Origin of the sequence: Mameliella sp. MMSF_3455 (assembly GCF_030733205.1) — a bacterium.
Classification (GTDB): Bacteria; Pseudomonadota; Alphaproteobacteria; order Rhodobacterales; family Rhodobacteraceae; genus Antarctobacter.
In genome coordinates, this window is sequence record NZ_JASHJL010000003.1 from 1 (window position 1) to 112,159 (window position 112,159).

The following is a 112,159-nucleotide window of genomic DNA, read 5'->3' on the forward strand; positions in this document are numbered from 1 at the left end:
CGCAGCGCCATCAGCCCCGGCATCTCGGTTTCGGCAATGTCCAGTTCCTTGCGGCCGAACCCGGCCAGTGCAATGTCCTTGACGATGTAATCCTGGGTCATCTCGGTTCCTTCGAATGCGGTGGCGCGCCCCTTCTACGGGGCGGCAATGCTCCGGGCAGCAGGTAGCACCAGCGGCCTGCGCGCACAACGTCATACTCCGCCGCAGCGCCGTGACGTTCCGGCCAGCGCCCGATTTACAAGCAGGAATTCGCGTCTTAGTCAGGGCCGCGCAGCAAGACCCCGGGGAAGAGAATGGCGAAACAGACGCGAGCCTGGCAACGGATGCTTTCGGGGCGCAGGCTGGACCTGCTGGACCCGACCCCGGTGGACATCGAGATCGAGGACATCGCGCACGGGCTGGCCTTTGTCGCCCGATGGAACGGCCAGACACGGGGCGACTATGCCTATTCGGTGGCCGAACATTCGCTGCTGGTCGAGGTGATATTCGGCCGGCTTTGCCCCAAGGCGCGCCCGGCCGAGCGGCTGACCGCCCTGCTGCATGACGCGCCGGAATACGTCATCGGCGACATGATTTCCCCGGTGAAGGCCGCCGTCGGCCCGGGCTACGACGGCCTGGACAAGCGGCTCTCCGCCGCCATCCACATCCGCTTTGGCCTTCCCGCCATTACGCCCCAACGTCTGAAACGGCAGATCAAGAAGGCGGATCGCATCAGTGCCTGGATGGAGGCGACCCAGATCGCCGGGTTCACCCGCACCGAGGCGGACAGGTTCTTTGGGGCGCCCGACATGGACATGATCGCGGACCTGTCGATTCACCTGCGCCCCCCGGTCGAGGTTCGCGCCGATTTCACCGCGCGCCATGCGGCGCTATTGCAGGAAATGCCCAGTTGACGATCACGATCCGCCGGGCCGGGCCGCTGGATGCGCGTCCCCTTGCCGAATTGCTGAACGAGGTGATCGCCGCTGGCGGCGCCACCGCGATGACCCGTACCGTCGACGCTGCGGACCTGCGCGACTGGATGACACGCTGCCCCGACCGCACGGCCTGGCACCTGGCCGAGGATGACGCCGGCGAAATCATGGGAGTCCAATGGATCGAACCGGCGGACGATCTGCCCGATGAGGTGGCAGAAATCGCCACCTTTGCGCGCCACGGTCGGACCGGGCTTGGCATCGGCTCGGCGCTGTTTCGTGAAACCGAAAGGGCGGCTTCCGCGCTTGGCTATCGCTGGATCAATGCCAACATCCGGGCCGACAACATGGGCGGGCTGGCCTACTACCAGAGCAGGGGGTTCGAGGACTGCGGCATGAAACGGGATGTGCCGTTGGGAAACGGCAAGGCAGTCGACAAGGTGCTGAAACGCTACGAGCTGTAGCGACGGCGTGCCATTGTCACCGGCGACCGGTCAGTTGCTGACGTCCACACCCGGCGGCTCGGGGTAGTCGATCATCAGGTCGGTGCCGCTGGCCACGATGCAACTGCTCTTGTCGGCATTTGTGATCAGGACGGTGAATCGACCGTTATCCTCAGAGGCCCAGAGTTCCAGCATGGTCGTCTTCGACGTCAGGCCAATCAGGATCTGACGCTCGCCAAAACGATCATCGAGGCGCGTGATCACGGCATCGCGATCCGCACAGAAAACAGGTGTCTGGGCGGCAACGGGCGGCGCCAGAGCTGCGGCGCCAAGGACAAGTGAAGCGGTGAACAGACGTTTGAACATGATCTCTCCTTTCGCCGGAGAGATCGCTACCGGCGCTCTCGCCAGCGTTCATTGCATGTACCCAATATATGGGGATCAAGGCGCTGACACCACAAGGGAGAGCGCAACACGTTCGCGTGTCGACGCCGTCAGCGCGGCGAGCGCTTGGCCAGAATGCGTTGCAGGGTCCGGCGGTGCATGTTCAGCCGCCGCGCGGTTTCCGAGACATTGCGATCACATAGTTCGTAGACCCGCTGGATATGCTCCCAGCGCACGCGGTCCGCGCTCATCGGGTTTTCCGGCGGCGGCGGCAGATCATCGCCCTTGGCCAGTAGCGCGTTGGTGATATCGGTGGCATCCGCCGGTTTCGACAGATAGTCCGTCGCACCGATCTTGACCGCGGCAACGGCGGTGGCGATGGCGCCATAGCCGGTCAGCACGACCACGCGGCTGTCCGGGCGCTTTTCGCGCAGTACTTCGACCACGTCCAGGCCGTTGCCGTCCTCCAGCCGGAGATCGACCACCGCATAGGCCGGGGGGCGGGCGGTGGCGATGGCCGTGCCCGCCGCGACAGAGCCTGCCATCTCCACCTCGAAACCGCGTTTTTCCATGGCCTTGGCGAGGCGCCTCAGGAAAGGCTCGTCGTCATCGACCAGGAGCAACGAGCGGTCAGCCCCCAGTTCTTCGATGCTGCGTTCCGCCAATAGCCTTCCTCCCGCCACCACTGCGTGAACACGATTATTAGCTGGCTAAGTTCCGGCGGTCAAACGCATCCGGACAAGTCAAGATGCCTCGATGAAGCAGGCCGTGCGGTCGGCCATCTGCTCGGGCGTGACCTCGCGCCGGAAGAACTCGACAAAGCCATGCTCGGGCAGCACGAGGTAGGTGAAGGTCGAGTGGTCGACGAGATAGTATTCCGGGTCCGCGTCGGCCTCCTTGCGGTAGTAGGTGCGATAGGCCTGGCTGGCCGCCTTGACCTGTTCGGCAGAGCCGGTCAGCCCGATCATCTTGTCGTGCATCACCTCGGCGAACTCGCCCACCACCTCGGGTGTGTCCCGCTCGGGGTCGATGGAGATGAAGACAGGGGTCACGTCTTGGCCACGTTCCGCCAGCATGTCGACGGCATCAGCGTTGCGCGCGACATCAAAGGGGCACACATCGGGGCAGAAGGTGTAGCCGAAATACACCAGGCTGGGCTTGGTGATCACATCCTTGTCGGTCACCGTCTCGCCGTTCTTGTTCAACAGCTCGAATGGCCCACCAATGGTTTCCGCGCCACCGGCGATCTTGCTGGAGCGGCACTGGGCAAAGGGATCGGCCGAAGCGGACTGCTGTGTGTAGACCCAGACACCGGCGCTGATGGCGACGAGACCGGCGAAGGCGGCGATTGCGGCAAGACGCTGCATGACTTTCTTCCTCTGGAATGGTTTAGCTTTAGCTATCCGTTGAGGAGCGGGACGCAAGAGGGACGAAAGGGCGCAGATGGCGCAGGGGGATCTCGGACTGATCGGCGACGAACAGCGCAGCAACTGGATTCGTCTGCGCACGATGATCCTGTTGCGTTGGTTCGCCGTGATCGGCCAGCTGATCGCGATCACGCTGGCACAGCGTCTTTACAACCTGCAGCTGGAACTGGGCCTGTGCTACCTGGCCGTGGGAGTCTCGATCGTCGGCAACCTGATCGCGATCTCTGTTTTCCCCGAAAACAAACGCTTGAGCGAGACAGAGAACTTCATGATGGTGATGTTCGACCTCTTGCAGCTGTGTTTCCTGCTGTATCTGACGGGCGGGCTGCACAACCCGTTCTCGCTGCTGGTGCTGGCCCCTGTCACGGTCTCGGCGGCGGTACTCAGCCTCAGGTCGACCTTTCTGCTGGGCTTTACCGCCTTTGCGCTGGTCACGGGCATGGTCTATTACCACCTGCCCCTGCGGACCGAGCAGGGCTTCATCCTGCGCATCCCTGACATTTTCGTGTACGGCCAATGGGCGGCGATCTGCATTGCGCTAGTCTTTATCTCTGTTTACTCGCGCCGCATCACGCGCGAGATGAACTCGATGTCCGATGCCTTGGCCGCCACGCAGATGGCGCTGGCCCGGGCGCAAAAGCTGAACGATCTTGGCGGTGTGGTCGCCGCGGCGGCGCATGAACTGGGCACGCCGCTGGCCACGATCAAGCTGACCTCGTCGGAACTGGCCGAGGAACTGGATGATCACCCGGAGCTCGTCGATCTCAAGGAAGATGCCCTTTTGATCCGCGAACAGGCCGACCGCTGCCGCGATATCCTGCGCAGCATGGGACGGGCGGGCAAGGACGACCTGCACATGCGCCATGCGCCCCTGATTGAGGTGATCCGAGAGGCCGCGGAACCGCATCAGGACCGCGGAAAGGAAATCCTGATCGAAGAAGGGCCGGGTCCGGGGGGCGACTATACGCAGCCGCAGATCCTGCGCCGCCCCGAGGTCATTCACGGCTTGCGCAACCTGGTTCAGAACGCGGTCGATTTCGCCCGGACCAAGGTCTGGGTCGAGGCGATGTGGACCGATGACGTGATTTCCATCCGCATCGTCGATGATGGACGCGGCTTTCCCCAGCACCTGATCGGTCGCATCGGCGATCCTTTCGTGCGCCGCCGCCGCAGCGAAAGCGAAAAGCGTGCCCGGCCGGAATACGAGGGCATGGGGCTGGGGCTTTTCATTGCCAAGACCCTGCTTGAACGCACCGGGGCAGAGCTGAGCTTTGCCAATGGATCGGACCCCTACTCGGCAGCGCCCGACCAGTCCGAACGCCGTGGCGCCATCGTCGAGGTGGTCTGGCCGCACAGCAAGATCGTTGCCGACGCAGCAAAACCGGGCACCGGATTGGGAGAAAACCGCCCCATCGAAGTTTAAGGTGAATTTAAAGTTAATGTTTTCTGCTTAACGCGAAATTAACCAAACTGAATTCAACCTGAAGACTAATCCGCGGGACAGGGGCAAGAGGCAAAATCTTGGAGGATCTCTTATTTCTGGCAATCGGGGCTGGCGCCGCGGCGGCATTCATGGCCGCGGTCCTGATCCTGTTCACGCTGCGCCCGCGCCGCTCGCAATTGCAGTACTCCGGCACGCCTGAAACCGTGCTTCTGTTCCGAAACGGCGAAGTGGTCGACTCGACCCAGGACGCTGCAGAGCTGTTTGATCGCACGGTCCTGACCGGCATGGGCTGGGACGAGGTGCGCGAAACGCTGTTGCCCGGCTTTCCCGATCTGCCCGAAGACCTGCCGTATCGCCCTGGGCACTGGCGCTCACCCAATGTGTCCAATGCCGAGTTGTGGGCAGACCCCGCGGGCAACATGCTGCACCTGCGCCTGCAATGCACGCCCGAAGGTGCGGCCACCCTTTTTCGCGCCCGTTGCCAGAGCGGCGAATACCACCGCCTTTCGGAGATGTCGCGCAATGCGCCGGATGCGCTCTGGCAGACCGATGAGGACGGGCGGCTGATCTGGTACAACGAGGCCTATGAACTGCTGTGCGAAAGCACCGGGTGCGAAATCGACGACACCTGCCCCATCAACATCGAACTGCCTGCCAAACGGGTCGAGCGCAGCACCCGCATCAACATCCAGCCCGAGGGCCAGCCGCAGCGCTGGCTCGAGGTCGTCTCGCGTCCGGTCGAACACGGCTGGGTCCATTACGCCACCAGCATCGACAGCCTCGTGCACGCGGAGATGGCGCAGCGCAACTTTGTCCAGACGCTGACCAAGACCTTTGCCCATCTGCCGATCGGGCTTGCCGTCTTTGACCGCGACCGGCAGCTGGTACTGTTCAACCCCGCGCTGGTGGATTTGACGCATCTGCCTGTGGATTTCCTTTCGGCCAAGCCCAACCTGCTGTCCTTCTTCGATCACATGCGGGAAAACCGCATGATGCCCGAACCCAAGAACTATGCCTCTTGGCGGGACAAGCTGTACGACGTGGTCTCTGCTGCGCGCGAAGACCGATATTGCGAGACCTGGAACCTGCCCTCGGGCCTGACCTACAAGATCACCGGCCGCCCGCATCCGGACGGCGCCGTCGCCTTCCTGATCGAGGACATCAGCGCCGAGATATCGCTCACCCGCCGCTTCCGGTCGGAACTGGAACTGACGCAATCGGTGCTGGACTGTTTCGATGACGCGGTGGCCGTCTTCTCTCGTCTGGGCGTGCTGACCTTTTCCAATGCCGCCTACCGGGCACAGTGGAAATGCGACCCCGACAGCGCCTTTGCCGAGATCACCATCGTCGATGCCACCAAGGAATGGCAGCAGGACTGCCAACCCAGCCCGATCTGGGCCGACCTGCGCGAATTTGTCCTGACCCTGCGCGACCGCCAGGGCTGGGAGGCGCAATTGACCCGCAAGTCCGGTGAACAACTGCGCTGCATGGTGCAGCCGGTGGCCGCCGGGGCGACCCTGGTCCGCTTTACCAGCCTGCCCGTTCAGGCCGGGGAAACGCCCCAGCCCGACAATCGCCAGAAGGTGGTTGGATAGCCGCTTGCAGCTCCCCGCGCGGCGCCGGTATCCTCGCCGCCATGACAGCCCGCCAAACCGCCCTCACCCTGCCCACGCCAGAGGCCACCTGTACCTTGGCCCGCCGAATCGGCGCCGGTCTCCGGCCCGGCGACGTGCTGCTGTTGACGGGTGAGATCGGCGCCGGAAAGACCCATTTCGCTCGTTGCCTGATCCAGTCCCTGCTGGAGGAACCAGAGGATGTTCCCTCTCCCACCTTTACCCTCGTCCAGACCTATGACACCGCCGCCGGAGAGCTGTGGCACGCGGATCTCTACCGGCTCACCGGCCCGGATGAGAGCGTCGAGCTGGGCCTGACAGAGGCATTCGAAACCGCGATCTGCCTTGTCGAATGGCCGGACCGGCTGGAGGATCAGTCCCCACACGACGCCCTGCGGCTGAGCTTTGCCGCCGGACCGTCCGAGGACGCCCGCGCGCTGGTGCTGGACTGGGAGGTGCCGCGCTGGGACGCGCTGATCGCGGAGCAGGCGGCGTGAACGATTTTCTCAACGCTGCCGGATGGGGTGCTGCCCGACAAGAGGCGCTGGCCGGGGATGCTTCGGCCCGGAGCTATTCGCGGCTGTTCCTAGACGGCCAGACCGCCATCCTGATGCAGGACCCAGAGGGCGACGTGGCGCTCTTCGCTCGCCTAGCACGACACCTGACGGGCGCGGGGCTCAGCGCGCCACGCATCCTGGCCGAGGATAGCGCCAAGGGCCTGTTGCTGATCGAGGATCTGGGTGACGGGCTGGTCGCGCGTCTTGCGGAGACACCCGCTGCCGAGCGCGAGTTGTACCTTCTGGCCACCGACGCACTGATCGACGTGCAGCGACATCAGCCACCGGCCGACCTGCCCATCGCCACGCCGGATCACCTGGCCCGGCAGATCGACCTGGCCTTTATCAACTACACGCCCGCGGCAGAGGCTCTGCCCCGTGCCATCGCCGCCTTCCGCCCCCTGCTGGAGTCGCACGCGCAGCCCGCCGATGTCATGGTGCTGCGCGATTACCACGCCGAGAACATTCTGCTTCTACCCGATCGCGTGGGCACCGCCCGCGCCGGTCTGCTGGATTTCCAGGACGCGCTGCTGGGGCACCGCGCCTATGATCTCGTCTCGCTGATCCAGGACGCGCGCCGCGACGTGAGGCCGGAGACCGCCGAGGCCTGTGTCGCGCATTACTGCGCCGCCACGGCGCAGGCGGAAGGGCCGTTCCGTGCCGCACTTGCCGTGCTGGGCGCCCAGCGCAACCTGCGCATCCTGGGGGTCTTTGCCCGTCTCGCCGCGACCCGGGGCAAGCCGCATTACATCGACCTCATCCCTCGCGTCTGGGCACACCTGCAGGCCGACCTTTCACATCCCCTGCTGGCCCCGGTGAAAGAGGTCCTCGACCCTGCCCTGCCCGCGCCAACTTCCGACCACCTGACAAGATTGAAGTCCCCATGCCCGACGCCGTAATGCTATTTGCTGCGGGGTTCGGCACCCGCATGGGCGCGCTGACAGCCACCCGACCCAAACCCCTGATCGAAGTCGCCGGGAAGCCTCTGCTGGATCACGCGCTGGACCTGACCACCGGCATCCCGACCCGCGTGGTGAATGCCCATTACCTTTCGGACCAGATCGTATCGCACCTGAGCGGGACCGGCATCCATGTCTCCGTGGAGCAGCCCGAGATCCTGGACACCGGCGGGGGCTTGCGGTTCGCCTTGCCGAAACTGGGTACACAACCAGTATACACATTGAACACAGATGCGGTCTGGAACGGTCCGAACCCCCTGGACCTGCTCGTCGCCGCATGGGAGCCCGACCGGATGGATGCGCTTCTGCTCTGCGTGCCACTGGCCCGGGCCGTGGGCCGCAAGACCCCCGGCGACTTCAGCCTGCAGCCGGACGGGCAACTGACCCGCAGGGGCGATCTGGTCTACACCGGCGCGCAGATCATCAAGACCGAGGGGCTGCACGCGATCCCCGACCAGGTGTTTTCGCTCAATCGCCTGTGGAACGCACAGGCGGAAAAGGGCCGTCTTTTCGGCCTGACCTATCGAGGTCAATGGTGCGATGTGGGCCACCCCGAAGGCATCGCGCTGGCCGAAGGACTATTGCATGTTTGACGACACGGGACCGCGCCTGTTCGGCCTGCCTCCGGGTGCCGATTTTGCCAGTGAACTTGTCGCGGGCCTGCGCGCCCGTCTGCGCGACACCCCTCCCGAGGCGCTGGCGCAGGTGGAAATCTACGTCAACTCCGACCGCATGGCGCGGCGCCTGCGCGAGGTGTTCGACAAGGGCCCCGCCTGCCTGCTGCCGCGCATCCGACTTGTGACGGACCTGGCCGATCCGCTGACCAAGGCCGCCCTGCCCGCCCCGGTGCCGCCACTGCGCCGGCGGCTGGAACTGACGGGCCTGGTGTCGAAACTGCTGGACCAGGCGCCCGACCTTGCCCCGCGTGCGGCGCTCTTTGACCTGGCTGACAGTCTGGCGACATTAATGGAGGAAATGCAGGGCGAGGGCGTGGCACCCGAGGTAATCGAGAACCTCGACGTCTCGGACCAGTCGGGTCACTGGCAACGGGCACTGACCTTCCTGCGTATCGTGCAACAGTATTTCGAGGTCGACAGCGACCCCGACCCGCAGGCCTATGCCCGTCGCGCGCTGGATCTGCGCTTGCAGAAATGGCGGGACACCCCGCCGCAGCACCCGATCCTCGTTGCAGGGTCGACCGGGTCGCGCGGAACCACCGCGGCCTTCATGGAGGCGGTGGCGCGACTGCCGCAGGGGGCGGTGGTCCTGCCCGGTTTTGACAGCGACACGCCGGATCACGTCTGGGACCGGCTGGACACCGCGCTGACCGGCGAGGATCACCCGCAGTTCCGCTTTGCCCGGCTGATGCAGGCGCTGGACATGGCGCCCGGCGATATCCGCCCCTGGACCGAGACACCGCCACCCAGCCCGGTGCGCAACCGCGTGCTGTCGCTGGCCTTGCGGCCGGCGCCGGTCACCCACCAATGGCTTTCCGAAGGACCGTCCCTGCCGCCGCGGGACACGGCGATGCAGGATGTGACCCTGCTGGAGGCGCCCAGCCAGCGGGACGAGGCGCTGGCCATCGCGCTGCGCCTGCGGCAAGCGGTGGCGGACGGCCAGCGCGCCGCCGTCATCACGCCGGACCGGATGCTGACCCGCCGCGTGACCTCGGCGCTGGACCGCTGGAACATCCTGCCCGACGACAGCGGCGGCACACCGGCGCAGCTGACCCCGCCGGGGCGGCTCTTGCGCCATGTGGCGGAACTCTTCGTCAAACCCCTGACGGCCGAGATGCTGCTGACCCTGCTCAAGCATCCGCTGGTTCACAGCGGCGCCGATCGGGGACCGCACCTGCTGAACACCCGTGAACTGGAACTGTTCATCCGCCGCAACGGCATGCCCTACCCCCAGCCCGAGCCGCTGGCGCTCTGGGGTCAAAAGCGGTCGCAGGGCGACTGGGCGGCCTGGGTGGGGGCGCAGTTCTGCGAGCAACGGCGCGACGGCAAGCGCCCCCTGGCCGACTGGCTCGCCGACCTGCTGACACTGGCGGGCGCGATCTGCGCCGGACCGGGAACCGAAGGCACCGGCGGACTGTGGCAAGAGGCGGCGGGTCGCAAGCTGCAAGGCGTCATGGCAAGCCTGGAACGAGAGGCGGAACATGGTGCCGAGATGAGCGCCCGCGATTTCGCCGACCTGCTGGGCGCGCTCATGTCGCGCGAAGAGGTCCGCGACCGCGACGCGCCCCACCCCGACATCCTGATCTGGGGCACGCTGGAGGCACGGGTCATGGACGCCGACCTGGTGATCCTGGCGGGCCTGAACGAAGGCGCCTGGCCGGAACTGCCCGGCGCCGACCCCTGGCTGAACCGGCAGATGCGCGCCAAGGCGGGGTTGCTGCTACCGGAACGGCGCATCGGCCTGTCGGCGCATGACTTTCAACAGGCGGCGGGCGCGCCCGAGGTCTGGTTGTCGCGGTCGCTGAAATCGGACGAGGCGGAAACCGTGCCCTCGCGCTGGGTCAACCGACTGTTGAACCTGATGCGCGGGCTGGAGGCGCAGGGCGGCAAGGACACCATCGCGGCGATGCAGGCGCGCGGCAACCGCTGGTTGGCGCTGGCGCGTGCCTCGGAAACGCCGATCGAGGCCACGCCGGTGCCGCGCCCCTCTCCGGCACCGCCCGCCGGGACGCGGCCCGCAAAACTCTCGGTCACGGAAATCAAGCGGCTGGTGCGCGACCCCTACGCGATCTACGCCAAACATGTCCTGCGACTGCGCCCGCTGGATCCGCTGATGCAGGCGCCCGACGCGCTGATGCGCGGCATCCTCACCCACAAGGTGCTGGAGGATTTCGTGAAGGCCACGCAGGAAGAGCCGCTGGACCTGCGGCCCGATCGCCTGATGGCCCTGGCCGAACAGATCATCGGCGACCCGGACCAGGTGCCCTTTCCCACCGTCCGCGCCCTGTGGCAGGCGCGCATGGCCCGCATCGCACCCTGGTTCGTGGAAACAGAGATGGAACGGCAGGGCCGCGCCACCCCCAGCAAGTACGAGATCAAGGGCGAACGCCAGATCCCGGCGCTGGGCTTTACCCTGAGTGCGACCGCCGACCGGATCGACATCGACGGGCGCGGCGGCGCGCATATCTACGACTACAAGACCGGTGCCGCGCCTTCGGCCAAGGAACAGCGCTCCTTCGACAAGCAGTTACTTCTGGAGGCGGCGATGCTGGACGACGGCGGATTTCCCCCGTTGGACCCGCCCCATGTCGAACGCGCGGTTTTCATTTCCTTGCAGCCGTCCAATCCGAAAGAGGTGCTGGCCCCGCTGGAGGACGCCCCGCCCGAGCAGGTCTGGCAGGAGTTTGTCGCCCTCATCAGCGCCTATCACGCGGCAGAGACCGGCTTTACCGCTCGCCGTGCCCTGCAAAAGGACAGCGATGCCGGGGACTTCGACCACCTCGCACGTTACGGCGAATGGGACGTGACCGACGCGCCGGTCAAGGAGGTGCTGACATGAGGCGCGACGACGCGACAGAGGCGCAGGTCCGCGCCGCCGAGCCGGGGCATTCCACATGGCTGGCTGCCAATGCGGGGTCGGGCAAGACCCGCGTGCTGACCGACCGGGTGGCGCGGCTGCTGCTGGACGGGGTGGACCCTTCGCACATCCTCTGCCTGACCTATACCAAGGCCGCCGCCAGCGAGATGCAGAACCGCCTGTTCAAGCGGCTGGGCGGCTGGGCGATGCTGGACGAAGCTGCGCTGCGGGATGAGCTGCGCGAACTGGGAGTCGAGACCGACCTGACCGGCGATTTCCTGCGCGAGGCGCGCACGCTTTTCGCCCGCGCCATCGAGACCCCCGGCGGTTTGCGCATCCAGACGATCCACTCTTTCTGCGCCTCGCTGTTGCGGCGGTTCCCGCTGGAGGCCCGCGTCACGCCGCAGTTCCAGGAGATGGAGGATCGCGCCGCCGAGCTGTTGCGGGCCGAAGTGCTGGACCGGCTGGCCGAAGGGCCGGAGGCACATCTGGTCCGCGCCATCGCGCCCTATGTCTCGGGCGATGACGTGGACACGATCGCCGCACAGGTCTGCCGCCACCGTGATGCCTTTTCGCCGCCAAAGGGCCCGGGCGAGATCCGCGCCGCCTACGGATTGCGCGAAACGGATGACGCGGACACGTTGCTGGACCAGGTCTTTCTGGGGTCCGAACTCGATCTTTTCGGGGCGCTGGCCGAGATCCTCGCCACAGGTGGCAAGACCGATCAGGCCCTGTCCAGTCAGTTGGGCGCCATCGAGTCACCGGACCGCACCGGGCTGGCACAGCTACAGGCCGCACTGCTGACACAGGCCGGAACCATCCGCAAGACGCTGGGCACCAAGGGCGTGCGCAAGTCCGCTGCTGACCTTTTCGAGGCGCTGGATCAATTGGCGGCGCGGGTCGAGGACGCGCTTGCGATGCAACGCGCGCTGGCCGCTGCCGACCGCGACACTGCCCTGCACGGCTTTGCCCATGCCTTTCTGCGCGACTACGACGCCGAGAAACAGCGGCGCGGCTGGCTGGATTTCGATGATCTCATCACCCGCGCGCGCGACCTGCTCAGCGATCCCGGTGTGGCGGAATGGGTGCTCTACCGGCTGGACGGCGGCATCGACCATATCCTCGTCGACGAGGCCCAGGACACCTCGCCCGTGCAATGGCAGGTGATCGAGCGGCTGGCGCAGGAATTCACCGCCGGCGAAGGCGCACGGGCCGATGTGCGGCGCACGATCTTTGTCGTCGGAGACAAGAAACAGTCGATCTATTCCTTCCAGGGCGCCGACCCGTCCGAGTTCGACCGGATGCGCGACGATTTCGCGGACCGGCTTGCCCGGACCGATGCGCCGCTGGTGCCCGCCAGCCTTGACTACAGCTTTCGCTCCGCCGAGCCGATCCTGCGGCTGGTCGACAATACCTTTCGCGGCGCCGAGGCCTCGGGTTTTGTCGGGGACGGGCACCGCGCCTTCAAGGACGCCATGCCGGGGCGGGTCGATCTCTGGCCCCTGGTGGACAAGGTCGGCGACGAGGAGGATGGCGCCTGGCACGAACCCGTCGACCGGCCAAGTGCCATGCATCACACCGTGCAGCTGGCGCAACGCATCGCGCATTTCATCAAGGAGAGCATCGAGACCGGCACCCCCTTGCCAGAGGAGGTCGGCCATACCGGCACCTACCGGGCGCGGTCCGTCCAAGCGGGGGATTTCCTGATCCTCGTGCAGAAGCGCGGGCGCCTGTTCAAGGAGATCATCCGCGCCTGCAAGCAGCAGGACCTGCCCATTGCCGGGGCCGACGTGCTCAAGGTCATGGCGGAACTGGCGGTCAAGGACATCATCGCCCTGCTCAGTTTCCTTGCCACGCCAGAGGACGACCTGTCGCTGGCGACGCTGCTGCGTTCGCCGCTCTTCGGCCTCACAGAACAGGCGATGTTTGATCTCGCCCACCGGCGTCAGAAAAAATATCTCTGGGAGGAACTGCGCGCGCGGCGCGCGGAGTTCCCCGACGTTCTGCGCGTTCTGGACGATCTGCGCGGGCAGACCGATTTCCTGCGCCCCTATGACCTGATCGACCGCATCCTGACCCGCCACGAGGGCCGCCGCCTGCTGATCGGGCGGCTGGGACCAGAGGCCGAGGACGGGATCAACGCGCTGCTGCAACAGGCACTGGCCTATGAGCAAAGCGCCGTGCCTTCCCTGACCGGATTTCTGGAATGGGCGCGGTCGGACAACCTGAAAATCAAGCGCGCCCCGGACAGCGCGGGCGAAACCCTCCGGGTGATGACTGTGCATGGCTCCAAGGGTCTGGAGGCGCCCATCGTCATCCTGCCCGACAGTGCCGAGCCGGACACCAAGCTGCGCGACGATCTGTTCACCGACGATGACGGCCCGATGTGGAAGGCGGGCGCCGACGCCATGCCGCCGCGCCAGCAGGCCGTGGTCGAAGCGGCCAAGGAAAAAGCGGCGCAGGAAAAGGATCGGCTGTTGTATGTCGCCATGACGCGGGCCGAGAAATGGCTGATCGTGGCGGCGGCAGGCGAGCTTGGGAAATCCGGCGAGGCGTGGTACGACAAGGTTGCGCGCGGGATGGAGGCCTCCGGCCCGGAACAGGTGATGTTCGATTTCGGTGACCTGGGCGGCGGCGAAGGGCTGCGGCTGGGCCTATCGGACTGGTCTCACCTGCCACTGGACACCTACGACACGCCACGGCCCGCGCCGGTCGATCTGCCTGCCGCATTGCTGGCCCCCGCGCCGGACCCCGTGGCCGCCGCAAAGGCCCTGTCCCCTTCCGACCTTGGCGGCGCCAAGGCCCTGCCCGGGGCCGCCGGCGATACCGAGGACATGGCCAAGGCCCGCGGCACGGCGCTGCATCACCTGCTGGAAAACCTCGCGCCCTTGCCTGCGGAACATCGCGCCGCAGCGGCTGAAGCGCTCTGCACCCAGATGGAAACGGACCCGGACCTGATCCTTGTCACCGAACATCTGCCCGCGATCCGGGACGAGGCGCTGGCGGTGCTGGAGGCGCCCGCGCTGGCGCATGTCTTTGCCCCCGATGCGCTGGCAGAGGTGCCCGTGACAGCCGACCTGCCGGGGCTGGGGCGGATACATGGCATCATCGACCGGCTGCTGATCGCGCCCGACCGGATCACCGCCGTCGATTTCAAATCCAACCGCACGGTGCCTGCCAATGCCGCAGAAGTGCCCGACGGACTCTTGCGGCAGATGGGGGCCTATGCCGCCGCCCTGGCGCAGGTCTATCCCGGTCGGGAAATCGAAACCGCCCTGATCTGGACCGCCAGTGCACACTATATGCCGCTGCCGCACGATGTTGTGACACAAGCTCTCGGTCGGGCCGCCGCATCTTGACGTGCTGGCGGCCCCTCCATACCTTCCCACACCTGAACAGGCTGCCTCAAATCTCAGGAGAATCCCCTATGGCCACCGTCGCCGTCACCGATGACACCTTCGACGCCGAAGTGAAGAATTCCGACATCCCCGTCGTCGTCGATTTCTGGGCCGAGTGGTGCGGCCCCTGCAAGCAGATCGGCCCCGCGCTCGAAGAGCTGTCCGCCGAGATGGAAGGCAAGGTCAAGATCGCCAAGGTCGACGTTGACCAGAACCCCAACACCGCCGCGGCAATGGGCGTGCGCGGCATCCCCGCGCTCTTCGTCTTCAAGGACGGCCAGGCGGTGTCGAACCTTGCCGGTGCGCGCCCCAAGGCCGCACTGCAAAGCTGGATCGAAGAATCGATCTGAGCCGCGTAACCAGTTGAATTCGCAAGGGCGCCTTCGGGCGCCCTTGTCGTTTTGCGCGGCATGGCCCATATCGGGCCACAACCGACAAGGAGCGTTCTCATGTCCGACGAGTTTCCCGGCTGGCACGGCACCACGATCATCGGCGTCCGCAAGGGCGGGCAGGTGGTCATCGCAGGTGACGGGCAGGTCAGCCTTGGCCAGACCGTGATAAAGGGCACCGCGCGCAAGGTGCGCCGCCTGTCTCCGGGCGGTCATGACGTGCTCTGCGGCTTCGCCGGATCCACGGCGGATGCCTTTACCCTGCTGGAACGGCTGGAGAAAAAGCTGGAGGCTGCGCCGGGACAGTTGCAGCGTGCCAGCGTCGAGCTGGCCAAGGACTGGCGCACCGACAAGTACCTCCAGAAACTCGAGGCGATGCTGATCGTGACCGACGGCAAGGATCTTTATGTTATCACGGGCGCCGGCGACGTTCTTGAACCGGAACATGACGTGGCGGCCATTGGCTCGGGCGGGAATTTCGCCCTGGCAGCAGCGCGTGCCATGATGGACACCGACAAGTCCGCCGAAGAGGTGGCACGCACCGCGATGGCCATTGCCTCCGACATCTGCGTCTACACCAACGGCAATCTGACCGTGGAAACGCTGGGCTGACCTCGGTTCAGCCCGTTCGGTTCCAGACGCCGTCACGCCTCACATAGCTGACGGCGTCGCTTTCGACGAATCGCGTTCCTTCAGCTGCCCAGCGCCCGATCCGCACGCCCGGTCCGTCGAGATCGAGCAGGTTGAAGGTATTGGGCTCACCCCGCACCCGGCTGGACAGGCAGGTGCCCGCCTGCACGAACAGCAATTCGGGCCAGGCCCGCATCGGGGCAACCACCGTGTTGTGCAGATGGCCGGACAGGACGATCTGCGCACCGCATTGCGCAAACCCCCTCAGCCCCGCGTCTGCCCCCCGCATCAGCCGTTTCCGCACCCCGGCACCGTGTTGCAGGGGATGATGCAACACCGCGACGCGCGCCCGGTCACCAGCGGCATCGAAGCCCTTGCAGGCCCGTTCGATCCGCCGCGACGACAGCCGCCCGCGTTGCCAGGAAAAGCGGTTCACCGTGTTCACGCCGACCACCACCAAGCCGTCATCGGCGTATCGCGGTTCCAGGTCCTGATGGACCGCGCGCCTATAGCGCCGCCACGGCGCGACCATCCGCAGCCAGAGATTGTCGAGCGGCGTGTCATGGTTACCCGGCACCGCCAGCCACGGCGCATCGAGGCGGTCCAGAAAGGCCCGCGCCCGTGCGAATTGGCCCAGGCGCGCGCGCTGGGTGAAATCGCCCGAGATCACCACCAGATTTGGCGCCAACCGGCCGATCGTATCCAGCAGCGGCTGTTCCAGGTCTTCCCGCGCGCGCCCGTAGTGCAGGTCCGACAGGTGAAGAATTCGCTTCATTGTCTCTCCTGCGGCATGACCAGCCGCAATTCCTCCTCCGTCATGGCAAAGCGCAACGGCCCCTCCATCTTGCGCTTTTCACCATCATAGGCCAGCAGCATCCGCCGTTTCCCGAGCAGGTCGAGATCCAGCCGGTCGCCCCGGATCAGGTCGTAGTCCACGCCTTCCTCGACCGCGCCCGCGGCCAGGCGAGCCACCCTGCGGAACAGTTCTCCGCGACTTTCTGCGCGGACAACCAGTACCGCGAAACCGCCGGCCTTGATCGCCTCGCCCCCGGCCAGACCAAACCGCGCCAGTTGAAAGCCCGAACGTCCGACAAACACGAGGGCCGTCTTGCGGACCTGACTGCCATCGCCGGTGCCAAGGCGAACCCGCATAGGACGGCGAAAGCGCAGGAAACTGCGGACGACCGACCAATGCGCCATCAGGCGCCGGCGGCCCCAGCGGCGATAGATCTCCTCGCGCTCTTTCAGGATGCGGGGATAGACGCCGACGCTGGCGTTGTTGAGAAAGATCTGCCCGTTCACCTGGCCCAACCGCCTTGGCTCGATCCGGCCGGCCGCGATCTGGCGAGCGGCCTCGGCCGGGTCCGGGTGCAGCCCAAGACCCCGTGCGAAATAGTTGAAGGTCCCTAAGGGCAGGACCCCCATCGCGATCCCGGTCCCCAGCAGCTTGCCCGCGGAGGCGACCGCGGTGCCGTCGCCTCCGGCTGAGACGATCATATCGGGCTGCAGGGCCACGGCCTTGTCCAGCGTCGCACCCAGTTGATCGGGGCGGGTGCAGGCCAGAACCTCCGCCCCCAGAACCTGCGCGGCCGCGTCAACCGCCGCTGCATCGCGCGAGTTGCGCCCGGATTTCAGGTTGGCGACGATGCAGATCCGCCCGGTCGCCCCGATTTTCATGCCGTCCTGCATCGTGCCCGTATCCCGCATGGCGCCCTCGCTTTCGTTGACGGGAACCCCCAGCGACGAAGGCGGTTCCCGGAAAGGGCTTGGATTCTGGCGTCACATGTATATCTCACGGCGAAACCCACGCCCACTGGCGCGGCACAAGGAACAAGACGCATGACCGACCTCACCCCCCGCGAAATCGTCTCGGAACTCGACCGTTTCATCATCGGCCAGAAAGAGGCCAAGCGCGCCGTCGCCGTGGCCCTGCGCAACCGCTGGCGGCGCAAGCAACTGTCGGACGATCTGCGTGACGAGGTTTATCCCAAGAACATCCTGATGATCGGCCCCACCGGCGTCGGCAAGACCGAGATCAGCCGACGCTTGGCGAAACTGGCCCGCGCGCCCTTCATCAAGGTCGAGGCGACCAAGTTCACCGAAGTGGGCTATGTTGGCCGCGACGTGGAACAGATCATCCGGGACCTGGTGGACACCGCCATCGTCGACACCCGCGAACACATGCGCGAAGAGGTCAAGGCACGCGCCCATGAGGCCGCCGAGGACCGGGTCATCACCGCCATCGCCGGCACCGATGCGCGCGAAGGCACGCGTGAGATGTTCCGCCGGAAACTCAAGAACGGCGAACTGGACGACACCGAAATCGAGCTGGACGTGGCCGAGACGGGCTCGCCCTTTCCAATGATGGAGATCCCCGGCCAGCCCGGCGGAAACATGGGCATGATGAACCTCGGAGAAATGTTCGGAAAGGCCTTTGGCGGGCGCACTACCCGCAAGCGGATGACCGTTGCCGAAAGCTACGAGGTGCTGATTTCCGAAGAGGCGGACAAGCTTCTGGACGACGAGGTCGTCAAGACGGCGGCCCTGGAGACGGTCGAACAGAACGGCATCGTCTTCCTGGACGAGATCGACAAGGTGGCCGCACGGCAAGAGGCACGCGGTGGCGATGTCTCCCGCGAGGGCGTGCAGCGTGACCTGTTGCCGCTGATCGAGGGCACGACCGTCAGCACCAAGCACGGCGCGGTCAAGACCGACCACATCCTGTTCATCGCCTCGGGTGCCTTCCACATCGCCAAGCCGTCGGACCTGTTGCCGGAGCTGCAGGGGCGTCTGCCGATCCGCGTCAACCTGCGTGCCCTGACCGAAGAGGATTTCGTGCGCATCCTGACCGAAACGGACAATGCCCTGACCCGCCAGTACACGGCGCTGATGGCGACCGAAGAGGTCACGGTGACCTTTACCGATGAGGGCATCGCCGCGCTGGCCAAGATCGCCGCCGAGGTAAACACCAGCGTCGAGAATATCGGCGCGCGGCGGCTCTATACGGTGATGGAGCGTGTGTTCGAAGAACTGAGCTTTACCGCGCCGGATCAAGCCGGGACTGAGGTCACGGTGGATGCGGATTTCGTCGAGCAGCACCTGGGCGAACTGACACGCTCGACCGACCTGAGCCGCTACGTTCTCTGAATTTCGGCGGATCGCGAGGGGCTGGGCCCTCGCGCCACCAAGGGAATTCTTCGGCCCAAGAAATATGGGCCGTCCCCGGAAAAGGAAACGCCCCGCAGATCCTGCGGGGCGTTTCGTTTCGGTAGAAGTCCCGGGTCAGACCCGGGACAAGGTCATGCTCAGGCCGTCCACCAACGCTCGGCCATGCGGGCGTTGTCCATCTGCCAGAGGTTGCCCACCTTTTCCGGGTTGGCAATCTTGTTGGAAACCGCCTGCACGTAGTTGGCGAACATCGGCAGGACCACGCCGCCATCGGTGCGCAGGATCTGCTGCATCTCCGTGTACATCTCGCGGCGCTTGGTCGGGTCCAGCTCGGCGCGGGCCTCGACCAGAAGGTCCTGGAAGCGTTCGCTGTCTTCGCGTCCCCACTGGGTGTCGTTCCACGGCACGCCTTCCTCGTAGGCGCTGGAGAACATCCAGTCCTCGGTCGCACGGCCCGACCAGTAGCAGGCGCAGAAGGGCTTTTTCAGCCAGACGTTCGACCAGTAGCCATCTGCCGGCTCCTGGACCACGTTGATGTTGATGCCCGCCGACTTGGCCGAGGCCTGGTACAGCTGCGCCGCGTCGACGGCACCCTCGAAGGCCGCGCTGGAGGCGGAAAGGTCGATATCCAGCGAGGAAAGGCCCGCCTCCTTGAGGTAGAACTTCGCCTTGTCCGGATCGTAGCTGTTCTGCTCCATGTCGGCGGCGAAATACTGGTTTGCGGGACCGATGGGCGTGTCGTTGCCCACGCGGCCGTGGCCCAGCAGGATCTTGTCGACCATCTCCTGGCGGTTGATGGCGAATTTCAGCGCCCGGCGCACGTTGACGTCGTTGAAGGGCGCCACGTCGGTCAGCATCGGGAAGGTGTACTGCTGGTTGCAGGACACTTCCTGGATGCGCACCATCGGGTTCGCCTTGAGCAGCGACTCTGTCTTGAGGTCGATGCGGTTGATCGCGTCGACCTGACCGGTCAGCAGCGCATTCATCCGCGCGGTGTTGTCGTTGACCGCGATGTACTCGATCTCGTCAAAGAACCCGGCGTCACCATCCTTGTAGTGGCTGTCGACCCGCGTCGCGACCATGCGCACGCCCGGTTCAAAGCTCTGGACCTTGTACAGCCCGGTGCCGATGCCCTTGGCGATGGCCTCTTCGATCTGACCCGCCGGGTAGATCAGCAGGTGATAATCCGACAGCAGGTAGGGGAAGTCGGCGTTGCCGGCCTCCAGCGTGAACTGCACCTGGTGGTCGGTGATCTTCTTCATCTCGGTGATGGATTCGATGATCGGCTTGGCCGCCGATTTCGCACCCTCGGCAACGTGCATCTGCAACGAGGCGATCACGTCATCCGCGCCAAAGGCCTTGCCATTGTGGAAGGTCACGCCCTGGCGCAGGTTGAAGGTCCAGGTCTTGGCGTCCGGCGTCGCCTCCCAGGAGGTTGCCAGCTCACCCTTGAGCGTGCCGTCGGCGCCGACCTCGGTGAGGTTGTCAAAGACCGACCCCTGGGCCGATGCGATCATGAACAGGTCGGAATGCGTGCGGGCATCCCAGCTGTCCGAGGTGTTGGCCCCCGACAGAGCGGCGCGCAGGCGGCCGCCCCGCTTGGCCTGGGCACGCAGCGGCAGGCCGCTGGCGGCGAGCACACCGGCAGCGGCGCCGGTGGTCAGAAGTCCGCGTCTGCTAATTCTGGTCATGTCAGTCTCCCTTGGTCATTTCCCGCCCCGGTTCGGTTTCGGGACAGGTTTGTCGCTTTTTGGCGATTCCTACGACATTTTATCAACGGCGGCATCGCCTATGTTATCAACTCCGCGTTCTTTCAGCAGATTTGTCAGCCAATCCGGGTCCATCTCGGGGACGGAGGACAGCAGCAGATCGGTGTAGGCGTGGTGAGGCGGCTTGAACATGTCGCGTTTCGGCCCCTGTTCGACCACCAGCCCGTCCTTCATCACCACCACCTCGTCCGCGATGGCACGCACGGTTGCCAGGTCATGAGTGATGAACATGTAGCTCAGGCCAAGTTCGTCCTGCAGCCGGGCCAGCAACTTGAGGATACCCTCGGCAACCAGTTGGTCCAGCGCGCTGGTGACTTCGTCGCAGATGATGAACTTCGGCTCGGCGGCCAGGGCGCGGGCGATGCCGATGCGTTGTTTCTGCCCGCCCGACAGCTCCGAGGGCAGACGGTCGATATACTGGTCGGCGGGCAGCTCGATCTGGTCCATCAGCTCGGCCACGCGTTTCCGCTTGGCCGACCCGCGCAGGCCCATGTAAAATTCGACCGGGCGGCCGATGATCTCTCCGATGGTCTTGCGCGGGTTCAGTGCGGTGTCCGCCATCTGATAGATCATCTGGACCTGGCGCAGCTGTTCCTTGCTGCGCTTGCGATAGTCCAGCGGCAGCGGCTCGCCATCCAGCTCGATCGTGCCAATGCGCGGCGGCAAGAGCCCAGTGATACAGCGCGCGGTGGTCGATTTGCCGGAACCGGATTCGCCCACCACAGCCACCGTACGACCCGCATGGATGTCAAAGCTGACGTCGTGCAGAACGTCCACCGTCCCGTAGGCCGCCGTCACCCCCTGGACAGAGATCACCGGCGTCGCATCGGTGGCGACAGGCGGTTTGTCGGGCCGTTCAAAGGCGCGCACGGCCCATAGGCTTTTCGTGTACTCCTGCGTCGGCGTGCTGAGCATCGTGCGGGTATCGGCCTCTTCGACCTCGTCGCCCTTCAGCAGCACCTTGATGCGGTCGGCCATCTGCGCGACCACGGCCAGGTCATGGGTGATGTAGATCGCGGCGGTGTCGAATTCCTCGACAATCTGCCGGATGCTGGCCAGCACCTCGATCTGGGTGGTCACGTCCAGCGCGGTGGTCGGCTCGTCAAAGATGATCAGGTCGGGACGGCAGGCCATGGCCATCGCGGTCATGGCCCGCTGCAACTGGCCGCCAGAGACCTGGTGCGGATAGCGAAAACCGATCTCGTCCGGGTTGGGCAACCGCAGCTTGCGGTACAGTTCAATCCCGTCGGCGGCGCTTTCGGACTTGCCGGATACGCCATGCTGTACCGGCGCCTCCGTGTGCTGGTCGATCAGCTTGTGCGCGGGGTTGAAACTGGCCGCGGCGGATTGCGCCACATAGGCGATGCGCTTGCCAAGCAGCTGGCGCTTTTGTTCGGCGCTGGCGGACAGCAGGTCGATGCCGTCGAACGTCACGCTGCCGCCCGAGATGCGCACGCCGTCGCGGCAAAAACCCATCGCGGCCAGGCCCAGCGTCGACTTGCCGGCACCGGATTCACCGATGAGTCCCAGCACCTCGCCCTTTTTCAGGGTCAGGTCGACGCCGTTGATGATCGGCATCCAGGTTTCGTCCGAGCGACCCTCGATCCGCACGTCGCGCATTTCGACCAGAAAGTCAGACATGGCTCAATCCTTCAGCCCCGAGGAGCGGTTCAGCATCCAGTCGACCACGAAGTTCACGGCGACCGTCAGCAGGGCGATGGCGCCGGCGGCCAGCAGCGGCACGCTGGCCGCAAGCGGCGCGAAACTGGCGTAGTTGATGAAGGCCGAGAGGTCCTTGACCATCGTACCCCAATCCGCCAGCGGCGGCTGGATGCCAAGGCCGAGGAAGCTGAGTGCGGAAATCGTCAGGAAGACGAAACAGAACCGCAACCCGAACTCTGCCAGCAGCGGCGCGGTCGCGTTGGGCAGGATCTCTCGGAAGATGAGATAGGGCAGTCCCTCGCCGCGCAGCTTGGCCGCCTCGATGTAATCCATCACGACGATGTTCATGCCCACGGCGCGCGCCAGGCGAAAGACCCGCGTCGAATCGATTACCGCGATGATCACCACCATCGCCACCGTCAGGCCAAAGCCGGACACCCAGGCCGAGGCCACGGTGATCAGCAAGAGCGAGAAGATCAGCGAGGGGATCGCCATCAGCACATCGACCATCCGGCTCAGGACCTGGTCCATCCAGCCGCGCAAGGTGGCGGCCAGGAATCCGAAGGTGCCACCGAGGACGAAGGCCAGCACCGTCGTGGCAAAGGCGATGCCCACGGTGTTCTGGGCGCCGTAGATCAGGCGGGACAGGATGTCCCGGCCGATCTGGTCGGTGCCAAGCGGGAAATCCGGGTTGCCGCCCAGCGCCGGGTTGCCGCCGGGCACGATGTTGGCCTGACCGAAGACCTCTTCCTGTCCGTGTGGGGCCAGCGCCGGGGCAAAGATCGCCAAAAGTGCATAGATCAGGATGACCAGCACGCCGAAGGCGGCGGTCAGCGGCATCTGGCGGAACATCTTGCGGCTGCCCGCGGTGCCCACGGTGCGCCCGATCAGGCGAAAGACAAAGGCCGCCGCCGCGCCGATCAGCACGCCCTGCACCGCCCAGCGGAAGAACTGGACCGAGGCCACGGGCACGCCATCGGCCGTCACGGCCGGCTGGAAGTAGTACCAGATGCCGAACAGCAACAGCGCCGCGCCCAGAACGTAGCCAAAGGCCACTGCCAGCGGCATGTCGCGGAAAAAGGGCTTGTTTCCGGTCAGGGTCTGCCCGGCCAGGCGCATGACCCATCCGCCCGCCAGCAAGACCACGATGGCGCCGAGAATCCAGAGTACGGTGCTCATTTCGGATGCCTCAACCGCGGGTTGGACAGGATCGACAGGATGTCGGCTGTCAGGTTCAGCAGGATATAGGCGGCGGCAAAGATCAGGCAGCAGGCCTGCACCACCGGGATGTCACGGATCTTGACGCTATCCACGAAAAGCTGGCCGATGCCGGGATAGACAAAGACAACCTCGACCACCACGACGCCGGTGATGAGATAGGCCAGGTTCAGCGCGATCACGTTGATGATCGGCGCCAGCGCGTTGGGCAGCGCATGGTGCACGATCACCCGCATCGGCTTGATGCCTTTCAGGCGCGCCATCTCGATATAGGGGCTGGCAAGCAGGTTGATGATCGCCGCGCGGGTCATGCGCATCATGTGCGCAGTCACCACCAGCGTCAGCGTCAGTGCCGGCAACAGCGTCTTTTGCAGCCGCTCGCCAAAGCCCATGTCCGCATAGATGTTGGACAAGGACGGCAGCAGCGGGTTCAGCACTGCCAGGAAGAGGATCAGCACATAGGCCAGAAAGAACTCGGGGCTGGAAATCGAGGTCAGCGTCGAGATGTTCGCCACCTTGTCGAAGACGGAGTTCCGATAAAGCGCCGCAAGGACCCCAAGCGTCACCGCAAAGGGCACCGCGATGGCGGCAGTGACACCGGCAAGGAACATCGTGTTCGCAAAGCGCGGTGCGATCTGCTGGGCCACGGTGGTCCGCACACCCGAATCGTCACCGACGAAGCTGGCAAAATTCGCCTGGGCAAAGGAATTGCCCAGATCGCCCTGCAACGCACCGGCCAGCCATTGAAGGTAGCGCGTCACCGGGTCCTGATCGAGCCCGAGATCCCGACGGATGGCCGCCACGGCCTCGGGTGTGGCCCCCTGCCCCAGGATCGCCTCGGCGAAATCCCCCGGCAGCATGTTCACCGCCGCAAAGATCACGATTGAAACGATGAACAGAGTCAAAAGGCCCAGCGCAAGTCGCTGGAGGATGATTTTGATTACCGGATTCAAGATCCCTGTCGTTTTCTTGTTTTCGTTACAGTTAGGTTAGCGCCTGAAATCGGTGTGTAAACCCTGCGTCTGGACCGTTTCAGTCCCTCAGGCTGGCCAGATCGTCCATGACGCGCACCAATTCGGCGCTGATCCCGGGTTCCGAAAGCGCGTGACCCGCGTTCCGGATCATCCGCAGGTCGGCCCCCGGCCAGGCCTGCGCCAGGTCCCAGGCGCGGCGCGGCGGGCAGATCATGTCATAGCGGCCCTGCACGATGACCCCCGGCACATCGGCCAGCCGGCCGATGTTGTTCAGGATCCAGCCGTCCTCGTCCAGGAAGCCCGCGTTGATGAAATAGTGATTCTCGAGCCGGGCAAAGGCGCGCGCGTATTCACCGGGCGCCTCGCCGCCGATCCCGTTGGAATAGACAGAGGCCAGCGCGTTTTCCCAGGACGACCACGCCTGCGCAAAGCGCGTCTCGGTCCGAAGGTCGCCGCTGAAAAGACGCTTGTGATAGGCGCCGATCAGGTCGCCGCGCTCGTCCTCGGGAACCATGTCGGCAAATCGCGCCCAGGGCTCTGGCCAGAATTGCCCGGCGCCACCGCCATAGAACCAGTCCAGTTCTGTGCGGGTCATCAGGAAGACCCCGCGCAGCACCAGCTGGGACACGGCCTCGGGGTGGCTGATGGCATAGATCAGCGCCAGCGTGGCGCCCCAGCTGCCGCCAAAGACCACGGCACGGTCGATTTCCAGCTCGGCGCGGATCAACTCGATGTCGGCGACGAGGTTCCAGGTGGTATTGGCGACCACGCTGGCATGGGGCCGCGAGCGACCGCAGCCGCGCTGATCGAACAGGATGACGCGATAGTGCCTTGGGTCGAAATAGCGTCGCATCGCCGGGCTGCAGCCGCCGCCGGGGCCCCCGTGCAACACGATGACGGGCTGGCCTTCGGGATTGCCGCATTGTTCGACATAGATCCTGTGCCCGTCGCCCACGTCCAGCATACGCTGGTCGAACGGGTCGATCGCCGGATAGAGATATTGCACTGCGCGCTTTTGGCCCGGGATTTTGTCCATGCCCTACCTATATTGCGCCTCAAGGGCAAAAGACCATGAGGAAATTCATGACGACCACCGTGGACGCATCCGAGATCGCCAAGTTCGAAGCGATGGCCGCCGAATGGTGGGATCCGCACGGCAAGTTCAAGCCGCTGCACATGATGAATCCCGTGCGGCTGGACTATATCACCAGCCAGATCGCGGCGGAATTCGACCGCGACCTGACCGGCGCGCAACCCTTTGCGGGCCTGCGCATCATGGACATCGGGTGTGGCGGCGGGCTGCTCAGCGAACCGATGGCGCGGCTGGGCGCCGATGTTGTCGGCGTGGATGCCGCCGAGCGCAACATCCCCGTGGCCCAGACCCACGCGGCGCAATCCGGCCTGCAGATCGACTATCGTCACACCACGGCCGAGGCCATGGCCGAGGCGGGCGAACGGTTCGACGTGGTGCTGAACATGGAAGTGGTGGAACACGTCGCCGACCCGCTGGCCTACCTGACGGCCTGCCGGCAGTTGCTGAAACCCGGCGGTCTGCACATCTGTTCGACCATAAACCGCAACCCCAAGAGTTTCGCGGTGGCCATCGTGGGCGCGGAATATGTGATGCGCTGGCTGCCAAAGGGCACCCATGAATGGGCCAAGTTCATCACGCCGGACGAGTTGTACGAGTTGATGCGCCAGGCCGGGCTGGAGCCGGTGGACCGCAAGGGATTCGTCTTCAACCCGATCAGCTGGGCGTGGAGCGTGTCGGACCGCGACCTCAGCGTGAACTATGTCACTGCCGCGCTGAACCCGGTCTGAGGAGGGGGGCGCTGCCCCCCGTCTCCCTCCGGTCGGCTCCCCCGGAGGTATTTTTGGCCCAAAGAAACACGGGCGCGCCCTGCGACTTTCCTGTGAGCTGAAGACCTGCGGGGAATGATAGCGAGGACGGGCTTCTAATCCTCCAGCCGCAGCCGCAATTCCCGCAGGACGGGCAAGGCGGCGCGCACGCGGTCCTCGCCCAGGTCGCCCAGCATCTCGTCGATGAGCGGCGTGATCGCGGCAAGCGCCGCCTCGCGGGCAGACCGGCCCGCAGGCGAGATCGAGACCAGCTTGCGCCGTGCATCGTCCCAATCCGGGCGGATGTGGACGTAGCCCGCGATTTCCAGTTTCGACAAGGTGTTGGTCATCGCGCCACGGGTGACGTGAAAGGCGCGCGCCAGTTGTGCCGGGGTCTTCTCTCCGCCCCGGGCAAGATGGTTAAGCACGGAGAAATGCGAGATTTCCATGCGGTTCGGCAGGACCTTGGTCAGCCGCGCACGCAACAGCTGATCCGCCGTCAGCAGTTCCGAGAAAAGCGAGATGGCAAGGCCGCTGGCGTCGCTCATGCCGGTCCCTCGAAACTGCGATCGTGGGTCAGCGCGGGCACCTTGCGGCGCGCCTCGTCGACCGCGCCCATGTCGAGATCGACGCAAAAAACGCCCGGTTCCGTGCCCGCGTCCAACAGCACCTCGCCCCAGGGAGAAATCGCCATCGAATGGCCATGAGTCTTACGCGCGCGGCCCTCCTTGGCCCTGTGCCGGCCCGTCTGCGCCGGGGCCAGGACGTAACAGCCGGTCTCGATTGCGCGGGCCTGCAAGAGCGGCTGCCAATGCATGGGACCGGTGCCCGGCGAAAAGGCCGCCGGAACGGTGAGCACCTGCGCGCCCGCTTGCGCCAGCGCGCGATAGAGATAGGCGAAGCGGATGTCGTAGCAGATGCTAAGGCCCAGCTTGCCCAGTGGCGTGTGCGCCAGAACCGCCTGCCCGCCCGGCGCAAAGCCCGAGGATTCGCGGTAGGTCTCCGTCTCGGAGACCTGCACGTCGAACATATGCATCTTGTCATAGCGCGCCGCGATGCTGCCATCGGGCGCGATCAGGACCGACCGGTTTACGAAACGCGTTTCCGGCGGCTCTGCCTTCAGCGCAAGCGATCCGGCCAGTACCCAGATCCCCAGGTCCGCAGCCGCATCCCGCAGACCGGCCAGTGTCGGGTCCGCGTTCTCGGGATGCAGCACTTCGGCCTGGTGGGCACGGTCCATCGAGACGCAATTGCAGACCTCGGGCGTCAGCGCGATCTGCGCACCGTCGCCCTGTGCACGGGACAACATCCCCCGCATCGTGGCCAGGTTGCCCGCCGGATCATCCGACGAGGTCATCTGCAGCAATGCGGCCCGCATCAGCCGGCCAGCAAGGCGTCCAGCTTGCCCTGCTGTTCCAGTGCCGCGAGTTCATCGTAGCCGCCCACGTGGGTCTCTCCGATGAAGATCTGCGGCACGGTGTGGCGGCCGTGGGCGCGGTCCATCATCTCGGACCGGCGGTTCGGCTCTTCGAGCACGTTGACGCCGGCATAGTCGACACCCTTGCTGTCCAGCAGGCGTTTGGCCGCGTGGCAGTAGCCGCAGAGCGGCGAATAGTACATCTCGACCGGTTGCATCTCGGTCCTCCAGATCGTTCGTTCACTTCCCGCAGGACTTATGCGTCTTTGGCCGCGCGCGCCAGTACGCTGACACAAACCTCCGTTGCGCCGGCTGCAAGACAGGCCTCTGACGCGGTGGCCAGGGTCGCCCCGCTGGTCATGACATCGTCAACGATCAACACCGGCCGCCCCTTGATCATCGGGGTGCGCCAGTCCGGCACGCGGATCATGCCGGACAGCGCGCTGAAGCGTTCCTCGCGGCTTTTGCCTTCGAGACTGGGCGTGGCCCTGACCCGGTGCAATGCGTCAGGGCACCAATCCAGGCTCAGATCCCGCGCCAAGGCCTCTGCCAGAAGGGCGGACTGGTTGTAGCGCCGTTTCAAGTGACGTTTGACATGCAGGGGCACCGGCACCACCAACATGTTGTCCCTGATCACCCCGCGCGAAACCCGGGCCATCCATTTTGCCGCCGGGCGCGCGATATCGTGGCGGTCGCCGTGTTTCAGCGCCAGCACCATCCGCCGACCCCGGTCGCGATAGACCAGCGCGGCGCGCCCGTGGCTCCAGGGGCGTGCAATGGTGAGACAATCGTCGCAATGTTCCGTCCGGTCGGACTGGCCGGGCAGGGGTACACCGCATAGATCACAGGACAGGCCTGATATGAATGGCGTATCCCGCCAGCAGGTTCCGCACAGGCCAAAGTCCGTCTCCACCAGCCCGCCGCAGGCCAGGCAACGCGGCGGATAGACCATCTGCACCAGGGTTTGCATCCCCGTCGACCACAGCCTATGAGCCAACATATGCCCAATCCTCCCCGCCTTACCGACCGGCACGCCCTGACCCTGCACCGCGCCCGTGCGCGCATGGACGCGCTGTTCCTGCACGAGGCCGCGCGGGACGACGCGCAGGATCGTCTCTCGATGGTTAACAAGGGGTTTACGGACATCGCCGTGGTGACGCCTTTCCCGCAGGTCTGGCAGCCGCATTTCGCCTCGGCGAAGTGCCTCGCCGACGCCGAGGTTCTGGACCTCGACGAAGGCGCGCATGACCTGGTGATCCACGCGCTGTGCCTGCACTGGGCAGATGACCCCGTGGGCCAGTTGATCCAGTGCCGACGCGCGCTGCGGCCCGACGGGTTGTGCCTGGTGCTGACACTGGGCGGGCAGACGCTGCAAGAGTTGCGGGCCGCGCTGGCCCAGGCCGAAACCGAAGTCACCGGCGGGCTGTCGCCGCGGGTGGCCCCGATGGGCGAGATCCGCGACCTGGGCGCCCTGTTGCAACGCGCGGGGCTGGCTCTGCCGGTAGCTGATTCCGCGCCATTGACCGCCAGCTACGCCACGCCGCTGCACCTGATGCACGAACTGCGCGCGATGGGAGAAGGCAACGCCCTGGAAGGCCGGTTGCGGCACCCCACGCGGCGCGCCGTCCTGCTGCGCGCGGCCGAGATCTATGCCCGGGAGTTCGCGCTGCCCGACGGGCGGGTGCCCGCGACATTCGAGATCATCACACTGACCGGATGGGCGCCCGATGCCTCGCAGCCAAAGCCGCTGCGCCCCGGATCCGCCGCCCAGCGCCTGGCCGATGCGCTGAATACCTCGGAAACGCCTTTGAAAGATTGACGCATTGCAAAACGACGATACATCCAGCCAAACGCGTGATCACGGGACAGACATCATGCTTGACGCCTCTTCTGCTGCCGAACGTCCGGCGCATGCCCCCGACGACCATCCCAGCCTCCCGCGCGAACGCGTGGGCGTGCTGCTGGCCAACCTTGGGACGCCGGACAACTACGACTACTGGTCGATGCGCCGCTACCTGAACGAGTTCCTCTCGGACCAGCGGGTGATCGACTATCCCAAGTGGAAATGGCAGCCGTTGCTGCAACTCATCATCCTGACCAAACGCCCTTTCAGCTCGGGCGAGGCCTACAAGTCGATCTGGAACGAAGAGGCGGGGGAAAGCCCGCTGATGACGATCACCAAGGACCAGACCGCGGCCATCGCCCGCAAGTTGGCCGACCGCTACGGCGACCAGGTCCGGGTCGATTTCTGCATGCGCTACGGCAATCCCTCGACCCAGTCCAAGGTGCGCGAGATGGTCGAGGCCGGATGCCACAAGATCCTGTTTTTCCCGCTGTATCCGCATTACGCCGGCGCCACCTCGGCCACCGCGAACGATCAGTTCTTTCGCGCGCTGATGCAGGAGAAATGGCAGCCGACCGCGCGGGTCGTCGATCCCTATTTTGGCCATCCGATGTACATCGATGCACTGGCCCAGTCGATCGAACGTGCCTACGCCCAGGCCGAATCGCGCCCCGACATCCTCGTTTGTTCCTACCACGGGGTGCCGAAACGCTACCTGCTGGAAGGCGACCCCTACCACTGCCAGTGCCAGAAGACGACACGCCTGCTGCGCGAGCGTCTGGGCTGGGACAAGACCGAGATCACCACCACCTTCCAGAGTCGATTCGGCCCCGAGGAGTGGTTGAAACCCTACACGGTGGACGAGGTCGCCCGGCTGGCGAAGGAGGACGGCAAGAAGCACATCGCCGTCTGTGCCCCTGCCTTCTCGGCCGATTGCATCGAGACGCTCGAAGAGATCAACGAAGAGATCAAGGAGAGCTTTGAAGAGGCGGGCGGCGAGAAATTCACCTATATTCCCTGCCTCAACGACGACCCGGCGCATATCGACGCCCTGTCGCAACTGATCGAGGAGAACCTGGGCGGCTGGGTCTCCTGACCCGGCCAAGCTCACGGTTTCGTTGGTGAAAACCGGCGAGTGGCCGCGCGATACCTGGGTCCGGAAATGAAAAAGGCGGTGCCGTTGCACCGCCTTTTTGCATGATCTTGCGACCGTCGACGATTAGTCGGCGGCAACAGCTGCGATGATCGCGATGAGCAGCAGCGGGATCAGGAGACCAGCGGAGGACGATGCCTCTTGGGTTTCTTCCACGACCACGACGGGCTCCATGACCACTTCGTCCTTGGCGTACGACTTGTACGAACCGGCGAATGCGGTGGTTGCTGCACCAGCGAAAACGGCTGCGAGAGCGAGTTTTTTCATGTTTCTTCTCCAGATATTCGCCTACCGTGGCCACTATTGAACACACGACAGGCACCCAAGACTTACCTCGTAACCCTGTCTAAGCAGTAATTCAGAGGCTTTGCAATTGGTTCTTGGGCGCCCGATTTTGAGGCCCACCCCCATGTCGTCAAATTAGCAACACCTGCGTTCCGACGTAGGCCATCTCGTACAGTTGCTCGATATGTTCGTTGTACAGACCGATGCATCCGTTGGACGATCGACGCCCGATCTTGCGGGTGTCGTGGGTGCCGTGAATCCGGTAATACGTCCAGCTGAGGTGCAGGGCGCGGGTGCCCAGCGGGTTGTCCGGACCGGGACCGACATAGTCCGGCCATTCCGGGTTGCGACGCTTCATCGCCGGGGTCGGACGCCAGTCGGGCTCGGGGTCCTTCAGGATGACGCGGGTGCGGCCCCGCCGGGTCAGGTCCTCCGTCAGGGGGACGGACGACGGGTACAGGTAATAGCTGCCGTCCTCACGCCAGAAGTGCAGCGCCCGCGACGAGATGTCGACAAGGATCGCGCCCTTGTTGAGGTTGCTGAAGTAGTCCTTCCACTCCAGCGTGCGAAAGCTCGAGATGTTGCGGCGCACGACATTCGTCACGTTGCGCTCGATCTCGGTGGTGCCGTCATTCACGTTCTGTGCCAGCGCGGGTGTGCCGATCAGCGCCGCTCCGCCGGCGAGGAACGCGCGGCGGTCAAAGGGTCTTCCTGCCGGTTTCGTCATGCTGCATTGTCCTCGGGGGTATGAATACTGTTGCACATAATATGGCTCGAATGCCTCAGTCGCAATTCAAACACCTGTCAATATGCCGACTCACGCCGATGTGGGTTTGATCGGCAACGCGTCCTTCGCTAAGGCAGGGTCAAATGAAGAGTCCAAGAGCAGCCAGATGAACCGTCGCGCCTTTATCGCCCTGTCCGCCTCCGCCGCAGCGGCGGCCTGCACCACGACCCCGACCGGCACCTCCGAACCGCGCCTGGGGCCGGACGGCAAGCCGTTGCCGCAGGTCTATCGGATCTCTTCGGTCGGGCGCGGCCGTATCCAGTACCGGATGCTCGACTCGGTCAATGCCCTGCGCAAGAGCGCCGGCGCCCCCGAGCTGCAACTGGACTCCAAACTCAACGCCGCCGCAGAGACGCATGCCCGCGACATGTCGGTCCAGAACCGGCCCTGGCATTTCGGCTCGGACGGGTCCTCTCCGATCGACCGCGTGCGCCGCGTCGGCTACGAGGGCAGCCTGGTGGGCGAAACCCTGTCCGAAACCTACGAATCCGAGCTGGAAACCTTGGCCGCCTGGATGGAACAGGAAAGCACGCGCAACGTGATCCTCGATCCTGCCGCGCGCGACCTCGGTTTTGCCTGGCATCAGGAATCCAACGGCAAGATCTGGTGGACGATGGTGCTTGGCGCCCCCGGCACCGCAGGTCCGGTCCCCAGCGCGACACCCCCTGCCGCAAGCTGACGCACCGAGTATCGCCCGGCTTTCGGGCCCGGCGGCGACTGCCGCCGATCCGGTCCCAGGCGTGACCCGGGACCTCTGGCACCGCCTTACGGCGTGATCGTGATGGGTGTGCCGTTCTTTACCATCGAATAGATCTGGCGCATTTCACGGTTGGTCACGGCGATACAGCCCGCCGTCCAGTCCTGTCCGCCCTGGCGGTACTTTCGCGGGCGGCCATGGATAAAGATGTCGCCCCCCGGGCTCTTGCCCAGTTCCCTGGCCTCTGCCCGGTCTTCCTGGTTGGGATAGGACACGCCGATCGACAGGTAGAACTGGCTGTTCGGATTGCGCCGGTCGATGATGTAGCTGCCTTCGGGCGTCTTGCCGTCGCCCTCTATCTTCTTGTCACCCTGCGGCGCGAATCCCAGCCCGATGTCATAGGATTCCAGCACCTCCTGGTCATGAATCAGGTACATTCTGCGTTCGCCCTTGTTCACAAGGACATGGGTCACCGCCGGTCCGTTGTAGGTGGGAAACTTTCCGCATCCCGCCACCGTCAGACCCAGGGCCACCAACAGGACCAGCCTGAGAATCGTCATTTCACTGCCTCGTTTTGTTTTGCGGCAGTCTATCTCAGTCGCCCTGTTTTGCGTAGCTCACGTTTTCGCCATCATCCGTCCTTTCGGCCAGGCGCCGCTCAATCGCGTCCAGCCGGGCCAGCACCTCGTCACGGTAGGCATCGGTGGCTATCGTATCCTCCTCGTGGTGGGCGTCCTGCATCGAGTTCACGATCAGGCCGACCAGCAGGTTCACCACCGCAAAGGTGGTGACCATTATGAAAGGCACGAAGAACACCCAGGCATAGGGGTAGACCTCCATCACCGGGCGCACGATCCCCATCGACCAGCTTTCCAGCGTCATGATCTGGAACAGCGAATAGGCCGACAGTCCCAGGTCGCCGAACCAGTCCGGGAAACTGTCGCCAAAGAGCTTTGTCGCCATGACACTACCGATGTAGAAGATGATCGCCATCAGCAGAAAGACGCTGCCCATGCCCGGCAACGCGGTGACGAACCCCTCGACCACCCGGCGCAGACGCGGCGCCACGGAAATCACCCGCAACACCCGCAGGATGCGCAGCGCCCGAAGGACGGACAGCCCCTGCCCGCCCGGCACCAGCGCGATGCCCACGATCAGGAAATCGAAGACGTTCCAGCCATTGCGAAAGAACCCGGCCCCGCGGGCCAGCAGTTTTGCCGCGATCTCGACGACAAAGACCGCAAGACAGAGCTTGTCCAGCGCGATGATCAGCGGGCCGTACTGACCCATCAGGACCTCTGAGGTCTCCATGCCCAGGACCACGGCGTTCAGGATGATGACGGCGATGATGGCATTCTGCACGCGGGGCGCATCGACGATGGCCCCGACGCGGGCGCGAAAACTCATGGGTTCAATTCTCCAGCTGCAATGCGGCGACCAGTTCCACATGGGTGGACCAGCGGAACTGGTCAACCACCCTCACCCAGTCGAGGCGATAGCCCGCCGCCACCAGCCGCGCACAGTCGCGCGCAAAGGTCACGGGGTTGCACGAAACATGGGCGATGCGCGGCACCCGCGCGCGCGCCAGTTCGGCTACCTGTGCCTCGGCCCCCGCGCGCGGCGGGTCGATGACCACCCCGTCAAAACGTTTCAATTCGTCTGGCAGCAAAGGGTTGCGGAACAGGTCGCGCACCTCTGTCGTGACATGGCGCAGCCCCTGCCCCTGTCGCCACCCCTTGTCCAGCGCGGCGGTCATGGCCCTGTCCCCCTCGACCGCGTGCACCCGGGCCTTTTCCGCCAGCGGCAGGGCAAAGGTACCGCAACCTGCGAACAGATCGGCAACGTGCTTTGCCCCCTCCAGCGCCTCCAGCACACCCGCCAGCAGAGCCTCCTGCCCGGTCTGTGTCGCCTGCAGAAAGGCGCCCGGCGGCGGTGTCCCCAGGGCCGTGCCGAATTGCTGGTGCGGTGGCCTCAGGGTCAGCACCTCATCGTCCCAGGCCAGCCGGGCCAGCCCGTCACCCTGCGCGATATTGGCCAGTTCGACCCTCAGAGCGTCATCCACAGACTTGCCGCCCTTCACCATGACATCCAGCCCCGACAGGCTCTCGGTCACCAGGACCGACATCTCTCCCTTGCGCGAGGCGCCGGCCACCGCCAGCCTTTCCACCATCGGCAGCGCGGCCGACAATGCGGGCGTCACCAACTGGCAGTCCGGCACCGCGACAATCACGTCAGAGGCCTTCTGGTGAAAGCCCGCCAGGGCGCCCTTCTTGGTGCGACGTACGGAAAACGCCGCCCGCCGCCGCGACCGCGCAGGGGAAGTCACCGTCTCGCGCATCGGACAGCCCAGCCCCTGTGCCTCCAGCGCGCGGCGCACCACCTCTTCCTTCCAGCCGGTGACGAAACCGTCGGCGGCATGTTGCAACTGGCAGCCGCCACAGGATTTCGCGTGCCGACAGGGCGGTGACACCCGCTGATCCGAGGGCGTCACGATGCGCGGCGCCGCCATGACCGAATTGACCACCTCGCCACAAACCACTTCACCCGGCAGGACACCGGGCACATAGATCGGGCCCGGCGCGATCCCGTCGCCGTGATGGCCCAGACGCTCGATGGTCACTTCCTGCGCGCCGTCCGACATGCGCGACCCCCTGCTGCTTCTTCTCTCTGAAAATACTCACTATCCGGCACCGGCCAGACAGGCCAGAGCCCGGTGTTACTCGGCCGCCTCTGCACCGATGAAACCGCCGGACTGCCGCTCCCAGTAGCGGGCGTATAGCCCACCTTTCGCCAACAGCGCCTCGTGGCTGCCTTCCTCGACGATACGCCCCTGGTCCAGCACCAGGATCCGGTCCATCTGGGCGATGGTGGACAATCGGTGCGCGATGGCCAGAACGGTCTTGCCGCGCATGACCTCGCCCAGCGCATCCTGGATTTCCGCCTCGATCTCGCTGTCCAGCGCGCTGGTCGCCTCGTCCAGCACCAGCACCGGCGCGTCCTTGAGGATGGCACGAGCCAACGCAATACGCTGCCGCTGCCCGCCCGAGAGCTTTACCCCCCGTTCACCCAGCCGCGCGGCATAACCCCGATTGCCCTTGTGGTCCGTCAGATCGAGAATGAAGTCATGCGCCGAGGCACGGCGCGCGGCCTCATAGACCTCTTCGTCGCTTGCCTCAGCGCGACCGTAACGGATGTTTTCCAGCGCCGAGCGGTTGAACATGGCGGTTTCCTGGCGGACGACAGAGATCTGCCGCCGCAGCGCCTGCTGGGTCAGGTCACGGATATCCGTGCCGCCCATCAGGATGCGCCCCTTTTCGACGTCGTAAAGCCGCAACAGCAGCGAGACGGCGGTGGATTTCCCGGCGCCCGAGGCGCCCACCAATGCCACCTTTTCCCCCGGCGCGATGGTCAGGTCGAACCCGGCCAGCGCGCGGCCCTCGCCGCCATAGGCAAAGCCCACGTTGTCAAAACGGATCTCACCCACCGGCGCCTGCGGCAGGGCCTCGGGCCTGTTGGTGATCTCGTGCCCGGGCGTCAACGTGCCGATCCCGTCCTGCATCTCTCCGATGTTGGTAAAGATCGACATGGCCACGCGGCCCAGCCGGTTGGTCAGCATCGACAGCCGGGTCGTGACCATGGCCGTTACCGCGATGTCGCCCGCCGTCGCCGTTCCGATGCTGTAGAGGTAGAGCGCGCCCAGGATCGACACCACGGGCAGGATGCCCCCCAGCGTCATCAACACCATGCGAAAGACCGCCGACAGCTCGCCAAAATCCAGCGCGCGGGCACGGTAATGATCCAGCGCCGCGTGGGTCGCCGCGTCCTCGTCATCGTCGCGGGCGAACAGCTTGACCGTGGCGATGTTGGAATAGGTGTCGACGATCTGCCCGGTCACGGCGGTCCGCGCCCCCGCCCGTGCCGCCGACAGGCGCCGCACCCGCGGGATGAAATAGCGCAGCGCCATCGCATAGAGCACCGCCCAAAGCGCAAAGACCCCCAGCAGCCAGGGGTCGATCGCCCCCAGCAGGAAAAAGGCCCCTACGAACATCGCCAGCGCGTAGACCACCACATCCGTGGTTTCCAGCACCAGGTCGGTCAGCGCGCGCGCAACCTGCAGCGCCTTCTGGCTGAGCCGCCCGGCAAAATCGTTCTCGAAGAAGCGCATCGAATGGCCAAGGACATGGCTGTTCAGCCGTTGCAGGACCATCGGAAACAGGTTCGGCCCCAGCATCACGCCGGAAACCCCGGCGTCAAAGACGAAGATCAGCGGGCGGATCAGCAGGAAAAAGGCCAGGCCAAAGAGGATCAACCACCAGAACGGCTCCCAGAAGGCACCCGGGCCGGTGGCCTCTGCGCCGTCGATCACCCAGCCGGTAAAGCGCGCTGCGACCAGTTCGGAAACCCCGGTCATCGCGGTCACGAAGACGGCCAGCAGGATCGGCTTTTCCGCACCCTTCAGCGCCCAGCGGGCAAAGGCCCACAGGCCCTGCGGCGGCGCACCGTCCGCGGGTTGGAACGGGTCGATCCTGGGCAGCAGGCGTCGGATCATTCTGCCGCCTCCACCGCGTCCTCGCCCAGGAACCCACCGGACTGCCGATCCCAGTAGCGGGCATAAAGGCCCTTCTTCTCCAGCAGCTCGTCATGGGTGCCCTGTTCGGCGATGCGGCCCTCATGCAGCACCACGATCCGGTCCATGCTGGAAATGGTCGACAGCCGGTGCGCAATGGCCAGCACGGTCTTGCCCTCCATCACCCGGCCCAGTGCCTCCTGGATGGCGGCCTCGACCTCGGAATCCAGCGCGCTGGTCGCCTCGTCCAGCACCAGGATCGGCGCATCCTTGAGGATGGCACGGGCCAACGCGATCCGCTGGCGCTGGCCGCCGGACAGCTTGACCCCGCGTTCGCCCAGGTAGGCGCCATAGCCGGTCCGGCCACGGAAATCCTCCAATTCCAGGATGAATTCATGCGCCTCGGCCCGTTTCGCGGCCTCGATCACCTCGGCCTCGGTGGCGCCGGGGCGGCCATAGCGGATATTGTCCAGCGCCGAACGGTTGAACATGGCCGTTTCCTGCGTGACCATGCCGATCTGGCTGCGAAGGCTGGTCTGCGTGACGCCCGACACGTCGGTGCCGTCGATCCGCACCTGCCCGCTTTCGCTGTCGTATAGCCGCAAGAGCAACGACAGCAGCGTGGACTTGCCCGCGCCCGAGGCGCCGACAATGGCCAGCTTTTCGCCCGGATGAATGGTCAGGTCGATGCCGGATACGCCCCCGGTCCTGCCGCCATAGGCGAAATGCACATCGTCAAAAATAATCTCGCCCTCTGTCACCTGCAGGTCAGTCGCGCCGGGCTTGTCCGTCAGCGCGTGCGAGACGCTGAGCGTGGTCATCCCGTCCTCGACCTCGCCCACATGGCCGTAGATCACCATCAGGGTGAAGCTGATCCAGCCGGTCATCTGCGCCAGCCGGATCGTGACCGCGCCCACCGCGGCGATGTCGCCCGGCGACACGCCCGCGCTGCGCATGGCGATGGCCGTGCCCACCATGATGACGGGCAGCATCCCGGCAATGAAGATCAGGCCAAGGCGAAAGGCCGTGGTCGCCTCGCCGAAATCCAGCGTTTTGCCCCGCAGGCTTTCCATCGCGCCCAGCGCGCGGCGGTCCTCGTGCATGTCGCCGGCAAACAGCTTGACCGTCTTGATGTTGGAAATCGTGTCGACCACCTGGCCCGTCACCATCGCCTGCGCCTCGGCCCGGGCGGCGGACCGGCGGCGGATGATCGGCAGCATCACCCGCAGAAAGGCCAGGTAAAGCGCGAACCATCCCGCCAGCAGCACCAGCATCCCCGGGTGGATCGCGGCCAGCAACACGGCGGTGCCGATCATGGTCGCCAGCCCGAAAGTCACGGCATTGACCGTCTCGATCACGATTTCCGTCAACGAGCGCGCGGCCTGCACCATCTTCTGCGCGATACGGCCCGCGTAATCGTCGTCAAAAAAGGTGACCGACTGACCGATGGTCCAGCGGTACAGCCGCGCCAGCACCAGCTTGAAGATGTTGGGCCCGATCATCACGGATTGAGTCAGCGCCAGACCGCCGAACAACAGCGGACGTGCAACCAGCAGGATGCCGACCGCCAAGGCAATCAACCCCATGTGATCGGAAAGGAAACCGTCCTGCACGGGACCGCTGACCGCGTCGACCACCCGGCCCAGCAGGTACATCGACAGCACCTCCGTCACACCGGCCAGCACCGAGATCGCGATGCCCAGCCAGATGATGACGCCACCGCCTTTCAGGGCCCATGAAATGAAGGGGCGCAGACGGTCGGGCGGCATGCCTTCGGCTTGCCGCTCCGGGTCGATCATGTTGCCCGCGCGTGCGATCAGTTTCTGGAAAATTGCCTGCATTACTCCGCTGCCTGCGTGTCCGGATCAAGAAAACCGCCCGATTGGCGTGCCCAGAAACTGGCATATAGCCCGCCCTTGGCCAAAAGCGCGTCATGACTGCCTTCTTCGGCGATCCGCCCTTCGTCCATGACCAGGATGCGGTCCATCTGGGCGATGGTCGACAGGCGGTGCGCGATGGCGATCACCGTCTTGCCCTGCATCATGCCGTAAAGCGTGTCCTGGATCGCGGCCTCGACCTCGGAGTCCAGCGCGCTTGTCGCCTCGTCCAGCAGCAGGATCGGCGCGTCCTTGAGGATCACCCGCGCCAGCGTCACCCGCTGTCTTTGGCCGCCGGACAGTTTCACGCCGCGTTCGCCCACATGGGCGTCATAGCCGGTGCGCCCCTGCGGATCTTCGAGATCCAGGATGAAGTCATGCGCCTGTGCCTGTTGCGCCGCCTCCAGCATCTCTGCCTCGGTCGCGTCGGGGCGCCCGTACAGGATGTTGTCACGGACCGAACGGTGCAACAGCGCCGAGTCCTGCTGGACCATCCCGATATTCAGCCGCAGGCTGTCCTGCGTGACGGAGGAAATCTCCTGCCCGTCGATCAGGATCCGGCCCTGTTCCACGTCGTAAAAGCGCAACAACAGTTTCACCAGGGTCGACTTGCCCGCGCCCGATCGCCCGACAAGGCCGATCTTTTCGCCCGGTGCGATGGTCAGAGATATGTCGTCCAGACCGCCGGTCCCGCGTCCGTAATGGTGGCTGAGGTGCTCGATACGAATTTCGCCCTGTGTCAGCTTGAGCGGCTTTGCCTCCGGCGAATCCACAAGGGTGATCGGCTGGGCAATCGTCTCCATCCCCTCGGCCACGACGCCAAGCTGGCGAAAGAACGTGGTCAGCGCCCACATGATCCAGCCGGTCATGGCGTTCAGCCGCAGGGTCAGCGCGGTGGCCGCCGCCACGGCCCCGGTCGAGGCCGCGCCCTGCATCCACAGGGCAATCGCCCATCCGACAACGCCGACGATCAGCACGCCGTTCAGGATCATCAGCGCAAGGTCCATGATCGTGTATAGCCGCATCTCGACCTGGAAGGTCTGGCGCGTGTCCTCGATCGCCTCCTTGGCGTAGTCCAACTCGCGCGAATGATGCGCGAACATCTTGACCGAATGGATGTTGGTATAGCTGTCCACCACCCGGCCCGTGACCTTGGACCGCGCGTCAGAGGCCGCCTTGGACGCCGGGCCGACGCGCAGGATGATCCAGCGCATCAGAACGGCATAGAGACCGAACCAGACCACCAGCGGGATCATCAGCCGCGGATCCGCATCGCCCAGCAGGACCATCGCGCCGACCAGGTAAGCCAGCGAAAAGGTGATCGCGTCAAAGACCTGGAACACTGCCTCGCCCGCCGCCGGGGGCGTCTGCATGATGCGGTTGGCGATGCGTCCGGCAAAATCGTTCTCGAACCAGCCCACCGACTGCCGCAGCACATGCGCATGTGACCGCCAGCGGATCAAGGTCCCGAAATTCGGCATCACCGCGTTGTTGAGCAAGAGCACGTCCAGCACCTGGATCGCGGGCCGAAGCAGCAGGATGAAGATGGCCAGCCAGATCAGCGCCGTGCCGTGCGACTCCCAGACCTGGGCCGGATTGCCGGACAGGATGTCGACCACCCAGCCCATCGCCCAGATCAAGCCGACCTCGACCGCCGCCACGACAACCGACATGAAAGCGGTCAGCATGAACAGCCGCCTGAACGGCTGGGCATAGTCCATCAGGAACGGCAGCAGGCGCTGCGGCGGGGCGTCCTTTTGCGTGTAGGGGACGTAGGGATCGACGAGGTTTTCAAAGAAACGGAACATACCGGGCGCTCCTTGGAGCATTTTGACAATGATAAGGGTAAAGCGGGGCTGCCTCTGGCCGACCCGCGCGTGCAGGTCGGCTCAGGCGAAGCTGATCAGGATCCTGTCACGCACCATCATGTCTCCCGGGAATTACATGAGTCGAACATGTATTAGGCCAGAAATCCCGGCCTGTCACCCCTCGTCGAGCCAGTTGCGCAGGGTCGGGCCATCAGGCGCGAAATCCTGCGCAATCCACTGATCTTCGGCCCGGTTCAGCGCCTCACCCAGCGCGGCGCCTTGATAGGCTGGCATCAAGTGCTTGGCTTTCAATGGAAATTTGGCCTGCGCCCCGCGCGACAGCTCTGCCGCCAGATCGCTCGGCACGGGCATCCCCAGGCTGGCAGCCCGCAGGATCATCACGGTCTGCGCCGCCTTTGGTCCGTGGCGATAAGCCAGTTCTGCCGGGCCCTCGGTCCCGGACATGAGCCTGTGGAACAGGTCCAGTTCGCGCTGTTGAGCCCGGGACAGGCGCAACGCCGCCCCGTCGAAATACCCCATGACCGCCATGCGGGCCATCGGATCGGGCGCCGCGCCCTGTTCCGCCTCCAGCAGCAGGTAGGGACCCAGCGCCGTAATACTAGCCCCCGGCAGGACATGCGCCAGCACACTCAGCCGCTCCATCACCGCAACCGACACCAGCGGATCGGGTGCCTTCAGCAGCTTGACCAGTTCCACGCCGACCCGCTCACGCGACAACACGTCCAGCCCGTCGATGTTGGCAGCAATGGCGGCCAGCGCCTCGGGGTCCATCCCGGCCTCGGGATCCCCGTACCAGGCACTGAACCGGAAAAAGCGCAGGATGCGCAGGTAATCCTCGCGGATGCGGGTGTCGGCATCCAGGATAAAGCGGAAGTGCCGTGCCTCGAGGTCCGGCAATCCGTTCAGCGGGTCGACCAGCGTGCCCCTCCGATCGGCATAAAGCGCGTTCATGGTGAAATCGCGTCGCACCGCGTCCTCATGCACGTCATCGGCAAAGCGCACCACGGCCCGCCGGCCATCGGTTTCCACGTCGGCACGGAAGGTCGTGACCTCGAACCCCTCGCCATCGGCGACCACCGTCACGGTGCCGTGGTCGATCCCCGTGGGCACGACCTTGAGCCCGGCGTCCCGTGCGAGTTCCATCACCCGCTCCGGGCGCGCATCCGTGGAAATATCCACGTCGCTGACCGGCACACCCAAAAGCGCGTTGCGCACGCAGCCACCGACCGCGTAGGCAAGGTGCCCCCCCTCTTCGAGCAGGCCCATGACCGTCTGGGTCGCGGGCGATTCCAGCCAGTCTCCGGTGACCCGGGTCACGGCTGCACCCGCTCGGCAAGGGCGCGCAGCATCCGCGCCGTCGCACCCCAGATGTAATAGGGCCCATAGGGCACCGTGTAATACAGCCGCCGCTGCCCGCGCCAGCGACGCCATTGCACGGAATAGCGTTCCGGGTCCGTGACATGGGCGTAGGGCACGGTGAACACCTCTTCGACCTCACCGGGTTCTGGAACCGGGGTGAAGTCACCATGCACCAGACCGATGGCCGGCGTCACCACGAAGCCGGTCACCGTCTCATGCGGCGGCAGCGTGCCCAGCACCTCGACCTGACCCGGATCCAGCGCCACTTCCTCATGCGCCTCGCGCAGGGCGGCGGCCACCTCGTCGGCATCGCCCGGATCGACCTTGCCCCCGGGAAAGGCGATCTGGCCGGGATGGTGTTTCAACCGGCTGGACCGCTTGGTCAGGATCAGGTCCAATCCATCTGCGCCGGGGCGAAAGGCCGCCAGCACACCCGCCGGGCGCAGCTTGCGGCCTTCGGGCAGGACAACCTTGGGATTCAGGTCGAAATCCGACGAGGGCGCGCCTGGCGCATCCGGCGCCCGGCGCAGCAGCGCTTCCTGTTCAGTGCGTCTCATTGGGCCTTGTCGTCGGAATCGCCGGCCTCGAACCCGACCGTGGCCGGGTCCAGCGTGTAATGCGCGCCGCAGAACTGGCAATCCGCCGTCACCAGTCCCTCGTCCGTGGTCATCTTTTCGATGTCCCGGGCCGAGTAGATCGACAGGCTCTGGCGCACGCGGTCCTCCGAGCAGGTACATCCGAACCTGACCGGCTGCGTATCGTAGACGCGCGGCTGTTCCTCGTGGAACAGGCGCAGCAGCAGCTCGGTCGGCGGCACGGTCGGGCCGATCAGTTCCATTTCCTCCAGCGTGTGCAGGTGGCTGTTCACCCGGGTCCAGTTTTCCTCGTTGTCACCGCTGAGCAGATCCTCGGCCTGCAACAGCCCTTCTTCGCCGGACCCACCCTCGCCACTGGCAAAGGGCGAGGCCTTGGGCATGTGCTGCAGCATGATCCCGCCCGCGCGCCAGTGTTCGGCCACGCCCGGTTCGGTCGACCGGCCATAGGACAGGGCAAAGGTGGTCGGCAGCTGTTCGGACTGGGCGAAATAGGCGGCGGCACAATCCGACAGGCTGCTGCCCGCGATGGGCGTGATGCCCTGATAGGGCTGCATGCCCTGGCCCTGGTCGATCAGGATCGCGAAGTAACCGGTGCCCAGCTGCTGGAACGGCGGCGCGTCGGTGATACGGTCGCGGTCGAAACTGGCGTAGGCGCGGATGCGCGCAGGCTGGCCCTCTTCCTCGGGGCCGAAATAGTCGGTGGCGATCATCCGCACCGGACCGTTCGTCTGCACCTGCAGCGACAGTTTCCAGCGCAGCTTGATGGTTTGGCCGATCAGCGCGGTCAGCAGCGCCATTTCGGCCACCAGTGCTTCGACCGGGGCGGGATAGTCGTGCTGTTTCAGAACGCCCGACAGCACGCCGTCAAGCCGGGCGACCCGGCCACGCATGTCCGAACGGTCAAGCTGAAAGGGCAGGACGGTGTCGTCCCAGGCGAGTTTGTTGCCGATGCTCATGGGGTTTCCTTGTCTGCCTTTGGCTGGCATATCGCGTCCATATAAGAGGAATGAACCCGGACGCAAAGGGGGCCAGGGATGACACCCAGGATCGGGACGCCGCCGGAACCCGGGCGGCGCTACACGCTGCGGCCCGGTGTCTATGCGATCCTGCCCCGCAACGGGCGCCTGTTGCTGACCCTGCAGGCTGATCCGGGACCAGAGGTGCAGCTGCCCGGTGGCGGGATCGACCCGGGGGAACATCCGCTGTCAGCCCTGCACCGCGAGGTGTTCGAGGAAACCGGCTGGCGAATCGCCCGGCCCCGCAGGCTGGGCGCCTTTCGGCGGTTCACCTTCATGCCGGAATATGACCTCTGGGCGGAAAAGCTGTGCGTGATCTACATGGCGCAGCCCGTCCGCCCGCATGGCCCCCCGATAGAGGCCGGACACACCGCGATCTGGCGCAGCCCCGACGTGGCGGTCCAAGAGCTTGGCAATCGTGGTGACAGCGGTTTTGTCCGGCAATTCTGCCTGCGGGACGTCAGGGCCTGGCGTCCCTGAGCACGTCGAATTCCAGCAGCGCAGCAGAGACATCGTCGCCCAGCTTGGCGGCACTTTCCATCTGCTGGGTCAGGCGCCAGAACATGTCTTCCAGCAGGTCGGGCCCGCTGCCATAGCGGGCGCTTTCGCGAAAGATCTCGACCAGGCCATCGTCACCTAGCATCTCGCCGTTCTTCATCACCGCTTCGGTGAAACCGTCGGAGTAAAGCAGCAGGCGGTCCCCGGACTGTAGCTGGAACTCATGCTGGTCATAGCTGACCTCGTTGACCAGCCCGATGGGCAGCCCGCCATTCCCGATGAAATCATGGCTGCCGTCCGCCCGCAGCAAGAGCGGCGGCGAATGCCCGGCCTGGACCATCCGCATCCGCCCCGAGGCAAGATCGGCGGCCACATAGGCCATCGTCAGGTATTCCTCGACCCCCGGATCGGCCGCCAGACGCTGGTTCAGCATCTGTGCCGTCTCTGCCGGTTCGCGCATGGCGTAGAAACGCTCGAACCGGCGTTCCAGCGCGACATTCTGTTCCGGGAATGTCGACGAGAGATACCCCGCCACGCGCGCCGTCACCATCGCCGAGGTGATGCCGTGGCCGGAGACATCGATACTGTAGAGACCCAGCCGCCCGAATCCCGGCTTGAACAGGCCCACCAGATCGCCGCCGACATGGCCGCAGGGCCGCAGCAGCAGGCTGACGCGTGAGGTCAGCACTTCGCAGATGCGTTCGGGCACCAGCGATTGCTGGATCGTGCGCGCCTGGCGCAGGTCGTTGTCTATCGCCGTGTGGATCTCGCGCAGTTCCTCCAACGCGTCAGAGACCTGGCGGTTCTTTTCCGACAACTGCCTTTCCATCGACACGATACGTTCGCCCGCCGTGATCCGGGCGCGCAGCTCGTGGGCATTGACCGGCTTGGTCAGGAAATCATCGGCGCCCGCGTCCAGTCCCTTGGCAATGTCGCCCTTTTCGCTTTTCGAGGTGAGCAGGATGAAATAGCCATAGCCGTTCTGCGACAGGGCCCTGAAATGACGGCAGAATTCCAAACCCGTCATGCCCGGCATCATCCAATCTGACAGGATCAGATCGGGCGGCGTGTTGCGCACGATTTCCAGCGCCCGGTGCCCGGAATCCGCGGTCATCACCTCGTACCCCCAGCGGCGGACCATGGTTTCGACCATCTTCAACTGGGCGCGGCTGTCATCGACCACCAGCACGCGCTGAATAGCGCCTGTCAGCCCGGACGGGATACTGGTGCTTTGGGTCTGCAAATCATGCCCCTGCTGGCGTTTCCAATGCAGCGGGTTCTAAGGTCAGTTCCTTAACGGGACCTGAAAGATAAAATGTCCCACATTCCCTCCCCGCAGCGGCAGGAACGGAAAGGCTGCCTTTACCTGCTCCGCATACACAGGGCACACAAAGGGGCCACGGCCTCTTTCGCCGCTCCGCAACCAAGGGGTGCATGTCGCAGGAGGTCGGGAAATGATTGATTGGTCGCGTGTCGACGAATTGGTGGAAGAAATCGGCGCCGAGGATTTCGCCGAGGTGGTCGAGCTGTTTCTGGACGAGGTCGAAACCGCCATCGTCGCGTTGGAAAAAAGCGAGGGCAATCCGGTGGTGACAGAGGAACAGATGCACTTCCTCAAGGGCGCATCGCTGAACTTGGGGTTCGCCGACCTGGCCCAACTGTGCCTGAAGGGTGAGAAATCCGCCGCATCGAACGATCCGGAGGCGGTCAGCCCTGCGCAGGTGCGACAAACCTTCGAAGTATCGCGCCGCAAGTTCGAACAGGATCTGCCCGGCCGGCTGGCCGCCTGACAGGCGAAATTGATCCGGTCCGCTCAGATCAGGCGGTGCAGCTCTGACAGGTCACGCGGCGTGCCATCGGAAAAGGCCTCGCGCCGCAACCGATGCATTCCTTCTATCCAACGGTCCATATCTGCCGCACGGCGCCGGGCAAACTCCGCGGCCTCGGGATGCGGCAGGATCAGGAAACGCTGTTCTCTCATTCCCTGTAAGACCCGGTCCGCAACCTCCTCGGGTGTCAGGACGCCCACGGGCCTGTCCTCTTCGCCAGCCTCGTAGCCCAAAAGCGGCGTGGCGACGTAAAGCGGACAGACGACAGAGACATGGATACCCTCGTCGCCATGTTCGATCGCCAGGGATTGCGCCAGGCTGACGGCGGCGTGTTTGCTGGCCGAATAGGGGGCATCGCCGATCTGCGACAACAACCCTGCCGCCGAGGCGACATTGATCAGCCAGCCCTCGCCCCGGTCCCGCATCTGGGGCAGGACAAGCCGCGCGGCGCGCAGATGTGCCATGACATGCAGGTCCCAGCTGTCCTGCCACTGGTCGTCGGGGGCGCTGCAGGGTCCCTCCATCGCGCCCCGCGCAAACCCTGCGTTCGAGATCAGCATGTCGACCCCGCCCAGCGCGTCCTGCGCGCCGGACACCAGCGCTTCGATCTGCCCGGGGTCGCGCAGATCGGCGGCAAAGGTCCCTGCGCCCAAATCCCGCGCAACATCGTCCAGATCCGAACCCGCCCTGTCCGTCAGAAACAGCCGCGCGTCTTCGGCCGCCAGGGCCCGGGCCAACGCAAGGCCGATCCCCTGCGCAGCACCGGTCAGCAGAATACGCCGCCCGGCAAACATCAGATCACGAACTGGGCGAGGATCTCGTCCTCGGTGATGTCCTGGTAGGTAAACCCATGCGAATCCAGTTGGCCGAAGAGCTTGGCGAAATTCTCGGGTGACGAGGTTTCGATCCCGATCAGGACAGAGCCGAAGTTGCGCGCCGATTTCTTGAGGTATTCAAAGCGCGCGATGTCATCTTCGGGACCGAGCAAACCCAGGAAATCCTTGAGCGCGCCGGGCCGCTGCGGCAGGCGCAGGATGAAATACTTCTTCACCCCGGAATAGCGCTGCCCGCGTTCCTTGACCTCTGGCAGGCGTTCGAAATCGAAATTCCCGCCCGAGGTGATGCAGACCACGGTCCGCCCGGAGATCCCCTGCCCCAGGTCCTGCAGCGCATCGACCGACAGGGCGCCGGCCGGTTCCAGAACGATCCCCTCGACGTTCAGCATTTCCAGGATGGTCAGACACAGCCTGTCCTCGTTGATGGTCAGCGTGTTGGCAAGGCCCACGCCCTTGAGCCGGTCAAAGGTCCGCGCGCCGATCCGTGCCACGGCGGCGCCATCGGCAAAGGTGTTGACCTGCGGCAAGGCGACGGGGCGCCCGGCCTGCAGCGCCGCGCGCAGGCAGGCCCCGCCGGAAGGTTCGACAAAGGTATATTGCACCGAATTGCCGAAATAGCTGAGCACACCCGAGGACAACCCCCCGCCGCCCACCGGGATCACCAGATGGTCGGGTGCGCGCCCCAGCTGCTGTTCGATCTCGACCGCGACACTGGCCTGCCCCTCGATCACGTCGTCATCGTCGAAGGGCGACAGGAAATGCCCGCCTTCCTGCGCGCAGAATGCCTGCGCCGCCTTCAGGCAATCGTCGAAATAATCCCCGACCAGGCGGATCTCGATACTGTCGCCGCCGAACATCCGCGTCTTCTGGATCTTCTGCTGTGGCGTCGTCACGGGCATGAAGATCACGCCCTGCACCCCGAAGTGACGGCACATGTAGGCCACACCCTGCGCGTGGTTGCCGGCAGAGGCGCAGACGAACAGGATCTCGCCCTCGGCCTTGCGCATGGCATTGAACGCCCCGCGCAGCTTGTAACTGCGCACCGGGCTGAGATCCTCGCGTTTCAGCAGCACCTCGGCGCCGAACCGTTCGGATAGATGGGCATTGCGCAACAGCGGCGTCGGCGGAAAGACGTCGCGCATGGCGGCCTCGGCGGCGCGGGCCTGGTCCTGGAAACTGGTCATGGTCCAGAAGTGACCCAAGCCCCGCGCCGACGCAAGTCAGGGAATGTCGCGCCCTTCGACATACACGCCGTAGAGCGTGGTCATGCAAGTGATCGACACAAGGCTGAAGAGCCAGCCAGAACCGATCGTCCACACCATTCCCAGGAACGGTGAAATGGCGGCAAAGATCATTGATACGAACATCAGCATCGCAACGACGACGGCGACAATCGCGGACAAGCCCAGAACCGCGCCGGCGTCGGTCCCCGTGGCATCCCAGGACGCAAGAAGCTTCATCCGTTTCTCCATCGCGACTGCGGGCAGGATCAGCGACAGGCGGAAAAACACGAAAAGCCCAAAGGCAAGGTAGACCACCATCGCCGGCAGCATCAGCAGCGGCAGAAAGGCAATGATGAAGCCCAGCGGAATGCCCAGCACGACAAAGGCCAGGATGCTCAGAAGGCCCAGCAGGATGGTCCGGCCCAGGTAGCCAAGCACAAGCCGCGGACGCCAGATTGGCAGCCAGGTGCCGGATTGTTCGCCGGTCAGCACGTATCGGTGCCACGCCACCGCCATCCAGATCCCGGCAACCAGCGCCACGATCGCCCAGAGCAAGAACAGAAGCGACCCGCCCATCGCGACGTCCACGCTGGCATCCAGGTTGTTCTGGTCGGTCTGTGACATCAGCCAGATCTGCGGCACCATTTGTATCGCAAACAACAGTCCTGTCACCTTCAGCGCGGTGTTCAGGTTGTTCCAGACCATGCGAAATGCGTGGCGAAACAGGCGCCAACCCTTCATATTGCTCTCCCCTTCGGTGGCAAAGGGCTATCATGCCCGGTCGACCCGTCAATCCCCCTTCCTTGCAGGCCCCTTGAAAACAGGCTAATCCGCCCGCCAAACTGCCCCAGAGGACATGATCCATGACAGCGCCCAAGAAAGTTGTGCTCGCCTATTCCGGCGGCCTCGACACCTCGATCATCCTGAAATGGCTGCAAACGGAATACGGCTGCGAAGTGGTGACCTTCACCGCGGACCTGGGCCAGGGCGAAGAGCTGGAGCCCGCGCGCGAAAAGGCGCTGATGCTGGGGATCAAGCCCGAGAACATCTACATCGAGGACGTGCGCGAGGAATTCGTGCGGGATTTCGTCTTTCCGATGTTCCGCGCCAACGCCGTCTACGAGGGGCTCTACCTGCTGGGCACCTCCATCGCCCGCCCGCTGATCTCCAAGCGGCTGGTCGAGATCGCCGAGGAAACCGGCGCCGACGCCGTGGCCCACGGCGCCACCGGCAAGGGCAATGACCAGGTGCGCTTCGAACTCAGCGCGGCTGCGCTGAACCCCGACATCAAGGTGATCGCGCCCTGGCGCGAATGGAACCTGAACTCGCGCACCGCGCTGCTGGACTTCGCCGAAAAGAACCAGATCCCGATCGCCAAGGACAAGCGTGGCGAGGCACCCTTTTCTGTCGATGCGAACCTGCTGCACACCTCTTCCGAGGGCCGCGTGCTGGAAGATCCCGCCGAAGAGGCGCCCGAGTACGTCCACCTGCGCACCGTGAACCCCGAGGACGCCCCCGACACGCCCGAAGTGATCGAGATCACCTTTGACAAGGGCGATGCCGTGGCAATCAACGGCGAGGCCATGTCGCCGGCGACGATCCTGACCGCGCTGAACGACTATGGCCGCACCCACGGCATCGGGCGGCTCGATTTTGTCGAGAACCGTTTTGTCGGCATGAAGTCCCGCGGCATCTACGAAACCCCCGGCGGCACCATCCTGCTGGAGGCGCACCGCGGCATCGAACAGATCACGCTGGACAGCGGCGCGGGCCACCTCAAGGACAGCCTGATGCCGCGCTACGCGGAACTGATCTACAACGGCTTCTGGTATTCGCCCGAACGCGAGATGCTGCAGGCGGCCATCGACACCTCGCAGGAACTGGTCTCGGGCACCGTCAAACTGAAACTCTACAAGGGTTCGGTCCGCTGCATCGGCCGCTGGTCGGAACAGTCGCTCTACTCCGAGGCGCATGTGACCTTCGAAGATGACGCCGGCGCCTACGACCAGAAAGACGCTGCGGGCTTCATCACCCTCAACGCCCTGCGCCTGCGCCTGCTGGCGGCACGCAAGCGGCGTCTTGGCTGAGCTATCCGAGTTCGTCTCGTCCCAGGCCCCGGTCTGGGACGACGTGCTGCGCGAGATGCGCGCGGGGCGCAAGACTTCGCACTGGATCTGGTGGGTCTTTCCGCAACTGGCCATCCTGGGCCGGTCGCACCGCGCGCGGCATTTCGGCCTTTCCGGACTGGATGAGGCCGGCACCTACCTCGACCATCCGGTGCTTGGTCCCCGGCTGGTCGAGGTCTCGCAGATCCTGCTGAGCCATGCCGACACCGATCCAGAAACGATCCTTGGCACCGTCGATGCGCTCAAGGTGCGGTCCTGCATGACCCTGTTCGAGGCGGTCCCAAAGGCGCCCAGTGTCTTTGCCGAGGTTCTGGACCGCATGTATGGCGGCACCCGTTGTCCGATCACGCGCATGGCCATCGCGGGATCTGTATCCTGAAACATATGAAGACCGCCCAGATCCGGGAAACCGGGACCTGGGCGGCCGTTCACCGTGCCAATTACGCAGGCACGTGCCTGCCGCGTAACCTGCGACAGGCGCCGGGTCGGGTAGAGACGGGGTGACCCGGCCGAACTCTTTACTGGGCGGTGATCGTCGTCATCACCAGGTTCCCGTCCTGACGGATCGGGCCGTCTTCCTTGGCGCCCAGCGTGTATTCGAAGATACCGGTGGTCATGCCACCGTCTTCGCCGTGAACCATCAGCATCAACATGTCACCCGCGGCGACCTCTTCGGTCAGGATCGCGGCAACATCCATGTTCTCGCCCTTGCGCAGCGGCGCGTGGCCGACAACCGGACCCGGCTTCATGTCTTCGCCGGTGCGGTGGACAACAAGCCAGCCGTTGGCGGGCGCGACGACCTTGGAGGCGGAAACTGTGCCCTCGGCAACGCTCTGGTCGGCGGCTTCGACCATCGGCGCCATGCCGTGGCCCCCGGCAAAGGCAGTGCCTGCGGCACAAATGAGGGCGGCGGTCATAATCTTGAAATTCATACATTTTCTCCCAGTTCTGCTCAACGCCGGAAAGGTTTTTTCGGCGTGTCGTGCCCTCAATCACGAACCGTCTCTGATAAAGTTTCAGATCGGATGAATTTTTTGCCAAAAATCACGTCACGCTCACCTTCGGGTGAGGCCGAGCCACGGCGGATTGCCAGGCAGGGGGGCACCGGGGCAGGCTTTGCCAAAAGGAGGACCCGCCATGCCCCGTCTTGTATCCATCCGTCCCGCCCTGCTCTGCCTTGTTCTTGCGCTTGGCCTGGGCATCCAGTCCCAGACCGCCCGCGCGGCCGAGATCATCGTGGCCGGCGGCTGTTTCTGGTGCGTCGAGGCGGATTTCGAGAAAGTCCGCGGGGTGCGTGAGGCGGTGTCCGGCTACACAGGCGGGCGCACCGCCAATCCGACCTACAAGCAGGTCAGCCGCGGCGGCACCGGCCACTACGAGGCCGTCAGGATCAGTTTCAATCCCGGCACAGTCTCCGCCCGCCAACTTTACGATCTGTTCTTCCGCTCGGTCGATCCGACCGACGCGGGCGGCCAGTTCTGTGACCGTGGCGAAAGCTATCGCACCGCGATTTTCTACACCGATGCCGCACAGAAATCTGCCGCAACAGCGGCCAAGGCAGATGCGGAAAAAGCACTGGGCCGAAAGATCGTCACGCCGATCCTGCCCGCCAACACCTTTTACAAGGCCGAGGATTACCACCAGGACTATTACAAGGGCAGCAAACGCGTCGTGACCCGCTTTGGTATCGTCAAGCAGCGCGACGCCTACAAACGCTATCGCGACGGATGCGGACGCGACGCCCGGGTGAAACAGCTTTGGGGCAGTGCCGCACCCTTCGTGAACTGAGGCCCCGAACCTGCAAGGGCGGCGCTTTCCTTCCGCTCACATGACGCGTGACAAGGCCCGAAGCGGATCGCAGTGCAGATCCGTGCCACCGGTGTGTCGAGGCTGACAGGGGTTGGCTTTGCGCCTTAGCCGCCAAAGTCCTGCACGTCGCGCAGGTCGGGGATCACGTCCGCCGTGCCCTCGCGCGTGACCATGATAGCCCCGGCGATCATTGCCTGCCCGATGGCCTGCTCCATCGGAAGACCCCGGTCCAGCCCGGCAAGCACGTAGCCGGTAAATGTGTCCCCTGCCCCGGTCGTATCCACCGGCGTGACCGGCACGGCGGGAAAGCTTCGCGTCTCTCCGGTGTCCGTGTTGTGCCAGCGCGCGCCGTCACCCCCAAGCGTCACGATCACGTCGCGTACCGGCAGCGCCTCGGGGGCCAGGCCCGTTGCCTCTTGCAGTTGCCGGGCTTCGACCGCGTTCAGGAACAACAGGTCCAGCAGTGGCAAGACCGCCTTTACCGCATCGGCGTCAAAGGGCGCGGCCGCATAGGCCACCCGCATCCCCTTGGCAGAGGCCAGTTCCGCCGCCTCGCGTTGGGCGTTCGTCTCGTTCTGGGTCAGGAAGATGTCCGTGGACCCTGCCCCTTCCAGTGCTTCGGCCAGATGATCCATTGAAATTGCGTGGTTGGCACCGGGATACAGGATGATCGTGTTCTCTCCGGCATCGTCGACGGCAATCAACGCGTTTCCGGTTCCGTCGGATACAGTCGAAATATGCTGTGTATACACGCCGTATTCCATCAGCCGATCGACCGCCCAGGCCCCGTCCGCGCCCACTGCCCCGATATGCACACAGCGCGCCGCCGCGCGGGCGGCGGCCACCGACATGTTGGCGCCTTTTCCGCCGAGGCCCCGAGTAAAGGACCGCGCGGCCAGGGTTTCCCCCGGCGCAGGCAGATGCGGGACATGATAGAAAAGGTCCGCGTTGATAGAGCCGAGATTGAAGATCGTCATCAGGCACCTCCCTTGCCGGTCTCTTGCCGGGCAACCGCCCCCTGTCCGTCTAGCTGATCTTGGCCGCGGCCAGGACTGCCATGTTCAGGATGTCATTCGCGGTCATCGAGGTGGAACAGATCTGGATCGACTTGTCGACACCGGCCAGGATCGGCCCGATCACCGTGGCTCCTGCCATCTCCTGCATCAGCTTGACAGAGATCGAGGCCGAGTGCCGCGCCGGCACCACCAGGATATTGGCCGGTCCGGTCAGGCGCTGGAACGGGTAATGCTCCTGTGCCTTGACGTTCAGCGCCACGTCCACTGTCATCTCGCCTTCGTATTCGAAGTTCACCCCGCGCTGGTCCAGAACGCGCGGCGCAAAGTGCATCTTTTCCGCCCGTTCCGACACCGGATAGCCGAAGGTCGAGAAGCTGACAAAGGCGACCCGCGGCTCCAGCCCAAGGTGCCGTGCCACGCCCGCCGCGCGTTCGGCAATGGTGGCAAGATCCTCCTGGTCGGGCCATTCGTGCACCAGCGTATCGGCGATCATCACGATCCGCCCCTTGTGCAACAGGGCCGTGACCCCGGCCGCCCCATGTGCCGCGTCGGCGTCGAAGACGTGGTTGATCAACTGCATCACATGGGCCGATTTTCGCGTCGCTCCGGTGACAAGCCCATCGCCATGCCCATGCTCCAGCATCAGCGAGGCAAAAACGTGCCGGTCCCGCGCCGCAAGCCGGTGGATGTCCTGCCGGTCCATGCCACGCCGCTGCAACCGTTCGTAGAGGAAGGTCTTGTAGGTTTCCAGGTGGCGCGTGTTGGCGGCGTTCACTACCTCCAGCTCGCGCACCGCATCGGGCAGGCCCGCCTCTTCGAGTTTCTGTTTAACGTCCGCATCGCGCCCGACGACCAGCGCCTTGCCCAGTCCGGACCGCTGGTACATGACGGCGGCGCGCAGCACGCGCGGATCGTCGCCCTCGGCAAAGATCATCCGCGCCTGCGCCGACCGCGCCCGCGCGTTGATCGACCGCAGGATCGAGGCCGTCGGATCCATGCGCGTCTGCAACATGTGCTCGTAGGCTTCCATGTCGACGATGGGCCGCCGTGCCGCGCCCGTGTCCATGCCCGCCTTGGCCACGGCCGGCGGAATGCGGTGGATCAGGCGGGGGTCGAACGGCGTCGGAATGATGTAGTCGCGGCCAAAGGTCAGCGTCTTGCCATAGGCCAGCGCCACCTCGTCGGGTACGTCCTCGCGCGCCAGTTCGGCCAGGGCCTGCGCGCAGGCGATCTTCATCTCGTCGTTGATGGCGCGGGCGTGAATATCCAGCGCCCCACGGAAGAGATAGGGAAAGCCCAGCACGTTGTTGACCTGGTTGGGATAGTCGCTGCGCCCGGTGGCGACGATGGCATCCACCCGCACCTCATGCGCGTCCTCTGGCGTGATTTCCGGGTCGGGGTTGGCCATGGCAAAGATCACCGGGTTGTCGGCCATGCTGGCGACCATGTCCTGCGTGACGGCGCCCTTGGCGGACACGCCCAGAAAGACATCCGCGCCCTTCATCGCATCTTCCAGCGTGCGCGCATCGGTCACGACCGCATGCGCCGATTTCCACTGATTCATGCCCTCGGTGCGGCCCTGGTAGATCACGCCCTTGGTGTCGCACATGATGCAGTTTTCATGCCGCGCGCCCATCGACTTGACCAGTTCCAGGCAGGCGATGCCCGCCGCGCCGGCGCCGTTCAGGACAATCCGGCAATCCTCGATCTTTTTCCCCGACAGGTGCAGCGCGTTGATCAGACCCGCGGCACAGATCACCGCCGTGCCGTGCTGGTCGTCGTGAAAGACCGGGATGTCCATCTCTTCCTTGAGCCGCTGCTCGATGATGAAACACTCGGGCGCCTTGATATCCTCGAGGTTGATGCCGCCAAAGGTCGGCCCCATCAGCTTGACCGCCTTGCAGAACTCGTCCGGGTCCTCGGTGTCCAGCTCGATGTCGATCGAGTTCACGTCGGCAAAACGCTTGAACAACACCGACTTGCCTTCCATCACCGGCTTGGATCCCAGCGCGCCGAGGTTTCCAAGACCAAGCACCGCCGTCCCGTTCGAGATCACGGCCACAAGGTTGCCCTTGTTGGTATAGTCGTAGGCGACCTCGGGGTTGGCGGCGATTTCCTCGCAGGGCACGGCCACGCCAGGGGAATAGGCCAGGCTCAGGTCGCGCTGCGTGGTCATGGGGACGGTGGCCTGCACCTCCCATTTGCCGGGCGAGGGTTCAAGGTGAAAGGCAAGGGCCTCTTCGCGGGTGAATCTGGCTTTGGACATGTCCCCTCCATCCGGCAGAATTTGCGGTTTTCCCCGCTCTTTACCCGTCTTAATGTCACGCGAAATCGCCGGGGGGAAGCTAAGTGAGCGCTAACAACGCGGGAAAGAGTACACCACGGGATACTGCTGTCACACCGATGATGGCGCAGTACCTCGAGATCAAGTCAAACCATCCCGATGCGCTGTTGTTCTACCGCATGGGGGATTTCTACGAACTGTTCTTCGACGACGCGGTTGCGGCCAGCGCCGCGCTGGATATCGCCCTGACCAAACGCGGCAAACACGCGGGTGAGGATATCCCGATGTGCGGTGTGCCGGTGCATTCCGCCGAAAGCTACCTGCTGACCCTGATCCGCAAGGGATTCCGCGTCGCCGTGGGCGAACAGATGGAAACCCCGGAAGAGGCGAAAAAGCGCGGCTCGAAATCCGTGGTCAAGCGCGACGTGGTGCGGCTGGTCACGCCGGGCACGCTGATCGAGGATTCGCTGCTGGAGGCGCGGCGGCACAACTTCCTGGCTGCCCTGGGCCACGTCCGCGGCGACTGGGCCCTGGCCTGGGCGGATATCTCGACCGGGGCGTTTCACGTGATGCCCCTGGGCAGGGCGCGGATTGGCGCCGAACTTGCGCGGCTGGCGCCCTCGGAACTGCTGTGTTCCGACACGACAGAGGACACCCTGCGCGAGGTGCTGGGTGACCTCGGGATCGACCCCACGGTGCTGGGCGCGGCCAGCTTTGAATCCGGCGCTGCCGAAGGGCGGCTGTGCAAGCTGTTCAAGGTGCAGACCCTGACCGGCTTTGGCAGTTTCGACAGGGCGGAACTGTCGGCGATGGGCGCGCTGGTCGACTACCTCGACATCACCCAGAAGGGCCGCCTGCCGCTGCTGCGCCCGCCACGGCAGGAACAGGTCAGCCGCATCCTTCAGATCGACGCCGCCACGCGGCGCAATCTCGAACTGACCGAGAGCCTGCAAGGCGGGCGCAAGGGATCGCTCCTGTCGGTGATCGACATGACCGTGACCTCGGCCGGGGCACGGCTGCTGGAACGGCGCGTCGCCTCTCCCTCACGCGATCTCGACGTGATCCGAGAACGGCTGGAGGCAGTGCGCTGGGGCGTGGAGGGACCGATGGCCGACACGCTGCGCGGCGCCTTGAAAGAGGTGCCCGACATCGACCGCGCACTGTCGCGGTTGGGACTGGACCGGGGCGGCCCGCGCGACCTGGCAGCCGTGCGCACAGCGCTGGCCCAGGCCGGGCAGATCGCGGACCGGCTGTCGGGAATCGAACTGCCGGACCTCGTGGGGCGGTCCTGCGCCGCCCTGTCGGGGCAGGATGCGCTGCTGGACAGGCTGGACGAGGCACTGGTGGCGGAACCGGGCCTGCGGGTCAGTGACGGCGGCTTTGTGGCGCCGGGGTTCGACGCCGCGTTGGACGAGGCACGCAAGCTGCGTGACGAGGGCAGGGGCGTCATCGCCCGGATGCAGGGGGAATACGCGCAGGAAACCGGTGTCGGCTCGCTCAAGATCAAGCACAACAACGTGCTGGGGTACTTCATCGAGACGACCGCGGTGCACGCGGACAAGATGTTCGCCCTGTCAGAGCGTTTCATCCACCGCCAGACGACGGCAAACCAGGTGCGGTTCACCACCGTCGAACTGTCGGAACTCGAACGCCGGATCCTGAACGCCGGCACCGAGGCGCTGGAAATCGAGCGCCGCATCTACGAGGAGTTGCGGGCAGAGATCATGGAGCAGGCGCCCACGCTGTCCGACCTGGCACTGGGCCTGGCCGAGATCGACCTGGCGCTGGCCCTGGCGGAACTGGCCCGGCAACGGGACTGGTGCCTGCCAAAGGTCGATGACAGCCGGGCCTTTGCGGTTCAGGGTGGGCGGCACCCGGTGGTCGAGGCCGCCTTGGCCGTGACCGGCGAACCCTTCATCGCCAATGACTGCAATCTGAGCGCAGAGGGGCAGGGGGCCGCCGTCACCCTGCTGACCGGGCCGAACATGGCCGGTAAGTCGACATACCTGCGGCAGAACGCGCTGATCGCCCTCCTGGCGCAGATCGGGTCCTACGTTCCGGCACAATCGGCGCATGTCGGTCTGGTCAGCCAGATCTTCAGCCGCGTCGGCGCCAGCGACGATCTGGCGCGCGGGCGATCGACCTTCATGGTGGAAATGGTCGAAACGGCCACCATCCTGAACCAGGCTGACGAGTGCGCCCTGGTGATCCTTGATGAGATCGGCCGCGGCACAGCCACCTACGACGGCTTGTCCATCGCCTGGGCAACGCTGGAACACCTGCAGGCGGTCAACCGCGTCCGCGGGCTCTTTGCCACGCATTATCATGAGCTTACCGCCCTGGCGGGCAAGCTGGACGGGGTCCGCAATGCCACGGTGGCGGTCAAGGAATGGGATGGCGAGGTGATATTCCTGCACGAGGTGCACGAGGGCGCCGCCGACCGTTCCTACGGCGTGCAGGTCGCACAACTGGCCGGCTTGCCTGCGGCGGTCATCTCCCGCGCGCGCGACGTTCTGGAGGCGCTGGAAAAGGGCGAGCGGGAACGCACTTCCCCCAAGGCGCTGATCGACGATCTTCCGTTGTTCTCTGCCGCCGCCCGCGCACCGGAACCGCCGGTTTCACGGGAAACATCCCCGGTCGAGGAACAATTGCGCGACATGATGCTGGACGACATGAGCCCGCGTCAGGCAATGAACGCGCTCTATGAGCTCAAGGCGCTGCTGGGCAAGGAATGACACCTTTCCCGCGCGCCCTGTTTCTTCTCTCCGAAAATACCTCCGGGGGGTCTGGGGGGCTGGCCCCCCAGCCTGTGCCACCTGCAAGGCATCTGATCAGGGCATAGGGCGAGGGTCACCCCGCCAATCACCTGTTTTCAGGATGCGGGCATCGAGCTGACGCCGACCTGCGCGGGACGCAACAGACGGTCGTACAGCATGAACCCCTCGGCAGAGACCTGGATGATCTCACCCGCCTTGGTGCCGGGCACCGGGGCCTCGAACATGGCCTCGTGCTGTTGCGGGTCGAACCGCTCACCAACCTCGGGGGTGATCCGGGTCACGCCGTGGCGCTCGAACACCTTGAGCAGCTCTTTCAGCGTCAGTTCCACGCCTTCGACCAACGCAACCGAGGCCTGGCTGTCATCATCCTGGGCCGCCGTCAGGGCCCGGTTGAGGTTGTCGTAGACCGGCAACAGGTCGCGCGCGATCCGGGTGCCGCCGTAGGCCTGTGCCTCGCGCCGGTCCTTGTCGGCGCGCTTGCGGGCGTTTTCCGCATCCGCCAGCGCCCGCATGAACTTGTCCTTGTAGTCGTCCCGCTCGGCGCGCAGGGCGTCAATTTCCATCGCGATATCGTCGATTTCCTCGCTCAACCCGGCCTGCTCCTCGGCTTCGGCCGCTTCGATATCGTCGAGAAAATCATCCTTCTTCGGGTCTGCCATGCCTTCCACCTCTAACTCCGGTCGGCGATCATCCGCCCGACCAGCTGCGCCGTGTAGTCCACGATCGGAACGATCCGGCCATAGTTCAACCGGGTCGGGCCGATCACGCCCACCGCGCCAATGATCTTTCGGTCCGCGTTCATATAAGGAGAGACCACCAGAGAGGAACCCGAAAGTGAGAAAAGTTTGTTCTCGGAGCCGATAAAAATGCGCACCCCTTCGCCTTCGTCGGTCAGTTCGAGGAACTCGGCGATGTCGCGCTTGCGCTCGAGGTCGTCAAACAGGCTCCGGATTCGCTCAAGTTCCTCCTGCGCGGAATCCTCTTCGAGCAGATTCGCCCGGCCGCGCACGATCAATCGTTCGCTGCTGTCGCCGCTGCCATCCCAGACCGCGATCCCGGCATCGATCAGCGCGGCGGCAAGGCTGTCGATTTCCTGACGGCGCTTGGAAATCTCGGCCTGCATCGCCTTGCGCAACTCGGTCAGGGTGCGGCCCTCGGCCAGAGCATTGGTGAAATTCGCCGCCTCCCGCATGGCGCTGGGGGTCAGCCCCGGCGGCGGCGTGAAGACACGGTTTTCGACGTGACCATCGGCAAAGACGATCACCACCAGAGCCCGGTCCTGCGCCAGGCTGACAAACTCGATATGTTTCAGCGGCGCCTCGTGCTTCGGCGTCAACACCAGCGAGGCGCCATGCGTCACACCCGACAGGGCCGAGCCCACCGCATCCAGCAGGCCCGAGACATCGCCGGCGTTGCGCCCCAGCGTGGCATCCAGCTTTTCCCGGTCCTGGTCGTCGAGGTCGCGGACCTCCAGCAGACCATCGACGAACATCCGCAGGCCCTGCTGCGTCGGGATACGCCCGGCGGATACATGCGGGCTGTCCAGCAAGCCAAGATATTCCAGGTCCTGCATCACGTTGCGGATGGTCGCGGCCGAGACCTTTTCCGACAGGGTACGGGTCAGCGTGCGCGAGCCCACCGGTTCGCCGCTGGCCAGGTATCCCTCGACCACACGCCGAAAAACCTCGCGCGAGCGGTCGTTCATCTGGGACAGGAGTTCGCGTGCCTCATTCATCTTCTTGCCCTCTACGGCGCCATTAAAGAGCCTCTGGCCAGAACGTCAATCGGGGTTGCATCCATGGGCTGCCGCTGTCTATCCCCTGCGTGACCATCAGGAAGGGATATCTATGCGACCGTCGGGACGAGATTTAAGCGAAATGCGCGCCGTTTCAATTGAAACGGGTGTGACCAAACATGCCGAGGGCTCGTGCCTGATCCGCATGGGCGACACCCATGTTCTGTGCACCGCCTCGCTGGAAGAACGTGTACCGCCCTTTATCAAGGGGTCGGGTCAGGGCTGGGTGACAGCGGAATACGGCATGCTCCCGCGCTCGACCTCGTCGCGCATGCGGCGCGAGGCACAGGCGGGCAAGCAGGGCGGCCGCACGGTGGAAATCCAGCGTTTGATCGGGCGCGCGCTGCGCGCCGGTGTCGACCGCAACGCGCTGGGTGAACGGCAGATCACCGTGGACTGCGACGTGATCCAGGCCGATGGCGGCACGCGCTGCGCCTCGATCACCGGCGGCTGGGTCGCGCTGCGGCTGGCGGTCAACAAGCTGATGAAGGCGGGCGACGTGATCACCGATCCGCTGGTTTCCGAGGTCGCCGCCGTCAGTTGCGGGATCTACGCCGGGCAGCCGGTGCTTGACCTGGACTATCCCGAGGACAGCGAGGCGGGCACCGACGGAAATTTCATCCTGCGCGGCGACGGCCGCCTGATCGAGGTCCAGATGAGCGCCGAGGGATCGACCTTTTCCCGCGACGAGATGGGCCGCCTGATGGACCTGGCGGAGAAAGGTGTCTCGGAACTGGTCGCGGCACAGCGGGCTGCCGTGGCATGACCCGACGCTTCGAAGGTGACAAGCTGCTGGTGGCCACGCACAACCAGGGCAAGCTGGACGAGATCGCGCATCTCTTGGAACCCTTCGGCGTGGCCTGCGTGGGAGCCGCCGAAATGGGTCTGCCTGAACCCGAGGAGACCGGGACGACATTTGTCGAGAACGCCCGCATCAAGGCCCATGCGGCGGCCAAGGCCACCGGCCTGCCGGCGCTGGCCGATGACAGCGGGATCGAGATCGACGCGCTGGACAAGGCGCCCGGTGTCTATACCGCCGATTGGGCCGAAACCCCGCATGGGCGCAATTTCATCATGGCGATGGGAAAGGCCCATGACCGCCTGCAGGAAACGGGTATTCCAGAACCCTGGACCGCGCGGTTCTGCTGCACGCTGGTGCTGGCCTGGCCGGATGGCGAGGACATGGTCTTTCCGGGCGTGATGGAGGGCAGGGTGGTCTGGCCGATGCGCGGCTCGCAGGGCCACGGATACGACCCGATTTTTCAGCCGCAAGGGTATGACATGACCTTTGGTGAAATGGACCGCTGGGAGAAAAACAAGATCTCGCACCGGGCGGATGCCTTCCGCAAGTTCGTGGCGGGATGCTTTGACGCGTAGGGCCCCGGAAAACTGGCAGATCGGCGGGTTCGGGCTTTATGTCCACTGGCCGTTCTGCGAGGCGAAATGTCCCTATTGCGACTTCAACAGCCATGTCGTCAGGGACATCGACCAGACACGCTGGGCCAAGGCCCTGGCCGAGGAGATCCGGCGGGCAGGGACCGAAACCCCGGATCGGGTGCTCAACTCCATCTTTTTCGGCGGCGGGACGCCCTCTCTGATGGCACCGGAAACGGTGGCTGCGGTGATCGAGGCAGCGCGCGACTGCTGGACCTTTGCCAACGATATCGAGATCACGCTGGAGGCCAATCCGCGGTCCGTCGAGGCAGGGCGCTTTGAGGGGTACGCGATGGCCGGTGTGAACCGCGTGTCCCTGGGCGTACAATCCTTGCGAGCGGAGGACTTGCGGCGATTGGGGCGCCTACACGACGTCGAGGAGGCCCGTGCCGCCTTCGGCATTGCGCGGTCGGTTTTTGATCGGGTCAGTTTCGACCTGATCTATGCGCGCCAGAACCAGTCCCTGGAGGACTGGCGGGTTGAACTGTCCGAGGCGCTGGACATGGCCGTCGATCACATGTCCCTGTACCAGTTGACGGTCGAAGAAGGCACGGCCTTCTGGGATCGGGCACGGGCCGGGGGCCTGCGTGGACTGCCGGAAGAAGACCTGGCGGCGGACATGTTCGAACTGACGCAGAAACTGTGCCAGGCCGCCGGATTCGAAGCCTACGAGGTGTCGAACCATGCGCGGCCCGGGGCGCAATCCCGGCACAACCTCGTGTACTGGCACTACGGCGATTGGGTGGGTGTCGGACCCGGCGCCCACGGGCGGGTCGGCAGCGGTGCCGCGCGTCAGGCCACCGTGGCCTGGTCTGCGCCCGGCAAGTGGCTGCAACATGCAGAAGCCGGGAGCGGGTTGGAAAGCCGGAACGTGTTATCCTTGGAAGATCAGGCCGGGGAATACCTCATGATGGGGTTGCGCCTGACAGAAGGACTAGATCTTGAGAGATTGCATGCGCTGGACAGCAGAATAGCGCCGGAAACTGCCATCCGCGACCTGCAGGATCTGGGCCTTGTCGAGACGAGCGGCCCGATGCTGCGGGCAACGGGGCAGGGGCGGCTTGTACTCAATTCCGTAATCGCCGCCCTCTTGCCCTGACGCCTACCGCGAGGTGCTGAGCAACCCGCACAGCGCGTCCAGTTGTTCCAGCGTATCGTAGGAGACCGTCAAGCGCCCGCCATCATCGCCGGGCTTGTGGTCTATCCGGACCTTCATGCCAAGCGCGGCGCTGAGATCCCCCTCGAGCGCGCGCGTGTCCGCATCCTTGTCCATCTGGAATCCACCTTCGGGCGCCTTCTTGCGCGGCTTGCCTTCGGGGGTCATCTGCTTGGCCAGCTTCTCGGTTTCGCGCACCGACAGCCCTTTGGCCAGAACCGTCTTTGCCAGACCGTCCGGATCGGTTGCGGTGATCAAGGCGCGAGCGTGGCCGGCGCTGAGTTGGCCCTCGGAAACCATCTCCTGCACGCCTTCGGGCAGGTTCAGAAGACGCATCAGGTTGGCGATATGACTACGGCTCTTGCCCAGGGCCTCGGCCAGTTTTTCCTGCGTATGCCCAAACTTGAACATCAGCTGACGATAGCCCGCCGCTTCTTCGATGGCGTTCAGGTCCGCCCGCTGGATGTTCTCGATGATCGCAACTTCGAGCACCTCGGTATCGTCGAAATCCCGCACAAGGACTGGGATCTCATGGCGTTGCGCCATCTGCGACGCACGCCAGCGGCGCTCACCGGCAACGATTTCGAACTTGCCTTCCTCATGCGGGGAAGGGCGAACGATCAGCGGTTGCAGCACACCCTTGGTCCGGATCGACGCGGCGAGTTCCTCCAGTTGGGCCTGGGTAAAGCTGCGCCGGGGCTGGTCCGGATTGGGGATCAAGGATTCGATCGGGACCATGCGGTCTGCCCGTCTGGGGCTTTCCGCCTGGGGGGTTTCCTCTGCCGGACCCACGTCCGCCATCAGTGCCGAGAGGCCGCGGCCCAGGCCGCGGCGCGTGTCTTTCTTGGGTTTCTCTACCATGCCCGTCCTCTGTTGCCGCCGTTCAGGCGGCCCGTTTGTCGTTTTTCTTCAGCAATTCCTCGGCCAGGGCGCGATAGGCCTGCGCCCCCTTCGAGGACGTGTCGTAGGCCAGCACCGGCAGCGCGTAAGAAGGCGCCTCGGACACGCGCACGTTCCGGGGGATCACCGTCGAGAACACGAGATCGCCGAGGTTTGCCCGCGCATCCGCCTCGACATGCTGGGACAGGTTGTTGCGGGCGTCGTACATCGTCAGGACGATGCCTTCGATTCTCAGCGACGGATTGGCACTCTGCCGGACTTCGCGGATCGTCAACATGAGTTGCGACAGGCCTTCGAGGGCGAAGAACTCGCTTTGCAGGGGGACGAGAACCGAATGCGCGGCGACCATCGCGTTGACGGTCAACAGGTTCAGGGAAGGGGGGCAATCGACCAGGATCACGTCGAACCCGTAGTCGTCCAGGGCTGGATGGCGCAACGCATCATGCAGAAGAAAGCTGCGTTTCTCGTTGGAATAGAGTTCGATATCGGCCGAGCTGAGGTCCACGGTGGCCGGGACCAGTGAGAGATTCTCGGTCGATGTTTTCAGGATGACGTCACCCGGCGGCACGTCGCCCAAAAGCAGATCATAAGTCGTCAACTCGCGGTCATCGGGTTCGATTCCCAGCCCGGTCGAGGCGTTCCCCTGCGGATCGAGATCCACCACCAGGACCTTGTGTCCTTGCTCGCAAAGCGCGGCCCCAAGGTTGATCGTCGTCGTGGTCTTGCCCACGCCGCCTTTCTGGTTGGCGATTGCGATGATTTTGGGACCCGGGGGGCGAGTCGGATCAGACATGGACGAGGTCTCCGATTTCCAGGACAACTGCGTTGGGGTTGGTTCTACTTGTATGCGGGGTGCAAGAGAATTGCCATTGGCTGCGTGCGTCTTCGAGCTCTTTTCCCCAGCTTTCGCCCTTCATGAACAATGCCGTCCCTCCCGGGGAGAGGTGGCGGGCCGCAAATTCCATCAGTTTCGCCAAGGGGGCGAGGGCTCGGGCGGAAAGGATCGCGGCCTCTTGCGGGGTACAGGCTTCTATTCGTTGCGCGTAGACCCTGGCCGAAAGGCCCGTCTCACGGATGACACTGCGCAGAAAGGTTGCCTTGCGGGTATCCGATTCGATCAAGCTGACCTGGACATCCGGCGCGCGTTCCGCCAGAAGGATCGCAACAACCAGCCCCGGAAAACCCCCGCCACTGCCGATATCGACCCAATGGCCAAATGGCTGGCGGAGGACTGTCACCAGCTGCGCAGAATCGACGAAATGCCGGTCTACAGCCTCTGCCAAAGTGGCCCGCGCCACGAGGTTGATGCGCGGATTCCACTTGTTCAGCAATGCGAGGTAGTGAGTCAGGCGCTCCAGTGTTTCACGTGAAACATCGAGGCCAAGCGTTTCGGGCGTGATCATACAGCGTTCTTACGCAGATTCTGGCGCAGTTTGGCAAGGATCAAGGTCAAAGCCGCCGGAGTCATCCCATCTATGCGACCCGCCTGTGCGATGGTTTCGGGCCTGGTCCGGGACAGCTTCAGCTTCAATTCGTTGGACAGACCATGCAAAGAGTCGAAATCGAAATCCGATGGAATCTCGACTGCTTCGTCCTTCTTGAGGATCTCAACATCCCGCGCCTGTCTTTCCAGGTAATTCGCGTACAGCGCCTCACGCTCCAATTGGGCCACCGTCTCGTCGTCAAGAGTCCCCAGATCTTTCTCAAGTTGCACAAGTGTTTGCAGGGTGACGTCCTTGAACGACAACATCTGGAACCCACTTCTGCGTGCACCATCCTGGTTGACGTTGATCCCGATGGAACGCAACTGATTGGGGCTGAAAGTGAGCGCATCCAGCTTTTCTCGCCCAGCGGCAAGCCTTTCCATCTTGTCATCAAAGGCCTTGCGCCGATGCTCGGAAACAGTGCCAAGGCCCATCGCTTTGGGCGTAAGGCGCTGGTCCGCATTGTCCGCCCGCAGAGACAGGCGGAACTCCGCACGGCTGGTAAACATCCGGTACGGTTCGCTGACGCCCCGCGTGGTCAGATCATCCAGCATCACCCCGATATAGCTTTCCGTCCGCGAGAACTTGATGGCGTCGCGGCCCTGCGCCTGCGCCGCCGCATTCAGACCGGCCACAAGACCCTGCGCCGCCGCTTCCTCATACCCGGTTGTCCCGTTGATCTGCCCGGCCAGGTACAGACCCTCGACATCACGCAGAGCCAACGTCCCCGCCAAGGCGCGGGGATCGACATAATCGTATTCGATGGCGTAACCGGGCTGCATGATCTCGACCTGTTCGAGACCGGGAATGCTCCGGACATAAGCCTCCTGGATGTCCTGGGGCAGGGAGGTCGAAATCCCGTTGGGATAGATCGTCGGAACATCCAGACCCTCTGGTTCCAGGAAGACTTGGTGAGACGTCTTGTCGGCGAAACGCACCACCTTGTCCTCGATCGAGGGGCAATAGCGGGGCCCGACCCCCTCGATATGACCGCCATACATGGCAGACCGGGACAGGTTGTCCCGAATGATTTCATGGGTGCGTTCCGTGGTATGGGTAATCCCGCAAGAGATCTGCCGTGCCTTCGGGGCAGGGGAGAGGAACGAAAACATCACCGGGTTATCGTCCCCGGGCTGCATGTCCAACCCGCTCCAGTCGATGGTGCGCCCGTCGAGACGCGGCGGTGTTCCCGTCTTCAACCGACCAATCGGCAGATCCATGTCCTTGATCCGATCCGCAAGGCGAACAGAGGGACGATCACCCATTCGTCCGCCCGGCTTTTGAACATCGCCGATATGAATGATGCCGCGCAGGAAAGTGCCACTGGTCAGCACTGTCGAAACCGCCCGAATCTCCGACCCATCCCCCAGCGCAACGCCTTCGACACGGCCACCGGACATGAGGAAATCCACGACCTCACCCTCGATCACTTGCAGTTTCTCTGTACCTGCGATCTCGGCCTGCATCGCCTCGGCGTATAGCCGGCGATCTGCCTGGGCACGGGGGCCTTGCACCGCTGGTCCCTTGCGCCGGTTCAGCAGGCGGAACTGGATCCCTGCCGCATCGGCGATCCGCCCCATGATTCCGTCCATCGCGTCGATTTCGCGGACAAGATGGCCTTTGCCCAACCCACCAATCGCCGGGTTGCAGGACATGACCCCAAGATCTTGAAGGCGCAGTGTCACAAGCGCCGTGCGCGCGCCCATCCGGGCCGAGGCCGCAGCCGCCTCGGTTCCTGCATGTCCGCCACCGACGACGACCACGTCAAAGGCTTCATGTTTCACGTGAAACACTCCTCACTTGCCAATGCAGAAGCTGGAAAAGATCTGGTCCAGAACCTGTTCAACATCTACGTGACCCACCAGCTGTTCCAAAGCCCGCAAGGCGATACGGACTTCCTCGCTGGTCACATCGTACACGTCGATGCCATCTTCCAAAAGCACCTGCGCCTGTTCCAGATGGATCAGCCCCTCGGCCAGCGCAACCCTGTGCCGTTCGCGCGAGGCCAACCCGGCGCCTTGCACCTCTTCGATCAGCCGCGCTTCGATCGCCGACAGCAGTTCGGGAACGCCAAGACCCGTCAGCCCGGAAACACCCTGGCCCGCCCTGTCACCCTTCGCAGTAACGACGATGTCCCCCTCGGACACCGCCAACATGGGGCTGTCCCCCTCGGGCACAAGATGAACCCGCAGGTCCGCCGCGCCGGCCCGTTCCCGGGCCCGCGCCACGCCGATCTGTTCGACACTGTCATCCGAGTCGCGCAGCCCGGCCGTATCCAGAAGGGTGACAGCCAATCCGCCTATATCCATGCGCACCTCGATCACGTCCCGGGTGGTGCCGGCAACATCCGAGGTGATCGCCGCATCTCGACCGGCAAGGTAGTTCAACAGGGTCGACTTGCCCGCGTTCGGCGGACCGACAATCGCGACCTCGAATCCCAACCGCACCCGCTCTGCCGACTCAAGGCCACGCAGTTCGCGCCGGATATCATCGCTGACAGCCCGCAACAGATCCCGAACCTCGTCCGAAACATCGACAGGCACCTCTTCATCGACAAAGTCGATCGTGACTTCCAACAAGGAAACGGCACGCAGGATCTTCTGCCGCCATTCCCCCACACGCGTTCCCAAAGCCCCGGTCAGCATCCGCAAGGCCTGCCGCCGTTGCTGCTCGGTCTCGGAGTCGATCAGATCCGCCAAGGCCTCGACCTGGCTCAGGTCCAGCCTCTCATTCTCCAACGCCCGTCGGGTAAATTCCCCGGGCTCCGCCCCGCGCAGGTCAGGCATCTCTCCCAGCTCGCGCAACAGCGCCTGGACAACGGCCACGCTGCCATGCACCTGGAACTCGGCCACGCGCTCCCCGGTAAAGCTCGCCCCATCCTCGAAGATCAGGACCAATGCCTCGTCAAGGAAATCCCCGTTGCCCGACATCAACCGCCGGACAGAGGCCATGCGCGGGCGGGGCAGGGGGCCGCTCAGGCGTTCCACTGCCTCCCAGGCAAGGGGTCCGGACACGCGCACAACCGAAACGCCCGCTTTCCCGACCGCGCTTGCCAGGGCAAAGATCGTGTCCATGCCAGGATCAACTGTTCATTGAGTCGAAGAACTCGGTGTTCGTCTTGGTCTGTTTCAGCTTGGAAATCAGGAACTCGATGGCATCAGTCGTGCCCATCGGGTTCAGGATGCGACGCAGGACAAAGGTCTTCTGCAGATCGACCTTGTCCACCAGCAGGTCCTCTTTCCGGGTGCCGGACTTGAGAATATCCAGCGCCGGGAAGACCCGCTTGTCCGCCACCTTGCGGTCCAGCACGATCTCGCTGTTGCCGGTGCCCTTGAATTCCTCAAAGATCACCTCGTCCATCCGGCTGCCGGTATCCACCAGCGCCGTCGCGATGATCGTCAGCGATCCGCCTTCCTCGATGTTCCGCGCCGCACCGAAGAACCGTTTGGGTCGCTGCAGCGCATTCGCGTCCACACCGCCTGTCAGGACCTTTCCCGAAGAAGGCACCACGGTGTTGAAGGCTCTACCAAGTCTGGTGATCGAGTCCAAAAGGATCACAACATCTCGTTTGTGTTCGACCAGGCGTTTGGCCTTTTCGATCACCATCTCCGAGACTGCGACGTGCCGCGTTGCCGGTTCGTCGAAGGTCGAGGAAATCACCTCGCCTTTCACTGACCGCTGCATGTCCGTCACCTCTTCGGGACGTTCGTCGATCAGCAGGACGATCAGGTAGCACTCCGGGTGGTTCCGCTCGATGCTCGTCGCGATGTTCTGCAGCAGCACCGTCTTACCCGTCCGCGGCGGCGCCACGATCAGGCTCCGCTGGCCCTTGCCGATCGGGGCCACCAGGTCGATGATCCGGGCCGAGCGATCCTTGATGGTCGGATCCTCGATCTCCATCTTCAGGCGCTCGTCCGGGTACAGCGGCGTCAGGTTGTCAAAGGCGATCTTGTGCCGGGCCTTTTCAGGTTCCTGGAAGTTGATCTCTGACACGGAAACAAGCGCGAAATACCGCTCTTCCCCGTCCGGCGCCTTCATCTCGCCCTGGATCGAATCCCCGGTGCGCAGCGAGTATTTCCGGATCATGTCCGGCGAGACATAGATATCGTCCGGACCGGGCAGATAGTTCGCCTCGGGCGAGCGCAGAAAACCGAACCCGTCCTGCAGCACTTCCAGCACCCCGTCGCCGAAAATGGTCCATCCCTCGTCCGCGCGTTCCCGCAGGATCTGGAACATCATCTCGCCCTTCCGCATGGTCGAGGCGTTTTCGATTTCCAGTTCCTCGGCCATCGCCAGAAGATCCTTCGGGCTCTTCGCCTTCAGGTCGGACAGGTTAAGCTTTTCTTCGCTCATGGCACATAACGTGGTGCCCGGAGGCCCACACATCCTTTGTCTAACGGGAAAGTTCGCCTTCGGACGAAGGCTGACGGTGCGTATCGCATTGCCGGGGTTCCCGTCAATGAAGTTCGCGGAACACCCTTCCTTTAATAAATAGATAAAAGAAAAGGATTATGAAGTGTTAGGGGCCTTCGGATCTGTGGATTATCGAATTGTCCCCAGCCTTCCGAACAGGGAAACACCTTGGGAAAACTCGCGGGATAGTACCGTGACGGTTTCGAACATCTTGCGATAGAATTTGTGTTTTCAGTCAGTTAGGCGTCATTTTCCAAGGGTATCCTGTTCGGGATAACTCTTTTGACAAACCGGTCTCTGTTCATCTTCGCACCGGACGCGCGTTGTTCTTTCACACAGCCGGATGAGTGCTGCGCTGCATGGGAAGAGCCTGTGTTTCGCCACCAGCCTTGCATGTGCCGCGCTTTTTCCTCAGAAACATCGACAAGCCTGCGCACCGAATTTTCCCCGGTTTCATCCCCATGCCTGCCGACCTTCTTCTCGCCTCCAGCTCCGCGATCCGCGCTGACATGCTCCGCGCGGCCGGACTCGTGATCGAAACCGAATCGCCGAGGGTGGACGAGGACAGCCTCAAGGCCGCCCTGACCCTCGAAGAGGCCAGCCCGCGCGACATCGCCGACACCCTGGCAGAGGCAAAGGCCCGCAAGCTGGGGCAACGCTACCCCGAGAAACTCGTGCTTGGCTGCGACCAGGTACTGGATTTCAAGGGAACCACCCTGTCCAAGCCGCAAAGCCGCGAAGAGGCACGCGACCAGCTCTGCCGGTTGCGCGGGGAAACCCACCGCCTGCTCTCCGCCGCCGTCCTCTACCACGAGGCGCAGCCGGTCTGGCGCCACGTCGGGACCGCCCGGTTGACGATGCGCCCTTTCTCGGACAGCTACCTCGATGACTACCTCGACCGGAACTGGCCGGATGTCGGCACCTCGGTTGGCGGGTACAAGCTCGAATCCGAAGGCGTCCGCCTTTTTGCCCGGGTCGAGGGCAACCATTTCACCATTCTTGGCCTGCCGTTGCTGGAACTGCTGGCCTACCTGACGAACAGAGGAACCATCGCCGCATGAGCCTCGCACGCATCCCGCTTGCCGCCGTCATCGGGTCCCCCGTGGCCCATTCCCGCTCTCCGCGCCTCTTCGCACACTGGCTGCAGACGCACGGTCTGCCCGGACACTACGTCCCCATCGACGTGCCCGAGGACAAGCTGACGGAAACCCTGCGACTCTTGCCGCAACTCGGGTTTGTTGGCCTCAACGTCACCGTGCCCTACAAGGAAAAGGTGATGCAGATCGCCGACAGCGTCTCCGACCGCGCCCGGCTGATCGGGGCCGCGAACACGCTGATCTTCCGCGAGGACGGGCGTATCCACGCCGACAATACCGACGGCTACGGCTTCATGCAGAACCTGCAGCAGAACGCGCCGGACTGGGACCCGGCCTCAGGGCCTGCGACGGTCTTCGGGGCAGGGGGCGCGGCCCGGGCGGTGATCGCATCCCTGCTGGACGTGGGCGTGCCGGAAATCCGACTGACCAACCGCACCCGACCGCGGGCGGAACAGCTGTGCGAGGATTTCGGCGACAAGGTGCAGGTCTTTGACTGGGTGCAGGCCGGCAATATCGTCGAGGGCTGCGCGACAGTGGTGAACACGACGTCGCTGGGCATGACGGGTAAACCCCGGTTCCGCGTGCCGCTGGACGCCCTCACCCCGGACATGCTGGTGACGGACCTCGTCTATTCACCCTTGGAAACCCGCCTGCTGGGAGAGGCCCGGGCCCAAGGTTGCACCGTTGTCGACGGGCTGGGGATGCTCCTGCACCAGGCGGTGCCCGGTTTCGAACGCTGGTTCGGCGCCCGCCCCGAGGTCGACGAGGCCACCCGGCAGATCGTTCTGGCATGAGATTCAAGCTTGGCCTGACCGGGTCTATCGGCATGGGCAAATCGACCACGGCGCAGATGTTCGCCGAGGCGGGCTGCGCCGTCTGGGATGCGGATGCCGCCGTTCACCGCCTGTACGGGCCGGGGGGTGCCTCGGTTGCGCCCATCGGGGAGATATATCCTCAAGCCGTTGAAAACGATCAGGTGTCCCGCGATGCCTTGCGCGGGATCATCGCCGATGACAGCAGCGCGCTGAAACGGATAGAACAGATCGTGCACCCGCTGGTTCAACAGGATCGAGAGGCCTTCATCGCCGCCAACCCGCAGGCCATCGGGGTCTTCGACATCCCGCTCCTTTTCGAAACCGGGGGCGATGCCGCGATGGATGCCACCGCCTGCGTGAATGTTTCCCGTGAAACGCAAGAGGCCCGCGTGCTGGATCGAGGCACCATGAGCGCCGATGACTTGGCCCGCATCCTCGCCCGCCAGATGCCCAACGCGGAAAAATGCGCCCGCGCCACCTATGTCATCGAAACCGACACGCTTGAGCACGCCCGCGCCCAGGTGCAGGATGTGCTGAAGGACATCGAACAAAGGTTGCAACATGCGTGAGATCGTTCTCGATACGGAAACCACCGGGTTCGAGCCGGAACAGGGCGACCGCATCGTCGAAATCGGGGCGCTGGAACTGTACAACCACGTTCCAACCGGCCGCACCTATCACCAGTACATCAACCCCGAGCGGGGCATGCCGGACGAGGCCTTTGGCGTGCACGGCATCGGGCCGGACCTGCTCGAACCGCCGCGCCCGGCCAAACCCGGTGAAATCACGCTGCGGGACAAGCCGGTATTCGCCAAGATCGTGGACGAGTTCCGCGCCTTCATCGGCGAGGATGCCAAGCTGGTCATTCACAATGCCAGCTTCGACGTGAAATTCCTCAACGCCGAGCTGCGCTGGGCTAACCGCCCGCCTCTGGCCAAGGATTGCGCCATCGACACGCTGGACATGGCGCGGCGCCGCTTTCCCGGGTCACCGGCCTCGCTGGACGCGCTCTGCCGCCGTTTCAACATCGACAACTCCTCGCGGACCTTGCACGGCGCACTTCTCGACTCCGAAATCCTGGCCGAGGTCTACCTTGAACTGATCGGTGGAAAGCAGCCGGACTTCGGCCTGTCGTCGCATGGATCCAGCGGCGGCGGCGTCGATGCCGAACCGCTCTGGCGTCCGCGCCCGCGCAGCACACCGCTGCCCAGCCGCCTGACGGAAAAGGAAAAGGCGGCTCACGCCGCCTTTGTCGAAAATCTCGGGGACGAGGCGCTCTGGCTCAAGACCTGAGCGCCGGGTTTCCTCAGGCCGGGGCCTGCGTGTCCTGCTGGGCCGCCTGGCGACGGGCGATCTCGTTGCGGTACAGCGCGAGAAAGTCGATCGTTTCCAGGTTCAGCGGCGGGAAGCCACCGTCGCGCGACACGTCCGAAACGATCCGGCGCACGAAGGGGAAGAGCATCCGCGGGCATTCGATCAGCAGGAAGGGGTGCAGCTGGTCCTCGGGTACGTTCTCGATCGAGAAGACGCCGGCATAGTCCAGCTCCAGCAGGAACAGCATGTCGCCGGTCGACTTGGCCTTGGACTCGACCTTCAGCTTCATGACGACTTCGTACTGGTTCTCGGCGGTGCGCTTCTTGGCGTCCAGGTTCACTTGCACCTGCACATCGGGCTGCACCTCGCCGCTGACACCTTTCTGCGAAAGAATGTTCTCGAAGGACAGGTCGCGAATGAATTGGGCCAGAATGCTCATCTTGGGCGGCTGAGGTGCCTGCCCGTTGCCGTTGGTTTCTGCCATGTCGGGTCTCCCGTGAAAATCTCAGCGCGAGGCATAGCAGCGCCCGCGCAAAGCCTCAATGCCTCGTCCAGCCCGAACCCGGGTGATTGGGCGCCTTGTCCTTGGGAACTTCGGTGTACTCGCCTTCGATCACGTCACCTTGGCCGGAGCGGGGCCCCGGTCGGGGCCCGGCCCGCGGGTCCCGATGGACCGGCCCGCGCGGATCCGGTCCCATCTGGAACTGCGTCACATGCACCCGCCGCCGCAGCCAGGCAAAGACCGCCGCGCGCACCGGCGGCGCAAGCAGGGCGAACCCGACCGCATCGGTGAAGAACCCGGGCGTCAGCAGCAACACGCCTGATACCAGGATCATCGCGCCATGCGCCAGCGGCTCTCCGGGATCGTTCAATTCGGAAAAGCTGCGGCGCAGGTTCTCCATCGCCAGCCGCCCCTGTGCCTTGACCATCCAGGTCCCGATGATTGCCGTCAGGACGACCACGGCCAGCGTCGGCCACAGGCCGATCAGACCGCCAACCTGGATGAACAGGGCGATTTCGATCAGCGGGACCATGAGAAAGGCCAGGAACAGCCACATGCGAAGATCCTCCATATCAGGGCGGGGCAGGTAGACTAACCCCAACGCCTCACCTACATAAGGATGCAAGCAAGATCTTTAAACGCTGCCTGCAAAGAGGTGCCGATGAACTCTCCCATCCTCCAGCTTCTGGTCCTGGCCGGAATTGCCATCTTTCTCGTTCTGCGCTTGCGGAGCGTGTTGGGCACCCGGGAGGGGTTCGAAAAACCGCCGGCTCCGGCGTCCAGCGACGATCGCCGCCGGTCGGCGCGCGACTTCGAGGTGATCGAAGGCGGCCCGGACCATGACATCATCGACCACGTCGCCGAGGACAGCGACGCCGCCAAGGCGCTCGCCGCGATGAAACGGATCGAGCCGCATTTCTCGGTGTCCGAGTTCCTCTCGGGCGCGCGGGGGGCCTATGAAATGATCCTCATGGGTTTTGAACGCGGCAATATCGAAGAGCTGCGGCCATTTCTCGCGGATGACGTCTATCAGACCTTCGCCGAGGTCGTGGAACAGCGCGAACAGCAGGGGCTGACCATCGAGGCCGAATTCATCGGCGTCCGTGAACTCACCCTGGCCGATGCCACCTTCGACGAAGGTTCGCGCCTGGCCGAGATCTCGGTCCGCTACGTCGGCGAGCTGACCTCGGTCGTGAAGAACGCCGAAGGCGAGGTGGTCGAAGGATCGCCCACCGCCGTCAAGCGTCAGAAAGACGTCTGGACCTATGCCCGCAACATGGGCAGCGATGATCCCAACTGGCAGCTTGTCGCCACGGACGAATGACGCGCCTACTCCTTGCGATCACATTTGCGATATCCATCATGACCGGCCCCGCCTCCACAGAGACGGGGCCGCGTTACGACATCCTGGATTTTGCCGATCTGCAGGGATGGGCCGAGGACGACCATGCCGCGGCCCTTGCCGCCTTTCTTGAAACCTGCGGCGATCTCGACGATCCGGACTGGTCCGCGCTGTGCGGACTGGCGCGTGAAACCGACGACGCGCGCGGGTTCTTTGAACTGCTGTTCCGTCCGGTCCTGATCCGCGACGGGGCGGACATGCTTTTCACCGGCTATTTCGAACCGGAACTGAACGGCGCGCCCTACCGCAGCAGCACCTACCGTTACCCGGTCTACAAGATGCCGCCAGAGGCACGCCTGCGCCGTCCCTGGCTCACCCGGCGGCAATTGCTCACCTCCGGCGTGATGGAGGGCAGGGGCCTTGAAATCGCCTGGGTCGATGATCCGGTAGAATTGTTCTTCCTGCAAATCCAGGGCTCCGGCCGCATCCGTTTTCCGGACGGGCGGGTGATCCGCGTGGGCTATGGCGGCGCCAACGGTCATCCCTACAGGTCCATCGGGCGGGAACTCGTGCGGCGCGGTGTCTATACCGCGCACCAGGTTTCGATGCAGGTGATCGCTAACTGGGTGCGGCGCAACCCGGTCGCGGGGCGGGAACTGCTTTTTCACAACGCGGCCTACGTCTTTTTCCGCGAGGTCAACGAGGTGCCGCCCGAAAAAGGCCCGCTGGGCGCGATGAACCGTTCGATCACGCCGCTGCGCTCGGTGGCCGTCGATCCCCGCTATACGCCGCTGGGCGCGCCGGTCTGGATCGAAAAGGCAGGTGCCGACCCGATGAACCGCCTTATGATCGCCCAGGACACCGGGTCTGCCATCAAGGGCGCGCAACGGGCTGATATTTTCTATGGAACGGGGGACGAGGCGGGCCGCATCGCCGGGCGGACCAAGGACGGCGGGCGCATGGTTGTCCTCATGCCCATCCAGCGCGCCTATGCGCTCTTGCCCGAAGCGGTACAATGACCCGGCGGCGCAAGCTACGACCCGAAGAGCAGGAGCTCTGGCAGCAGGTCGCCCGGACCGCAGATCCGCTGCACAAGCGGCCCGCCCGCAAGACGGACGAGGCCAAGCCCGCGCCGAAACCCCGGTCACCCGCGAAAGAGACGTCGCGCGATCCGCTGTCGCCCTTCGCGATGGGAGAGAAATCCGCGCCGCGCACCCAGACCCATGTCTTTCCCAAGACCACGGCCGACCACCTGCATGACGCCCCGGTGCGCATGGACGCCAAGGCCTTTACCCGGCTCAAGCGCGGCAAGCTGGTGCCGGAGGCGCGCATCGACCTGCACGGGATGACTGTGGACCGGGCGCATGGCGCCCTGGCGCAGTTCATCCTGAATGCCCAGGCCCGCGGGTTTCGCCTTGTGTTGGTCATCACCGGCAAGGGCCAGCGAGAAGACCCCTATGATCCGATGCCCCGCCGCCGCGGGGTATTGAAGACACAGGTGCCGATGTGGTTGCAAATGCCTCCCTTGGCCGGGGCTGTCCTGCAGGTCTCGCAGTCGCACCGCAAACACGGCGGCGAAGGGGCCTATTACGTCTATCTCAAGCGGCGGCGGTGATCGGCGCGAAAGACGCGGGTTAACGATGTCTTGCCGCTTTGTACAAAATGCTGAAAACGGCGTACAAAACGTACGTTTTGTACAAATGTCCGGGTGGTGTCAGAGCATCTTCCGCGCCCGCGAAACGCCCACCCACATCATCGCCGTGGCGAAGAGAAAGTAGAGCGCGACGCCGATATACTGCGTCTCGATACCGATACCGAAGTCGATCAGGAAACCGGTGATCCCCGGCCCGATGGCCGAACCGAAGACCATGACCGCCGCCGCCATCGCCTTGATCGCACCCAGGCTGCGAGTGCCGTAGAACTCGGCCCAGAAGGCATTGGGCAGGGTATGCGTGGCCCCCGTCGTCATTGCCACGAACAGCAGCCCGACCAGGGTCCAGCCCAGGCTATCCCCCAAGGCAAAGCAGAAAAATCCAATGAACATGGGCAGTTGCGACCATGGAATCAGCCGCCCTGTGCCCAGCTTGTCCAATAGTCCACCGGCCATGACCATCGCGCCGACCGCTGCCGCCGTGTAGATCGGGAACAGGGCGGTCAGCTCCAGATGGGACCATCCCTTGACCTCGGCGAAATGCACCTGCTGAAAGAAAAAGGCGGTGTTGAAGGCCGGCGGCCCCAGCAAGGCCGGCACCATGAACCAGAATAGCCAGTGTTTCAGCACCTCTGGCCGCGCCCAGTGCCTCTGCTCCATGCCCACCGAATGATCCGCCTCCGCATGGCTCTGCGGCGTCCGTTCCTTCCGCAATAGCAACAACAGAACCGGGATCGCCCCGAGGCTGACACAGGCCACCGCCACCCAAAGCCAGCGCCAGTCCATCACCAGCATGAGTGAAACGAAACTGACCGGCAACAGCGCCTCTCCCAGCGCAAAGCCGAGGCCGGCAATCGAAAGCGCCTTGCCCCGTGTCGCCACGAACCAGCGCGACATCGAGACGACGGCCGTGTGGCTGGCCATGCCTTGGCCGCAGAAGCGCAGGGCGAAGATCACCAACGGCAGCAGGGCCGCCCAAGCGTTCAAGGCCATGAACAGGCAGGAACTTGCCAGAAATATCAATACGATGGACCCGATCACCCGGGTTCTGAACCGATCCGTCAGCGCGCCGGCCCAGACCATGACCACCGCCGAGGCGCTGGTGCCGATCGTGTAGATGCCGCCCCATTGGCCGTGGCTGAGGTCAAACCCTTCGCGGATTTCCCCCGCAAAGATCGAGATGAAGAATGTCTGGCCGAAACTCGACAAAAACGTGAGCAGTGCGCCGGCCGACAGCCAGCGGGCGTTTTCGGCGAGAAAGCGAAAGAGACTCATGCCCCGCCCTTATCCCGCGATGTGTGAGTAAGCGGACGCTGAACGCGTCCGCCAAAGGTCAGTTCGAGATGGCGTTCGCCTGGGCCGAAACGCCCAGCACCGACCCCACCAGCCTAAAGATCGTCTGGGCCGCCGTGACCGGGCTTTCGGTGGCAAGCACAGTGTCACCCGGCTGGATCTGGAACTTGCGCGCGGCAAAGAGACCGTCGGCGCTGGTCAGGTCCAGGGTGAACACGACTTGCTGCATCTTGGGCCCGTTGCCTGCGGGGCTAATGGCCTTGACTGGATATTCCCGCAGCACGAGGACACCCTTTGGATCGGCGCGCGTATCCGACAGGCCGCCCATCATCGATACAGCCTCAAGCGCGGTGACGTAATCCTTTGGGAAATAGATCAGGTTCTCGATCCCGCTGGCACCTAGGGCCGTAAAGCTGCGTTCGTCCTGTTCGATGACCACCGTGTCACGCGGCAAGAGAAGCGCGTTCTTGGACCCGTCCGACAGCAGTTGCGATACCGAGATCTCGTAGGTTTTCGAGCCGCGCAGCAGCCGGACACGGGGGTTGCGCAGGTCGGGCATGACGCCGCCGGCATCCGCCAACAGGTTGAGGACCTTGTAGTTTCTCGAGGGCAGCGGGTAGGCACCGGGCTTGCCGACACCACCCACCACGTCAACCGTGTGATCGCGGCCTTGCTGCAGGATCAACTGAACCTGTGCCGAGGGCAGGATCGGTGCGAGCCGCTCTTGCACCTTGGCGCGGGCGCCGGTCGCGGTCAGTCCACGCACGCCGACCTTGTTGACATAGGGCAGGAAGATGGATCCCTGCGCGTCGACCTCGACTCCCTTGATCTCGGCAAAGCGTTCGCCGGGGCTGGTCAAAAGGGAATTGTCCTGACTGTCCCATATGATGATGTCGATCCGGTCGCCGGTCCGGATGACCGAGGAACTGCTGCCGTGGCTGGTATTCGGCCAATGGTAGTGGCCGTGCCAGCCGCTGGCGGACCATGTGGCAAGACCTGGAACGTTTTCACGCGTGACTTCGATCACCTGAAAGGTCGGCTGATCCGCATCCTTCTGGTTGAGTACCTCGGACTGGATCGCCGCGCCGCGCGGCAGGCTGCACGCCGCCAAGGCAAGGAAGGCGGCCAACAGGGTGATAACTCTTACTTTTGCAGACACTCCAGTCTCCCACCCGGTGTTTGTCACTTTCTAGTGGTTCAATCCGCTGATAGACAGTTTGACGGTCGAATGAAAGCGAATTGAGGGTCAAACCGTGGCAGGAACACAGCAATCCCGCAAGGTCCTGCTGTTGGGTGCCAGCGGTAAACTGGGCCGAATGCTAGGCGCTTTGTGGCAATCCCAGCGCTTTACGCTGATCCCGGTATACCGTTCAGGAGGGCAGGGCGGGCTTGCCTGGAAAGTGGGCGATCCCACGCCAAAGGTTGATGACGTGTCCGCCGTGATCGCTTTCTGGGGAGTGACACCGGGACAGGGATGCAACCTGAACGATAATTCGCGGCTTGCCCTGGCTGCAATGGAACTGGGCCAGTCTTTGGGCGCCAGGATGGTGGTGCATTGTTCCAGCGGCGCGGTCTATCGGTCAGGAGACAGACCGCTTTCGGAAACCGGGCCGGCCTGTCCCATGTCGGACTATGGCCGTGCCAAACTGGCAATGGAAAAGGCGATCGAGGAGTCCGGATCTAACCCGGGGATGCGCAATGTCATCCTTCGGATCGGAAACGTGGCCGGGGCTGACAGCCTCTTTGCGAACATGCGTCCGGGCGGGCGGATCACGTTGGATCGGTTTCCGGACGGTTCCAGCCCGTCCCGCAGTTACATCAGTCCGCTTGACCTCGTGCGCCTTGTCGAGACCCTGGTCGCGGATGGTTCGGTCTCGGGCATTTACAATGTCGCCGCGCCCGTGCCCACGGCGATGGGCGACATCGCCCGCGCAGCCGGGTGCCAAATCGACTGGCGCGAGGCCCCCGACACGGCACTGCCGATGGTCTGGCTTGATACCTCGCGGTTGTCCTCGATCTTTCCCTTGCCACCGGAGGCAGCCGCGCCGGATCACCTGCTCGAAGGCGCGCGTGCCGGGGGCACATGGCCATGAGGACAAGGCGGCCACTGCTGCACGCCCTTGATTTCCTGTACGCAATCGGGATGACGGTGCTCTTGTCGCCGCTCATCGTATATGTGGCTGTCGTGGTCTGGCGCAACGATGGCTGGCCGATCATCTATCGGTCGGAGCGGATGAAGAGCCCGACCCAGTCCTTCATGCTGTGGAAGTTCAGGACAATGAAGACCGATCCGGCCGACGCGGGCGTTACCGGCCCGTCCAAGTCCGGACGCATCACGCCGACAGGCGCCTGGCTACGGCGCAAGCGACTGGATGAGCTGCCGCAGCTCTGGAATATCCTGCGGGGGGACATGGGCTTTGTCGGTCCCCGCGCGCCCCTGCGCCGTTACGTCGAGAAATATCCCGAGATCTATGCAGAGGTGCTGAAGGAACGGCCCGGCATCACGGGTATGGCCTCGATGGCCTATCACAAGACAGAGGAACGTCTCTTGGCGCGGACCGAAAGCGCGGAAGAAACCGAAGAGGTCTACTGCCGTCGTTGCATTCCGCGCAAGGCCCGTCTGGACCAACTGTACGCGGCGCGGCGCAATCCCTGCACGGATCAAAGGCTGATGTGGGCGACGGTGTTCCGGAGGGTGTCGATGCACCGGCGCCGCTGAGGATCAGCGGCGCAGGACCTGCGAGTTCACATAGCCGATGTAGCTGCCCAACCAGTGCTTGCCGCTGTAGATATAGCCGTCGGAGCCCACGATATAGGCATTGGTGAAATCGGGCGACACGCCATCGGCGGCGGTACATTTCGCCGTCACAAGCTGCCCGCTGGCGCGGACAAGACCCGCTGCAACCGGTACGGTGCCGCCTGTCGTGAGATGGCAGGTATACCTGCGTACTTCGGTCACGTCCTCGGGCGTGAGGAAACGCTGGTCATAGCTGACCCGGCCCTGACGGCGCGCCTTGACGTAGGAAATCAGCTGATCCTCTTCCGAGGACATAAGGTCACCGCCGAGGCCACGGGTCGAGGTGATCATGCCATCACGCAGGACAATCACCTGACGGGCCGAGTTGCCGTAGGTCTGGTAGGGACCATTGCGCTGGATATCCTGCAGGAGAACCTGAGCCTTGTCGCGCCCTTCCAGCTCAAAGAGGTAGACGGATTCCGTCGTGGACCCAAGCGCTTTGGCGATCTGCTGCGGTGTCAGCGGCTTGGGGGCTTCCTTCTTGGAAAAGAGTGCCTTGGGCGCCTGCTTGAGCAGTGCCGTGGTGTCCTTGTTTGCGTTGCCGCAGGAAACCAGGGCCAAGGCCGCCGTCAGGGCCAGGCCGATGCGTGTAATGCTGCGCCGGGTCATCGCCAGAACCTTCCCCAAGAATTGACAGCGTCCGGTTTGTGGTAGTCGCGCACCTGTTCGTAGAGACGCCCGTTGACTTTCAGACGCGCGCCACCGTCCCGCGACAGCGACTGGATCAGGACATCGTTCCGGCGCCGTGAAGGTTGGCCAAAGAAGGTTGCCAGCGGCATGGTAAAGCGGATGCCCTTGTCGAACGAGCCTTCGCCGAAGTCGTCAAAAGAGGCATCGGTGAAGGTGGCATAGGCACCCACGCGCCAACCATTCGCGAACTCGCGGTCCAGCGAGACTGTCGCGCCGTAGTCGCCCGCCAGGTACCGGCCCACGTCAAGCTGCCCGTGAAACCCGTTGCCGAAGGCATAGTAGGCCGAGACATGGCCGTTGACGTTGGGGATCTCGCGTTTGGCGCCGGTCACCGGGTCTGTTGTCGTCATGGACTGCAGACCGAAGAGCTGGTCGAAATCGCGGCGTTGAACGTAGTTCAGCTCGGCCCCAAGCGCGAGGCGGCTGTCGACCGGTTTCCACAGCAGTTCCGCCGAGGCGCCGGCGTACATCTGTTCCAGATAGCCCAGCGTGACGCGGGAATAGATGTTCTTGGCCGGGCGGCCGTAGTGCGCCAGATGCAGGTACTCGATCGCGGGATCGCCTTCCGCCGAGTAGCGTGCATGGTCGGTCCGTACGCGCGGCAGGTTCGACTCGTCCAGGCGCTTTACCTTGTCGAGGTTGCCGGTGAGTTTCTTGGTGACCGAGCCGCTTGCGATCAGGTTTGGCGTGATCTCGTATTCCGCCGAGGCCCGAATCCCCGCGTCGAACCGCACGGGGTTGTCAGGATCAAAGACCGAGAGCTGCACGAAAGGCGAAATGGCCCAAGTGAACTTTGGATATATGCCCTCGTCCGGGGGCGGGGCCTTGCCAAAGCCGTCGCCGAAGTTTGTCCGGGCCAGCATCTCGTTGGCAGCGTCGTGTTCCAGCCGCTCCAGGTCGGACCGGCGGAAGGTGACGGCAGACATGGGCATGCCGTTGACCACCGGGACGATCTCGAACACTTCGACCGAGGCGGGCATGACGCGGGTCATGACGCGGACAAGTCGGCCGAAGGCCTGCGACGGTGCACCATACCTGGGGTTCACCAAGCGCACGGTGGCACGATTTCTTTGCAGGTCGACGCCCTCGACCTCCAGTCCTTCCTTGGCGGCGAGGTTCTTGAGCGAGGCCGTAACAGAGGCCGTGCGCTGGGAATCCAGCGTCCAGCCAAGGTCCGCTGCAGATCCGGGCGCGCGAGGCGAAACCGGAAGGCCCGACGGCTCGGCTCCACCCGGCACACCCAGCGTCTTGGGATTGGTGACAAAGGTGAATTGCGCGCCGACCTCTGTTCCCAGGACATGGTACAGGGACAGCTGGCCGCCGTTTCTGAACCGATAATCCACGCCGAAGTTCCAGGGGCTGGATTTCTCATTCGTGCCACGGCTGACCTCTTCGACGTAGTCGTCCGAGGAGTATTCCACCTTGAAGGTAAAGCGGTCGTTGGGCGAGTAGGAGACCCCGCCAAAAGCTGCCACGTCACCCTGGAAGAAGCGGTCGATCTCTGGCAGGCCGCCGCGACCGGTAAAGCCCCCGGGCCGCGTCCCCATTTCCGCGAAGGGTTGGTAGGAACCCAGACGACCCCAGCCGAGGCCGCCGGTGACCGTCAGGCCGGGCATCAGCGATTTGCTCGCGACCAGATATTCGCTGCTGTAGATCCCGGTGCCGATGAAATCCTGGATGCCGACAACCACCGAAGGGCGCCGGTCCGTTTCCGTCAGGAGCTGGTAGCGCAGGTCGAAACTGCGGTCGAAAAGCGTTGCTGTTCCACTGGCAGAAAAGTTGGGGATCGACGAGTAGCGGAAGCTGCCCGATAGGCGTGGCAGGATCTGGAAGTAAAGCGTTGTTCGCGACGTTCCGCCGAAATTGGCATAGGTGCCGGCGAGCGTCGCGTCAGGCGGCACCTGGGCCGTCGGCATGTCGATCAGGCCAGGAGAGCCGTACAGGTTGAACGGAAGGCTGTTGACCCCCTCCTCTGCCCGGGCGACGCCACCGAGCGCGGACAGAATGGTGCCCGCAAGCGCGACGCGCTTTACGAGGCCCGATTTTCCGTTGTGAAAACCCGGCATGGTCCCCCACCTCGTTGCCAACACTGTTTCCCGACCCTTGCTAATGTGTTCGCCTTGCCCTGTCCATTCGAAGGCGGTGACCTTGGAAACATTGTGGGAAATTCGGCACGCCCTTGCGGTTTTGTCCACAAGATGTGCGGGTGCCGCGCTTTAACGGTACATTTTGAAACGTTAATCGAGTGGTAAGCCGCGCGCCCCTAAACCTGTACCCAGGTGAGAGAAAGGTGGGAATGATGAGTGGCGACAGCAATGTCGCGCCAGTCATCATCAAACGCAAAAAGGTGATTGCGGGCGAAGGGCATCATGGGGGTGCCTGGAAGGTGGCCTATGCCGACTTCGTGACCGCGATGATGGCCTTTTTCATGTTGATGTGGCTGCTGAACGCGACAACGGAAAAACAACGCAAGGGGATCGCGGATTACTTCAGTCCGACGATTGCCATGGCCCGTGTATCGGGCGGTGGCAACGGTGCATTGGGCGGGGACTCCGTCTTTGCCGAAAACACGCTGCCCAGGGTCGGTACCGGGGCGACCAGCCTTCGGCCACAGGCCGAACACAGCCGTGACCCGGGACTGGACGGTAAAGCGTCCGAAGGGCCGGAAACAGCGGAGTTCAAGAAAGTCGAAGACCTGCTGATGGGCCGAGGCGGCGAAAGCATGGTCGCCGACGAGCTTCTGAAACACATCGTCACTCAAGTCACGGACGAAGGCCTGGTGATCGAGTTCTTCGAAACCGCGCAGGCCCGGCTTTTCGACGATCAGGCCCGGCCGACACAATTGCTGAAGGACCTTGCTTTGGTATTGGCGCGCGCATCCGACGTCGTGACCAATCCCGTCGCGATCGAGACCCATACAACCAGCTACCCGATTGTTCTGGCCAAGAACCCGGCCTGGAAAATATCGCGCGACCGGGCTGAGGTCTTTCGAGAACTGGTCATTGCCCGTGGTCTGGAGGAAGAGCGTGTGCGGCGCCTGACGGCCTATGCGGATCGGGAACCCAGCACATCCAACCTGCTGGACCCGCGCAACAGCCGGATCGAAGTCGTCTTCCTGCGAAGAAAATGACTCAGTTTTCGTGGGATTTTACCTGTTAGGCCCGCGTTAAACCCACGCCTTTATCTGTTGTCGTGAATTCGGAGCGACAGCAGAAAGGCTAGTCCATGACAATCTCCTCTTCCCTCAATGCAGGTGTTGCGGGTCTCGCCGCCAATGCGACGCGGCTGGGAACCATTTCCGACAACATCGCGAACTCTGCGACCAAGGGGTACAAGCGGGTCGAGACGGATTTCTCCTCGATGGTGATCGCGTCCAACGGATCGGGCTATACCGCCGGCGGCGTGCGCACGACCACCACGCGGATTATCGACCAGAGCGGGGCGCTGGTTGGCACCAGCAACGCAACCGACATCGCGGTGCGCGGTAATGGTTTCATCCCGGTGGCCGAAGCGACGGAATTCGCGGCAACCGGCGATCCGCAGATGTTCCTGACGACTACGGGGTCGTTCCGGGTCGATGCAGACGGCTACCTGCGCACCGAGTCGGGTCTGATGCTGATGGGATGGCCGGCCAACTCCGATGGGTCTCTCGCCACCTATGCACGGGATACCGCCGAAAGCCTTGAGCCGGTCCGGATCAATCGCAATCAGGTCACGTCGGAACCAACGACGACAGTCACGCTTGGCGCCAACCTTGCGGCCTCGGCGACCGATTTCGATGCCACTGGCGCGCCCGAAGTTCTGCCGATCGAATACATCGACAACCTGGGCCGGTCCGAAACACTGACGGTGACATTCACGCCGACGATTCCCGCAAGCGGTTCTTCGAACGAATGGACGATGACCATCGTCGATTCAGCCACCGCCGCCGGCGGCAACCCGGTTGGCGAATACACCGTGACCTTCAACACGGGCGCTGCGGACGGCGGTACGTTGTCCACGGTCACGACCACAACAGGCGGGACCTACAACGCCACCGACGGCACGATCATTGTGACCACCAACGGTGGCCCGGTCGAAATCACCATCGGTGCGCCCGGAACCAGCGGCGGGCTGACCCAGGTCGGCGATAGCTTCAAGGCGCTCAACATCTCAAAGGATGGTTCGGCAGCTGGTTCCATGACGACGGTCGAGATCGACGAGAACGGCTTTGTCCACGCGTTGTTCGATACCGGCGCTTCGCGGGTGATCTACCAGGTGCCGCTGGTCGATGTGCCGAACCCCAACGGACTGATCTCGATGGACAAGCAGATCTACATGCCCTCGCCGGAAAGCGGCAGTTTCTTCCTCTGGGACGCGGGCGACGGGCCGGTCGGTGACGTTGTGCCCTTCGCGCGCGAGGAAAGCTCGACCGATGTGGCCAACGAACTGACGGCGATGATCCAGACCCAGCGGGCCTATTCGTCGAACGCCAAGGTCATCCAGACCGTCGACGAGATGCTGCAGGAAACCACCAATATCAAGCGCTGACGGATTTTCCGTCAGCTTTTCAGAGGGTCGCTAGATGTCTCTTTCCGGTGCACTGTACAATGCCTTCAGCGGGCTCAAGGCCAATTCACGGGCTGCGGGCCTGGTGTCGACGAATATCTCGAACGCCACCACCGAGGGCTACGGCCGGCGGACATTGGGACTTGTGCCCGGCGCCGTCGGGACCACCGGCGGCGTGCGCATCACCGGAACGGTGCGCCATTCCGATCCGGTGCTGACCGGGGACAGGATGGTGTCGGACGCAACCCTTGCCCATGCGACGGTCGGTTTCGAATTCGCCAGCCGGATCGACGACCTGGTGGGCGAGTCCGGTACGCCGGGATCGCTGACCGACCGCGTGAACGCCTTCGAGAACGCGCTGCTGACTGCCTCGTCAAACCCGGCCTCGACCCAACGGCTGGAGCTGGTGGCGAACACGGCGGATTCGCTGGCCCGGGCGCTCAACGGCCTCAGCAATGAAGTCCAGTCCGCGCGGCAGACAGCGGACAACCGTATTGCAGCCCAGGTCGACACCCTGAATTCCGCCCTATCCCGGCTGGATTCACTGAATGACAATATCGTCCGGGCCGGTTCGACCGGGACCGACCCGACAAGCTTTTACGACGAACGGCAAAGGGTGCTGGACAGCATTGCCGAAATCGTGCCCTTGCGTGTTGTCGAAAGAGAAAAAGGCGACATCGCGGTCTTTACCCGGGGAGGCGCCGTCCTGCTGGATGGACGCCCGTTCGAGGTTGGGTTTGAACCGAACGCTGCCATCGGACCGGGCATGACCTTCGCCAACGGCGACCTGTCAGGCCTGACGCTGAACGGGGTTTCCGTCGACACCCAAGGCATGAGCATGTTCGCCGGCGGCAGTCTTGCCGCCCAGTTCGAGATCCGCGACGTCGACGCGGTCGCACGCCAGGCACAACTGGACGGGATCGCCCGCGACCTGATCGAACGGCTTGGTCCCGGCGGGCCGGATGCCACATTGGCCGCAACCGATCCGGGGCTTTTCACCGATGGCGGCGGTACTTTCGCAGCTGCGGATGAAACCGGCCTTGCGGGGCGGATCGAGATCAACGGTCTCGTCGCGCCCGACAGCGGTGGGGCATGGCGCTTGCGGGACGGCCTTGGTGCGGCCACGCAAGGCGACGTGGGTGATGCCCGTCTGCTGCAGGGGATTTCGGATGCGCTGGGCGCCTCGACTGTTCCGGCCTCCGGCGGTCTGACCGCCATCGCGCGCACTTTTGCGGACCATATCTCGGAATTCGCCTCCTCCGCCGTGGGGGAGCGCGTGCGCGCCGAAAACGCCCAGACCTTTGTGTCGATCCAGAACACGGCCGTGTCCGAGCTGGAACTGTCCAAGGGCGTCGACACCGATCAGGAACTGCAACGGTTGATGCAGATCGAACAACACTACGCCGCCAACGCCAAGGTCATGTCGACGGTCGACAGCCTGCTTGAGCGGTTGATGTCCATTTAAGGAGGGCCCGACATGGAAGTTATCGGGGATATGGCACGCGCGCTGGTGCTGCGTGCCAACCAGGTACGTCTGCGCCAGGAAATGGACCAGCTGGCGGTCGAGGTCGCCACCGGGTTCGTCAAGGACGCGGGGCAGCATCTCCACGGTGACCTGACCGGCCTGCAATCCATCGACCGCTCGCTGGCACGACTGGACACCTACCGGGTCAACACGACCGAGGCGACTTTCCTGTCCGGAACAATGCAGACAGCCCTGAACGAGATCCAGGATCGCAGCGAAACCCTGTCGCAATCGCTGATCGCCGCCGAGCTGACGCCGAACTCGGCCTTGTTGAACACGATGTCGGATGATGCGGAAAATGCGTTGGGACAGGTTCTGAACGGGTTGAACCGTTCGGTTGCCGGACGCTACCTGTTTTCCGGTACGGCGACCGACCGCGCCGCCGTTCAGGGCGTCGAGGATGTTCTGAACGCGGCCCGCACAGCGCTGGCCGGCCAGACCGACATGGCCGGGATAGAGGCGGCCCTGGACACGTTCTTTGGCGCAGGCGGCATTTATGAAACCACCGTCTACGAGGGGTCGAACACCGGTCTCGCCCCGCTGAAGCTGAGCGAGACCGAGAGCGCGAACCTCGATATCCGCGCCACCGACCCCGTGTTCCGCGAAGTCCTGAAACCGATGATCATGGCGGCCCTGGCCACCGATGCAACGCTGGGCCTGTCGCAAGACGTGCAGATCGAGATGCTGACAAACGCCGGCGAAGACTTGCTCGCCGCTCAACAGAATGTGGTCGAATTGCGTGCCGGGCTCGGCGCGCTGGAGGCGCGCGTCGAAGAGACCACTGCACGCAACTCGGCCGAGCATACGGCCACCAATATCGCGCGCCTCGACCTGGTCGGGACCGACCAGTACCACACAGCGTCGCGCTACGAGAACATCCGGACCCAACTGGAAAGCCTATACACTATTACCGCGCGGTCACAGCGACTGTCGCTTGCGGAGTTCCTCTGATGCTGACACGTTTCCTTGCCGCCCTCGTGCTTGCGGTTTCCTGCGCCCTCCCGGCGGCCTCGCAATCGGTCCGGATAAAAGATCTTGTCGAGGTCGACGGCGTGCGTTCGAACGACCTGGTCGGATATGGCCTGGTCGTGGGCCTGAATGGCACCGGCGACGGTCTGCGCAATTCGCCCTTCACCGAAGAGATCATGTCCAACATCCTGGAACGGCTGGGCGTGAACGTGACCGGCGAACAGTTCCGTCCACGCAATGTTGCCGCGGTCCTTGTCACGGGCAAGCTGCCGCCATTTGCGCGGATCGGCAGCCAGATCGACATCACGGTTTCGGCCATTGGCGATGCCAAGAGCCTGTTGGGCGGGACATTGATCATGACCCCGCTGAACGCCGCGGACGGACAGATCTATGCCGTGGCCCAAGGCACCATCATCGCCGGCGGCGTCGAGGCCGAGGGTGAGGCGGCGCGCGTCGTGCAGGGTGTGCCCACGGCGGGGGTCATCCCTTCGGGTGCACGTGTCGAACGCGAAGTGCCCTTTGATTTCACGCAATTGTCCACACTTCGCCTTGCCCTGCGCGAGCCGGATTTCACCACGGCAGCGCGGATCGAGGACGTGATCAACCGGGCCGTCGGTCGCCGGGCGGCCACCATGCTGGACGCCGGGACGGTCCAGGTCGATCTGCAGCGCAGCGGCGCCCGGTCTCCGGCGCGGGCTGTTGTCGCCATCGAGAATCTGGCGGTCGAACCACAGCGTCGTGCGCGTGTCGTTGTCGATCAGCGTTCGGGCACCATCGTCATGGGTGCGGATGTGCGGATTTCCCGCGTTGCCGTCTCGCAGGGCAACCTGACCCTCCGGATCGAGGAAGCGCCGCTTGCGATCCAGCCCAATCCCTTCAGCGACGGTGACACCGTGGTGGTGCCGCGTACCGGTGCCCTGATCGAGGAAGATCCCGGCATCGGCCTCGCCGAAGTGCCGACAGGAACCAACCTGTCCGAAGTCATCGCCGGTCTCAATGCCCTGGGTGTCAGCCCACGTGACATGATCGACATCCTGAAAAGCATCAAGGCCGCCGGGGCCCTGCATGCGGATTTCGTCGTGATGTGAAGAGCTTGCTGAGGCTTTGTTAACAGCTCGCTGGCAGGCTGGCGGCACAAGAGCGGGAGAGCGCAAATGCTCGGAATCATTGGTATCGTGGTGATCTTTGCGATGGTCTTCGGCGGCTATCTCGCGGCTGGGGGCAAGCTGGCGATCATCCTCAAGGCGTTGCCCTTCGAATTCATGATGATCGGGGGTGCGGCGACGGGCGCCTTCCTCATCAGCAATGATGGGTCGACGGTCAAGCACACGATCAAGGACGTCGCCAAGGTGTTCAAGGGTGCCAAGTGGAAACCCGAAGACTATCGCGACCTTCTCTGTCTGTTGTTCGAGCTGATCCGGCTGGCGCGTCAGAATCCGGTTGCCATCGAGGAACATGTGGAATCGCCCTCGGAATCGACGATTTTTGCCAAGTATCCCAAGATCCTGGCTGATACCCACGCGATCGATTTGATCTGCGACACGATGCGGTCGGTCTCGATGAACTACGACGATCCTCACCAGGTCGAAGAGGTGCTGGACAAGCGTCTGGACGCGATGCAGCACCATGCCTTGATGCCCAGCCACGCCCTGCAAAGCATGGCGGACGCACTGCCCGCGCTGGGAATCGTCGCGGCGGTCCTGGGCGTGATCAAGACGATGGCATCGATCGATCAGCCGCCTGAGGTGCTGGGCAAGCTGATCGGCGGCGCGTTGGTCGGCACCTTTCTCGGCGTGTTCCTGGCCTACGGTCTGGTCGGGCCCTTCGCGGCCAAGGTCAAGAGTGTGGCCGAAGAGGACTTGCATTTCTACCACCTGATCCGCGAGGTTCTTGTCGCGAACCTGCACAACCACGCAACGAACATCTGCATCGAGGTCGGCCGCCAGAACACCCCGGATCACTACCGGCCAAGCTTCGAGGACCTCGAAGATGCGTTGAAGTCCGTAAAGCAGGAGGCGGCATGATCCGTATCGCCTTCCTTCTCCTTCTTGCGGTGTGGCCCCTCGCCCTCTCGGCCCAGACCGTGACCGTGCGCAGCGGTGAACATGGAGAGTTCACGCGCCTGGTGTTGACGGTCCCTGGGGGCACGAAATGGGCGCTGTCACCGGACGCCGAGCGCAACCGTCTGGCGTTGGAATTGGACGGGGGACCCTATGACTTCGACACTTCGTCGGTCTTCGATCGTATTGGAAACGGACGTATCCGTGATCTCGTGGTGGCAGAGGGCGGTCGCCAGTTGGACATCGCGCTGGCCTGTCAGTGCGCTGGCGAGGCATTCGTCCTGCAGGATACCATGCTGGTTGTCGATATCTCCGCCTCCGAGGTGCCGCTGGCGCAGGCGAGTCGAACCGGTCCGAAACCGGCCGAGCCTAGAGGAAAAAAACCGTCTTCGGTTGTGCTGGATCTGTCCCGTGTGCGCATCGCCGACGTTCCCCGGATCGGACCGGAACTCGTCCGCGACCCCGGTCTTCCCCATCTTGCACGGCGCGTGGACGTGAATCCTGCAACTTCTGCGCTTGATCGTGGCGATCACGATCCCTCTGCCGCGCGGGGCCTGGGCGACCAGATTGCGGCCGACTTGGCGATCGCGGCAACCCAGGGTCTGCTGGACCCGGCGTTGACACCGCTCCCGACGCCCGCTCCGGAACCTGTGGGGCCGGCAGCCAAGAAGTCCCCGAGCGTTTCTTCTCCTGTTGATATCGGCGAACCGGCGCGCCGGCTGGCCGCTGGCATGTCCGGACTGGATCACAAGGATTTGCAGAATGGGCGCATCTCTATCGGCGGGGAAATGTGCGTGCCGGATGGCAGGCTGGCGATTACGGCCTGGGCAGATCCCGACGACGATCCCAACCTGGCGCTGGCAATGCGGCGCAGCGCCGTCTTTGGCGAGTTCGATCGCGTCGGAGAGGAGGCCCTGTTGAATTATGCCAAGGCGCTGGTTTTCTATGGCTTCGGCGCCGAGGCGCGCAGCGTCCTGTCGCTACAGCCAGAACTGGACGCCCCGGTCGTGGCGGCATTGTCATATCTGGTGGACGGTGATGGCGATCCCCTGGCCCAGTTTTCACAACAAGCAAATTGTGAAGGACCAGCCGCACTCTGGTCCGTTCTTGGCGGTGCCCCTTCAGGCAGTTCTCCTCAAATCGCCGATGCAGCGATCCTCCGCGGTTTCGAGGCATTGCCGAAACACCTCAGAACCCATTTGGGACCGATCCTTGTCGAGAACTTGGCCGCGGCGGGATATTCCGAAACGGCAGGCGATGTCCTGCGTCGAATGCAACGCATGGAAGGGCATGAAACGGACAGCATCGCGCTGGGAAAAGCGCAACTTGCGCTTCGCGACGGAGATCCTGCGGAAGCGGGCAAAAGACTGCGGGATCTGTCCATTGCCGGGGGACCCGAGGCGGCAAAGGCCGTGGCTGCGGCGATCGACTTGGCCGATGTGACGGATGCGCCGGTGCCGACACGGATTGTCGAACTTTCGGATGCCTTTGCAACGGAACTGCGCAACAGCGGGGATGGCCCGAAACTCTGGCAGGCGCATGTGCGCTCTTTGCTGATCAACGGGCATTTTGAGACCGCTTTCGACGAGTTGGCCTCGGCGCACGGGATGCCTGAGGAAATTGCCGAGAAAATGCAGCAGACAGCCATGCGCTTTCTTGTCGACAAGGCAGAAGAGGTCACTTTCCTGAAATTCGCGACGCGTGCACTTGCCGACGGAGAAGCGCCAAGTCAGGACGCCCTCGGGATCGCGATTGCCGAGAGATTTCTCGATCTGGGCCTGGCAGAGACTGCCTTGCAGCAACTTGATACCCTGTCCGACCCGACCAGCGCGCCGGAGGCACGTCTCGCGCGGGCGCGCGGATTGTTGGCCCTGGGCCGGCCCGAAGAGGCCGAAATCATCCTGATCGGCCAGCGCGGCGACGATGTCGCGCGCCTTAGGGCCGAGGCCCGCAGCCAGATGGGCGACCATATCTTTGCAAAATCGATCTTTGCAGATGCGGGCAAGACCCGCGAGGCGGTGACCTCTGCCTGGCTCTCTGGCGATTGGCAGGACGTTGCGGAAAGCGACACAGTCTTGGCTCCCGCAGCCGATTTGATGCAACAGGAGCCACCTGCATTCGATCCGGCCCGGGTCAGCCTGGCCGGTGTGGACGCTGTCTTTGACGCCAGCGCCCATTCGCGCGAGACCCTTCGCGCGCTTCTTGATGCAACCGCCATACCCAACCCCTAAAATTCGTTACGGTTTCTCAATTCTTCTGCCTTAGCCAGATTGCAGGGCATAAGGATTGGAGAGGCCGGAAGATGGCGCGTTCTTGCAAGCAGGCAGAATTCCGAACCGACCAGGACGCTGAACGCGATGCCGGCCCAAGGCCGGTGCCGCACATATGCGCCGTGTCGAAAAAGCGGGGTCACTGATCATGTCGGTCTCGACCCTTTTCAAACCCACCATCCTTATGGCGGTCGCGCTCATGGCGGTGATCGTCATAATGATCCTGCCAATGCCGTCTTGGGTACTGGACGTGGGCCTGGCGGCATCTTTCGGCCTGGCGATCCTGATCTTCACCGTCACGCTGTTCATCGAGCGCCCACTGGATTTCTCGGCCTTTCCGACGATTCTGCTGACCTCCCTGATGCTGCGGCTCTCTCTCAATGTCAGTTCGACCAAGCTGATCATTGGTCAGGGTCACACCGGAACCCACGCGGCGGGCGAGGTGATCGAAGGATTCGCCAGCTTCGTCATGGGCGGCAGCGTCTTTCTCGGGCTTGTCGTCTTCGGCGTCCTGATGATCGTCAACTTCGCGGTCATCACCAAGGGGTCGGCCCGGATGGCAGAGGTTTCGGCACGGTTTGCACTGGACGGAATGCCGGGCAAGCAGCTGGCCATCGACGCCGACATGTCCGCAGGTGCGATCGACCATGCAGAGGCCAAGCGCCGCCGCGAAGTCGAACAGCAGGAAACCACCTTTTTCGGGTCGCTCGACGGTGCATCGAAATTCGTCAAGGGCGACGCGGTTGCGGGCCTTTTGATCACGCTTCTGAACCTCGTCATGGGGATCATCATGGGGTGGTCGTGCATGACATGCAGCTGTCGAACGCGCTGGAAACCTATGCCATCCTGACGGTCGGCGACGGGCTGGTTTCGCAGATCCCCGCCGTGATCATCTCGATTGCAGCGGGCCTGCTGCTGGCCCGCGGCGGGGCGACCGGAGCGACCGATGTGGCGCTGGCGGCCCAGCTGGGTCGCCACCCGTCGGCCCTATTGGCGGTGGCGGTTCTCATGGTCTTGTTCGCGCTGGTCCCCGGCCTGCCGTTCGTGCCGTTCATCCTTGGCGCCGCCGTCCTGGGGGCGACCGCATGGTGGCTCGCCAAGCGCCCGCCAGAACCCGAGAATGTCGACGACGAGGCAGAGGAAGAGGCGGCCCTTCCGGTCCAGCACATGGGGGATGTCCTGGACCTGGACGATATTCACGTCGAATTCGCTCCGGACCTGGTGAACATGGTGCTCGACCCGGGCACCGGCCTCGACGTTCGCATTGCCAACATGCGCCGGCACATCGCCTCGCATTTCGGATTGATCCTGCCCGAGATCCGGCTGACCGACGCGGCGTCCCTGCCCACGGGCACCTATGTCGTCCGTATCCACGGTGTCGAGATGACGCGCGGCGAACTGAACCCGGATTTCGTGCTGGCGCTTGTGCCCGAGAACAGCGGCGCGTTGCCGAACGGCAAGGATGTGACCGAACCTGTCTACGGCGCGCCGGCGCGCTGGATCCGTCCCGAGGACCAGGAAAAAGCGGCCATCACCGGGGCCACGATCGTTGCCCCGACAGAAGTGCTTGCAACGCATCTTCTGGAGGTCATCAGGCGCAACTTTGGCCGCCTTTTGACGCTCAAGGCCTTGCGCCGCCTGTTGGACGAGATGGTCTCTCTCAGCAATCAGAGCCGGGCCGAAGCCAACAAGAAACTGCTGGACGAGCTGATCCCCGACAAGGTGCAGATTGACACGCTGCTGCAGGTTCTGCGGCTCTTGCTGGATGAACAGGTGTCGATCCGCAACCTGCCGCTGATCCTGGAAACCATCGCCGAGATGCGGGGCCAACAGACCCAACCCGAGGTCATCTGCGAACATGTTCGCCAGCGTCTGGGGTTTCAGCTGGTGGCCGGCATGCGGCGCGACGACGGCACCATCCCGTTGGTGCAACTGGCGCCCGAATGGGAAGAGACGTTCAACTCTTACCAGGTGGAAAACAGCCAGGGTGCGCTGGATGTGGCCCTGCCGCCGGAGAAATTCGAGGCGCTGACCAGCGGCCTGGCCGACACCATCGGCGAGGCCAGTCAGCGCGGCGTGTCGCCCGCCATCGTGACCTCGGCCCGGCGTCGTCGTTTCTTGCGTACCGTCATGGTGGCCAAGGGTCTGAGCAACCCGGTCATGTCCTACGAAGAGATCGGTCTGGAAGCGCGGCCGGCGCTGGTCGGCGTGGTGGCTGCATGATTGCGGTCCAGCCCTTGCTGGACCTCCTGGGTGGCACGCTCTGGACCGCGCTCGTGGTTTTCCTGCGGGTCGGCGCGGCGCTGGCCACGCTTCCCGGACTGGGCGAACAGGTGATTTCGGTTCGGGTCCGGTTGATCCTGGCGCTAATGCTGACGGCCGTCGTCGTGCCTGCCGTCGGCGCCGGGCTGGACCTTCCGCCACCCGGGCTGGGCAGTTTCCTGCGTGCCCTCGTCACCGAAACCCTGTCGGGCCTCTTTCTCGGCATCATGCTACGCCTGTTCATTCTGGCGATCCAGACCGCGGGCGCCATCGCGGCGCAATCGACCTCTCTGTCGCAGCTCATGGGCCAGTCCGGCCTCGATCCGCTGCCGGCCATCGGCCATATCCTGACCACCGCGGCCCTGGCGCTGATGATGGCAACCGGGTTTCACGTGAAGGCTGCGGCCTTCCTGGTGCTGTCTTACGACCTGCTGCCGGTGATGCAGTTCCCCAACCCGGCCGATGTGGCCGAGGCCGGCCGCCACCGCGTCGGGCAAAGTTTCGCGCTGGCCTTCAGCCTGGCTGCGCCTTTTGTCCTTATGTCGGTGATTTACAACCTGACGCTGGGCGTCATCAACAAGGCCATGCCACAGCTCATGGTGGCCTTTGTCGGCGCCCCAGTCATTACCTTCGGCGCCATCGCGCTTTTGCTTGTCTCGGCGCCGCTTCTGCTCGTGGTCTGGTTACAGGCCTTCGAGGCCTTCCTGGCCGCGCCTTTCCGGTAGGTGAGCGATGGCAGAGCAGGACGAATCCTCTGAAAAAAGCCACGAACCATCGCAGCGCAAGCTCGACGAGGCGCGCAAGAAAGGCGAAATCGCGCGCGCCCCGGACCTGCTCACCGCGATGGCCTACCTGGGGATGCTGGTCTGCATGACGGCTGCGGGCGGGTACAGCCTGGCCAGTTTTGCCGAGGCGCTCTTGCCGCTGATCGAACAGCCCGACCGGCTGGAGACCCTTTTTTTTCGCGATGGTGCGCCTTCGATCGCTGGTTCACTGATCTCGGAGAGTCTTGGCCCGGCGCTGCCATTCCTTTTCGCGCCGGGGGTGCTGGTATTGCTGGCGCTCTTTGCGACGCGCGGCATCGTTTTCACAGGGTCGAAACTGGCGCCCAAGATCTCACGCATCAACCCGATCGAGAATGCCAAGAACAAGTTCGGGCGCCGGGGGCTGTTTGAGTTCTTCAAGAGTTTCGTCAAGCTGACCGTTTATTCCGTGCTGCTTGCGGTGTTCCTTGGCGGCCAGTTGGACGTGATCGTCGGCACGGCGATGGCCACGCCAGGTGAGGCGGTGCTGCGCATGACCGACCTGATGAAACACTTTTTGCTGATCGTCGTGCTGATCGCCGCCGTGATCGGCGGGATCGACCTGTTCTGGCAGCGCGCGGAACATATCCGCAAGAACCGCATGACCCAGAAGGAACTGCGCGACGAGATGAAGGAATCCGAGGGTGATCCGCATCTCAAGCAGCACCGCCGGATGCGGGCGCAGGAGATGGCGCTGAGCCAGATGATGGGCGATGTGCCGACGGCGGATGTCGTGATCGTCAACCCGACCCACTATGCCGTCGCTCTCAGCTGGAGCCGTCTGCCCGGGTCCGCCCCGGTCTGCGTTGCCAAGGGCACTGACGAGGTGGCGGCGCGCATTCGTGAAACCGCGAAAGAGGCAGATGTCCCGATCCATTCGGATCCACCCACCGCCCGCGCGCTGTTTGCCACAACGAAGATCGGCGAGGAAATCGCGCCGGATCACTATCGGCCGGTCGCGGCGGCGATCCGGTTCGCGGACAGCATGCGACGCAAAGCAAAGGAGAAAGGCTGGTGACGAGCCAATTCGACGACCTGATCGCAGCGACGGATCTGATGCTGGAACGCGAACTAGAGGCGCATCGCCGGAACATGGCGGCAAGCGCCCGGGCGGCCGGGGAACTTGCGCAGATCGACGCCATGCGCCGCGCCGCCCAGGCCGACCAGGGGGCAGTGGGGGCGCGCCAGTTGCTGGGGGCGGATACGCTCTGGCAGGGTTGGCTGGTGGGCAAGCGGGCCGAGGCCCTGCGCCAGAGCGCGATTGCCCGTGCCCGCGAGGGCGAGAGCCTTGCCCGTGCCCGCACGGCATTTTCCCGAGCGCAGGCGGCAGAGGCGCTTGCCAGCGACGAAAGGGAGGCCCGAAAGAGGCGCAGGCTCAAGGCCGAGGCCGAGGCTATCGATGCCTTGGGCGTGTTGCGCGAGGCCAAGGCGCGCGGTCTGGGTTGACCGGTGACACGACAAGACCCGCCCGGTTTTCGGGCGGGTCCTTTCCAATCAGGCAACTGCGCCTGGTGTCAGGCAGCGTCCTGGCGGGCAATCTCGGTGATCAGCACGTCCTTTACATCCGCCCCCAGCACCGAACGCGCGGCGTCCAGCAGGGCAGACCGTAGGATATCCATGCGTTGCCCGGCGGTGAAGGTGCCTTCGAACCCGCCGATATTGGCATGATCGAACATCACCTGCAGAAAGACGTCGCGCAGTTTGGGCTCTCTTTCGTAGACCGCCTGCGAACCGCCGCTGGTCACTTCGAGGCTTAGCGATGCGACAACCAGTGCCTCGACGCGCTCGGCGCTCATCACCGGTATGACGAACTGGTTGTTCATCTTGACGTATTCGTTGCCGCTGCCGGCGTGGTCATCGTCCTTGTGGCTCTCGGCCGCAGGCGGTTCGGCAAGGGTCTTTTTGCCATCGGGATCCGCGGCGATGGCCTTGGGATCCTTGTCCGTGGGCGCGAGGAACAGCCCGGCGCCCACGCCGGCGCCGGTTCCCACCAGCGCCAGGATCAGGGGAAAAAGTTTCTTGAGCATGAACCGGCCTCAGAAGGGCAGGATCGCGTCCAGCACCTGCTGGCCGACCCTGGGTTGTTGCACATCGGTGATCTGCCCGCGGCCGCCATAGGAAATCCGGGCCGAGGCGATCTTGTCATAGGTGATCTCGTTCTGGCGCGAGATGTCCTCGGGGCGGACGTAGCCCGTCACCAGCAACTCGCGCAGTTCAAAGTTCACCCGAACCTCCTGGCTGCCCTCGATGGCCAGCACGCCGTTCGGCAGGACGTCGATCACGGTGGCCGCCACACGCAGGGTCAGGCTCTCGCTGCGGCGCACCGATCCGTCGCCGCTGGCATCGCTGGAGGACTTGATCGAGACGGCATCGTCCAGGCTGGCTCCGTCGGTGATGCCCTGGTTGATCCGTTGCGGCACTCCGAAGAGGTGCGGAATTCCAAGGCTTTCCGAGCCCGAGCGCGAGCGCGAGGTCTTGTTCTGGATCTCGGCCTTTTCGTCGATCTCGATCACCACGGTCATGATATCGCCGCGTTTCATCGCGCGCCGATCGCCCAGCAACGAGGTCTGGCCCCCGCGCCAGAGCGAGGCACGGTCAGCGCCAAGGCGGGTCGCGTCATCCTGCGGAAGGCCGGACGCGATCATCGCCACCCGTTCCGGGCTGCTCGTGTCCGGAGTGAAATCGGGCGTCTTGCCGATGTGGTTCACCCGCGCGCAGGCGCCAAGGGTCAAGGCCAGCCCGATCAGGCCGATGTATCGCAGCATATCTGTCCTCATTTGTTCACCAAGATGGCGCCCTCGGGCGAAATGGTGCCGAAGAGCACGGTCCGCGAGTCCACATTCATGACGCGAATCCGTTCTCCGGCCGCGCCACGCCCGAGGGCGCGACCCTCGGCCTTTATCCGCAGCCCGCCCTGCACGTAGACCAGTTCGACCGCCTGGTTCCGGTCAACGAGGGCTGGCTGTCCGACCACACCGCGCATGACGGCGCGACCGGGATAGATGGCGGTCCGGGCCTCCTGCCCGACAACCGCGTCGAGCGTCGCATAGGCCCCCCGGACCTCCGCCGGGTCCAGCCGCACCGCGTCGGCGGTGATGATCTGTTGCGGGCGGATGGTCTGTGTGGCGACCACCGTGTCGGCAGCCGCCGCCCTGGGGACAAGCGCAAGGAGGACCAGCCAGCGCATCAGCGCACCTGCGCCGTGGCGCCCATCATCTGGTCGGCGGCAGAGATCACCTTCGAATTGAGCTCGTAGCCGCGCTGCGCCTCGATCAGGTCGGTAATCTCCTTGACCGCGTCGACGGAACTGTCCTCCAGGTAGCCTTGCCTCACCGTGCCAAGGCCGTCCTGGCCCGGTGTCGACTGGATCGCCGGCCCCGAGGCCTCGGTCTCGACAAAGAGGTTGGAGCCGATTGCCTCCAGCCCCTTGGGGTTGGAAAAACCGGCCATCGTGAACTGGCCCAGAAGCTGCCCCTGGGGCTGGTCGGGGAAATAGGCATAGACCTCGCCGTCGGCATTGATCGAGATGCTGCGCGCATCGGCGGGAATCACGATCTCGGGCGAGACCGGATAGCCTTCGGAGGTGACGATCAGCCCCTCGCCGCTGCGTTTCAGCCCGCCGTCGCGGGTATAACCCAGCTGGCCGGAGGGCAGAACCACCTCGAGGTAGCCGTTGCCCTCGATGGCCAGGTCCAGGTCGCCGCCGGTAGCTGACAGCGCCCCTTGCTGAAGCTGCATCGAGACGGCGGCGGGCCGAACACCCAGCCCCAGCTGGACGCCGGTGGGCAGCACGGTACCGTCCGAGGCGCTGACGGAACCCGCGCGGGCAAGCTGTTGATAGTGAAGGTCCGCGAACTCGGCCCGGCGGGCGTTGTATCCCGTGGTGCTCATGTTCGAGAGGTTGTTCGAGATGACCTCGACCCGCATCTGCTGGGCGGTCATGCCTGTGGCGGCGATCTTGAGGGCGCGCATGCGACGGCTCCTATTTTATGACGTTTTTCAGGACGCTGCGGATGCGTTCATCCTCGCGTTCCATAAAGCTCTGGCCCAGTTCATAGGCGCGCTGGACCTCGACCATGCGGGCCACCTGCAGGATCGGATCGACGTTCGAGGCCTCGACGAACCCCTGCATGACGCGCGGCGCCTCGACCGGTTCGAAACCCGCATCGCTTCGGAACATCTGGCCGCCCTCGCGGATCATCGACTTGGGGTCTAGCGGTTGCACGACGCCGACCTGCCCGATCGGGCGGCCCTCGGTGCTGATCGTGCCGTCTCGGGCGATCGACAGGTCGACGGCCTGCGGTGGGACAAAGATCGGCGCCCCGCCCGCGTCCAGAACCGGGTAGCCGTCCGGCGTCACCAGAGTGCCTTCGGCGCTGGGCGAAAAGGCCCCGGCGCGGGTAAGCCGGGGCCCCTCGGGCGATTCCACGAGGAAGAATCCGTCTCCCTCGATGGCCATGTCGTACATGCCGCCTGTCTGTTCCAGCGTGCCCTGTTTGAGCGAGGTGGTGCCGATCCGGCCGGCGCCCATTGCGACGGCAGCCGAGCCATCGCCTTCGGCCACGTATTCGGAAAAGATCACGCCTTCCTGACGGTATCCGGTGGTGTTGGCGTTTGCGATGTTGTTGGCGATGACTTGCATTTCGCGCATCAGGCTTGTCTGGCGCGAAAGGGCGGCGTAGCCGGCAGTTTCCATGTCAGCCTCCGGTGATGAGGGGAATGATCTGCCCCTGGAAGAATTCCACGAGCGTCCGGGTCATGAAGCTCATCGACATCCAGAAGACGGCGACGATGGCCAGGAGTTTCGGCACGAAGGTCAGGGTCATTTCCTGGATCGAGGTGAGCGCCTGGAAAAGGCCCACGCCGACCCCGGCGACCAGAGCCGCCGTCAGGATCGGGACCGAGGTGATCGTGGCGATCCACAGGCCCATGCGCAGGGTGTCGAAGAAGATGACCTCTGTCAGCATGGCGTCAGACCGGCATCCGCAGGATTTCCTGGTAGGCCTCGACCACCTTGTTGCGCACGGCAACGACCGTCTCGACCGCCAGTTCCGACTGCGCCAGCGCCTCGACCAGGGCATGCGGGTCCGCATTGCTGGTCATGGCGGCCTTTGCGGTATCCTCCGCGGCTTTGAGCTGCTGGGTGAAGTCCTCCGTGACTCGGGCAAATTCCTTTTCCAGAGGCGCTTTTGCGGTCTCCGGTTCGGGTTGCATGGCGGGACGGGAGGCCGCGTATTTCTGTGCGGCATAAAGCGAACGGACGTCCATTCTGGATTCCTTTCAGGTTTCAAATCAGGGGATTAGCGACGCAGGAGGTCCATCAGGCTGGTCGACATCTGGCGTGTCTGGTCGAACATCTTGAGGTTGGCTTCGTAGGAGCGCTGCGCCTCGCGCGCGTCGGCGATCTCGATGATCAGGTCGACATTGGAGCCAAGGTAATTGCCTGTCGCATCGGCCAGTGGGTGCGAGGGATCGTGGATCACCTCCAGCTCGCTGCGGTCCAGCCGCACGTCGCCGGGTTTCACGCCGGTGACATCCGACAGGGTCGGCTCTGCCTCGAATGGCACGGTCTTGCGCCGGTAGCCGGGCGTGTCGACGTTGGCAATGTTCTCGGACAGGATGCGCAGGCGCGTGGCCTGCGCCTGCAGGCCGGTGGTGGTGACCTTCAGGGCATTGGAAAAATCGCTCATCTCTCTCTCCGGTTATCCGCGGCCCAGGCTGGCGCGGAGGATGCTGAGGTTGCTGCGGTAAATGGCCAGGGCGCGGTCGTGCTGCCGTTTCGCACCGGCGGCGTTGACCATTTCCTCTTCCAGCGAAACGGAATTTCCGTTCGGGTCCAGTACGTTGCGCCGTTCCCGGATATCGACATCGCGGCCGATACTGCCATTGAGGTGGTTTTCCCGCGTGGCACGCTGGCCCATCATCGCATCGCGTAGCGTGTCCTGGAACTCGGGCAGCGCGCGGGCCCGGTAACCGGGTGTATCCGCGTTCGCGATATTCTGGGCGCTGTAGGCCTGTTGCGTGCCGGCGTGCCGCGCCATTGCCATCGCCGTTCTGAAGACGTCCAAATTCTGGAACATCGGGGTTTCTCCCTCGATTGCTTCAATCAAGGCTTAACGCTGATTCCTTTAGATATGGTTTGCGAGGAATGAACGGAGCGTACGATGGACGAAGACATCAGCGGCCTCAGGGCCAGGATCGCGCAGATGCAGCCGGTGCGCGCGGTCGGCCGCGTGCAATCGGTGGATGGGACGATCATCTGGGTGCGCGGGCTGGCAGAGGATGCCTGTATCGGTGACCGGCTGCGGCTGATGCATCCGGGAAACGTGCTGGGCGGTGAGGTCCTGCGCATACGCGATGATCTCGTTGCGATGCTGCCGGACGAGTCGGCCGATGGCGTGTCGCGTGGTGACCGTGTTGCCGTTCTGGGCCCGCCGACGCTGGCGCCCTGTGACAGTTGGATCGGCCGGGTGATCGACGCCTATGGCCGGCCGCTGGATGGCGCACCCATTGGCCCGGGCGCTCAGCGACGCCCGTTCCGCGCCAGCCCGCCACCTGCGGCGGCGCGGCGGCGCCTGGGCGAGCGGTTGCGCACCGGCCTCTCGGTTTTCGATACGTTGCTCCCTATCGTGACGGGCCAGCGTGTCGGCCTGTTTGCCGGCTCCGGAGTGGGCAAATCCAGCCTGTTGGCGCAGCTTGCCCAGGGGATGGAGGCGGATGTCGTCGTTCTTGCGCTTGTCGGTGAACGCGGGCGCGAGGTCCTGGATTTCGTGACCTCGGTGCTGGGTCCGGAGGGCATGGCGCGCAGTGTCGTGGTTGCTGCAACTTCCGATCGCTCGCCATTGGAGCGTCGGCGCTGTCCGCTGGCGGCCATGACCATCGCCGAGCATTTCCGCGACCAAGGCAAACATGTGCTTTACCTCGCCGATTCGATCACCCGTTTTGCGGAGGCGCACCGCGAAGTTGCGATTGCCTCCGGTGAACTCCCGGCGTTGCGCGGTCATCCGCCTTCGGTGGCTCATCAGATCATGCGTCTGGCGGAACGGGCCGGACCCGGGATGCAGGGAACGGGCGACATCACGGCGGTGTTCAGCGTGCTTGTCGCCGGGTCCGATATGGACGAACCGGTCGCGGATATCCTGCGCGGGGTGTTGGACGGACACGTGGTGCTGGACCGGCAAATCGCCGAACGTGGCCGGTTCCCGGCGATCGACCTCCTTAGGTCTGTCTCACGCAGCTTGCCCGAGGCGGCAAGCGACCACGAAAATGCGTTGATCCAGCGGGTCCGTGGCCTGCTGGGCGCCTACGCGAAGTCCGAAACCATGGTGCGCGCGGGTTTGTACCGGGAAGGCGAGGATCCGTTGCTGGACCAGGCGATTAAAGTCTGGCCGGACCTGGACGGGTATCTGGCCGAGAAATCTCCGGATGGGCCGGAGGGCGCCTTTCAAAAGCTGGAACTGATCCTGCGTCGTGCTCAGGCCGGAGTGCTGCAGGGTCGCCCGGCTCCGGGGCGTGGTAGCCAGATGCCGGTGGCGCGCAAGATGTGAGGGATTTGCACGGCGTTCATTGCCGCACATTTCACCCATAAAGGGATTGGCGCGGAATGGACGAAAGAAGCGTCAGCGCGATCTGGTTCGACCCGGCATTTGCCGTCTGGTTGATCTGGTTCTGCAACAGGTAGGTGTTGATGACCCGGTTCAGCACGTCCGGTTCGGCCATTTCCGAGAAGGACTTGACGCCATAGCGGCTGTTGACCTTGTCCTTCAGCATCTCGACTTGCTTGTCGACGTCGATCTGGCTGAACCCCGAGGGCAGGCCCAGCGCCGCCTGGAAGACATTGCGCAGCGAAGTTGTCCCAAGGACCGAGAACCACTTGGTATTGTCCGATGAATCCCGCCCGGCCAGTTCGGGAATGGCGCGCTCGAAATTCAGCGCAGTGCGAAGGCTTTCATCCACGTCGCCAACCGCGACCTCAAATTCATGGAGATAGAAATCGGAAACGATTTCATCCGCGAAGCCCTCTCTCTGGATAGCGGAGACCGGATCGCGGTCGAATTCAAAGGCTTTGGCCAATTCGACATACCGGCTGTCGCCCAGGACATTGGCCAGGTCGCGGGGATCGTCGGTGCCTTGTTCCAAGACCCTCTGCATCAGCTTGGGACTGCCGGCCTTTTCGCCGAGGTCAAAGGCGACCAGGGCATAGGTGAGAAGGCGTGGATTCTTGATCATCCCCTCGGCCGAGGTGACAGCGCCGATATTGTCCCGAAAGAACTGCGTTTCCGTCTCTATGTTCAGAGAGACTTGCGCGCGCACGGATTCGCCATAAGGCGTGTCCGTATCGCCCGTTTCGGCCAACCCGGCCTCCATGTTGGCCAGCACGGCTTCGCGGTATCGATCCGCGATCGGATCCGCAAAACCGGCTTCCCGGGTCTTGGGTTCCAGGATCTTTTCGAAACTGAAGGCATTGGCCAAGGCAACGAACCGCCCGTCTGACAGGCGATTGGCGAGTGCATCGTCGTCTTCCGTTCCGTCTTCCAGAACTTTCTGGATCAGGAACTTGCTGTCGATCTTGTCTTCAAGCCCGAAGGCCGACAGCGCGACACGCATGACCCTGCGGTCGGATACGAATTCCTCCGCGCTGGTGATTTCGCCGATGCGGGACGCGAAATATTCGGCATCGCGCGCAAGCGTCGGTGATTTGTCGAAATTCGCGCGTTGTGTGTCCTGCGTCGCCTTCAGGAATTGCCAGGCGGTCAGACCGGAGCCGACGACAATCGGTTGAAAGCTCATTGTGACCTCGTTGCCAGCAACCTGTCCTCGCGCGGGATCAAGGCTCTCAGAGCCTTGAGGCATTGGTAGAACTGCTCTCCCAGCAAGGCTTCGGTTGCCTGTCCCAGCAAGCGCCTGCTGTCCGGATCGGTGAGGATCTGGCTCAGCTCCTCGATCCGGGGAAGGAGTTTCAGGCGCGCCTCTTCGGCATCAGCATCCCCGGTCAGGATCAGTTGTGCATGATAGCAAAGCCGGCGTACGGGCGTCTTCGCCTCTTCCGGGTGGATGGCATCGCGCAGGCGAAGGACGTTCGCGTTCGGGGTGACGATTGACAGGCGGCTGCGGCGATCGCCGTTCTCGATTACCGCACCGTTGATCAACACGCGCTCTCGCGGGCCGAGTTTCAGGACAAGTCCACTCATTTTCGTGTGCTCCTGCCGCTCAATCCTTTCAGGATCGCGGCGTTGATTTCCAGAAGCGGTCTGACGCGCGCTTTCTTCGTCAGCACCTGCGAGGTGTGTTGCTGCACAAATTCCGCAAGGTAGAAGATCCGCGCCCGCAACTCGGCGGGAAGGCCATTGTCGCTGTCGGCGACATCGACGGCCAGAGCGGTCCAGAGACGCTGGTTGTCGGAAAGTGCTTCGACCAGCCTTGGATAGGCCCGAGGACCGGCCTCGGCGGCGGCCTTGATGCGGTGCGTGACCTTTGCGATCAGCTCGTATTCGGTGCCGCGGGGGGTCTGGGTCGAGCGGGCGTTTTGGGCATAGGCCCGTTGCGCGAGAGTATGGGCGTTCACTTCAGAACCTTCTGGTTATGAGGATCAAGGGGTATGACCCGAAGGGCCGGTTGCCCGGCCCCCCGGAGTGGCTTGGTTTAGCGGAACAGCGACAGCAGCGACTGCGGGGCCTGGTTGGCGATGGACAGCGCCTGGACACCCAGCTGCTGCTGCACCTGCAGCGCCTGCAGACGGGCCGAGGCCTCTTCCATGTCGGCATCGACCAGCGTGCCGATGCCGGATTTTAGCGCATCGGTCAGGCTGCCCACGAAATCCGCCTGGGTTTCGATACGGCCCTGCGCCGAACCGAATGCCGAGGCCGAGTCGATGGCCGTCTGGATCAGGCCCTCGATCGATTCCAGCGCGGCGTCAGCGCCGGCCTGGGTGGTCACGTCGATGTCCGACAGGTCTTCCAGGCGGCCACCAATGGTGGCATCCCCGACATCATAGCTGCGGACCTGGACCGAGAAGTTGTCACCCGCGTTGTTGGCGCCGGTAAAGTCGATCTGGTTCGCGTTGGTGCCGTTCACCGCCGCACCGATACCGAGACCGTCGGTGATGTCCGAGTTGTCGGCCACGTACTTGTTGAAGGCGTCGGCAAGAGCGGCGGTCACGTCGGCCTGTGTATCACCGTCGCGGGCGACATAGGTGATTTCCTGTGCGCCGGCGGTGGCGGTGGTGTTGAAGGTCGCCAGACCTGCCGCGCCGCCCGTGATCTCGATCGAGAAACCGGTGCCGGCGGCCACGGTCGCCGTGCCTGCACCGGCGGTCTGGCCGACGACGGCAGCCGTGGTTGGCTGTGTCGCGTTGCCGGTCAGGGCGACGGCGGCGGTGTTGGCCGCACCCGACAGTTCGTCAGAGGCCGCGGCGGTGGCGGATGCCGATGCCACGTCGATCGACGATGCCCCGGTGCCGAGGTCCTGCTTGGCCACGGTGATGTCCGAGGCGGTCACGCCGGTACCCGACCGATCCAGCGAGGCCAGCACGTTGATGCTGCCCGAACCGGCGGCGGTGTCGGTGTTCGACAGCAGGTTCAGACCGTTGAACTGTGCGGCACCGACGACTGCACTGATCTGGTTGCGCAGGGCGTCGATGTCGGTCTGGATCTTGGCCCGGTCGACGTTCTCTTCCTGGGCGGCAACGATCTTGCCCTTGATCTCGGTCAGCAGTTCGGTGGTCGTTTCCGCCGCCTGGCGGGCGACGGCGACGGTGGACTGGCCAAGGTTGAGGCTGTCGGAGATGCCCTTGAAACCCTTGACGTCCGCTTCCATCACCTTGGAGATGGCCCAGACGGCGGAGTTGTCCTTGGCGTTTGCGACGCTCTTGCCGGTTGAGATCTGGGACTGTGTGTCCGCCAGGCTGGAGTTGATGGACTTGAGGGTCTGCAGCGCGACCATCGCGCCATTGTTCGTCAGGATGCTAGACATAGGTTGTCCTTGCTTTCAAAAGGCGCTTTTGCGCCGGTTTGCATTTGCCGCGAACGGCATCTCTGACGCCTTCTGACGTATGCAGTCCGACCCCTTTGTCGGCCTGCGCCACCCGTCTTGGTGCGCGACCAACCTGGCCTTTCGAGTCCTAACGTCGCCCTAATCCCTCCATTGCCGTTTCAGCGGATTTGTCACAAATGCTCAGGCACGTCGTTCCAGGCGTTTCGAGGCGGGGGCATCTATGGTCTGGAGGCGCCCCTTGGCATCATAGGTATCGGTTGCCTTGCGCACGCGGTTGAGGTCGCCAATTCGGGCGGCCACGTTGCGCAATCCTGCCAGGGCCTGGTCAAAGAGTTCCTGATTGCGGCGCAGCCCGTCCTTGATTGGCGCAACCTCTTCGGCCCGAAGCGGTGCATTCTCCAGATCTTCGGCAAGGTTCTGTTTCTCCGCCATCAATTCGGCCAGGCGATCGAAGTCACCTTCAAGCAAGGCCTCCCGTTCGCTCTCGAGCAGGGATTTCAGGCGGTTTGTCAGTGTCTGCTCAGTCATCGACTCTCTCCTTCAGGGCGTTGAACAACGATTCGGCCAACCCGATTCCGCCGCCTTCGGTCATCTGTCTGGCCTGTTCCAGGCGCATGAACGAGGCGAACTGGTTTTCACCTGCGCCCCCGCCGAAGGCCTGCGGCGCCTCTCCGAGTTTTGCCGATTTCAGCATCTCTGCCAGAAAGTTGGTTTCCAGTTCCTTGGCGGCTTCGCGCAGGGCCCGGTCCTGTGGCGTTGGGGTGCTTGCGGCTGTAATGGGAATTTCCATCTGGTTTGTCTCCAATTCGACTCGCTCTTCGCGATTTGGCCAGATCGCGGTAAAGAAGTGGTAAGGAGCTGCGCCCTAGGGTGCCCCCGTGGAAGAATTCCCGGAGCACTCATGCTGAGCCAGTTGACCAGCCTATTGGGCCTTGTCCCGACGAAATCCGCGCCCGAGGGCAGCAAGGATGCGCCGCCCGACGCCGATTTCGCCAAGTTCTTCGCCGAAGCGGAGGATGATTCCCAGACTTTTCATCCGGATCCCGGGCCCCTCACGGATGTAGATGAGATTGATCAGGCAGACCCCGTGGATCATCCGAAGGAAGTCGATCCGGACTCGGAAACGGGTTGGCGTGATGATGTTGATCTTTCGCAGGACGACTTGGACGAAACGCGCGATGTGAATTCGCCGGGCCGGTGGCTGGACACGGATCCGGACTTGAAGGGAACCGCCACGTCAGGTGAGTTTCAACCCGATGCTCCCGCGAAACAGACGGACGGCTGGCTGCAACGTGCAGAAGAGCTGCTACCTAAAAGAGGGCCTATCGATGGTCAGCCCAGCATTGACCCTTATGCAGAACAGGAGCCTGGGTTCGGGTCTTCCACGGTGTTGGACGGGCCAAATGCCAGAGGCTGGATAGAGGGTACGTCCTCCGATAGATCCCATGCGCCGGGAGCGGTCACCGGTGCCCTTGATCATTCTCGCATTGATGATCCGACGCGCGACCTGAAAAGGGCTGAAGCGCAAGGTCCAGAGGCGCCGCATCTCGTTCAAGCTTCTGAAACTGATGTAAAAAAACTTGAGGCCGCGGCCCGAGTTCTCGGCCTTGCTGTGCCTGCATCACCGGCTTTCTCGCAAAGTGCCATGCGCACTGATCCGGCGGACCGGGTTCGTGCCGATCAAGGACCAACCGACCCCAAAACAAACCAGGAGATGGCGAAACCTGTTTCGGATCCGGTATCGTCAGACATTCCGGTCTTTCGTTTCGGCCTGTCTCAACCGGCTCGAGAGGAAACCTGGCCGCGCTCTGTCGAGCCACCGGTTTCCATGTCGAACAGGGACGTGATGTCTGCCGGGCAAGACGCGCGTGGCACGTCCGCTACCATCGGTTTGACTGCTGCCGGTCCCGAAGGCCTCGTTGAAGGGGCGTTTCGAGCGCGAGAACACCCGGTCCTGCCATCGACGCCCAGAATGTCCGAAGATCGTCCTCAAGGTTTCGCACCCGAACAGTTGGCAGCAGGCCTGCGTCGTTCTGCGCCGAGTGGCGAGACCGTGACCGTGCAACCGAAAACGGTCGAGGCTGGCGTTGACCCGCACGCGACACTGCAACGATTCAACGACCTTTTGGTGGCAGCCAAATCCGCCACCGATACCGCTGGCAAGCCGGGGCAAGCTGATACAGTTCCGAGAAGCCCTTTGGAAAGCGCCGATGTTTTCCGCCAATGGATGAAGCCGGAGGGAGGGGCAGTTTCCGCACAAATCGTTCCCGCTGCCTCGGATGGACGGGGTCCCGCATTGACGTTCCACGACGTGCGGCCGGGTTTGAACGGAAACGCGCGCCCCTTGGCAGAGCGATCTGGCCAGGGCCTTGTTGAGCCCAACGAGTTGTCTGTCGCGACGAGGGACATGACCTTGGCCGGGACGCGGCCGGAGTCTGTCAATCAGCCCTTGGTGACAAGTGCTGCGGATGAATTGAAACAGGACCAATCGCGCAATGATCCGCATGCCCTGCCGCGCCCTGACCGGCTTGTCATGGAAAACATGACGCAGTTGCGGTCTGACGTTCGGGCAGGGGCCGCAGGCTCGGTCGACACGGTCAAGGTTGCGACCCCGGCTTTGGCGGGCTTTCCCGTGCCGGGAACATCGGCGCGCGTGACGTCTCCCTTCCTTGATGACCTCGTTGAGGATCTCTTGCCACAGGACAGCCAGCCCGTGAGCGGGGTGCCGGGGGTTCAATCGTCGCCTGTCCATACCGCGGCGATGCCGCAAACCATTCACCGTACGGATGCCGCGGCAATCCTCCGACAGGTGTCGGATGGAATGGCGCGCCTGGGGGAAGGCTCGGTAGAGATCCGCCTTTCACCTGAGGAACTTGGACAGGTACGCATGCAAATGATGCCATCCGATGGTGGCATGACGGTGCATATCACCGCCGACCGCCCCGAAACGCTTGATCTCATGCGGCGCCATATCGACCAGCTTGCAGGCGATTTGGCCGATGCCGGCTACGAAAGCGCCTCGTTCAGTTTCGGCGAAGGCGGGGAGGGCGGTCAGGAGTCGTCCGCCCGCCACGACAGGCCCGACAAGGCGCCGAATGACCACACGCCAGCCACAAAGCCGCGCAATGCCGCCGCCGCTTCGGACGGACTTGACCTCAGATTCTAGGACAGACCATGACAGAAATCACTTCGCCGCCGCCGCTTTACAGCAGTACTCAATCCTCCTCTGCCACGGGGTTGGATGACAAGGGGGTGCTCAGTTCGGACTTTGACACCTTTCTCAAGATGTTGACCGTCCAGGTCCAGAACCAGGACCCGCTCAACCCCGTGGACTCGACGGATTATGCGACCCAGCTTGCCACGTTTTCATCGGTCGAACAGCAGGTTCTGACCAATGACCTGTTGCGGGAGGTCAGCGCCTCGCTCACCGGGAGTGCCCTGCAAGAACTCAGCAGCTGGATCGGAATGGAGGCGCTGGTTCGCGCGCCCGTCCTGTTCACCGGGACGCCAATCGCCGTCCGACCGGAGTTCGCAGAGGACGCGGACGCGGCGAGTCTGGTGGTCAGGGATGCCAACGGCGATGCCATCCAGCGGTTCGACCTCGATCTGTCGCAGGACGAGGTCTACTGGACCGGGACCGACGACACCGGGGCCGCCCTGCCTGCCGGGATCTACAAGTTTGAGGTAGAAAGCTACAAGGGCGAGGCCAAGCTCGATACGATCGCGGCCCAAGCCTATAGCCGGGTGGCAGAGGTGAGGCAGGACGGTGAAACTCTTGTTCTGCGCATGGCGGACGGTACGGAACTCGACCCAGGTCAGATCGATGGATTGCGCGCCCCGATGAATTGATCGACCCGGTCACGATGATTGTTCGGCGCAGCAGGCGAAACCTGCTGCTTTGCGATGGGCCAAGATCATGCTTGGCCATCTGAACGTGAATTGGGTGGTCTTTTCGGCTACATCTGGCGAATCGTTGCCGATCAGGATAGCCGGTGGCTTCGTGAACGGCACGCCAAATCCAAGCACCTGAAAAAAATTAAAAAATTGTGGTCGTGTTAGAAAGATACGATTAGGCTCAGTCCAGTCTCAACCGTGCCATTTCAGGCTGTTGTTGCTGATTTGACGCGCATTTGCGCAGACGCAGCACCGATTTCAGGTTCTTCGGATATTTGTCATTTGAACGCGAAATAGTTTGTGTGTACGTTCGCTCATGTCGGGCGCGCCGCGTCCAAGCCTGTACAGATTTGGAGAGACACATGAAAAAGCTTTCGATCCTTGCTGCCGCGGCAGCGATCGCAGCTGCAGCAGCCGCCCCGGTGGCCGCTCAGGGCAACACTCAGGACCCGTTCGTTTCGACGATGGACGATGATGATATTCTCACGCCGCTGTTCATCATCGGCGGCATTGCCGGGATCATCGCCATCGCTTCGGCTTCGGGCACTGACTGATCCCGTCAGACAGAGTTTCATGGAAAACGGCGGCCTTCTGGCCGCCGTTTTTCGTTTCCGCGTTTTTCTGATCGATGCTGTGTCAGCCCTTGATCAACTGGCAGCCAAAGTCAGGCAAGCAGTGTCCAGCCCAAAACCGTCGCCGCGCCAATCAGCGTGCCGACTCCGGTCCAGCCAAGGCGTGCGGGCCAGGGATTTCGCGCCGGCGTCGGTTCAGGCTGTGATTGACGGATAAGGGCGGCCTCTACAAGCGTCGGCAACCTCGGGCCGAACCGGGCCATGACCAGTGCGGTTTTCCAAAGATCCTTGGCTGCGGCGCGCGGGCCGATCGATTTCTTGATGTAGGCCTCGACGACAGGCTGCGCGACCTTCCAGATGTTCATGCGCGGGTCGAGAGACCGCGCAACGCCCTCGACCACAACCATTGTCCGCTGCAGGAGGATCAGCTCGGTCCTCGTTTCCATCCCGAACCGCTCGGTCACCTCAAAGAGATAGGCCAGCAGTTTGCCCATCGAGATCCGCGTGGCATCCATGCCGAAAATCGGCTCTCCGACCGCGCGCAGGGCGCGGGCGAACTCATCCACGTCGCGGTCTGCGGGGACATAGCCGGCCTCGAAATGCACCTCGGCAACGCGCTGGTAATCGCGCTGGATAAAGCCGAAGAGGATCTCGGCGTAGACCCGGCGGGTGTATTCGTCGATATGCCCCATGATGCCGAAGTCATAGGCAATGATGTCCCCGTTCGGTGCGACCTTGAGGTTGCCCTGGTGCATGTCGGCATGAAAGAAACCGTCGCGCAGCGCGTGGTTCAGGAACAGCTGCAACACCCGTTCCGACAGGTTCACCCGGTTGTGTCCGGCGGCGTCCAAGGCGTCGTTGTCGCCCAGTGCCACGCCTTCGACCCAGCCCATCGTCATCACGCGGCGGCCGGACCAGGCCCATTTGATCTCGGGCAGGGCAAAGCCCTCGTCATCCTTGGTATTGGCCTCGAACTCGCTGGCCGCCGCGGATTCCAGGCGCAGGTCCAACTCGCCCATGACGACGCCCTCGAAATGGGCGATCACGTCGGTCGGCCGCAGGCGCCGTGAGGCAGGCGACAGCAGCTCGATCATGTTGGCGGCAAAGTAGAAGGCGTCGATGTCCTTGCGGAAAGCCCGTTCGATCCCCGGGCGCAGAACCTTGACGGCCACTGTTTCGCCAGTGTCTGCCAGTGTTGCCTTGTGGACCTGCGCGATCGAAGCCGCGGCGACAGGTTCGCTGAAGGCGGAGAATACCTCGTCCACCGGCTGACCCAGCTCGGCTTCGACCTGTGTCTTGGCGGCATCGACGGAGAAGGGGGGCAGCTTGTCCTGAAGGACGCGCAACTGTTGGGCCATCTCGTCGCCGACCACGTCGGGCCGGGTTGACAGGATCTGGCCGAACTTGATGTAGGCGGGGCCAAGCGCCGTCAGCG

Annotated in this window: 111 protein-coding genes and 1 pseudogene (1 of these 112 cut by a window edge); 49 read left to right on the plus strand and 63 right to left on the minus strand. The window is 63.9% G+C overall.

Features of this window, described 5'->3' with window-relative positions:
• A partial coding sequence (locus RBB42_RS02275) for an adenosylhomocysteinase (RefSeq protein ID WP_305970074.1) occupies positions 1-101 on the minus strand: 101 nt, incomplete at its 3' end.
• 192 nt (positions 102-293) lie between these two features.
• Between RBB42_RS02275 and RBB42_RS02280 the strand changes: the two genes are divergently transcribed.
• A complete protein-coding gene (locus RBB42_RS02280; protein ID WP_305969975.1) occupies positions 294-893 on the plus strand; it encodes an HD domain-containing protein in 600 nt (199 codons plus the stop codon).
• Positions 890-1,378 (plus strand): GNAT family N-acetyltransferase, encoded by a 489-nt coding sequence (locus RBB42_RS02285; RefSeq protein WP_305969976.1) that lies wholly within the window; start codon positions 890-892, stop codon positions 1,376-1,378. Before RBB42_RS02280 ends, RBB42_RS02285 begins: the two co-directional genes overlap by 4 nt.
• A 30-nt stretch (positions 1,379-1,408) precedes the next feature.
• Here RBB42_RS02285 and RBB42_RS02290 read toward each other — a convergent pair whose 3' ends face one another.
• From RBB42_RS02290 to RBB42_RS02300, 3 genes are all read right to left on the minus strand, one after another.
• Positions 1,409-1,723, minus strand: coding sequence for a hypothetical protein (locus RBB42_RS02290; protein ID WP_305969977.1), 315 nt, complete (start codon positions 1,721-1,723; stop codon positions 1,409-1,411).
• Between the two features lie 128 nt (positions 1,724-1,851).
• Positions 1,852-2,406, minus strand: a complete 555-nt coding sequence (locus RBB42_RS02295) for an ActR/PrrA/RegA family redox response regulator transcription factor (protein WP_043142704.1) — start codon at positions 2,404-2,406, stop codon at positions 1,852-1,854.
• 78 nt (positions 2,407-2,484) lie between these two features.
• Positions 2,485-3,108, minus strand: a complete 624-nt coding sequence (locus tag RBB42_RS02300; protein WP_305969978.1) for an SCO family protein — start codon at positions 3,106-3,108, stop codon at positions 2,485-2,487.
• Positions 3,109-3,184: 76 nt separating this feature from the next.
• On the opposite strand from RBB42_RS02300, the gene regB reads away from it, so the two are divergent.
• The 9 genes from regB (at position 3,185) to hslV (ending at position 15,674) form a co-directional block, all read left to right on the plus strand.
• A complete protein-coding gene (gene regB / locus RBB42_RS02305) occupies positions 3,185-4,591 on the plus strand; it encodes a sensor histidine kinase RegB (RefSeq protein WP_305969979.1) in 1,407 nt (468 codons plus the stop codon).
• A gap of 98 nt (positions 4,592-4,689) precedes the next feature.
• Positions 4,690-6,207 carry a PAS-domain containing protein gene (locus RBB42_RS02310; RefSeq protein WP_305969980.1) on the plus strand — a complete coding sequence of 506 codons (1,518 nt, stop codon included), beginning with the start codon at positions 4,690-4,692 and terminating at the stop codon, positions 6,205-6,207.
• 41 nt (positions 6,208-6,248) lie between these two features.
• Entirely contained in the window at positions 6,249-6,722 is a 474-nt protein-coding gene (tsaE, locus tag RBB42_RS02315) for a tRNA (adenosine(37)-N6)-threonylcarbamoyltransferase complex ATPase subunit type 1 TsaE (protein ID WP_305969981.1), read from the plus strand.
• Entirely contained in the window at positions 6,719-7,681 is a 963-nt protein-coding gene (locus RBB42_RS02320; RefSeq protein ID WP_305969982.1) for an aminoglycoside phosphotransferase family protein, read from the plus strand. The genes tsaE and RBB42_RS02320 overlap by 4 nt, the downstream gene beginning before the upstream one ends.
• Positions 7,666-8,334: a nucleotidyltransferase family protein gene (locus RBB42_RS02325; RefSeq protein ID WP_305969983.1), complete on the plus strand. Its 669-nt coding sequence runs from the start codon at positions 7,666-7,668 to the stop codon at positions 8,332-8,334. Before RBB42_RS02320 ends, RBB42_RS02325 begins: the two co-directional genes overlap by 16 nt.
• On the plus strand, positions 8,327-11,257 hold the full coding sequence (gene addB, locus RBB42_RS02330; RefSeq protein WP_305969984.1) for a double-strand break repair protein AddB: 2,931 nt from the start codon (positions 8,327-8,329) through the stop codon (positions 11,255-11,257). The genes RBB42_RS02325 and addB overlap by 8 nt, the downstream gene beginning before the upstream one ends.
• The gene (gene addA / locus RBB42_RS02335) at positions 11,254-14,634 is read left to right on the plus strand and encodes a double-strand break repair helicase AddA (RefSeq protein WP_306043592.1); all 3,381 of its coding nucleotides are present in this window, start codon (positions 11,254-11,256) and stop codon (positions 14,632-14,634) included. Before addB ends, addA begins: the two co-directional genes overlap by 4 nt.
• Before the next feature lie 68 nt (positions 14,635-14,702).
• Positions 14,703-15,023, plus strand: coding sequence for a thioredoxin (gene trxA / locus RBB42_RS02340; RefSeq protein WP_305969986.1), 321 nt, complete (start codon positions 14,703-14,705; stop codon positions 15,021-15,023).
• Between the two features lie 99 nt (positions 15,024-15,122).
• The gene (gene hslV, locus RBB42_RS02345; protein ID WP_305969987.1) at positions 15,123-15,674 is read left to right on the plus strand and encodes an ATP-dependent protease subunit HslV; all 552 of its coding nucleotides are present in this window, start codon (positions 15,123-15,125) and stop codon (positions 15,672-15,674) included.
• A gap of 7 nt (positions 15,675-15,681) precedes the next feature.
• Here the strand turns inward: hslV and RBB42_RS02350 are convergent, their stop codons facing one another.
• On the minus strand, positions 15,682-16,467 hold the full coding sequence (locus RBB42_RS02350) for a metallophosphoesterase family protein (RefSeq protein WP_305969988.1): 786 nt from the start codon (positions 16,465-16,467) through the stop codon (positions 15,682-15,684).
• Positions 16,464-17,399, minus strand: coding sequence for a diacylglycerol/lipid kinase family protein (locus RBB42_RS02355; protein ID WP_305969989.1), 936 nt, complete (start codon positions 17,397-17,399; stop codon positions 16,464-16,466). Before RBB42_RS02355 ends, RBB42_RS02350 begins: the two co-directional genes overlap by 4 nt.
• Before the next feature lie 132 nt (positions 17,400-17,531).
• On the opposite strand from RBB42_RS02355, the gene hslU reads away from it, so the two are divergent.
• The gene (gene hslU, locus RBB42_RS02360) at positions 17,532-18,839 is read left to right on the plus strand and encodes an ATP-dependent protease ATPase subunit HslU (RefSeq protein ID WP_305969990.1); all 1,308 of its coding nucleotides are present in this window, start codon (positions 17,532-17,534) and stop codon (positions 18,837-18,839) included.
• 158 nt (positions 18,840-18,997) lie between these two features.
• On the opposite strand, the gene RBB42_RS02365 is transcribed toward hslU, so the two are convergent.
• From RBB42_RS02365 to pip, 5 genes are all read right to left on the minus strand, one after another.
• Complete coding sequence (locus RBB42_RS02365) at positions 18,998-20,551, minus strand: ABC transporter substrate-binding protein (protein ID WP_305969991.1); 1,554 nt, start codon at positions 20,549-20,551, stop codon at positions 18,998-19,000.
• Between the two features lie 69 nt (positions 20,552-20,620).
• Complete coding sequence (locus RBB42_RS02370; protein ID WP_305969992.1) at positions 20,621-22,270, minus strand: ABC transporter ATP-binding protein; 1,650 nt, start codon at positions 22,268-22,270, stop codon at positions 20,621-20,623.
• A gap of 3 nt (positions 22,271-22,273) precedes the next feature.
• Positions 22,274-23,470, minus strand: coding sequence for an ABC transporter permease (locus RBB42_RS02375; RefSeq protein WP_305969993.1), 1,197 nt, complete (start codon positions 23,468-23,470; stop codon positions 22,274-22,276).
• Complete coding sequence (locus RBB42_RS02380) at positions 23,467-24,462, minus strand: ABC transporter permease (RefSeq protein WP_305969994.1); 996 nt, start codon at positions 24,460-24,462, stop codon at positions 23,467-23,469. The genes RBB42_RS02375 and RBB42_RS02380 overlap by 4 nt, the downstream gene beginning before the upstream one ends.
• A 79-nt stretch (positions 24,463-24,541) precedes the next feature.
• Positions 24,542-25,519: a prolyl aminopeptidase gene (pip, locus tag RBB42_RS02385; RefSeq protein ID WP_305969995.1), complete on the minus strand. Its 978-nt coding sequence runs from the start codon at positions 25,517-25,519 to the stop codon at positions 24,542-24,544.
• A gap of 47 nt (positions 25,520-25,566) precedes the next feature.
• On the opposite strand from pip, the gene ubiG reads away from it, so the two are divergent.
• Positions 25,567-26,304 (plus strand): bifunctional 2-polyprenyl-6-hydroxyphenol methylase/3-demethylubiquinol 3-O-methyltransferase UbiG, encoded by a 738-nt coding sequence (ubiG, locus tag RBB42_RS02390; RefSeq protein WP_305969996.1) that lies wholly within the window; start codon positions 25,567-25,569, stop codon positions 26,302-26,304.
• Between the two features lie 134 nt (positions 26,305-26,438).
• Here ubiG and RBB42_RS02395 read toward each other — a convergent pair whose 3' ends face one another.
• The 4 genes from RBB42_RS02395 to RBB42_RS02410 are packed head-to-tail and all read right to left on the minus strand — an operon-like array spanning position 26,439 to position 28,739.
• Entirely contained in the window at positions 26,439-26,870 is a 432-nt protein-coding gene (locus RBB42_RS02395; protein WP_305969997.1) for a MarR family winged helix-turn-helix transcriptional regulator, read from the minus strand.
• Positions 26,867-27,700, minus strand: a complete 834-nt coding sequence (locus RBB42_RS02400; RefSeq protein ID WP_305969998.1) for a carbon-nitrogen hydrolase family protein — start codon at positions 27,698-27,700, stop codon at positions 26,867-26,869. Before RBB42_RS02400 ends, RBB42_RS02395 begins: the two co-directional genes overlap by 4 nt.
• Positions 27,700-27,957 (minus strand): glutaredoxin 3, encoded by a 258-nt coding sequence (gene grxC, locus RBB42_RS02405; protein ID WP_305969999.1) that lies wholly within the window; start codon positions 27,955-27,957, stop codon positions 27,700-27,702. Before grxC ends, RBB42_RS02400 begins: the two co-directional genes overlap by 1 nt.
• Before the next feature lie 38 nt (positions 27,958-27,995).
• Positions 27,996-28,739, minus strand: a complete 744-nt coding sequence (locus RBB42_RS02410) for a ComF family protein (protein ID WP_305970000.1) — start codon at positions 28,737-28,739, stop codon at positions 27,996-27,998.
• Here RBB42_RS02410 and RBB42_RS02415 point away from each other — a divergent pair, their 5' ends adjacent.
• Together RBB42_RS02415 and hemH are read left to right on the plus strand one after the other, a co-directional pair.
• Positions 28,740-29,558 carry a methyltransferase domain-containing protein gene (locus tag RBB42_RS02415; protein WP_305970001.1) on the plus strand — a complete coding sequence of 273 codons (819 nt, stop codon included), beginning with the start codon at positions 28,740-28,742 and terminating at the stop codon, positions 29,556-29,558.
• Between the two features lie 55 nt (positions 29,559-29,613).
• Entirely contained in the window at positions 29,614-30,678 is a 1,065-nt protein-coding gene (hemH, locus tag RBB42_RS02420; RefSeq protein ID WP_305970002.1) for a ferrochelatase, read from the plus strand.
• Positions 30,679-30,801: 123 nt separating this feature from the next.
• Here hemH and RBB42_RS02425 read toward each other — a convergent pair whose 3' ends face one another.
• On the minus strand, positions 30,802-31,002 hold the full coding sequence (locus RBB42_RS02425) for a hypothetical protein (RefSeq protein WP_043142766.1): 201 nt from the start codon (positions 31,000-31,002) through the stop codon (positions 30,802-30,804).
• A gap of 148 nt (positions 31,003-31,150) precedes the next feature.
• On the minus strand, positions 31,151-31,747 hold the full coding sequence (locus tag RBB42_RS02430) for a L,D-transpeptidase (protein WP_305970003.1): 597 nt from the start codon (positions 31,745-31,747) through the stop codon (positions 31,151-31,153).
• A 166-nt stretch (positions 31,748-31,913) separates the two neighbouring features.
• Between RBB42_RS02430 and dalA the strand changes: the two genes are divergently transcribed.
• Positions 31,914-32,486 carry a divisome-associated lipoprotein DalA gene (dalA, locus tag RBB42_RS02435; RefSeq protein ID WP_305970004.1) on the plus strand — a complete coding sequence of 191 codons (573 nt, stop codon included), beginning with the start codon at positions 31,914-31,916 and terminating at the stop codon, positions 32,484-32,486.
• 86 nt (positions 32,487-32,572) lie between these two features.
• On the opposite strand, the gene RBB42_RS02440 is transcribed toward dalA, so the two are convergent.
• From RBB42_RS02440 to hslO, 9 genes are all read right to left on the minus strand, one after another.
• Positions 32,573-33,064, minus strand: a complete 492-nt coding sequence (locus RBB42_RS02440) for a L,D-transpeptidase family protein (RefSeq protein ID WP_305970005.1) — start codon at positions 33,062-33,064, stop codon at positions 32,573-32,575.
• 34 nt (positions 33,065-33,098) lie between these two features.
• Complete coding sequence (locus tag RBB42_RS02445) at positions 33,099-33,911, minus strand: ion transporter (RefSeq protein WP_305970006.1); 813 nt, start codon at positions 33,909-33,911, stop codon at positions 33,099-33,101.
• Positions 33,912-33,915: 4 nt separating this feature from the next.
• Complete coding sequence (locus RBB42_RS02450; RefSeq protein WP_305970007.1) at positions 33,916-35,145, minus strand: class I SAM-dependent RNA methyltransferase; 1,230 nt, start codon at positions 35,143-35,145, stop codon at positions 33,916-33,918.
• A gap of 75 nt (positions 35,146-35,220) precedes the next feature.
• Entirely contained in the window at positions 35,221-37,053 is a 1,833-nt protein-coding gene (locus tag RBB42_RS02455) for an ABC transporter ATP-binding protein (RefSeq protein ID WP_305970008.1), read from the minus strand.
• Positions 37,050-38,912, minus strand: coding sequence for an ABC transporter ATP-binding protein (locus RBB42_RS02460; protein WP_305970009.1), 1,863 nt, complete (start codon positions 38,910-38,912; stop codon positions 37,050-37,052). The genes RBB42_RS02455 and RBB42_RS02460 overlap by 4 nt, the downstream gene beginning before the upstream one ends.
• Positions 38,912-40,756 (minus strand): ABC transporter ATP-binding protein, encoded by a 1,845-nt coding sequence (locus RBB42_RS02465; protein WP_305970010.1) that lies wholly within the window; start codon positions 40,754-40,756, stop codon positions 38,912-38,914. The genes RBB42_RS02460 and RBB42_RS02465 overlap by 1 nt, the downstream gene beginning before the upstream one ends.
• A 174-nt stretch (positions 40,757-40,930) precedes the next feature.
• Complete coding sequence (locus RBB42_RS02470; RefSeq protein ID WP_305970011.1) at positions 40,931-42,094, minus strand: CCA tRNA nucleotidyltransferase; 1,164 nt, start codon at positions 42,092-42,094, stop codon at positions 40,931-40,933.
• Positions 42,091-42,693 carry a CoA pyrophosphatase gene (locus RBB42_RS02475; RefSeq protein ID WP_305970012.1) on the minus strand — a complete coding sequence of 201 codons (603 nt, stop codon included), beginning with the start codon at positions 42,691-42,693 and terminating at the stop codon, positions 42,091-42,093. Before RBB42_RS02475 ends, RBB42_RS02470 begins: the two co-directional genes overlap by 4 nt.
• Positions 42,690-43,688, minus strand: a complete 999-nt coding sequence (hslO, locus tag RBB42_RS02480; protein ID WP_305970013.1) for an Hsp33 family molecular chaperone HslO — start codon at positions 43,686-43,688, stop codon at positions 42,690-42,692. Before hslO ends, RBB42_RS02475 begins: the two co-directional genes overlap by 4 nt.
• A 78-nt stretch (positions 43,689-43,766) precedes the next feature.
• On the opposite strand from hslO, the gene RBB42_RS02485 reads away from it, so the two are divergent.
• Positions 43,767-44,228, plus strand: a complete 462-nt coding sequence (locus RBB42_RS02485; protein ID WP_305970014.1) for an NUDIX domain-containing protein — start codon at positions 43,767-43,769, stop codon at positions 44,226-44,228.
• Here RBB42_RS02485 and RBB42_RS02490 read toward each other — a convergent pair.
• Complete coding sequence (locus RBB42_RS02490) at positions 44,209-45,489, minus strand: PP2C family protein-serine/threonine phosphatase (protein WP_306043593.1); 1,281 nt, start codon at positions 45,487-45,489, stop codon at positions 44,209-44,211. The genes RBB42_RS02485 and RBB42_RS02490 overlap by 20 nt on opposite strands.
• Before the next feature lie 211 nt (positions 45,490-45,700).
• Here RBB42_RS02490 and RBB42_RS02495 point away from each other — a divergent pair, with 211 nt between their 5' ends.
• The gene (locus tag RBB42_RS02495; RefSeq protein ID WP_305970016.1) at positions 45,701-46,036 is read left to right on the plus strand and encodes an Hpt domain-containing protein; all 336 of its coding nucleotides are present in this window, start codon (positions 45,701-45,703) and stop codon (positions 46,034-46,036) included.
• A gap of 23 nt (positions 46,037-46,059) precedes the next feature.
• On the opposite strand, the gene RBB42_RS02500 is transcribed toward RBB42_RS02495, so the two are convergent.
• From RBB42_RS02500 to RBB42_RS02510, 3 genes are read right to left on the minus strand one after another with little or no spacing between them, the layout of a single operon-like run.
• Positions 46,060-46,869: an SDR family NAD(P)-dependent oxidoreductase gene (locus RBB42_RS02500; RefSeq protein WP_305970017.1), complete on the minus strand. Its 810-nt coding sequence runs from the start codon at positions 46,867-46,869 to the stop codon at positions 46,060-46,062.
• Entirely contained in the window at positions 46,869-48,095 is a 1,227-nt protein-coding gene (gene ilvA, locus RBB42_RS02505) for a threonine ammonia-lyase IlvA (RefSeq protein ID WP_305970018.1), read from the minus strand. Before ilvA ends, RBB42_RS02500 begins: the two co-directional genes overlap by 1 nt.
• Before the next feature lie 36 nt (positions 48,096-48,131).
• Positions 48,132-48,875 (minus strand): hypothetical protein, encoded by a 744-nt coding sequence (locus RBB42_RS02510; RefSeq protein ID WP_305970019.1) that lies wholly within the window; start codon positions 48,873-48,875, stop codon positions 48,132-48,134.
• Positions 48,876-48,997: 122 nt separating this feature from the next.
• Between RBB42_RS02510 and RBB42_RS02515 the strand changes: the two genes are divergently transcribed.
• Together RBB42_RS02515 and RBB42_RS02520 are read left to right on the plus strand one after the other, a co-directional pair.
• Positions 48,998-50,221, plus strand: a complete 1,224-nt coding sequence (locus RBB42_RS02515) for an argininosuccinate synthase (protein WP_305970020.1) — start codon at positions 48,998-49,000, stop codon at positions 50,219-50,221.
• Positions 50,214-50,639 carry a DUF1810 domain-containing protein gene (locus RBB42_RS02520; RefSeq protein ID WP_305970021.1) on the plus strand — a complete coding sequence of 142 codons (426 nt, stop codon included), beginning with the start codon at positions 50,214-50,216 and terminating at the stop codon, positions 50,637-50,639. Before RBB42_RS02515 ends, RBB42_RS02520 begins: the two co-directional genes overlap by 8 nt.
• 139 nt (positions 50,640-50,778) lie before the next feature.
• On the opposite strand, the gene RBB42_RS02525 is transcribed toward RBB42_RS02520, so the two are convergent.
• Positions 50,779-51,192 (minus strand): DUF7282 domain-containing protein, encoded by a 414-nt coding sequence (locus RBB42_RS02525; RefSeq protein WP_305970022.1) that lies wholly within the window; start codon positions 51,190-51,192, stop codon positions 50,779-50,781.
• 205 nt (positions 51,193-51,397) lie between these two features.
• On the opposite strand from RBB42_RS02525, the gene msrA reads away from it, so the two are divergent.
• A complete protein-coding gene (gene msrA, locus RBB42_RS02530) occupies positions 51,398-52,048 on the plus strand; it encodes a peptide-methionine (S)-S-oxide reductase MsrA (RefSeq protein WP_305970023.1) in 651 nt (216 codons plus the stop codon).
• Positions 52,049-52,173: 125 nt separating this feature from the next.
• Here the strand turns inward: msrA and RBB42_RS02535 are convergent, their stop codons facing one another.
• Both RBB42_RS02535 and RBB42_RS02540 read right to left on the minus strand, forming a co-directional pair.
• Positions 52,174-53,046, minus strand: a complete 873-nt coding sequence (locus tag RBB42_RS02535) for a ribokinase (RefSeq protein ID WP_305970024.1) — start codon at positions 53,044-53,046, stop codon at positions 52,174-52,176.
• Positions 53,047-53,095: 49 nt separating this feature from the next.
• Positions 53,096-55,351 carry an NADP-dependent malic enzyme gene (locus RBB42_RS02540; protein ID WP_305970025.1) on the minus strand — a complete coding sequence of 752 codons (2,256 nt, stop codon included), beginning with the start codon at positions 55,349-55,351 and terminating at the stop codon, positions 53,096-53,098.
• A gap of 137 nt (positions 55,352-55,488) precedes the next feature.
• On the opposite strand from RBB42_RS02540, the gene mutS reads away from it, so the two are divergent.
• A complete protein-coding gene (mutS, locus tag RBB42_RS02545; RefSeq protein ID WP_305970075.1) occupies positions 55,489-58,104 on the plus strand; it encodes a DNA mismatch repair protein MutS in 2,616 nt (871 codons plus the stop codon).
• A 137-nt stretch (positions 58,105-58,241) separates the two neighbouring features.
• On the opposite strand, the gene RBB42_RS02550 is transcribed toward mutS, so the two are convergent.
• On the minus strand, positions 58,242-58,805 hold the full coding sequence (locus RBB42_RS02550) for a nucleotide exchange factor GrpE (RefSeq protein ID WP_305970026.1): 564 nt from the start codon (positions 58,803-58,805) through the stop codon (positions 58,242-58,244).
• 11 nt (positions 58,806-58,816) lie between these two features.
• Positions 58,817-59,881, minus strand: coding sequence for a heat-inducible transcriptional repressor HrcA (gene hrcA / locus RBB42_RS02555; RefSeq protein WP_305970027.1), 1,065 nt, complete (start codon positions 59,879-59,881; stop codon positions 58,817-58,819).
• A gap of 112 nt (positions 59,882-59,993) precedes the next feature.
• On the opposite strand from hrcA, the gene rph reads away from it, so the two are divergent.
• The 3 genes from rph to hemW are packed head-to-tail and all read left to right on the plus strand — an operon-like array spanning position 59,994 to position 62,474.
• Positions 59,994-60,707 carry a ribonuclease PH gene (gene rph / locus RBB42_RS02560; RefSeq protein ID WP_305970028.1) on the plus strand — a complete coding sequence of 238 codons (714 nt, stop codon included), beginning with the start codon at positions 59,994-59,996 and terminating at the stop codon, positions 60,705-60,707.
• Entirely contained in the window at positions 60,704-61,318 is a 615-nt protein-coding gene (gene rdgB, locus RBB42_RS02565) for an RdgB/HAM1 family non-canonical purine NTP pyrophosphatase (protein ID WP_305970029.1), read from the plus strand. Before rph ends, rdgB begins: the two co-directional genes overlap by 4 nt.
• Positions 61,278-62,474, plus strand: a complete 1,197-nt coding sequence (hemW, locus tag RBB42_RS02570; RefSeq protein WP_305970030.1) for a radical SAM family heme chaperone HemW — start codon at positions 61,278-61,280, stop codon at positions 62,472-62,474. Before rdgB ends, hemW begins: the two co-directional genes overlap by 41 nt.
• Before the next feature lie 3 nt (positions 62,475-62,477).
• Here the strand turns inward: hemW and RBB42_RS02575 are convergent, their stop codons facing one another.
• The 6 genes from RBB42_RS02575 to rho are packed head-to-tail and all read right to left on the minus strand — an operon-like array spanning position 62,478 to position 69,268.
• A complete protein-coding gene (locus RBB42_RS02575) occupies positions 62,478-63,392 on the minus strand; it encodes a ParB/RepB/Spo0J family partition protein (RefSeq protein ID WP_305970031.1) in 915 nt (304 codons plus the stop codon).
• 22 nt (positions 63,393-63,414) lie between these two features.
• Positions 63,415-64,224: a ParA family protein gene (locus RBB42_RS02580; RefSeq protein WP_305970032.1), complete on the minus strand. Its 810-nt coding sequence runs from the start codon at positions 64,222-64,224 to the stop codon at positions 63,415-63,417.
• Positions 64,217-64,834 carry a 16S rRNA (guanine(527)-N(7))-methyltransferase RsmG gene (gene rsmG, locus RBB42_RS02585; RefSeq protein WP_305970033.1) on the minus strand — a complete coding sequence of 206 codons (618 nt, stop codon included), beginning with the start codon at positions 64,832-64,834 and terminating at the stop codon, positions 64,217-64,219. Before rsmG ends, RBB42_RS02580 begins: the two co-directional genes overlap by 8 nt.
• On the minus strand, positions 64,831-66,708 hold the full coding sequence (gene mnmG / locus RBB42_RS02590; RefSeq protein ID WP_305970034.1) for a tRNA uridine-5-carboxymethylaminomethyl(34) synthesis enzyme MnmG: 1,878 nt from the start codon (positions 66,706-66,708) through the stop codon (positions 64,831-64,833). The genes rsmG and mnmG overlap by 4 nt, the downstream gene beginning before the upstream one ends.
• A 3-nt stretch (positions 66,709-66,711) precedes the next feature.
• Positions 66,712-67,989: a tRNA uridine-5-carboxymethylaminomethyl(34) synthesis GTPase MnmE gene (mnmE, locus tag RBB42_RS02595; RefSeq protein WP_305970035.1), complete on the minus strand. Its 1,278-nt coding sequence runs from the start codon at positions 67,987-67,989 to the stop codon at positions 66,712-66,714.
• A 7-nt stretch (positions 67,990-67,996) separates the two neighbouring features.
• A complete protein-coding gene (gene rho / locus RBB42_RS02600; RefSeq protein ID WP_305970036.1) occupies positions 67,997-69,268 on the minus strand; it encodes a transcription termination factor Rho in 1,272 nt (423 codons plus the stop codon).
• Between the two features lie 521 nt (positions 69,269-69,789).
• Here rho and RBB42_RS02605 point away from each other — a divergent pair.
• The 4 genes from RBB42_RS02605 to dnaQ are packed head-to-tail and all read left to right on the plus strand — an operon-like array spanning position 69,790 to position 72,533.
• Complete coding sequence (locus tag RBB42_RS02605; protein WP_305970037.1) at positions 69,790-70,389, plus strand: Maf family protein; 600 nt, start codon at positions 69,790-69,792, stop codon at positions 70,387-70,389.
• Complete coding sequence (locus tag RBB42_RS02610) at positions 70,386-71,219, plus strand: shikimate dehydrogenase (protein WP_306043594.1); 834 nt, start codon at positions 70,386-70,388, stop codon at positions 71,217-71,219. The genes RBB42_RS02605 and RBB42_RS02610 overlap by 4 nt, the downstream gene beginning before the upstream one ends.
• Complete coding sequence (gene coaE, locus RBB42_RS02615; RefSeq protein ID WP_306043595.1) at positions 71,216-71,809, plus strand: dephospho-CoA kinase; 594 nt, start codon at positions 71,216-71,218, stop codon at positions 71,807-71,809. The genes RBB42_RS02610 and coaE overlap by 4 nt, the downstream gene beginning before the upstream one ends.
• Positions 71,802-72,533, plus strand: a complete 732-nt coding sequence (gene dnaQ / locus RBB42_RS02620) for a DNA polymerase III subunit epsilon (protein ID WP_306043596.1) — start codon at positions 71,802-71,804, stop codon at positions 72,531-72,533. Before coaE ends, dnaQ begins: the two co-directional genes overlap by 8 nt.
• 13 nt (positions 72,534-72,546) lie before the next feature.
• Here dnaQ and secB read toward each other — a convergent pair whose 3' ends face one another.
• Positions 72,547-73,038, minus strand: coding sequence for a protein-export chaperone SecB (gene secB / locus RBB42_RS02625; RefSeq protein ID WP_305970041.1), 492 nt, complete (start codon positions 73,036-73,038; stop codon positions 72,547-72,549).
• A gap of 55 nt (positions 73,039-73,093) precedes the next feature.
• Positions 73,094-73,612: an FxsA family protein gene (locus tag RBB42_RS02630; RefSeq protein ID WP_305970076.1), complete on the minus strand. Its 519-nt coding sequence runs from the start codon at positions 73,610-73,612 to the stop codon at positions 73,094-73,096.
• A 105-nt stretch (positions 73,613-73,717) separates the two neighbouring features.
• Between RBB42_RS02630 and RBB42_RS02635 the strand changes: the two genes are divergently transcribed.
• The 3 genes from RBB42_RS02635 to RBB42_RS02645 are packed head-to-tail and all read left to right on the plus strand — an operon-like array spanning position 73,718 to position 76,013.
• Positions 73,718-74,380: a Tim44/TimA family putative adaptor protein gene (locus RBB42_RS02635; protein ID WP_305970042.1), complete on the plus strand. Its 663-nt coding sequence runs from the start codon at positions 73,718-73,720 to the stop codon at positions 74,378-74,380.
• 38 nt (positions 74,381-74,418) lie between these two features.
• The gene (mltA, locus tag RBB42_RS02640; RefSeq protein ID WP_305970043.1) at positions 74,419-75,417 is read left to right on the plus strand and encodes a murein transglycosylase A; all 999 of its coding nucleotides are present in this window, start codon (positions 74,419-74,421) and stop codon (positions 75,415-75,417) included.
• Entirely contained in the window at positions 75,414-76,013 is a 600-nt protein-coding gene (locus RBB42_RS02645; protein WP_305970044.1) for a Smr/MutS family protein, read from the plus strand. Before mltA ends, RBB42_RS02645 begins: the two co-directional genes overlap by 4 nt.
• Positions 76,014-76,112: 99 nt before the next feature.
• Here RBB42_RS02645 and RBB42_RS02650 read toward each other — a convergent pair whose 3' ends face one another.
• Both RBB42_RS02650 and RBB42_RS02655 read right to left on the minus strand, forming a co-directional pair.
• Positions 76,113-77,324 carry an MFS transporter gene (locus tag RBB42_RS02650; RefSeq protein WP_305970045.1) on the minus strand — a complete coding sequence of 404 codons (1,212 nt, stop codon included), beginning with the start codon at positions 77,322-77,324 and terminating at the stop codon, positions 76,113-76,115.
• A 58-nt stretch (positions 77,325-77,382) separates the two neighbouring features.
• On the minus strand, positions 77,383-78,501 hold the full coding sequence (locus tag RBB42_RS02655; RefSeq protein ID WP_305970046.1) for a polysaccharide biosynthesis/export family protein: 1,119 nt from the start codon (positions 78,499-78,501) through the stop codon (positions 77,383-77,385).
• A gap of 94 nt (positions 78,502-78,595) precedes the next feature.
• Here RBB42_RS02655 and RBB42_RS02660 point away from each other — a divergent pair, with 94 nt between their 5' ends.
• On the plus strand, positions 78,596-79,435 hold the full coding sequence (locus RBB42_RS02660; RefSeq protein ID WP_305970047.1) for an NAD-dependent epimerase/dehydratase family protein: 840 nt from the start codon (positions 78,596-78,598) through the stop codon (positions 79,433-79,435).
• Positions 79,432-80,061, plus strand: a complete 630-nt coding sequence (locus RBB42_RS02665) for a sugar transferase (protein ID WP_305970048.1) — start codon at positions 79,432-79,434, stop codon at positions 80,059-80,061. Before RBB42_RS02660 ends, RBB42_RS02665 begins: the two co-directional genes overlap by 4 nt.
• Positions 80,062-80,064: 3 nt before the next feature.
• Here the strand turns inward: RBB42_RS02665 and RBB42_RS02670 are convergent, their stop codons facing one another.
• Positions 80,065-80,748, minus strand: a complete 684-nt coding sequence (locus tag RBB42_RS02670; RefSeq protein ID WP_305970049.1) for a YjbF family lipoprotein — start codon at positions 80,746-80,748, stop codon at positions 80,065-80,067.
• On the minus strand, positions 80,745-82,895 hold the full coding sequence (locus RBB42_RS02675; RefSeq protein WP_305970050.1) for a YjbH domain-containing protein: 2,151 nt from the start codon (positions 82,893-82,895) through the stop codon (positions 80,745-80,747). Before RBB42_RS02675 ends, RBB42_RS02670 begins: the two co-directional genes overlap by 4 nt.
• A 233-nt stretch (positions 82,896-83,128) precedes the next feature.
• Here RBB42_RS02675 and RBB42_RS02680 point away from each other — a divergent pair, with 233 nt between their 5' ends.
• The 11 genes and pseudogenes from RBB42_RS02680 to RBB42_RS02730 all read left to right on the plus strand — a co-directional run bounded on the left by RBB42_RS02680 (position 83,129) and on the right by RBB42_RS02730 (position 96,712).
• Positions 83,129-83,959 carry a flagellar motor protein MotB gene (locus RBB42_RS02680; protein ID WP_305970051.1) on the plus strand — a complete coding sequence of 277 codons (831 nt, stop codon included), beginning with the start codon at positions 83,129-83,131 and terminating at the stop codon, positions 83,957-83,959.
• A 95-nt stretch (positions 83,960-84,054) separates the two neighbouring features.
• Positions 84,055-85,359 (plus strand): flagellar hook protein FlgE, encoded by a 1,305-nt coding sequence (locus RBB42_RS02685; RefSeq protein ID WP_305970052.1) that lies wholly within the window; start codon positions 84,055-84,057, stop codon positions 85,357-85,359.
• 34 nt (positions 85,360-85,393) lie between these two features.
• Positions 85,394-86,842 carry a flagellar hook-associated protein FlgK gene (gene flgK, locus RBB42_RS02690; protein WP_305970053.1) on the plus strand — a complete coding sequence of 483 codons (1,449 nt, stop codon included), beginning with the start codon at positions 85,394-85,396 and terminating at the stop codon, positions 86,840-86,842.
• Positions 86,843-86,854: 12 nt separating this feature from the next.
• Positions 86,855-87,853 carry a flagellin gene (locus RBB42_RS02695; protein WP_305970054.1) on the plus strand — a complete coding sequence of 333 codons (999 nt, stop codon included), beginning with the start codon at positions 86,855-86,857 and terminating at the stop codon, positions 87,851-87,853.
• A complete protein-coding gene (locus tag RBB42_RS02700; protein WP_305970055.1) occupies positions 87,853-88,959 on the plus strand; it encodes a flagellar basal body P-ring protein FlgI in 1,107 nt (368 codons plus the stop codon). The genes RBB42_RS02695 and RBB42_RS02700 overlap by 1 nt, the downstream gene beginning before the upstream one ends.
• Positions 88,960-89,025: 66 nt before the next feature.
• Complete coding sequence (gene motA / locus RBB42_RS02705; protein WP_305970056.1) at positions 89,026-89,895, plus strand: flagellar motor stator protein MotA; 870 nt, start codon at positions 89,026-89,028, stop codon at positions 89,893-89,895.
• Complete coding sequence (locus tag RBB42_RS02710) at positions 89,892-92,162, plus strand: hypothetical protein (protein ID WP_305970057.1); 2,271 nt, start codon at positions 89,892-89,894, stop codon at positions 92,160-92,162. The genes motA and RBB42_RS02710 overlap by 4 nt, the downstream gene beginning before the upstream one ends.
• A 187-nt stretch (positions 92,163-92,349) precedes the next feature.
• A pseudogene (gene flhA, locus RBB42_RS02715) lies at positions 92,350-94,424 on the plus strand (flagellar biosynthesis protein FlhA).
• Positions 94,421-95,188, plus strand: a complete 768-nt coding sequence (locus RBB42_RS02720) for a flagellar biosynthetic protein FliR (RefSeq protein WP_305970059.1) — start codon at positions 94,421-94,423, stop codon at positions 95,186-95,188. Before flhA ends, RBB42_RS02720 begins: the two are co-directional and overlap by 4 nt.
• 7 nt (positions 95,189-95,195) lie before the next feature.
• A complete protein-coding gene (locus tag RBB42_RS02725; protein ID WP_305970060.1) occupies positions 95,196-96,284 on the plus strand; it encodes an EscU/YscU/HrcU family type III secretion system export apparatus switch protein in 1,089 nt (362 codons plus the stop codon).
• A complete protein-coding gene (locus RBB42_RS02730; RefSeq protein ID WP_305970061.1) occupies positions 96,281-96,712 on the plus strand; it encodes a hypothetical protein in 432 nt (143 codons plus the stop codon). Before RBB42_RS02725 ends, RBB42_RS02730 begins: the two co-directional genes overlap by 4 nt.
• Positions 96,713-96,780: 68 nt before the next feature.
• Here the strand turns inward: RBB42_RS02730 and RBB42_RS02735 are convergent, their stop codons facing one another.
• From RBB42_RS02735 to RBB42_RS02775, 9 genes are read right to left on the minus strand one after another with little or no spacing between them, the layout of a single operon-like run.
• Complete coding sequence (locus RBB42_RS02735) at positions 96,781-97,293, minus strand: flagellar basal body-associated FliL family protein (protein WP_305970062.1); 513 nt, start codon at positions 97,291-97,293, stop codon at positions 96,781-96,783.
• 9 nt (positions 97,294-97,302) lie between these two features.
• Positions 97,303-98,031, minus strand: a complete 729-nt coding sequence (gene flgH, locus RBB42_RS02740) for a flagellar basal body L-ring protein FlgH (RefSeq protein WP_305970063.1) — start codon at positions 98,029-98,031, stop codon at positions 97,303-97,305.
• An 8-nt stretch (positions 98,032-98,039) separates the two neighbouring features.
• Positions 98,040-98,453: a flagellar basal body P-ring formation chaperone FlgA gene (gene flgA / locus RBB42_RS02745; protein ID WP_305970064.1), complete on the minus strand. Its 414-nt coding sequence runs from the start codon at positions 98,451-98,453 to the stop codon at positions 98,040-98,042.
• On the minus strand, positions 98,453-99,238 hold the full coding sequence (flgG, locus tag RBB42_RS02750) for a flagellar basal-body rod protein FlgG (RefSeq protein WP_305970065.1): 786 nt from the start codon (positions 99,236-99,238) through the stop codon (positions 98,453-98,455). Before flgG ends, flgA begins: the two co-directional genes overlap by 1 nt.
• 10 nt (positions 99,239-99,248) lie before the next feature.
• A complete protein-coding gene (locus RBB42_RS02755; RefSeq protein WP_305970066.1) occupies positions 99,249-99,962 on the minus strand; it encodes a flagellar hook-basal body complex protein in 714 nt (237 codons plus the stop codon).
• A 1-nt stretch (position 99,963) separates the two neighbouring features.
• Positions 99,964-100,233, minus strand: a complete 270-nt coding sequence (locus tag RBB42_RS02760) for a flagellar biosynthetic protein FliQ (RefSeq protein WP_069211187.1) — start codon at positions 100,231-100,233, stop codon at positions 99,964-99,966.
• 4 nt (positions 100,234-100,237) lie between these two features.
• Complete coding sequence (gene fliE / locus RBB42_RS02765) at positions 100,238-100,534, minus strand: flagellar hook-basal body complex protein FliE (protein ID WP_305970067.1); 297 nt, start codon at positions 100,532-100,534, stop codon at positions 100,238-100,240.
• A gap of 32 nt (positions 100,535-100,566) precedes the next feature.
• On the minus strand, positions 100,567-100,956 hold the full coding sequence (flgC, locus tag RBB42_RS02770; RefSeq protein WP_305970068.1) for a flagellar basal body rod protein FlgC: 390 nt from the start codon (positions 100,954-100,956) through the stop codon (positions 100,567-100,569).
• A 12-nt stretch (positions 100,957-100,968) separates the two neighbouring features.
• Positions 100,969-101,346 (minus strand): FlgB family protein, encoded by a 378-nt coding sequence (locus RBB42_RS02775; RefSeq protein ID WP_305970069.1) that lies wholly within the window; start codon positions 101,344-101,346, stop codon positions 100,969-100,971.
• An 84-nt stretch (positions 101,347-101,430) separates the two neighbouring features.
• Here RBB42_RS02775 and RBB42_RS02780 point away from each other — a divergent pair, with 84 nt between their 5' ends.
• The gene (locus RBB42_RS02780) at positions 101,431-102,813 is read left to right on the plus strand and encodes a FliI/YscN family ATPase (RefSeq protein WP_305970070.1); all 1,383 of its coding nucleotides are present in this window, start codon (positions 101,431-101,433) and stop codon (positions 102,811-102,813) included.
• Between the two features lie 31 nt (positions 102,814-102,844).
• Here RBB42_RS02780 and RBB42_RS02785 read toward each other — a convergent pair whose 3' ends face one another.
• The 6 genes from RBB42_RS02785 to RBB42_RS02810 all read right to left on the minus strand — a co-directional run bounded on the left by RBB42_RS02785 (position 102,845) and on the right by RBB42_RS02810 (position 107,048).
• Positions 102,845-104,056, minus strand: a complete 1,212-nt coding sequence (locus RBB42_RS02785) for a DUF1217 domain-containing protein (protein ID WP_305970071.1) — start codon at positions 104,054-104,056, stop codon at positions 102,845-102,847.
• Entirely contained in the window at positions 104,053-104,457 is a 405-nt protein-coding gene (gene flbT, locus RBB42_RS02790) for a flagellar biosynthesis repressor FlbT (RefSeq protein WP_043142932.1), read from the minus strand. The genes RBB42_RS02785 and flbT overlap by 4 nt, the downstream gene beginning before the upstream one ends.
• Positions 104,454-104,831, minus strand: a complete 378-nt coding sequence (flaF, locus tag RBB42_RS02795; RefSeq protein WP_305970072.1) for a flagellar biosynthesis regulator FlaF — start codon at positions 104,829-104,831, stop codon at positions 104,454-104,456. The genes flbT and flaF overlap by 4 nt, the downstream gene beginning before the upstream one ends.
• A 77-nt stretch (positions 104,832-104,908) precedes the next feature.
• The gene (locus tag RBB42_RS02800) at positions 104,909-106,237 is read right to left on the minus strand and encodes a flagellin N-terminal helical domain-containing protein (RefSeq protein WP_306043362.1); all 1,329 of its coding nucleotides are present in this window, start codon (positions 106,235-106,237) and stop codon (positions 104,909-104,911) included.
• Positions 106,238-106,438: 201 nt separating this feature from the next.
• A complete protein-coding gene (locus tag RBB42_RS02805) occupies positions 106,439-106,786 on the minus strand; it encodes a flagellar protein FlgN (RefSeq protein ID WP_305969655.1) in 348 nt (115 codons plus the stop codon).
• Complete coding sequence (locus RBB42_RS02810; RefSeq protein ID WP_305969656.1) at positions 106,779-107,048, minus strand: rod-binding protein; 270 nt, start codon at positions 107,046-107,048, stop codon at positions 106,779-106,781. Before RBB42_RS02810 ends, RBB42_RS02805 begins: the two co-directional genes overlap by 8 nt.
• Before the next feature lie 111 nt (positions 107,049-107,159).
• Between RBB42_RS02810 and RBB42_RS02815 the strand changes: the two genes are divergently transcribed.
• From RBB42_RS02815 to RBB42_RS02825, 3 genes are all read left to right on the plus strand, one after another.
• Complete coding sequence (locus tag RBB42_RS02815; RefSeq protein WP_305969657.1) at positions 107,160-109,424, plus strand: flagellar hook-length control protein FliK; 2,265 nt, start codon at positions 107,160-107,162, stop codon at positions 109,422-109,424.
• An 8-nt stretch (positions 109,425-109,432) separates the two neighbouring features.
• Positions 109,433-110,107 (plus strand): flagellar hook capping FlgD N-terminal domain-containing protein, encoded by a 675-nt coding sequence (locus RBB42_RS02820; RefSeq protein ID WP_305969658.1) that lies wholly within the window; start codon positions 109,433-109,435, stop codon positions 110,105-110,107.
• Between the two features lie 407 nt (positions 110,108-110,514).
• Entirely contained in the window at positions 110,515-110,706 is a 192-nt protein-coding gene (locus RBB42_RS02825) for a hypothetical protein (RefSeq protein ID WP_305969659.1), read from the plus strand.
• 110 nt (positions 110,707-110,816) lie between these two features.
• Here RBB42_RS02825 and ubiB read toward each other — a convergent pair whose 3' ends face one another.
• On the minus strand, positions 110,817-112,159 hold the 3' portion of the coding sequence (gene ubiB, locus RBB42_RS02830) for a 2-polyprenylphenol 6-hydroxylase (protein ID WP_305969660.1). 190 nt of this gene lie beyond the right edge of the window; only the last 1,343 of its 1,533 coding nucleotides appear in the window; the start codon falls outside the window, past its right edge; its stop codon occupies positions 110,817-110,819.

Excerpts from the sequence above, each read along its gene's own strand:
- hslU (WP_305969990.1), top strand. The coding sequence starts at position 17,532 with ATGACCGACCTCACCCCCCGCGAAATCGTCTCGGAACTCGACCGTTTC.
- flgK (WP_305970053.1), top strand. The coding sequence starts at position 85,394 with ATGTCTCTTTCCGGTGCACTGTACAATGCCTTCAGCGGGCTCAAGGCC.
- ubiG (WP_305969996.1), top strand. The coding sequence starts at position 25,567 with ATGACGACCACCGTGGACGCATCCGAGATCGCCAAGTTCGAAGCGATG.
- RBB42_RS02605 (WP_305970037.1), top strand. The coding sequence starts at position 69,790 with ATGCCTGCCGACCTTCTTCTCGCCTCCAGCTCCGCGATCCGCGCTGAC.
- msrA (WP_305970023.1), top strand. The coding sequence starts at position 51,398 with ATGCCCCGTCTTGTATCCATCCGTCCCGCCCTGCTCTGCCTTGTTCTT.
- RBB42_RS02515 (WP_305970020.1), top strand. The coding sequence starts at position 48,998 with ATGACAGCGCCCAAGAAAGTTGTGCTCGCCTATTCCGGCGGCCTCGAC.
- flgG (WP_305970065.1), bottom strand. The coding sequence starts at position 99,238 with ATGCGCGCCCTCAAGATCGCCGCCACAGGCATGACCGCCCAGCAGATG.
- RBB42_RS02350 (WP_305969988.1), bottom strand. The coding sequence starts at position 16,467 with ATGAAGCGAATTCTTCACCTGTCGGACCTGCACTACGGGCGCGCGCGG.
- motA (WP_305970056.1), top strand. The coding sequence starts at position 89,026 with ATGCTCGGAATCATTGGTATCGTGGTGATCTTTGCGATGGTCTTCGGC.
- RBB42_RS02645 (WP_305970044.1), top strand. The coding sequence starts at position 75,414 with ATGACCCGGCGGCGCAAGCTACGACCCGAAGAGCAGGAGCTCTGGCAG.
- mutS (WP_305970075.1), top strand. The coding sequence starts at position 55,489 with ATGATGGCGCAGTACCTCGAGATCAAGTCAAACCATCCCGATGCGCTG.
- RBB42_RS02580 (WP_305970032.1), bottom strand. The coding sequence starts at position 64,224 with ATGTCTGATCCGACTCGCCCCCCGGGTCCCAAAATCATCGCAATCGCC.
- hslV (WP_305969987.1), top strand. The coding sequence starts at position 15,123 with ATGTCCGACGAGTTTCCCGGCTGGCACGGCACCACGATCATCGGCGTC.
- RBB42_RS02685 (WP_305970052.1), top strand. The coding sequence starts at position 84,055 with ATGACAATCTCCTCTTCCCTCAATGCAGGTGTTGCGGGTCTCGCCGCC.
- RBB42_RS02755 (WP_305970066.1), bottom strand. The coding sequence starts at position 99,962 with ATGGAAACTGCCGGCTACGCCGCCCTTTCGCGCCAGACAAGCCTGATG.
- RBB42_RS02465 (WP_305970010.1), bottom strand. The coding sequence starts at position 40,756 with ATGTTCCGTTTCTTTGAAAACCTCGTCGATCCCTACGTCCCCTACACG.
- RBB42_RS02460 (WP_305970009.1), bottom strand. The coding sequence starts at position 38,912 with ATGCAGGCAATTTTCCAGAAACTGATCGCACGCGCGGGCAACATGATC.
- RBB42_RS02710 (WP_305970057.1), top strand. The coding sequence starts at position 89,892 with ATGATCCGTATCGCCTTCCTTCTCCTTCTTGCGGTGTGGCCCCTCGCC.
- fliE (WP_305970067.1), bottom strand. The coding sequence starts at position 100,534 with ATGGACGTCCGTTCGCTTTATGCCGCACAGAAATACGCGGCCTCCCGT.
- flgH (WP_305970063.1), bottom strand. The coding sequence starts at position 98,031 with ATGCTGCGATACATCGGCCTGATCGGGCTGGCCTTGACCCTTGGCGCC.
- RBB42_RS02775 (WP_305970069.1), bottom strand. The coding sequence starts at position 101,346 with ATGTTCCAGAATTTGGACGTCTTCAGAACGGCGATGGCAATGGCGCGG.
- mnmE (WP_305970035.1), bottom strand. The coding sequence starts at position 67,989 with ATGGACACGATCTTTGCCCTGGCAAGCGCGGTCGGGAAAGCGGGCGTT.
- RBB42_RS02440 (WP_305970005.1), bottom strand. The coding sequence starts at position 33,064 with ATGACGATTCTCAGGCTGGTCCTGTTGGTGGCCCTGGGTCTGACGGTG.
- flgA (WP_305970064.1), bottom strand. The coding sequence starts at position 98,453 with ATGCGCTGGCTGGTCCTCCTTGCGCTTGTCCCCAGGGCGGCGGCTGCC.
- RBB42_RS02805 (WP_305969655.1), bottom strand. The coding sequence starts at position 106,786 with ATGACTGAGCAGACACTGACAAACCGCCTGAAATCCCTGCTCGAGAGC.
- RBB42_RS02725 (WP_305970060.1), top strand. The coding sequence starts at position 95,196 with ATGGCAGAGCAGGACGAATCCTCTGAAAAAAGCCACGAACCATCGCAG.
- RBB42_RS02650 (WP_305970045.1), bottom strand. The coding sequence starts at position 77,324 with ATGAGTCTCTTTCGCTTTCTCGCCGAAAACGCCCGCTGGCTGTCGGCC.
- RBB42_RS02290 (WP_305969977.1), bottom strand. The coding sequence starts at position 1,723 with ATGTTCAAACGTCTGTTCACCGCTTCACTTGTCCTTGGCGCCGCAGCT.
- RBB42_RS02525 (WP_305970022.1), bottom strand. The coding sequence starts at position 51,192 with ATGAATTTCAAGATTATGACCGCCGCCCTCATTTGTGCCGCAGGCACT.
- pip (WP_305969995.1), bottom strand. The coding sequence starts at position 25,519 with ATGGACAAAATCCCGGGCCAAAAGCGCGCAGTGCAATATCTCTATCCG.
- RBB42_RS02630 (WP_305970076.1), bottom strand. The coding sequence starts at position 73,612 with ATGTGGCTGTTCCTGGCCTTTCTCATGGTCCCGCTGATCGAAATCGCC.
- flbT (WP_043142932.1), bottom strand. The coding sequence starts at position 104,457 with ATGAGTGGACTTGTCCTGAAACTCGGCCCGCGAGAGCGCGTGTTGATC.
- regB (WP_305969979.1), top strand. The coding sequence starts at position 3,185 with ATGGCGCAGGGGGATCTCGGACTGATCGGCGACGAACAGCGCAGCAAC.
- RBB42_RS02550 (WP_305970026.1), bottom strand. The coding sequence starts at position 58,805 with ATGGCAGACCCGAAGAAGGATGATTTTCTCGACGATATCGAAGCGGCC.
- RBB42_RS02355 (WP_305969989.1), bottom strand. The coding sequence starts at position 17,399 with ATGCGGGATACGGGCACGATGCAGGACGGCATGAAAATCGGGGCGACC.
- rph (WP_305970028.1), top strand. The coding sequence starts at position 59,994 with ATGCGACCGTCGGGACGAGATTTAAGCGAAATGCGCGCCGTTTCAATT.
- tsaE (WP_305969981.1), top strand. The coding sequence starts at position 6,249 with ATGACAGCCCGCCAAACCGCCCTCACCCTGCCCACGCCAGAGGCCACC.
- RBB42_RS02820 (WP_305969658.1), top strand. The coding sequence starts at position 109,433 with ATGACAGAAATCACTTCGCCGCCGCCGCTTTACAGCAGTACTCAATCC.
- RBB42_RS02495 (WP_305970016.1), top strand. The coding sequence starts at position 45,701 with ATGATTGATTGGTCGCGTGTCGACGAATTGGTGGAAGAAATCGGCGCC.
- RBB42_RS02455 (WP_305970008.1), bottom strand. The coding sequence starts at position 37,053 with ATGATCCGACGCCTGCTGCCCAGGATCGACCCGTTCCAACCCGCGGAC.
- RBB42_RS02280 (WP_305969975.1), top strand. The coding sequence starts at position 294 with ATGGCGAAACAGACGCGAGCCTGGCAACGGATGCTTTCGGGGCGCAGG.
- RBB42_RS02445 (WP_305970006.1), bottom strand. The coding sequence starts at position 33,911 with ATGAGTTTTCGCGCCCGCGTCGGGGCCATCGTCGATGCGCCCCGCGTG.
- coaE (WP_306043595.1), top strand. The coding sequence starts at position 71,216 with ATGAGATTCAAGCTTGGCCTGACCGGGTCTATCGGCATGGGCAAATCG.
- hslO (WP_305970013.1), bottom strand. The coding sequence starts at position 43,688 with ATGAGCATCGGCAACAAACTCGCCTGGGACGACACCGTCCTGCCCTTT.
- RBB42_RS02695 (WP_305970054.1), top strand. The coding sequence starts at position 86,855 with ATGGAAGTTATCGGGGATATGGCACGCGCGCTGGTGCTGCGTGCCAAC.
- RBB42_RS02665 (WP_305970048.1), top strand. The coding sequence starts at position 79,432 with ATGAGGACAAGGCGGCCACTGCTGCACGCCCTTGATTTCCTGTACGCA.
- RBB42_RS02485 (WP_305970014.1), top strand. The coding sequence starts at position 43,767 with ATGACACCCAGGATCGGGACGCCGCCGGAACCCGGGCGGCGCTACACG.
- RBB42_RS02800 (WP_306043362.1), bottom strand. The coding sequence starts at position 106,237 with ATGTCTAGCATCCTGACGAACAATGGCGCGATGGTCGCGCTGCAGACC.
- RBB42_RS02365 (WP_305969991.1), bottom strand. The coding sequence starts at position 20,551 with ATGACCAGAATTAGCAGACGCGGACTTCTGACCACCGGCGCCGCTGCC.
- addA (WP_306043592.1), top strand. The coding sequence starts at position 11,254 with ATGAGGCGCGACGACGCGACAGAGGCGCAGGTCCGCGCCGCCGAGCCG.
- RBB42_RS02700 (WP_305970055.1), top strand. The coding sequence starts at position 87,853 with ATGCTGACACGTTTCCTTGCCGCCCTCGTGCTTGCGGTTTCCTGCGCC.
- RBB42_RS02400 (WP_305969998.1), bottom strand. The coding sequence starts at position 27,700 with ATGCGGGCCGCATTGCTGCAGATGACCTCGTCGGATGATCCGGCGGGC.
- RBB42_RS02370 (WP_305969992.1), bottom strand. The coding sequence starts at position 22,270 with ATGTCTGACTTTCTGGTCGAAATGCGCGACGTGCGGATCGAGGGTCGC.
- hemW (WP_305970030.1), top strand. The coding sequence starts at position 61,278 with ATGCCTTCCGCAAGTTCGTGGCGGGATGCTTTGACGCGTAGGGCCCCG.
- RBB42_RS02395 (WP_305969997.1), bottom strand. The coding sequence starts at position 26,870 with ATGAGCGACGCCAGCGGCCTTGCCATCTCGCTTTTCTCGGAACTGCTG.
- addB (WP_305969984.1), top strand. The coding sequence starts at position 8,327 with ATGTTTGACGACACGGGACCGCGCCTGTTCGGCCTGCCTCCGGGTGCC.
- RBB42_RS02410 (WP_305970000.1), bottom strand. The coding sequence starts at position 28,739 with ATGTTGGCTCATAGGCTGTGGTCGACGGGGATGCAAACCCTGGTGCAG.
- RBB42_RS02510 (WP_305970019.1), bottom strand. The coding sequence starts at position 48,875 with ATGAAGGGTTGGCGCCTGTTTCGCCACGCATTTCGCATGGTCTGGAAC.
- RBB42_RS02610 (WP_306043594.1), top strand. The coding sequence starts at position 70,386 with ATGAGCCTCGCACGCATCCCGCTTGCCGCCGTCATCGGGTCCCCCGTG.
- RBB42_RS02735 (WP_305970062.1), bottom strand. The coding sequence starts at position 97,293 with ATGCTCAAGAAACTTTTTCCCCTGATCCTGGCGCTGGTGGGAACCGGC.
- RBB42_RS02760 (WP_069211187.1), bottom strand. The coding sequence starts at position 100,233 with ATGCTGACAGAGGTCATCTTCTTCGACACCCTGCGCATGGGCCTGTGG.
- RBB42_RS02540 (WP_305970025.1), bottom strand. The coding sequence starts at position 55,351 with ATGTCCAAAGCCAGATTCACCCGCGAAGAGGCCCTTGCCTTTCACCTT.
- ilvA (WP_305970018.1), bottom strand. The coding sequence starts at position 48,095 with ATGACCAGTTTCCAGGACCAGGCCCGCGCCGCCGAGGCCGCCATGCGC.
- mltA (WP_305970043.1), top strand. The coding sequence starts at position 74,419 with ATGACCGGCCCCGCCTCCACAGAGACGGGGCCGCGTTACGACATCCTG.
- RBB42_RS02415 (WP_305970001.1), top strand. The coding sequence starts at position 28,740 with ATGCCCAATCCTCCCCGCCTTACCGACCGGCACGCCCTGACCCTGCAC.
- hrcA (WP_305970027.1), bottom strand. The coding sequence starts at position 59,881 with ATGAATGAGGCACGCGAACTCCTGTCCCAGATGAACGACCGCTCGCGC.
- RBB42_RS02670 (WP_305970049.1), bottom strand. The coding sequence starts at position 80,748 with ATGACCCGGCGCAGCATTACACGCATCGGCCTGGCCCTGACGGCGGCC.
- RBB42_RS02535 (WP_305970024.1), bottom strand. The coding sequence starts at position 53,046 with ATGACGATCTTCAATCTCGGCTCTATCAACGCGGACCTTTTCTATCAT.
- RBB42_RS02375 (WP_305969993.1), bottom strand. The coding sequence starts at position 23,470 with ATGAGCACCGTACTCTGGATTCTCGGCGCCATCGTGGTCTTGCTGGCG.
- RBB42_RS02720 (WP_305970059.1), top strand. The coding sequence starts at position 94,421 with ATGATTGCGGTCCAGCCCTTGCTGGACCTCCTGGGTGGCACGCTCTGG.
- RBB42_RS02325 (WP_305969983.1), top strand. The coding sequence starts at position 7,666 with ATGCCCGACGCCGTAATGCTATTTGCTGCGGGGTTCGGCACCCGCATG.
- RBB42_RS02815 (WP_305969657.1), top strand. The coding sequence starts at position 107,160 with ATGCTGAGCCAGTTGACCAGCCTATTGGGCCTTGTCCCGACGAAATCC.
- RBB42_RS02450 (WP_305970007.1), bottom strand. The coding sequence starts at position 35,145 with ATGTCGGACGGCGCGCAGGAAGTGACCATCGAGCGTCTGGGCCATCAC.
- RBB42_RS02475 (WP_305970012.1), bottom strand. The coding sequence starts at position 42,693 with ATGAGACGCACTGAACAGGAAGCGCTGCTGCGCCGGGCGCCGGATGCG.
- RBB42_RS02425 (WP_043142766.1), bottom strand. The coding sequence starts at position 31,002 with ATGAAAAAACTCGCTCTCGCAGCCGTTTTCGCTGGTGCAGCAACCACC.
- RBB42_RS02810 (WP_305969656.1), bottom strand. The coding sequence starts at position 107,048 with ATGGAAATTCCCATTACAGCCGCAAGCACCCCAACGCCACAGGACCGG.
- dalA (WP_305970004.1), top strand. The coding sequence starts at position 31,914 with ATGAACCGTCGCGCCTTTATCGCCCTGTCCGCCTCCGCCGCAGCGGCG.
- secB (WP_305970041.1), bottom strand. The coding sequence starts at position 73,038 with ATGGCAGAAACCAACGGCAACGGGCAGGCACCTCAGCCGCCCAAGATG.
- grxC (WP_305969999.1), bottom strand. The coding sequence starts at position 27,957 with ATGCAACCGGTCGAGATGTACTATTCGCCGCTCTGCGGCTACTGCCAC.
- trxA (WP_305969986.1), top strand. The coding sequence starts at position 14,703 with ATGGCCACCGTCGCCGTCACCGATGACACCTTCGACGCCGAAGTGAAG.
- dnaQ (WP_306043596.1), top strand. The coding sequence starts at position 71,802 with ATGCGTGAGATCGTTCTCGATACGGAAACCACCGGGTTCGAGCCGGAA.
- RBB42_RS02680 (WP_305970051.1), top strand. The coding sequence starts at position 83,129 with ATGAGTGGCGACAGCAATGTCGCGCCAGTCATCATCAAACGCAAAAAG.
- RBB42_RS02500 (WP_305970017.1), bottom strand. The coding sequence starts at position 46,869 with ATGTTTGCCGGGCGGCGTATTCTGCTGACCGGTGCTGCGCAGGGGATC.
- hemH (WP_305970002.1), top strand. The coding sequence starts at position 29,614 with ATGCTTGACGCCTCTTCTGCTGCCGAACGTCCGGCGCATGCCCCCGAC.
- RBB42_RS02300 (WP_305969978.1), bottom strand. The coding sequence starts at position 3,108 with ATGCAGCGTCTTGCCGCAATCGCCGCCTTCGCCGGTCTCGTCGCCATC.
- RBB42_RS02825 (WP_305969659.1), top strand. The coding sequence starts at position 110,515 with ATGAAAAAGCTTTCGATCCTTGCTGCCGCGGCAGCGATCGCAGCTGCA.
- rsmG (WP_305970033.1), bottom strand. The coding sequence starts at position 64,834 with ATGATCACGCCCGAAACGCTTGGCCTCGATGTTTCACGTGAAACACTG.
- RBB42_RS02785 (WP_305970071.1), bottom strand. The coding sequence starts at position 104,056 with ATGAGCTTTCAACCGATTGTCGTCGGCTCCGGTCTGACCGCCTGGCAA.
- flgC (WP_305970068.1), bottom strand. The coding sequence starts at position 100,956 with ATGAGCGATTTTTCCAATGCCCTGAAGGTCACCACCACCGGCCTGCAG.
- RBB42_RS02675 (WP_305970050.1), bottom strand. The coding sequence starts at position 82,895 with ATGCCGGGTTTTCACAACGGAAAATCGGGCCTCGTAAAGCGCGTCGCG.
- rdgB (WP_305970029.1), top strand. The coding sequence starts at position 60,704 with ATGACCCGACGCTTCGAAGGTGACAAGCTGCTGGTGGCCACGCACAAC.
- RBB42_RS02780 (WP_305970070.1), top strand. The coding sequence starts at position 101,431 with ATGGACGAAGACATCAGCGGCCTCAGGGCCAGGATCGCGCAGATGCAG.
- RBB42_RS02635 (WP_305970042.1), top strand. The coding sequence starts at position 73,718 with ATGAACTCTCCCATCCTCCAGCTTCTGGTCCTGGCCGGAATTGCCATC.
- rho (WP_305970036.1), bottom strand. The coding sequence starts at position 69,268 with ATGAGCGAAGAAAAGCTTAACCTGTCCGACCTGAAGGCGAAGAGCCCG.
- RBB42_RS02575 (WP_305970031.1), bottom strand. The coding sequence starts at position 63,392 with ATGGTAGAGAAACCCAAGAAAGACACGCGCCGCGGCCTGGGCCGCGGC.
- RBB42_RS02430 (WP_305970003.1), bottom strand. The coding sequence starts at position 31,747 with ATGACGAAACCGGCAGGAAGACCCTTTGACCGCCGCGCGTTCCTCGCC.